At 71.5% G+C, this 92,375-nt stretch carries 87 protein-coding genes, 1 tRNA gene, 4 pseudogenes and 1 riboswitch; of the genes and pseudogenes, 49 read left to right on the top strand and 43 right to left on the bottom strand.

Annotated elements, in window-relative coordinates; all coding sequences use genetic code 11:
• Positions 1-224: 224 nt before the first annotated feature.
• Together ACWEOE_RS32630 and ACWEOE_RS32625 are read right to left on the bottom strand one after the other, a co-directional pair.
• A complete protein-coding gene (locus ACWEOE_RS32630) occupies positions 225-1,118 on the bottom strand; it encodes an SMP-30/gluconolactonase/LRE family protein (protein ID WP_452015981.1) in 894 nt (297 codons plus the stop codon).
• Positions 1,119-1,149: 31 nt separating this feature from the next.
• The gene (locus ACWEOE_RS32625; protein WP_452015979.1) at positions 1,150-2,139 is read right to left on the bottom strand and encodes an LLM class flavin-dependent oxidoreductase; all 990 of its coding nucleotides are present in this window, start codon (positions 2,137-2,139) and stop codon (positions 1,150-1,152) included.
• Between the two features lie 150 nt (positions 2,140-2,289).
• Between ACWEOE_RS32625 and ACWEOE_RS32620 the strand changes: the two genes are divergently transcribed.
• Entirely contained in the window at positions 2,290-2,940 is a 651-nt protein-coding gene (locus ACWEOE_RS32620; RefSeq protein WP_452015977.1) for a TetR/AcrR family transcriptional regulator, read from the top strand.
• 9 nt (positions 2,941-2,949) lie between these two features.
• On the opposite strand, the gene ACWEOE_RS32615 is transcribed toward ACWEOE_RS32620, so the two are convergent.
• Complete coding sequence (locus ACWEOE_RS32615) at positions 2,950-3,876, bottom strand: LysR family transcriptional regulator (protein WP_452015975.1); 927 nt, start codon at positions 3,874-3,876, stop codon at positions 2,950-2,952.
• Positions 3,877-3,958: 82 nt separating this feature from the next.
• On the opposite strand from ACWEOE_RS32615, the gene ACWEOE_RS32610 reads away from it, so the two are divergent.
• Positions 3,959-4,306: a carboxymuconolactone decarboxylase family protein gene (locus ACWEOE_RS32610; RefSeq protein WP_452015973.1), complete on the top strand. Its 348-nt coding sequence runs from the start codon at positions 3,959-3,961 to the stop codon at positions 4,304-4,306.
• Entirely contained in the window at positions 4,306-5,310 is a 1,005-nt protein-coding gene (locus ACWEOE_RS32605; RefSeq protein ID WP_452015993.1) for an MBL fold metallo-hydrolase, read from the top strand. Before ACWEOE_RS32610 ends, ACWEOE_RS32605 begins: the two co-directional genes overlap by 1 nt.
• A 15-nt stretch (positions 5,311-5,325) precedes the next feature.
• On the opposite strand, the gene ACWEOE_RS32600 is transcribed toward ACWEOE_RS32605, so the two are convergent.
• Positions 5,326-5,697 carry a hypothetical protein gene (locus tag ACWEOE_RS32600; protein WP_452015971.1) on the bottom strand — a complete coding sequence of 124 codons (372 nt, stop codon included), beginning with the start codon at positions 5,695-5,697 and terminating at the stop codon, positions 5,326-5,328.
• A 129-nt stretch (positions 5,698-5,826) separates the two neighbouring features.
• Here ACWEOE_RS32600 and ACWEOE_RS32595 point away from each other — a divergent pair, with 129 nt between their 5' ends.
• Positions 5,827-7,056 (top strand): glycosyltransferase 87 family protein, encoded by a 1,230-nt coding sequence (locus ACWEOE_RS32595; protein ID WP_452015969.1) that lies wholly within the window; start codon positions 5,827-5,829, stop codon positions 7,054-7,056.
• Positions 7,057-7,266: 210 nt separating this feature from the next.
• Here ACWEOE_RS32595 and ACWEOE_RS32590 read toward each other — a convergent pair whose 3' ends face one another.
• The 3 genes and pseudogenes from ACWEOE_RS32590 to ACWEOE_RS32580 all read right to left on the bottom strand — a co-directional run.
• Positions 7,267-7,779 (bottom strand): aromatic-ring hydroxylase C-terminal domain-containing protein, encoded by a 513-nt coding sequence (locus tag ACWEOE_RS32590; RefSeq protein ID WP_452015991.1) that lies wholly within the window; start codon positions 7,777-7,779, stop codon positions 7,267-7,269.
• A 3-nt stretch (positions 7,780-7,782) separates the two neighbouring features.
• A pseudogene (locus ACWEOE_RS32585) lies at positions 7,783-8,010 on the bottom strand (FAD-dependent monooxygenase); the annotation flags it as partial.
• Between the two features lie 97 nt (positions 8,011-8,107).
• A pseudogene (locus tag ACWEOE_RS32580) lies at positions 8,108-8,770 on the bottom strand (FAD-dependent oxidoreductase); the annotation flags it as partial.
• Between the two features lie 235 nt (positions 8,771-9,005).
• Between ACWEOE_RS32580 and ACWEOE_RS32575 the strand changes: the two are divergent.
• Positions 9,006-9,431 (top strand): pyridoxamine 5'-phosphate oxidase family protein, encoded by a 426-nt coding sequence (locus tag ACWEOE_RS32575; protein ID WP_452015967.1) that lies wholly within the window; start codon positions 9,006-9,008, stop codon positions 9,429-9,431.
• A gap of 25 nt (positions 9,432-9,456) precedes the next feature.
• Here ACWEOE_RS32575 and ACWEOE_RS32570 read toward each other — a convergent pair whose 3' ends face one another.
• A complete protein-coding gene (locus tag ACWEOE_RS32570; RefSeq protein WP_452015965.1) occupies positions 9,457-9,861 on the bottom strand; it encodes a hypothetical protein in 405 nt (134 codons plus the stop codon).
• A gap of 10 nt (positions 9,862-9,871) precedes the next feature.
• Positions 9,872-10,636, bottom strand: a complete 765-nt coding sequence (locus tag ACWEOE_RS32565) for an SDR family oxidoreductase (protein ID WP_452015963.1) — start codon at positions 10,634-10,636, stop codon at positions 9,872-9,874.
• A gap of 247 nt (positions 10,637-10,883) precedes the next feature.
• Here ACWEOE_RS32565 and ACWEOE_RS32560 point away from each other — a divergent pair, with 247 nt between their 5' ends.
• Complete coding sequence (locus ACWEOE_RS32560) at positions 10,884-11,735, top strand: NAD-dependent epimerase/dehydratase family protein (protein ID WP_452015962.1); 852 nt, start codon at positions 10,884-10,886, stop codon at positions 11,733-11,735.
• A gap of 152 nt (positions 11,736-11,887) precedes the next feature.
• Here ACWEOE_RS32560 and pdxR read toward each other — a convergent pair whose 3' ends face one another.
• The 3 genes from pdxR to sigJ are packed head-to-tail and all read right to left on the bottom strand — an operon-like array spanning position 11,888 to position 14,348.
• Complete coding sequence (gene pdxR, locus ACWEOE_RS32555) at positions 11,888-13,255, bottom strand: MocR-like pyridoxine biosynthesis transcription factor PdxR (RefSeq protein ID WP_452015960.1); 1,368 nt, start codon at positions 13,253-13,255, stop codon at positions 11,888-11,890.
• A complete protein-coding gene (locus ACWEOE_RS32550) occupies positions 13,252-13,473 on the bottom strand; it encodes a hypothetical protein (RefSeq protein ID WP_452015958.1) in 222 nt (73 codons plus the stop codon). Before ACWEOE_RS32550 ends, pdxR begins: the two co-directional genes overlap by 4 nt.
• Positions 13,470-14,348, bottom strand: a complete 879-nt coding sequence (sigJ, locus tag ACWEOE_RS32545) for an RNA polymerase sigma factor SigJ (RefSeq protein ID WP_452015956.1) — start codon at positions 14,346-14,348, stop codon at positions 13,470-13,472. The genes ACWEOE_RS32550 and sigJ overlap by 4 nt, the downstream gene beginning before the upstream one ends.
• A gap of 114 nt (positions 14,349-14,462) precedes the next feature.
• On the opposite strand from sigJ, the gene ACWEOE_RS32540 reads away from it, so the two are divergent.
• Positions 14,463-14,939, top strand: a complete 477-nt coding sequence (locus ACWEOE_RS32540) for an RrF2 family transcriptional regulator (RefSeq protein ID WP_452015989.1) — start codon at positions 14,463-14,465, stop codon at positions 14,937-14,939.
• Positions 14,940-14,984: 45 nt separating this feature from the next.
• Here ACWEOE_RS32540 and ACWEOE_RS32535 read toward each other — a convergent pair whose 3' ends face one another.
• From ACWEOE_RS32535 to ACWEOE_RS32520, 4 genes are all read right to left on the bottom strand, one after another.
• Complete coding sequence (locus ACWEOE_RS32535) at positions 14,985-15,182, bottom strand: hypothetical protein (RefSeq protein ID WP_452015954.1); 198 nt, start codon at positions 15,180-15,182, stop codon at positions 14,985-14,987.
• Between the two features lie 117 nt (positions 15,183-15,299).
• Positions 15,300-16,427 carry a TROVE domain-containing protein gene (locus ACWEOE_RS32530; RefSeq protein WP_452015952.1) on the bottom strand — a complete coding sequence of 376 codons (1,128 nt, stop codon included), beginning with the start codon at positions 16,425-16,427 and terminating at the stop codon, positions 15,300-15,302.
• A 9-nt stretch (positions 16,428-16,436) separates the two neighbouring features.
• Positions 16,437-16,868 carry a hypothetical protein gene (locus ACWEOE_RS32525; RefSeq protein ID WP_452015950.1) on the bottom strand — a complete coding sequence of 144 codons (432 nt, stop codon included), beginning with the start codon at positions 16,866-16,868 and terminating at the stop codon, positions 16,437-16,439.
• 549 nt (positions 16,869-17,417) lie between these two features.
• Entirely contained in the window at positions 17,418-17,744 is a 327-nt protein-coding gene (locus ACWEOE_RS32520; RefSeq protein WP_452015948.1) for a nuclear transport factor 2 family protein, read from the bottom strand.
• A gap of 113 nt (positions 17,745-17,857) precedes the next feature.
• Between ACWEOE_RS32520 and ACWEOE_RS32515 the strand changes: the two genes are divergently transcribed.
• From ACWEOE_RS32515 to ACWEOE_RS32505, 3 genes are all read left to right on the top strand, one after another.
• A complete protein-coding gene (locus ACWEOE_RS32515; protein ID WP_452015946.1) occupies positions 17,858-18,682 on the top strand; it encodes a MerR family transcriptional regulator in 825 nt (274 codons plus the stop codon).
• Between the two features lie 238 nt (positions 18,683-18,920).
• A complete protein-coding gene (locus ACWEOE_RS32510; RefSeq protein WP_452015944.1) occupies positions 18,921-19,403 on the top strand; it encodes an ATP-binding protein in 483 nt (160 codons plus the stop codon).
• A gap of 243 nt (positions 19,404-19,646) precedes the next feature.
• The gene (locus ACWEOE_RS32505; RefSeq protein WP_452015942.1) at positions 19,647-20,855 is read left to right on the top strand and encodes an AI-2E family transporter; all 1,209 of its coding nucleotides are present in this window, start codon (positions 19,647-19,649) and stop codon (positions 20,853-20,855) included.
• Positions 20,856-20,863: 8 nt separating this feature from the next.
• Here ACWEOE_RS32505 and ACWEOE_RS32500 read toward each other — a convergent pair whose 3' ends face one another.
• The 3 genes from ACWEOE_RS32500 to ACWEOE_RS32490 all read right to left on the bottom strand — a co-directional run bounded on the left by ACWEOE_RS32500 (position 20,864) and on the right by ACWEOE_RS32490 (position 26,701).
• Positions 20,864-21,325, bottom strand: a complete 462-nt coding sequence (locus tag ACWEOE_RS32500; protein WP_452015940.1) for a DUF7144 family membrane protein — start codon at positions 21,323-21,325, stop codon at positions 20,864-20,866.
• Positions 21,326-21,427: 102 nt separating this feature from the next.
• The gene (locus ACWEOE_RS32495; RefSeq protein ID WP_452015939.1) at positions 21,428-24,028 is read right to left on the bottom strand and encodes a LuxR C-terminal-related transcriptional regulator; all 2,601 of its coding nucleotides are present in this window, start codon (positions 24,026-24,028) and stop codon (positions 21,428-21,430) included.
• Between the two features lie 111 nt (positions 24,029-24,139).
• The gene (locus ACWEOE_RS32490) at positions 24,140-26,701 is read right to left on the bottom strand and encodes a LuxR C-terminal-related transcriptional regulator (RefSeq protein ID WP_452015937.1); all 2,562 of its coding nucleotides are present in this window, start codon (positions 26,699-26,701) and stop codon (positions 24,140-24,142) included.
• Positions 26,702-26,848: 147 nt separating this feature from the next.
• On the opposite strand from ACWEOE_RS32490, the gene ACWEOE_RS32485 reads away from it, so the two are divergent.
• Positions 26,849-27,061: a hypothetical protein gene (locus tag ACWEOE_RS32485; RefSeq protein ID WP_452015935.1), complete on the top strand. Its 213-nt coding sequence runs from the start codon at positions 26,849-26,851 to the stop codon at positions 27,059-27,061.
• Positions 27,062-27,347: 286 nt separating this feature from the next.
• On the opposite strand, the gene ACWEOE_RS32480 is transcribed toward ACWEOE_RS32485, so the two are convergent.
• The 7 genes and pseudogenes from ACWEOE_RS32480 to ACWEOE_RS32450 all read right to left on the bottom strand — a co-directional run bounded on the left by ACWEOE_RS32480 (position 27,348) and on the right by ACWEOE_RS32450 (position 31,830).
• A tRNA-Ile gene (locus ACWEOE_RS32480) sits at positions 27,348-27,421 on the bottom strand.
• 52 nt (positions 27,422-27,473) lie between these two features.
• The gene (locus ACWEOE_RS32475) at positions 27,474-27,695 is read right to left on the bottom strand and encodes a hypothetical protein (protein ID WP_452015933.1); all 222 of its coding nucleotides are present in this window, start codon (positions 27,693-27,695) and stop codon (positions 27,474-27,476) included.
• Positions 27,659-28,549 carry a TIGR03857 family LLM class F420-dependent oxidoreductase gene (locus ACWEOE_RS32470; protein WP_452015931.1) on the bottom strand — a complete coding sequence of 297 codons (891 nt, stop codon included), beginning with the start codon at positions 28,547-28,549 and terminating at the stop codon, positions 27,659-27,661. Before ACWEOE_RS32470 ends, ACWEOE_RS32475 begins: the two co-directional genes overlap by 37 nt.
• Positions 28,550-28,922: 373 nt before the next feature.
• Positions 28,923-29,249: pseudogene (locus ACWEOE_RS32465) on the bottom strand (hypothetical protein); the annotation flags it as partial.
• 657 nt (positions 29,250-29,906) lie between these two features.
• Positions 29,907-30,215 (bottom strand): hypothetical protein, encoded by a 309-nt coding sequence (locus ACWEOE_RS32460; protein ID WP_452015929.1) that lies wholly within the window; start codon positions 30,213-30,215, stop codon positions 29,907-29,909.
• A gap of 511 nt (positions 30,216-30,726) precedes the next feature.
• Complete coding sequence (locus ACWEOE_RS32455; protein WP_452015927.1) at positions 30,727-30,873, bottom strand: hypothetical protein; 147 nt, start codon at positions 30,871-30,873, stop codon at positions 30,727-30,729.
• Positions 30,874-31,011: 138 nt separating this feature from the next.
• A complete protein-coding gene (locus ACWEOE_RS32450) occupies positions 31,012-31,830 on the bottom strand; it encodes an SAM-dependent methyltransferase (RefSeq protein ID WP_452015925.1) in 819 nt (272 codons plus the stop codon).
• A 57-nt stretch (positions 31,831-31,887) separates the two neighbouring features.
• Between ACWEOE_RS32450 and ACWEOE_RS32445 the strand changes: the two genes are divergently transcribed.
• The 7 genes from ACWEOE_RS32445 (at position 31,888) to sbnA (ending at position 43,077) form a co-directional block, all read left to right on the top strand.
• Positions 31,888-32,214 (top strand): SpoIIE family protein phosphatase, encoded by a 327-nt coding sequence (locus tag ACWEOE_RS32445; protein ID WP_452015923.1) that lies wholly within the window; start codon positions 31,888-31,890, stop codon positions 32,212-32,214.
• Between the two features lie 227 nt (positions 32,215-32,441).
• Positions 32,442-33,323, top strand: coding sequence for an alpha/beta hydrolase (locus ACWEOE_RS32440; RefSeq protein ID WP_452015921.1), 882 nt, complete (start codon positions 32,442-32,444; stop codon positions 33,321-33,323).
• Positions 33,324-33,990: 667 nt separating this feature from the next.
• On the top strand, positions 33,991-36,687 hold the full coding sequence (locus ACWEOE_RS32435) for a Pls/PosA family non-ribosomal peptide synthetase (RefSeq protein WP_452015919.1): 2,697 nt from the start codon (positions 33,991-33,993) through the stop codon (positions 36,685-36,687).
• 14 nt (positions 36,688-36,701) lie between these two features.
• Positions 36,702-39,977 carry a non-ribosomal peptide synthetase gene (locus ACWEOE_RS32430; protein WP_452015917.1) on the top strand — a complete coding sequence of 1,092 codons (3,276 nt, stop codon included), beginning with the start codon at positions 36,702-36,704 and terminating at the stop codon, positions 39,975-39,977.
• A gap of 17 nt (positions 39,978-39,994) precedes the next feature.
• Positions 39,995-40,999, top strand: coding sequence for a TauD/TfdA family dioxygenase (locus ACWEOE_RS32425; RefSeq protein WP_452015915.1), 1,005 nt, complete (start codon positions 39,995-39,997; stop codon positions 40,997-40,999).
• Positions 40,996-42,066 (top strand): 2,3-diaminopropionate biosynthesis protein SbnB, encoded by a 1,071-nt coding sequence (gene sbnB / locus ACWEOE_RS32420; RefSeq protein WP_452015913.1) that lies wholly within the window; start codon positions 40,996-40,998, stop codon positions 42,064-42,066. The genes ACWEOE_RS32425 and sbnB overlap by 4 nt, the downstream gene beginning before the upstream one ends.
• Positions 42,067-42,090: 24 nt before the next feature.
• A complete protein-coding gene (gene sbnA / locus ACWEOE_RS32415; protein ID WP_452015911.1) occupies positions 42,091-43,077 on the top strand; it encodes a 2,3-diaminopropionate biosynthesis protein SbnA in 987 nt (328 codons plus the stop codon).
• A gap of 43 nt (positions 43,078-43,120) precedes the next feature.
• Here sbnA and ACWEOE_RS32410 read toward each other — a convergent pair whose 3' ends face one another.
• Positions 43,121-43,486, bottom strand: coding sequence for a MerR family transcriptional regulator (locus ACWEOE_RS32410; RefSeq protein ID WP_452015909.1), 366 nt, complete (start codon positions 43,484-43,486; stop codon positions 43,121-43,123).
• A gap of 78 nt (positions 43,487-43,564) precedes the next feature.
• On the opposite strand from ACWEOE_RS32410, the gene ACWEOE_RS32405 reads away from it, so the two are divergent.
• On the top strand, positions 43,565-44,023 hold the full coding sequence (locus ACWEOE_RS32405) for a hypothetical protein (RefSeq protein ID WP_452015907.1): 459 nt from the start codon (positions 43,565-43,567) through the stop codon (positions 44,021-44,023).
• Positions 44,024-44,073: 50 nt separating this feature from the next.
• On the opposite strand, the gene ACWEOE_RS32400 is transcribed toward ACWEOE_RS32405, so the two are convergent.
• Complete coding sequence (locus tag ACWEOE_RS32400; protein WP_452015905.1) at positions 44,074-44,670, bottom strand: LysR family substrate-binding domain-containing protein; 597 nt, start codon at positions 44,668-44,670, stop codon at positions 44,074-44,076.
• A gap of 16 nt (positions 44,671-44,686) precedes the next feature.
• Positions 44,687-45,187, bottom strand: a pseudogene (locus ACWEOE_RS32395) (IS630 family transposase); the annotation flags it as partial.
• Here ACWEOE_RS32395 and ACWEOE_RS32390 point away from each other — a divergent pair.
• Positions 45,188-45,472, top strand: coding sequence for a winged helix-turn-helix transcriptional regulator (locus ACWEOE_RS32390; protein WP_452015987.1), 285 nt, complete (start codon positions 45,188-45,190; stop codon positions 45,470-45,472).
• A gap of 129 nt (positions 45,473-45,601) precedes the next feature.
• Here ACWEOE_RS32390 and ACWEOE_RS32385 read toward each other — a convergent pair whose 3' ends face one another.
• Positions 45,602-46,684, bottom strand: a complete 1,083-nt coding sequence (locus ACWEOE_RS32385) for a HoxN/HupN/NixA family nickel/cobalt transporter (RefSeq protein ID WP_452015903.1) — start codon at positions 46,682-46,684, stop codon at positions 45,602-45,604.
• Positions 46,685-46,711: 27 nt separating this feature from the next.
• Positions 46,712-46,900, bottom strand: a riboswitch (cobalamin riboswitch).
• A 278-nt stretch (positions 46,901-47,178) separates the two neighbouring features.
• Here ACWEOE_RS32385 and ACWEOE_RS32380 point away from each other — a divergent pair.
• Together ACWEOE_RS32380 and ACWEOE_RS32375 are read left to right on the top strand one after the other, a co-directional pair.
• Entirely contained in the window at positions 47,179-47,370 is a 192-nt protein-coding gene (locus ACWEOE_RS32380) for a hypothetical protein (RefSeq protein ID WP_452015901.1), read from the top strand.
• A 186-nt stretch (positions 47,371-47,556) separates the two neighbouring features.
• Positions 47,557-47,925: an ATP-binding protein gene (locus ACWEOE_RS32375; RefSeq protein ID WP_452015899.1), complete on the top strand. Its 369-nt coding sequence runs from the start codon at positions 47,557-47,559 to the stop codon at positions 47,923-47,925.
• A gap of 1 nt (position 47,926) precedes the next feature.
• Here ACWEOE_RS32375 and ACWEOE_RS32370 read toward each other — a convergent pair whose 3' ends face one another.
• Positions 47,927-48,286 (bottom strand): STAS domain-containing protein, encoded by a 360-nt coding sequence (locus tag ACWEOE_RS32370; RefSeq protein ID WP_452015897.1) that lies wholly within the window; start codon positions 48,284-48,286, stop codon positions 47,927-47,929.
• A gap of 173 nt (positions 48,287-48,459) precedes the next feature.
• Here ACWEOE_RS32370 and ACWEOE_RS32365 point away from each other — a divergent pair, with 173 nt between their 5' ends.
• The 5 genes from ACWEOE_RS32365 (at position 48,460) to sulP (ending at position 52,956) form a co-directional block, all read left to right on the top strand.
• Entirely contained in the window at positions 48,460-48,648 is a 189-nt protein-coding gene (locus ACWEOE_RS32365) for a hypothetical protein (protein WP_452015895.1), read from the top strand.
• Positions 48,593-49,327 (top strand): RsbRD N-terminal domain-containing protein, encoded by a 735-nt coding sequence (locus ACWEOE_RS32360; RefSeq protein WP_452015893.1) that lies wholly within the window; start codon positions 48,593-48,595, stop codon positions 49,325-49,327. Before ACWEOE_RS32365 ends, ACWEOE_RS32360 begins: the two co-directional genes overlap by 56 nt.
• A gap of 288 nt (positions 49,328-49,615) precedes the next feature.
• Positions 49,616-49,876, top strand: coding sequence for a DUF1918 domain-containing protein (locus ACWEOE_RS32355; RefSeq protein WP_452015891.1), 261 nt, complete (start codon positions 49,616-49,618; stop codon positions 49,874-49,876).
• Positions 49,863-50,756 (top strand): universal stress protein, encoded by an 894-nt coding sequence (locus ACWEOE_RS32350; RefSeq protein ID WP_452015889.1) that lies wholly within the window; start codon positions 49,863-49,865, stop codon positions 50,754-50,756. The genes ACWEOE_RS32355 and ACWEOE_RS32350 overlap by 14 nt, the downstream gene beginning before the upstream one ends.
• A 520-nt stretch (positions 50,757-51,276) precedes the next feature.
• Positions 51,277-52,956 carry a sulfate permease gene (gene sulP, locus ACWEOE_RS32345; RefSeq protein ID WP_452015887.1) on the top strand — a complete coding sequence of 560 codons (1,680 nt, stop codon included), beginning with the start codon at positions 51,277-51,279 and terminating at the stop codon, positions 52,954-52,956.
• 65 nt (positions 52,957-53,021) lie between these two features.
• On the opposite strand, the gene ACWEOE_RS32340 is transcribed toward sulP, so the two are convergent.
• Together ACWEOE_RS32340 and ACWEOE_RS32335 are read right to left on the bottom strand one after the other, a co-directional pair.
• Positions 53,022-56,399 (bottom strand): glycosyl hydrolase, encoded by a 3,378-nt coding sequence (locus ACWEOE_RS32340; RefSeq protein ID WP_452015885.1) that lies wholly within the window; start codon positions 56,397-56,399, stop codon positions 53,022-53,024.
• Positions 56,400-56,606: 207 nt separating this feature from the next.
• The gene (locus tag ACWEOE_RS32335; protein WP_452015883.1) at positions 56,607-57,458 is read right to left on the bottom strand and encodes a patatin-like phospholipase family protein; all 852 of its coding nucleotides are present in this window, start codon (positions 57,456-57,458) and stop codon (positions 56,607-56,609) included.
• A gap of 86 nt (positions 57,459-57,544) precedes the next feature.
• Between ACWEOE_RS32335 and ACWEOE_RS32330 the strand changes: the two genes are divergently transcribed.
• From ACWEOE_RS32330 to ACWEOE_RS32300, 7 genes are all read left to right on the top strand, one after another.
• Positions 57,545-57,928 carry an AraC family ligand binding domain-containing protein gene (locus tag ACWEOE_RS32330; protein ID WP_452015881.1) on the top strand — a complete coding sequence of 128 codons (384 nt, stop codon included), beginning with the start codon at positions 57,545-57,547 and terminating at the stop codon, positions 57,926-57,928.
• Entirely contained in the window at positions 57,819-58,403 is a 585-nt protein-coding gene (locus ACWEOE_RS32325) for a helix-turn-helix transcriptional regulator (protein WP_452015879.1), read from the top strand. Before ACWEOE_RS32330 ends, ACWEOE_RS32325 begins: the two co-directional genes overlap by 110 nt.
• A gap of 44 nt (positions 58,404-58,447) precedes the next feature.
• Complete coding sequence (locus tag ACWEOE_RS32320; protein WP_452015877.1) at positions 58,448-59,035, top strand: TetR/AcrR family transcriptional regulator; 588 nt, start codon at positions 58,448-58,450, stop codon at positions 59,033-59,035.
• Positions 59,036-59,105: 70 nt separating this feature from the next.
• Positions 59,106-60,515, top strand: a complete 1,410-nt coding sequence (locus ACWEOE_RS32315; protein ID WP_452015875.1) for an amidase — start codon at positions 59,106-59,108, stop codon at positions 60,513-60,515.
• Positions 60,516-60,589: 74 nt separating this feature from the next.
• On the top strand, positions 60,590-60,928 hold the full coding sequence (locus ACWEOE_RS32310) for a DUF1330 domain-containing protein (protein ID WP_452015873.1): 339 nt from the start codon (positions 60,590-60,592) through the stop codon (positions 60,926-60,928).
• Positions 60,929-61,079: 151 nt separating this feature from the next.
• Entirely contained in the window at positions 61,080-61,526 is a 447-nt protein-coding gene (locus ACWEOE_RS32305; RefSeq protein WP_452015871.1) for a hypothetical protein, read from the top strand.
• A 51-nt stretch (positions 61,527-61,577) separates the two neighbouring features.
• A complete protein-coding gene (locus tag ACWEOE_RS32300) occupies positions 61,578-62,171 on the top strand; it encodes a hypothetical protein (protein WP_452015869.1) in 594 nt (197 codons plus the stop codon).
• Positions 62,172-62,226: 55 nt separating this feature from the next.
• On the opposite strand, the gene ACWEOE_RS32295 is transcribed toward ACWEOE_RS32300, so the two are convergent.
• From ACWEOE_RS32295 to ACWEOE_RS32280, 4 genes are read right to left on the bottom strand one after another with little or no spacing between them, the layout of a single operon-like run.
• Positions 62,227-64,119 carry an amylo-alpha-1,6-glucosidase gene (locus ACWEOE_RS32295; protein WP_452015867.1) on the bottom strand — a complete coding sequence of 631 codons (1,893 nt, stop codon included), beginning with the start codon at positions 64,117-64,119 and terminating at the stop codon, positions 62,227-62,229.
• Positions 64,116-65,396: an MGH1-like glycoside hydrolase domain-containing protein gene (locus tag ACWEOE_RS32290; protein ID WP_452015865.1), complete on the bottom strand. Its 1,281-nt coding sequence runs from the start codon at positions 65,394-65,396 to the stop codon at positions 64,116-64,118. The genes ACWEOE_RS32295 and ACWEOE_RS32290 overlap by 4 nt, the downstream gene beginning before the upstream one ends.
• Positions 65,393-66,190 (bottom strand): sugar phosphate isomerase/epimerase family protein, encoded by a 798-nt coding sequence (locus ACWEOE_RS32285; RefSeq protein ID WP_452015863.1) that lies wholly within the window; start codon positions 66,188-66,190, stop codon positions 65,393-65,395. Before ACWEOE_RS32285 ends, ACWEOE_RS32290 begins: the two co-directional genes overlap by 4 nt.
• Positions 66,190-67,245: a zinc-dependent alcohol dehydrogenase gene (locus ACWEOE_RS32280; protein WP_452015861.1), complete on the bottom strand. Its 1,056-nt coding sequence runs from the start codon at positions 67,243-67,245 to the stop codon at positions 66,190-66,192. The genes ACWEOE_RS32285 and ACWEOE_RS32280 overlap by 1 nt, the downstream gene beginning before the upstream one ends.
• Before the next feature lie 151 nt (positions 67,246-67,396).
• Here ACWEOE_RS32280 and ACWEOE_RS32275 point away from each other — a divergent pair, with 151 nt between their 5' ends.
• From ACWEOE_RS32275 to ACWEOE_RS32250, 6 genes are read left to right on the top strand one after another with little or no spacing between them, the layout of a single operon-like run.
• The gene (locus ACWEOE_RS32275; RefSeq protein WP_452015859.1) at positions 67,397-68,809 is read left to right on the top strand and encodes an ABC transporter substrate-binding protein; all 1,413 of its coding nucleotides are present in this window, start codon (positions 67,397-67,399) and stop codon (positions 68,807-68,809) included.
• Between the two features lie 10 nt (positions 68,810-68,819).
• Positions 68,820-69,821 (top strand): carbohydrate ABC transporter permease, encoded by a 1,002-nt coding sequence (locus ACWEOE_RS32270; RefSeq protein WP_452015857.1) that lies wholly within the window; start codon positions 68,820-68,822, stop codon positions 69,819-69,821.
• Between the two features lie 5 nt (positions 69,822-69,826).
• On the top strand, positions 69,827-70,684 hold the full coding sequence (locus ACWEOE_RS32265) for a carbohydrate ABC transporter permease (RefSeq protein ID WP_452015985.1): 858 nt from the start codon (positions 69,827-69,829) through the stop codon (positions 70,682-70,684).
• A gap of 27 nt (positions 70,685-70,711) precedes the next feature.
• Complete coding sequence (locus ACWEOE_RS32260) at positions 70,712-71,866, top strand: ROK family protein (protein WP_452015983.1); 1,155 nt, start codon at positions 70,712-70,714, stop codon at positions 71,864-71,866.
• Entirely contained in the window at positions 71,863-72,750 is an 888-nt protein-coding gene (locus ACWEOE_RS32255) for a Gfo/Idh/MocA family protein (RefSeq protein ID WP_452015855.1), read from the top strand. Before ACWEOE_RS32260 ends, ACWEOE_RS32255 begins: the two co-directional genes overlap by 4 nt.
• Before the next feature lie 35 nt (positions 72,751-72,785).
• A complete protein-coding gene (locus ACWEOE_RS32250; protein WP_452015853.1) occupies positions 72,786-73,337 on the top strand; it encodes a hypothetical protein in 552 nt (183 codons plus the stop codon).
• On the opposite strand, the gene ACWEOE_RS32245 is transcribed toward ACWEOE_RS32250, so the two are convergent.
• Positions 73,332-74,204, bottom strand: a complete 873-nt coding sequence (locus ACWEOE_RS32245) for a LysR family transcriptional regulator (protein ID WP_452015851.1) — start codon at positions 74,202-74,204, stop codon at positions 73,332-73,334. The genes ACWEOE_RS32250 and ACWEOE_RS32245 overlap by 6 nt on opposite strands.
• A 78-nt stretch (positions 74,205-74,282) precedes the next feature.
• On the opposite strand from ACWEOE_RS32245, the gene ACWEOE_RS32240 reads away from it, so the two are divergent.
• From ACWEOE_RS32240 to ACWEOE_RS32200, 9 genes are all read left to right on the top strand, one after another.
• Positions 74,283-75,173 (top strand): EamA family transporter, encoded by an 891-nt coding sequence (locus ACWEOE_RS32240; RefSeq protein ID WP_452015849.1) that lies wholly within the window; start codon positions 74,283-74,285, stop codon positions 75,171-75,173.
• The gene (locus tag ACWEOE_RS32235) at positions 75,170-75,808 is read left to right on the top strand and encodes an NAD(P)-dependent oxidoreductase (protein ID WP_452015847.1); all 639 of its coding nucleotides are present in this window, start codon (positions 75,170-75,172) and stop codon (positions 75,806-75,808) included. Before ACWEOE_RS32240 ends, ACWEOE_RS32235 begins: the two co-directional genes overlap by 4 nt.
• 91 nt (positions 75,809-75,899) lie before the next feature.
• Positions 75,900-77,495 carry a class I adenylate-forming enzyme family protein gene (locus ACWEOE_RS32230; protein ID WP_452015845.1) on the top strand — a complete coding sequence of 532 codons (1,596 nt, stop codon included), beginning with the start codon at positions 75,900-75,902 and terminating at the stop codon, positions 77,493-77,495.
• A complete protein-coding gene (locus tag ACWEOE_RS32225) occupies positions 77,492-78,379 on the top strand; it encodes a cyclase family protein (RefSeq protein WP_452015843.1) in 888 nt (295 codons plus the stop codon). The genes ACWEOE_RS32230 and ACWEOE_RS32225 overlap by 4 nt, the downstream gene beginning before the upstream one ends.
• Complete coding sequence (locus ACWEOE_RS32220) at positions 78,376-79,584, top strand: acetyl-CoA hydrolase/transferase family protein (protein ID WP_452015841.1); 1,209 nt, start codon at positions 78,376-78,378, stop codon at positions 79,582-79,584. The genes ACWEOE_RS32225 and ACWEOE_RS32220 overlap by 4 nt, the downstream gene beginning before the upstream one ends.
• Positions 79,581-80,564: a phosphotransferase family protein gene (locus tag ACWEOE_RS32215; protein ID WP_452015839.1), complete on the top strand. Its 984-nt coding sequence runs from the start codon at positions 79,581-79,583 to the stop codon at positions 80,562-80,564. The genes ACWEOE_RS32220 and ACWEOE_RS32215 overlap by 4 nt, the downstream gene beginning before the upstream one ends.
• A 1-nt stretch (position 80,565) precedes the next feature.
• Positions 80,566-80,976: a hypothetical protein gene (locus tag ACWEOE_RS32210; RefSeq protein WP_452015837.1), complete on the top strand. Its 411-nt coding sequence runs from the start codon at positions 80,566-80,568 to the stop codon at positions 80,974-80,976.
• Between the two features lie 10 nt (positions 80,977-80,986).
• The gene (locus ACWEOE_RS32205; protein ID WP_452015835.1) at positions 80,987-82,114 is read left to right on the top strand and encodes a hypothetical protein; all 1,128 of its coding nucleotides are present in this window, start codon (positions 80,987-80,989) and stop codon (positions 82,112-82,114) included.
• A 79-nt stretch (positions 82,115-82,193) separates the two neighbouring features.
• The gene (locus ACWEOE_RS32200) at positions 82,194-82,628 is read left to right on the top strand and encodes a VOC family protein (RefSeq protein ID WP_452015833.1); all 435 of its coding nucleotides are present in this window, start codon (positions 82,194-82,196) and stop codon (positions 82,626-82,628) included.
• 21 nt (positions 82,629-82,649) lie between these two features.
• Here ACWEOE_RS32200 and ACWEOE_RS32195 read toward each other — a convergent pair whose 3' ends face one another.
• From ACWEOE_RS32195 to ACWEOE_RS32175, 5 genes are all read right to left on the bottom strand, one after another.
• Positions 82,650-83,438 (bottom strand): IclR family transcriptional regulator, encoded by a 789-nt coding sequence (locus tag ACWEOE_RS32195; protein ID WP_452015831.1) that lies wholly within the window; start codon positions 83,436-83,438, stop codon positions 82,650-82,652.
• Positions 83,439-83,476: 38 nt separating this feature from the next.
• Positions 83,477-84,475: a CaiB/BaiF CoA transferase family protein gene (locus ACWEOE_RS32190; protein ID WP_452015829.1), complete on the bottom strand. Its 999-nt coding sequence runs from the start codon at positions 84,473-84,475 to the stop codon at positions 83,477-83,479.
• A complete protein-coding gene (locus tag ACWEOE_RS32185; RefSeq protein ID WP_452015827.1) occupies positions 84,472-85,491 on the bottom strand; it encodes an alcohol dehydrogenase catalytic domain-containing protein in 1,020 nt (339 codons plus the stop codon). The genes ACWEOE_RS32190 and ACWEOE_RS32185 overlap by 4 nt, the downstream gene beginning before the upstream one ends.
• The gene (locus ACWEOE_RS32180; RefSeq protein ID WP_452015825.1) at positions 85,491-86,843 is read right to left on the bottom strand and encodes an MFS transporter; all 1,353 of its coding nucleotides are present in this window, start codon (positions 86,841-86,843) and stop codon (positions 85,491-85,493) included. Before ACWEOE_RS32180 ends, ACWEOE_RS32185 begins: the two co-directional genes overlap by 1 nt.
• Before the next feature lie 294 nt (positions 86,844-87,137).
• Positions 87,138-92,351 (bottom strand): RHS repeat-associated core domain-containing protein, encoded by a 5,214-nt coding sequence (locus ACWEOE_RS32175; RefSeq protein WP_452015823.1) that lies wholly within the window; start codon positions 92,349-92,351, stop codon positions 87,138-87,140.
• Between the last annotated feature and the right edge of the window lie 24 nt (positions 92,352-92,375).

Genomic DNA, 92,375 nt, shown 5'->3' with positions numbered 1-92,375 from the left:
GCGGATGTGTTGGTCGCACTTCTCATCCTGCCGCCGAAAGACCCGTCCCTTATCTCAGGCCCCGTCAGCCGACACCAACGTCATGCCCCGCAACAACTAGACCGGCGGGGTCCGCGGAGAAAAGCATTCGATCAGGCGAAGCCTCGGGGGTGGGTCGTCAAAAGAATTCACCACTGGTGACCCTCCGTCACGGGGTCCCTCCGGGAGTTCGCCTGCCGCCCGGCTCAGGGCAGTCCGGCGTGCGGAACGTCCACCCGGGCCGCGGCAAGGCGGCCTTCGCGGGCGTTCTTGCGGGCGGTCTCGTCGAAGTCGGGCGCGGTGCACAGGTACAGGGTGCGGCCGTCGGCGCCGCCGAGCATGCAGGCGAAAACGCCGGTGCCCGTGGGGATTTCGTCGACGATCTCGCCGCCCTCGCGCACGCGGATCACCCGCGCACCCACGGCGTCGGCGATCCAGAGGGCGCCCTCGGCGTCGAGGCAGCAGCCGTCGGCGCCGACGACCACCTGTGCGAGCGCGGCCGGCAGGTCCTCACCGGAGGGCACGTCGCCGAACTGCGCCCAGATGCGGCGGTCGGCCAGCGAACCGTCTTCGGCGATGTCGAACGCCGTGACCCGGTTGCCGAAGGTCTCGCACACCAGGAGCACACCGTCGTCGGTGACCACGCTTCCGTTGGGGAACCACAGATCCCGCGCCACGGTGGTCACGGTGCCGTCCGGATCGGCGCGCAGCAGCGAAGCGGATTCCAGCGGCGCGCCGGCCATGAGGTCGAAGCCGAACTCGCCGACGAACGCCCGCCCGCGCGAGTCGACCACCATGTCGTTGGGGTGACCCTTGACGTGGCTGGAGAGGTCGGCGTGCGGCACGAGGGTGGCGTCGGGCTCGCGCCGCAGCAGCACCCGGTCGCGCATCGACACGATCAGCAGCCGGCCGTCGGGCAGCCACCCGAGCCCGGACGGCTGCTGCGGCACCTCGGCCTCCACTCGCAGGTCGGTGCCGTCCTCGGCGGCCGAGTACACGCGGTAGGTGTAGAAATCGACGAACCAGATCCGGTTCTCGTGCCAGCGCGGGCACTCCAGGTAGGACAGTCCTTCTGTGACAGTGGTCGTCTCGCGGCTCATGATTCCCCTGTGGACGGTGGGTGGGTGCGGGTCAGCGGGTGGCGGCGTCGAGGAAACGTTCGAGCTCGCGCTCGATGTCGGGACCGCACGGTTGGAACACGATCTCCGTGACGCCGCGCGAACCGTAGTCGTCGATCTTGCGGCGGACCTCGTCGCGGGTGCCGCTCAGCGTCACCTCGCGCAGCGTGGTGTGGCCGCCGGCCTGCCAGGCGGCCGAGTCGGCGTCGTTGAGGCCGACGCAGTGTCCGGAGTGGATGGTGAGGTGCCGGTCCTGCTCCGGCGTCTTTTCCACCGTCTGGAGCCATTCCGCGCCGCCGGGCAGGGCGCGCACCGCGTCCGGGCCGCCGAACTCGTAGGCGCCGTGGAAGGACAGAGCCCAGCCGGGGCCGGCGGCCGCGCGGGCGTGCTCGGAGTCGGTGGGCTCGTCCTCGTCGAGCACGGTGCCCCATTCGAGGAACGGCACCCACTCGTGGTCCTTCATGAACTCGGGCGTGGCGAGCGTGGCGTACAGGCCGTCGCCGAGCTCGCTCGCGACCTTGTTCCCCTTGGGGCCCAACGCGCCGACGAGGATCGGCACGTCGACCGGCCGGGCCGGTGCGTGGCCCTCGGGGTGCAGCATCCGCATCCGCGCGCCTTCCCACTCCACGGTTTCCCCGCGCAGCAGCCCGCGGTAGGCGCGCAGGTACGCCTCCATGAACGACCACCGCACGGCGCCGTAACCCATCGCGCGACGGCCGGAGAACCCGGTGCCGAACGCGACCGCCACGCGCCCGGGCGCGAGCGCGGCGAGGGTGGCCGTGGCGGCGGCGTTGACCATGGGGTGGCGCAGGCTCGGCACCAGCACACCCGGGCCGAGTCCGATGCGCTCGGTGCGGTCGGCGGCCAGTGCGAGGGTCATCCAGACGTCGGGGCTTTGCTGGGGTGTGTCGTACACCCACGCCCGGTGGTAGCCGAGTCGCTCGGCCAGTGCGATTTTTTCCGGAGAGTCCAGGGCGGTGGGGAACGCGCAGGACACGTCCACGGTGTCCTCCTCCCGATCGACGGTGATCGCGGCAGCACCTCTACCTGCGAATATGACTAAGCGGTTAGTCATATTCGCTGGTGGTGTGCGACGATACACACCCCCGTGGGGCGGAGCAAGGCCTCCCGGGCCGCGACGGAAAGGTTCCTCATGGGCGCTCAGCGATCCGCCCTGCCCGACCTGGTTGACGACTCGCCCGACCTCTGGGACGCGGGTTTCGGCAAGGCCGCCCGCGGCCTGCTCACCGGTGGTGTGCGGTGTTTCGCCGCCCAGGGCTTCCACGCCACCACCACCCGGGACATCACCGCCGCGGCCGGCCTCTCGCCCGCGGCGTTGTACGTGCACTTCAGCTCCAAGGAGGAAGTGCTCTTCGAGATCACCCGCACCGGGCACAAGAGTTCACTCGACGTGCTGAACCACGTCGCGCCCCTCGACGACGCCGCCGCACAGCTGCGGGGCCTCGTCGCGGCGTTCGTTTCCTGGCACGCCCGCCACCACGTCGCGGCGCGGGTGAGCCAATACGAACTGGGTGCGTTGACCGCCGAACACTACGAGGTGATCGTCGCACTGCGCCGCCGCTCGACGTCGGTGTTCCACGACGCGCTCACCGCCGGCATCGAGGCCGGCGCCTTCCCGGACGTCGACGTGCACCGCTTGGTGCGTGCGATCCTGTCGCTCGGGGTCGACCTGGTGCGGTGGTACCGGCTCGACGGGGCGGATTCGCCCGAGGAACTCGGCGAGTACTACGCAGATCTGGCTTTGGGCATGGTGACGGCGGCCGGGTCGCGCCGGGGTCGCTGACGTGCCGGCTCAGCCGCGTTCGCGCAGCGACCGGAAAAACGCCGCGCCGTGCTCGGCCGCGGCCGAAGCGATCGCCTCCGCGACGTCGAGCACCACCTTGTCGGCCCGGTCGATCGGCCACGCCAGCACCAGGTGGTTGTCCGGATGTCCGGCCAGAGGCACGAAACTCACCCCCGCCCCCGGGTACAGCCGCGCGACGCTGTGGGGCAGCACGCCGACGGCGCCGTCCCACGCCACGCACTGGATGTACTCGGCGAGGGAGTGGACCACCGGCCCCGGCCGGTCGTGGCCGGACGAACCGGGGGAGCCGAGCCAGTACTCGCGCCACAGCGGGTCGGCGTCGCGGGGGAGCCGGCACCAGAGGTGATCGCGCAGCTCGCCGGGTTCGAGTTCGGTGCGCTGCGCGAGGGTGTCGTCGGAACGCAGGGCCGCGACCAGCGGTTCGTCGCCCAGGGAGTGGGTGGCGATGCCGCGCGTGTCGAACGGCAGGCGGGTGATCGCGATGTCCGACTGGCCGGTGTGCAGGCCCGCGGCCGGGCTCGTGATGCCCTGCACGCGCACGCGCAGTGACAAATGGGGGTAGCGCGCTCGCAGCGCGTCGCGGAAATGGCCGCTGAGGGTGGTGACGAAACCCGCCACGGCCTCCGAAACGACACCGATCGTGACAATGCGGCTTTGTCCCGCGGAACGGGCACGGGCTTCGGCGCGGTCGACTCGTTCCAGGATATCGCGGGCTTCGTCGAGCAGAATGCGACCGGAATCGGTGAGCCGAATCGGGCGAACCGAACGGTCGAGAAGTGAGCAGCCGAGTTCGCGTTCGAGCTCCTGGATGCGCTGGCTCAGCGGCGGCTGGGACATCCGAAGCCGCGTAGCCGCCCGCGCGAAACTGAGTTCCTCACCCACCGCGACGAAGTACCGCAGCTGCCTCAGGTCCACGACCAGGCATTATATCAGGAACAAGACCTGGCTGAGCGAATCGGTCTTTGACCGCGCAGTGGTCGGGGGATTGCATGGAGTCATGGCGTACAGCGAACCCGCGGACATGAAATACATGGCGAAACTGAAGAAATCGGCCCCCGGTGAATTCAAGAAATTCATGGATTACCAGGATGTGGTGTCGCGTGAAGACGGTGCGATCCCGCGCCGCTTCCGCGAAATCATCGCGATCGCCGTCGCGCTGACCACCCAGTGTGCCTACTGCCTCGACGTGCACACGGCGGCGGCGCGCGAGCAGGGGGTGACCTCCGACGAGCTCGCGGAGGCCGTGCTGATCGCCGGCGCCGTGCGGGGCGGCGGCGCGGTCGCGCACGGGCTGCTGGCGATGAAGCTGTTCGAAGACTCCACCGCGGGTCACGTGCACTCGTGATGATTTCCGAACAGCACAGCGTCGACGCGGAGCCGGCACCCGTCGACGAGGTCAGGATCACCACGCTCGTCGACAACGTGTACGACGGTCTCCTGGAAGACGGCCCGTTCACCACCCGGGAGACGTTCGGCCGCGCGAGCCAGGCCGCGCCGCAGTTCGAAGGCGGCCGCACCCAGGTCGGGCTGCTCGGCGAGCACGGGTTCTCCGCGTTGGTCACGGTGCGCCAGGGCACCGAGGAGACCACGCTGCTGTTCGACACCGGCCTCTCCCCGTCGGCGATGATCACCAACGCCGACCGCCTCGGCGCCGACCTGTCCGCGGTCGAGGCCGTCGTGCTCAGCCACGGCCACTTCGACCACACCGGTGGGCTGGCGGGCCTCATCGGCCGGCTGGGGCGCGACCGCCTACCGGTGCTGGCTCACCCGCAGGTCTGGACCAGGCGCCGGCTGGTCGTCCCGGGCCGCGAGGTGTTCGAGCTCCCCACGCTGAGCAAGGCGGCCCTGACCGACGAGGGCTTCGACGTCATCGAGCGCCGCGAGCCGACCCTCCTGGCCGGCGGCGGCGTCCTGATCACCGGCGAGGTCGCCCGCACCACCGACTTCGAACGCGGCATGCCCCCGTCCCACGAGGCCTGGTTCGACGGCGCGTGGCGCCACGACCCGACCGTGATCGACGACCAGGCGCTCGTGGTCCACCTGCGCGGCCAGGGCCTCGTCGTGCTCACGGGCTGCGGCCACGCGGGCGCGCTCAACATCGTGAAGCAGGCCCAACGGCTCACGGGTGTGGACCGCCTGCACGCACTGGTCGGCGGCCTGCACCTCGGCGGCCGTGCCTTCGAGGCGACCATCGCGCCGACGGTGGCCGCCCTGGCCGGGCTGTCGCCGACGTTGGTCGCCCCCGGGCACTGCACGGGCTGGCGCGCCCAGCAGGCGCTGGCGACGGCGTTTCCGGACGCTTGGGTGCCGAGCAGCAGTGGTTCGGTCCACCGGTTGGTCGGGGCCTGAACCGGCCAGACCGGCTCAGCCGGGCAGCTCGACGTCCTCGCGGACAGTGAGCGCCCGGCCGATGCGGGCCTCGACCTTCGCGAAGCGCCACAGCTTCGCGTCGCCGTCGCCGACCGGGGTGGTGCGGAAGAGGTTGCAGGCGGCCTTGACCGTTTCCTGGGTGTCGGCGTCGGCGAGGAGGTAGCTGGTCCACGGCCAGCCGTCGGACGGGCCGACCTGGTGGGAGTCGTCGTCGAAGTCGCCGATGAAGGTGATGCCCGGCAGGGCCTTGAGCTGGTCCATCATGGACACGAAGGCCTGCCAGACGGCGCCGGTGGTGATCCCGTCCGTCGGCAGGTCGAAGAAGTTCTGGTTGATGCCGATGCAGAAAAGCACGCGAAGGGGCACGGGTTCTCCTAGTCGTGGTCGTCCGGGGGCCATTGTTCACCACGCCGGCGGACCCGGGGCAACGCTGCGGAGCGTGACGATCGACCCCCCGACTCGGTGAAACGATCACGCACCGTGGATGATCACGGGGTGATCACGTTCCGAGGGGGGCAGGCGACACCGGCCGGAGTGCTGAAGGGCCTGCTGGACGAAGCCGCGAGCCGCCGGTGGGCGGTGGTGGCGCTGGTGGCCGGGGCGGTCGTGGTCGCGGCGGGGGTGGTCGCCGCAGTGTGCACGTTGTGGCCGGTCGACCTGGAGGTCTACCGGTTCGGTGCCTTGGCGCTGGCCCACGGCCATGATCCCTACGGCCCGCTGCCGCCGACGCGGGTGGGGATGTCGCTGCCGTTCATCTACCCGCCGTTCGCCGCCGTCCTGTTCCTGCTGCCCTCGGCGGTGCCGACCCCGGTGGCGGCTGCCGCGATGCTGGGGCTTTCGCTGGCCGCGCTGGGCATCACGATCTACGTCGTGGTGCGGCCGCGGGCCGCGCGAGCCACCGCGGTGCTGACGGCGGTGGTGGCCGGGGCGGCGTCGCTGGCGTTCGAGCCGGTGCGGGAGACGCTGTGGTTCGGACAGGTCAACCTGGTGCTCATGGCGCTGGTCGTGGTCGACTGCCTGGGACCCAGGACCCGCCTGCCGCGCGGGGTCCTGGTGGGGCTTGCGGCGGCCGTGAAGATCACCCCAGCCGGCTTCCTGCTGTTTTTCTTGCTGAAGAAGGACTTCCGCGCCGCCGGCACCGCACTCGTGAGCTTCGTGGCGGCCGGCGCGATCGGGTTCGCGGTCGCGCCCGGGGCTTCGCTGAAGTACTGGTTCCACGGCGGGCTCACCGGCGCGTCGGGCATGAGCGGCTCGATCTTCGCCACCAACCAGACCATCCAAGGCGCCGTGCACCGCTTCGCGCTGGCGCCGACCCCGACGCTCGCGCTGGTCGCGGTGGGGACGCTCGCCGCGCTGCTGGTCGCCGTCGCGGCCATGCGCCGGGCCGACGAACCGGTGGCGTTCCTGCTCAACGCCGCCGCCATCCTCGTGTGCTCACCCATCTCGTGGTCGCACCACTGGGTCTGGATCGTCCCCGCGACGATCGTGCTGGCCACCCGGGCCACGACACCGCGCGCGGTGGCAGGCTTGGCCGCCGTCGTCGCGATCTTCATCATCGCGCCCCACTCATTGGTGCCCGCCGACGACTTCCGGGAGCTGGCCTGGTCGCCGTGGGACCACGTGATCGGCAACAGCTACCTGGTGCTGGCACTGGGTTTCCTCGGCTGGAACTGCTTCGCTCCGCAGCGCCGCAGCGAACCGGTGCTCGAAGCGAACCACCGCTGAGCCGGGCGCTCAGCGAAAGCCCGGCTCGCCCTCGGCCCGGCGCAGGCGGCCGAACCCGGCGCGGCACCCGGGCTGTCGAGCCGCACTCAGACGACACGGGGGGGCGCCCGTCCGGCCCCGTGCCCACCTGGGCGCGCGGGCTCGACCCGGCGCAGGATCCGGCCCGGTGCGGACGTCGGCGAACACGATCACGCCATCCCCGACTCCGGATCACGCGTGCAGGAGACGCCGGACGTAGGCGGCCACGGCCTCGGGGGTCGCCTCGCGGCTGATGAGGCCGAGGTAACCGTCGGGGCGGATGAGGGCGAGCCCGTGGTCGCCGGTGCCGTAGCGGTCGGTGAACGCGGTGGTGGCTCTCGGCGGGATGCGCAGGACGCTGCCGAGGCCGGCGAGGGCGGCCCGCAGCTGATCGAGGACCTGGTCGTCGCCGACGGTGGTGAGGAGCAGGTGGCCGGGGTGGCGGAGGAGGTCGTCGAGGGAGGCCGGGGCGCCGTCGGCGGTGTGCAGGCCGGGCACGTCGGGGGCGTGGTCGCCGGGGTGCGGGTGGCGTCGTGAGGGCGCGCGGCCGCCCACGATCGGGCTGTGCCGGTAGTGGATGGCGACCTCGGCGAGGCCGGAGATCAGCTCCTCGCGCAGCGGCGGCAGGTGCCCGGCGAGGAAGAGCGCGAGGTTGCGCAGCCCGCGTTCGGTCATCGTGTCGGTCATGCGAGTTGTTTGTTTCACCACGGCGGCGCCGACCGGATGCCGTTCGGCTTGGTAGGAATCCACCAACGTGGGATCGGCGCGGCCGGTGGCGACCAGGGCGAGTTTCCACGCGAGGTTGACCGCGTCGTGGATGCCGGTGTTCATGCCCTGGCCGCCGGCGGGGCTGTGGATGTGCGCGGCGTCGCCGGCCAGCAGCACGCGGCCGTGGCGGTAGCGGGGCACCTGGCCGTGGTGGACCTCGAAGTAGGTGAGCCAGTGGGCGTCGGGTCACGTGCCAGGCGCCGCCCGCCCGCTCGTCGACCAGCGCTTGTGTCTGCGCGATCGTCGGGACCGCGCCCGGTGGTGGGGGTTCGACTTCGAACAACAACCGCGTCCGGCCGCCGGGCATCGGAAAAACACCCCCGATCCCGGCGGGATGGGCGAACATCCGCACAGTGTCGGGCGTGAATTCCGTTGTTGCCGCCACGTCGGCGAACAGGAAATGTTGACCTTTGAACACGCCCTCGATCCGGGTGCCGACGGCCGTGCGGGTCGTGCTGTGCCCGCCGTCGGCGCCGACCACCCAGCCGTAGCGGGACCGTTCGCGCCCGGCAGCGGAGGCGAAGGTGGCGGTGACGCCGGTCGAGTCCTGCCGGAGGTGCTCCAGGGTCACCCCGCGCTCGATCCGGATGCCCAGCTCGGCCGCGTGCTCGGCGAGCAGGGCCTCGGTGCGCGGCTGGGGGAGGTCGAGGATGTGCGGGTAGCGCGTGGCGAGGTGCTCGGTGGCCAGCCGCACGGTGGGCCGGCGTGGATCGCGCCCGGCGTACATCTCCAGTGCGGTCACGGTGGACGCCTCGGCGGCGATCCGGGGCAGCACGCCCATCGCGGCCAGGTGCTCTTGCGTGCGCGGGTGCACCGTCACGGCGCGCGACTGCGTGGTGGGCTCGGTGAGCTGCTCGACCACCCGCACGCGCGCCCCTTGGCGCACGAGCTCGGCGGCGGCGGTCAGGCCCACCGGCCCGGCGCCCACGACCAGGACGGTGTCCTGTCCGGACGCGGTCACGGGCCGGGCGTCAGGTCGCGGTCATCGGTGGCGGTCATGGTTGGTTCCTCTCGGCGGTTTTGCGGTCGGTGTCGCGAAAGGTGTACCCCACGTGAGTCGTGGGTACTTTCATGAGCGTTACAGCGGTGAACTGTCCGTCCATAATGGACTTGAATTGCTCAGAGCGCGTTTTTGCCGGGCCCGGCGGGTAACATCGGAGGGCATGGCGTTGACAGTGGAAATGCGCGAACAGTTCCTGGCCGAACCGCACGTCGCCGCGCTGTCGGTGGTCGACCGACCCGACCGCGCGCCCCTCGTCGTGCCCATCTGGTACCAGTACACCCCGGGCGGTGAGCTGTGGGTCCGCTCGCCCCCGGAGGCCCGCAAGACCCGCGCGATCCGGGAGGTGGGCCGCTTCACCCTGATGGTGCAACGGACCTCACCCACCGTCCGCTACGTCTCGGTGGAAGGCCCGGTGACCGGCATCGGCCCCGACAGCGAGGAACGTGCCCGCGAAATGGTGGCGCGTTACCTGCCACCCGCGAAAGTGGCGGCCTTCCTCGACTTCGAGCGGACCGACCTCGGCGAGCACGTCGTGATCTCGATGCGGCCGCAGCACTGGCTGTCCTCGGATCTGGGCCCGGTGTGATCCCGCGTTCGGTGCCCCCGAGTGGTCAGGCCCGGCGTCGGTCCCGCAGCACCGCCGGCGCGATCGCGGCGAGGCCGAGCAGCGCGACCGCGGCGTTGGCGGTGGTGAGCACGACCTCCTGCCACACCATCGGTGGGTGCGTATCGAGTAGGTGGAAGAAGAAGTGCGGCACCGCGAAAACCGAGAAAGCCGCCGCCGCGGGCACGACGTAGTGCGTTTTCGCTTTGACGAGCGCGAGGCCGAGCAGCACGGCCACGGCGAGCGTCGCGCCGCCGAAGTCACGGGCGAAGTGCTCGCTGAACGGCGGGTTCAGGTCGACGGTGGGGAACGTGGTGTAGAAGCTTTCGGGGAACAGCTGGTTCCAGCCGCCGACGACCACTTCGTCGAGGAACGGGACCACCAGCGCGAGCCGGACGGCGAGGGTGTTCACTTCGGTCCTTTCAGGACAGTTCGGTGCCCGCTCGCGCGGCGACGCGGCGGAGGTACTCGGCGAACGTGCGTTCGCCCTGGGCGTGGTCTTCCTTCGGCAGCAGCGCGCCGCCGGTCATCGCCCGGCCGACGGCGCCCGGCAGCCGCACCGGCACCACGACCTTGCGCGACCCGCGGGCTTTCACCAGCCGCCGGGCCATGTCGGACATCTGCAGCCGCTCGGGCCCGGCCAGGGGCCGCGCGTACCCGCCGGGCCGGGTGCCGACGCGGTCCGCCAGCGCCTTGGCGACCTCTTCGGCCGCGACCGGCTGCGAAAGTTCCCGCGGCACCAGCACGAACGGCCCGCGCGCACCGTCCACCAGGGGCTCGGGGAACTCGTGGAACTGGGTGGCCCGCAGGATCGTCCACGGCACTGGGCCGGTGCGCACGAGCTCCTCCTGCGTGCGCTTGCCGTAGTAGTAACCGAGGTCGACGTCGTCGACACCCACGATCGACAGCGTGATCACGTGCCGCGCACCCGCCGCCGCGGCGGCGTCGAGCAGGTTGCGCGTGGCCGCGGCGAAGAAGCCGACCGCGGGTTTGCGGCGGAGGGAGACGACGTTGGTGACGTCGACGACCTCCTCGCAACCGTCGAGCCGGCCCGCGAGCCCGGCGCCGGTCCTCAGGTCCACGCCGCGCGATCGCGCCAGGACCACCGCTTCGTGCCCGGCCGCGATCAGCTCGCGCACCACCAGCGTCCCCACCAGCCCCGTACCGCCGGCTACCGCGACTCGCATCGGTTCAGACCTCGTCTCTGTTCGGGTGTTTGCTTCCCAGACCGGGTGGCCGTCCCGAACGTGACAGGGCGCGGTTGTGATCCACCCCTCGGTGTTCGGCCGCGCACACCAAGTGGGCGCATTCGAGCGCGGTTTCGCACGTTCGATGTGAACCGGTCCACTGCGGCGGACGTCAAGTGGACTACCGGCCCGCCGCCGGGGCTGGTTGGCTGGAGATCGTCCACAGCGGACCGTCGAGAGGAATGTGATGCGGGTCTTTCTCGCCGGGGCGTCCGGCGTCGTCGGGCGGCGGGTGGTGCCGGAGCTGCTCGCGCACGGCCACGCGGTGGTGGGCCTGGCGCGCGGCGCGGCCTCGGCCGACCGGATCACCGCGCTGGGTGCCACGGCCGTGCTCGGCGACGTGTACGACGCGCCGGGGCTCGCGGAGATCGTCCGGGCCGCCGCGCCGGACGTCGTGATGCACCAGCTCACCGACCTCGGCGCCGGCGACCGCGTGGCCAACGCCCGCGTGCGCACGGTCGGCACGCGCAACCTCGTCGACGCCGCCAAGGCCGCCGGTGTGCGGCGGATGGTCGCGCAGAGCATCTCGTGGGCGTACGAGCCCGGCGACGCCCCCGCGACGGAAGACACGCCCCTCGACCTGACCGGCACCGCCGAGCGGCTCGCCACGGTCTCGGGCGTCGCCGCCCTGGAGGCCGCTGTCGCCGAACTGCCGGAATGGGTGATCCTCCGCTACGGCACCCTCTACGGCCCGGACACCTGGTACGCCCCCGACGGCCTCATGACCCGGCTCGCCCAGGCGGGCACCCTCCCGGCCACCGCGGACGTCACCAGCTTCCTCCACGTCACCGACGCCGCCACGGCCGCCGTCGACGCCCTCACCTGGCCCCCCGGCCCCACCAACCTCTGCGACGACGACCCCACTCCGAGCCACGAGTGGACCCCCGCCTTCTGCATGCGGGTCGGCGCACCCCCACCCACCCACAGCGATGCCGCCCGCACCCCTTGGGCCCGCGGCGCCGACAACACCCACGCCCGCAAGGACCTGGGCTGGACCCCGGCCCACCCGTCGTGGCGCGAGGGCTTCGCACGGGGTTGACCCCGGCGGCCGACGCTGGGTGGTGGTCGTCCGGTGAAATTTCGAGGTGAGGGGCCGGCGCCCCGGGCAGTGAGTCGGCAACCCGGCACCCTCGCCGGGCGCGTCGACGTGGGGTGTTCGGCGCCCCGACCGCGTGTCAGGTGCGCGAAACTTCACCAGGAAGCGATGTCCGCACCCTCCACCACCCCGGCCAACGCCTCCAACGCCGCCCGCCACGAGTGCTGCGGCGGGGTCGCGTACCCGATCACCAGTCCGGCCCGGTCCTCGTCCGCCGAGTGCCAGTAGCCGCTGGTTCGCAGGCCCGTGAGGTGGAGCCCCGCCGTGAGGCCGGCGTTCACCAGCCGGGTCTCCTCCTCGCGGGACGCCAGCGGCAGCAGGGCGTGGAGGCCGGCCGGAACGCCGTCGAAGGGCACCGGGGCCAGGCGGGCGGCCAGGTCGGCGCGTCGGTTGCGGTAGGTCTGGCGCGCGCGGCGGACGTGGCGGTCGTAGTCGCCGCGCTGGAGGAGGTCGGCGAGGGCGAGCTGGGCCGGGGCGCCCGGGGTGGCGCCGGTGGCGGCGAGGGCGTCCAGGACGGGGACGCGCAGGCGCGCCGGCAGCACGAGCCAGCCGAGGCGCAGGCCGGGTGCCAGCGCTTTGCTGGTGCTGCCCGCGAACACCACCCGCTCCGGGTCGAGGGGCTGGAGGGCGCCCACGGGGTGCTTGTCGTAGCGGAATTCGCCGTCGTAGTCGTCCTCGATGAGGTAGGCGTCGTGGTCGCGGGCCCAGGCGACGAACGCCGCGCGCGAAGCGGGGCTCAGGACGACGCCGCGGGGGTGCTGGTGGGCGGGCGTGAGCAGCACGGCGCCCAGGCCGGGCCGCAACGCGGCCGGGTCGGCACCCGCAGCACCCACGGGCAGCGCGGCCGTGGCGAGCCCGGCGCCGTGGATGAGGCGCCGGTGGTGGACGAGGCCCGGGTCCTCCGTGCCGATCACCCGCACGCCCGACTCCCGCAACGCGCGGGCCAGCAGCGCGAGACCGTGGGTGAACCCGCAGGTGATCACGACGGCCTCGGGCCCGGCGAGGACACCGCGCGTGCGCGACACGTGCAGCGCCACCGCCTCGCGCAGGCCGCGCAGACCGGCCGGGTCGGCGTAGTCCAAAGTGGACGCCGACAGCGTACGTTTCACACTGGCCGACCACAGGGTGCGCGGAAACAGGCTCAGATCCGGCCGCCCGGGGCGCAGGTCGAGCAGGCGCGGTGACACGTCCGGCTCCCGCGTCGCCGAGCGCAGCCGGGTTTCGGCGACGCGCGTGCCGGAGCCCGCCGTGCTCACCAGCCGGCCCTCGGCCACCAGCTGGGCGTAGGCCTCGACGACGGTGCCCCGCGCGATGCCGAGGTCGGCGGCCAGGCTGCGAGTGCCGGGCAGACGCGTGCCGGGGGCCAGCCGGCCGGAGGCGATGGCGTCGCGCAGCGCCGCCTCGATCGCACGTGCGCCGGGAGGACCCAGCTCGAGGTGCAGGTCGATTCCGGGCGCGGTCATGCCGGTGCCAGTCGCGCGAGTTTCGCCGGGTTCGCGACGACGTAGACCTGGTTGATGCCTTCGGGTGCCGCTTCGATCCAGGCCGCCGCGAGCGGTGCGCCGCCCCGGGAGACGAGCACGATGTGCCGTCCGTTGGCGGGCACGAGCGAAGTCGATGTGTCCCGCCCGAAGATCGCGACCGTGCGCCCGGGGTGCAGGTCGATTCCGGGCGCGGTCATGCCGGTGCCAGTCGCGCGAGTTTCGCTGGGTTCGCGACGACGTAGACCTGGTTGATGCCTTCGGGTGCCGCTTCGATCCAGGCCGCGGCGAGTGGTGCGTTGCCGCGCGGGACGAGCACGATGTGCCGTCCGTTGGCGGCCACGAGCGAAGTCGACGTGTCCCGCCCGAAGATCGCGACCGTGCGCACGAGGAACTGGGCCACGCGCTCCCGCCCGCGCACGGGCTTGCGCGCCGCCGTGACCACGCCGCCGCCGTCGGACCGCGCCACGGCGTGCTCGGCCAGCAGGCTCTGCAGCCCTTCGAGGTCCCCGGCACGCGCGGCCGCGAGGAACGCCCCCAGCAACCGGTCGCGCTCCGCCGGGCTCACGCGCGCACCGCGTTCGCGGGTCACGTGACTGCGCGCGCGGTGGCCGAGCTGGCGCGCGTTGTCCTCGGTGATGTCGAGGAACCCGGCGATTTCGCGGTACGGGTAGTCGAACGCTTCCTTCAGCACATACACCGCGCGCTCCTGCGGCGTCAGCCGTTCGAGCAGCACGAGCACGGCCAGCTCGAGGGCCTCGTTCCGCTCGACGGCCGCCTGGGTGCTGTCTGCGAGCGGCTCGGGCAGCCACGGGCCCACGTAGAGCTCGCGGCGCGTGCGGGCCGAGGTCGCGGCGGTGAGCGCCAGCCGGCTCGCGGCGGTGACGAGGAACGCCTCGGCGTTGCGCACCGCCGCGCGATCCGTGCGCTGCCATCGAATCCACGTCTCCTGCACCACGTCCTCGGCGTCCGCCGACGAGCCCAGCAGCCGGTAGGCGATGCCGAACAGCCGTGGGCGCACAGCCTCGAACGCCGTCACCGCATCCGTCAGGCCACCACCGGCCACTTCGGTCACTTCGCTGCTCCTCGTGCACTGCAGGGGATTCCGATGGTGGCAGGTGCGCTCGGGAGCCCGCAAGCCGAACCTTGACTTCGGACGTCCAGATTGTCTAGGGTGGCGGCCGTGCGGATGAACCAGGGTGTCGAGTGGTCCGTCCACGTCCTGCTGTCGCTCGCGTGGCTCGACGACGACGAGCCGGTGTCCACCGCGTCGCTCGCGGCCAGCTACGAGCTTCCCGTGGCGTACCTGAACAAGCAGCTGCAGGCGCTCGTCCGCGCGGGCCTGCTGCGGTCGCTGCCGGGCGCGCGCGGCGGGTTCGTGCTCGCGCGCCGGCCGGAGGACATCACGCTCATGGACGTGGTCGCGGCGATCGAGGGCCGCGATCCGGCGTTCCAGTGCACCGAGATCCGGCAGCACGGGATGGGCGAGGAGGCACCGCGCAGCGCGTTCCGGCGGCGGTGCGCAGTCGACTCCGCCATGCAGCACGCCGAGCTGCAGTGGCGCAAAGCCCTGGCGGCACAGACGATCGCCGACATCCGGGCCGAAGCCGACCGCCACGCACCGTCCGCCGCTCGCCTCGCCCGCAAGGCGTACGGCCGGAGCTGACGCCGGGCCTGCGCCTCCGCGCGGGAGACAGCAGGCAGTCGAAGGTCAGGCGGTGCGGCGCGCGCTCGGGTGGCGAAGGTGGTACCCGAACACCGGGCCGGAGTGCCGATGCGGGCCGCTGCCCGGGTCGCCCGGCGGGATCGTGACGGCGCCGACCATGAAGTGCGCGTTGTCCGGCAAGAACGGCGGGGTGCAGGTGAGCAGGTTGTCGTAGGTACTGCCTGAACCAGGAGAAAGCATCATGAGATCGAGGTCAGGTGCGCTCTCGCGCGCGCGACTGGTCCGATCGTGCGCGAATTTTCTGTACCGGTGGGCACCGTCGTGATCGGACAGTGCCCACCGTCCGATCACGACAGGCGCTCAGAACGGCCAGTCGGCGTTCTGCCCCGCTTCCAGCAGCGGGACCATCCGGAAGACCTGGTCGGTCAGGCCGCCGAACGGGTGGCGGTGACGGCCGCCGCTGGGGGCGTGGCCGCGCGTGCAGCCGGCGAGGTTCCAGGTGTAGAGCGGGGTGTCGACGGGCACGGCCCGCCCGACATCGCCGTACGTGGCCTGCTCGTCGGTGAGGATCACCACGCGGTCGTGGCCCCGCAGGTGCTTCCGGATGGCGCCGGCGGTGTCGGTGCCACCGCCGAGGAAGTACCCGTCGCCGCGCCAGCGGTCCACCGCCTTGAGCAGCGACTCCCGCTGCGCCACGCGGAACTCCTTGGTGTCGCCGGAGAACGACACCAAGTCGGCCTTCGCGCAGCGCTGCGCGAGAGCCAGCCCGAAGACCGCGGCCGCGTCCCACCGCATCAGCGTGCCGTCGCGGGAGAACCCCGCGTGCATCGACCACGAGGTGTCCACCAGGATCAGCGTGCGACCCGGCAGCTCCGGCACACCGGCGAGCGAGTGCGTGATCGCCTGTTCGAGCGCCCACGCCCACCGCAGCGACGGCGCCGCCCGGTACGCCGAGAGGAACCGCATCGGCAGCTGCTTCGACCGCGCGACCTGCTCCGGGTCCGCCAGCCGGGTGGCGACTGCCTGCGCCACCTCGTCGGAAACCCCGGCCTGGTCGAAGTTGCGCAGGTTGCGCAGCAGCGCCATGTAGCCCATCGACGGGATCACGGCCTCCCACGCGGCCGCGGTCAGCGGCCCCCGCAGCCACCCGGCGAGCGACTCCCACGTCATCCCGGCCCGCCGCAGCTCGGCGCTCGCGGTGCCGGACTCGAGGAGCGCGCGCCGCCGTTCGACCGGCCACGCCATCAGGTGCCGGTGCGCGCCGAGCGTGCCCAGCGCGGCGGGCAGTTCGCGGTCGGCGTGGAACCGGACGTCGAGGATGTGCTCGAACAGCGCGCTCTGCCAGGCTTCGCGCGGGCCGGGGTGCGTCAGCCCGAGGACGTCGGCGAACCGGAACCCGCGCGTGGCGGACTCCCACTTGAGGTACGAGCTCTCGGTGTAGAGGCGCTGGACAGCGTCGGCGACACCGCGCTTGACCGGCTTCGGCACCGCGCGGCGTTAGAGGCTCGTCCAGTACGCCAGCAGCTCACCCGGCTCGTCGGCGCGCTGCAGCACGCTCGCCACGACCTGGCGCGAGAGGCCATCGAGGCCGGCTTCCCGGCGGGCGGCGGCGAACTCTGCCGCGCCGACGAGCGCCGCGGTGCGCAGGTTCGCATCCCGGCGCAGCCACGCGAGGAACCGCACCGTCCACTCGGGATCGACCAGCGTCGCGGCGCGCACGAGGGTGGCGTAGCGGAGATCGCGGTTCTCGGCGCTCTCGTAGAAGGTGTGCTCGCCGACGAAGTTGGTCACGGCGAGCAGGAACAGCTCGCCGCGCGTGTCCCGCGCGTAGCCGGCCGCTCCTTCGTGGGTGCGCCCGTTCGCGACGGCCTCGCTCGCGATCGGCGAGCGGGCCGCCGGGCGCGCGCGGAAGATGGTGAACCTGGCCATGGTCGACCCCCTCGTTCTTCGCTGGTGAGGGAGCAACGGTTCAGGTGTGTCCGAGGAAAAGTCGGCCACGGTACATCAGCTGCTCTGCCGAATTGAGCTACACCCCGACAGGTCGGGGTGACGGGATTTGAACCCGCAACCTGCCCGTCCATAGCGGAAGTAACCGTCACCTGCGCACCGGGCACACCTGAAACGTTGCTCCCGAGTAAAATTCGCCCTGCGGTGATTTCGATCCAGGAAATGACCGCGGAGCTTCGCACCGGGAGTGCGGTTTCACGCCAACAGCGGGAAATACCTGTGTCGCGTGGTTTTCGTGCGGTCCGGACGCGCCCGAGAGAAGATTGGCGACGGTGACACGGCGGCCCCGCGAACAGGACCACGCCGGCCCCGGTTGCCCGGGGCTTACGGGAATCGAACCCGTTGATCACCAATGGAAGTAACCGTTGCCTGCGCACCGGACACACCCGAACCTCGTGTGCCGCGGGAACCCCCGTGGCCACTCGTGCAACTGTAGCCGCGGATTCCGGTGCTGTCGCGGGGTTTTTCCGCTCACGGTTCGATGGTCAGCTCGGTGATCCTCCCGGTGTCGAGCGTGAACCGGAAGTGCAGGTCGACCACGCCGCCCGGGAAGTCGCCTTCGAGGTGGTGCGTGGCGACGTAGTGGTGGTCGTCGACGCGTTCCGTGGCGGTCAACGTGGTGGTGTAGGTGTACTCGCTCGCCGCCCGGCCGAGCCAGCCGCGGATCTCGGCGGGGCCGCGGTAAGTCCGGCCGTCGTCGACGACGGTGGCCTCGGGCGCGAACAGCGGCAGCGCGCGGCCGGCGTCGCGGTCCTCGTGGGCGGCGAGGTAGTCGGTGATCGGCGCGGGCAGGGTCATGGCGGTCCTCCTGGGGTCTTCGTCGGGGTGACCGCACCACCGTCGGGCCTCTCCCGGGGAGAGGGTCAAGCCCGGCTCGGTTCTCTCCCCGGGAGAGGGTGCACAGTGGCGGCATGCGCGAAGGTCTGACGATCGGCGAGTTCGCCCGGCTCACCCGGCTGAGCGTGCGCACGCTGCGCCGCTACCACGAGGCGGGCCTGCTGGCCCCGGCGTCGGTCGACGACGCCACCGGCTACCGGTACTACTCGCCCGAGCAGATCCCGAACGCCCAGGTGATCCACCGCCTGCGCGAGCTCGACGTGCCGCTGGCCGAGGTGCGGGGAATCCTCTTGACCGCCGATCCGGGTGCCCGCGCCGACCTCATCACGGGCCACCTGCGGCGGCTCGAGGAGCGACTGGACCGCACGCGCGCCGCCGTGACGTCCCTGCGCCGGCTGCTGGAGCCCGACGTCGCCGAGCTCGAGGTCGAGCTGCGCTCGGTGCCCGCCCGCACCGTCGCGGCCATCGAGGCCACAGTGGACCTCTCGGAGGTCCTGGGGTGGTACGACGCGGCCATGTCCGAACTGGACGCCGCCGTGGCCGGACGCGAGGGCTTCGCGCCACCGGGCGGGCTGTACTCCGACGACCTGTTCACCGCCGGCCGCGGCACCGTGCTGGTGTACCGGCCGGTCCTCGACGCGCCGACGGTCGGCCGCGTCACGCCGCGGACCCTCCCGGTGACGGACCTCGCGGTCACGGTGCACGCCGGCGACCACGACGACATCGACGTCACCTACGGACGGTTGGGCGGCTGGGTCGTGGACCACGCACTGGCGGTGGCGGGGCCGGTGCACGAGAGGTACCTGTGCGGGCCGCGTGACGACCCGGATCCGGGGAAGTGGCGGACGGAGATCGGGTGGCCGGTGTTCCGGGTTTCCGAGGTTGGGCACGCTCGGTGAAGAGGCCGTTGCACTCTGTGTCAATCGAGTGCAACCTTTTCACCCGCGTCCATGCCCGGAACGGGTACCGCAGAAACCATCGAAGCGCCTGAACAGGCAAAAGCCACAGTCCTGAACGGCCGAATGTCCATTGTGGACCAAAAAACCCAGAACTCCGCACCGCCGACGGTGATTGATTCGTGACCCGATCGGGTAAGTCGTGAGCAAGTGCGCCGACCGCGGATCGGAGGTGGTGGCGTTGACCGGAGTCCGAAACGCCGGCCGGCCAGGAACGTGGGTGCTTCCGCTGCACGGCACCACGGCCGCGACGGTGCGCACCATGCGCAGATGGGTGTCGCGCCATCTCGACACGCTCGGTGACGAACACCGCGACGACGTGCTCCTGGTCGCCACCGAGCTGCTCGCCAACGCCCACGACCACGGGGACGGACCGCGTCACCTGCAGCTGTGGCACAGCCTGCGCCCGTGCACCGTGCGCGTGGAGGTGGCCGACCGCAACCTCGTGCAACCCACCATGGGCCTCTCCCGCCTGCCCGGCCCGCGCGGCCGCGGCCTCCTGCTCGTTGACCGCCTGTCGGTGACGTGGGGTGTGCTGCCCGAACCCGAGTACGACCGCAAGACGGTGTGGGCCCAGATCCCGTGCCTCGGCCGGTGCCCGCGCCCGGGCAGGACGGGTGAGCGGACCACTGGCGGCGGCGGATCGGGTGTGCTCGCGGGCTGACAGCGGCTGCCGGGGGGCGGTCGCGACAGTCGGCCCAGAGCGGTCGCGCACTGCCGCCCCGGAATCCCCGGCAAGTCTCATCCGGCACGGGTGAGGCGCGAACCGTGCGCGGACGGTGACCGTATCCCCGGGACCGCCCGGCCGGAGCCGCCGGGCGGGTCCGTCCACACCGGAGTGACATCGGGGACGCCCGCGCGGGGCACCGCCGCAGCACCCTGACCCGGCCGAGGGTGAGGTGGTTTCGTGAAGCTGCGCGGACGAACCGTGGGGGCGAGACGGAGGAGTCCCGAACAGATCACCTCGACGTTCCCGCCCGGCAGCCTCCTGCCGCGGGTGCTGGTGATCATGCTCTGCGCCGCGTCGGCGGTGATCACGCTGGCCGGCGTGCGGGCGATCGCGTTCATCGTGGGGCCGGTGTTCCTCGCGCTGGTCATCGTCGTCACCGCGAGCCCGGTGCAGGTCTGGCTGCGCCGCAAGGGCTGGCCGCGCTGGCTGACGACCGTCGCGCTCGTCACGGTGGTCTACGTGGTGATCGTGAGCCTGGTGTTCGTGGTCATCGTGTCGCTGGCGCAGCTCGCCTCGATCCTGCCGCGCTACGCAGCCCGCGCGAGCGAGCTGCTCAAGTCCGCGACGGAACAGCTCGCGCAGTTCGGGGTGGGGCCGCAGCAGCTGCGGGACCTGGCTTCGTCACTGGACCTCGGCAAGCTCGCGAGCCTCGTCGGCTCGCTGCTGACCGGGGTCGGCGGGGTCCTCACCAACCTGATCTTCCTGCTGGCGTTGCTGCTTTTCGTCAGCACCGAGGCCACGTGGGCCGACAAGCGCCTCGGCGCCATCGACACGGAACGGCCGTGGGTCACGGCCGCGTTCCACCGCTTCGCCACGGGCACGCGCAGCTACATCCTCGTGACGACCGTCTTCGGCTTCATCGTGGCCGTGCTCGACGCGGTGGGGCTGGCGATCATCGGCATCCCCGTGCCGATCCTGTGGGGGCTGCTCGCGTTCGTCACCAACTACATCCCGAACGTCGGCTTCGTCATCGGCGTGATCCCACCCGCGTTGCTGGGGCTGCTCGAAGGCGGCTGGAAGATGATGCTGGTCGTGATCGTGGTCTACTCGGCGCTCAACTTCGTGGTGCAGTCGCTGATCCAGCCGCGGTTCGTCGCGGGGTCGGTGGGGCTCTCGACACTGGTGACGGTGCTGGCCCTGGTCTTCTGGGCGTGGCTGCTCGGCCCGCTGGGCGCGATCCTGGCCGTGCCGGCGACGCTGCTGATCAAGGCGCTGTTCGTGGACATCGATCCGACGGCGGGCTGGGCCGACGCGCTCATCCGCATGACGGCCAACCGCGACGAGCCGCCACCGGAGCCCGACGAACCCGAAGAGCCCGCCGTGGAAACCGAGACCGCGGCGAAAACCGGCGCGGACCCCGCGGAACCGGGGCCCGCACCGGCCTGACCGCCCCGTCAGATCCGCTGCATCTCCTTGCCGTGCACCGCGAGCGCGTAGATCACGAGCACGTCGACGGCGATGACGATGATCGACCACAGCGGGTACGCGGGCAGGAACGCGAGGTTGACCAGCGCGCTCAGGCCCGCGAGGACGATGCCGGTGATCTGCGCGACGCGGTTGCCGGTGAACACGCCGATGCCGACGACGACCAGCAGCACGCCGAGCCCGAGGTGTACCCAGCCCCACGTGGTGTAGTTGACCGAGACGACGAGGCCCGTCTCGTCGACCACGAAGTAGCGGGTGTTGAGCAGCGCGACGAGCCCCTCGATCACCTGGAAGGCACCCAGCAGCATCATCATGGTCGCGGCGAACGCGACCCAGCCGGTCCAGCCGGTCGCGGTCGGCCGGGAGCCGGGGTGTCGGCCGGTGGTTCCGCCGGCCTCGGTGTGCGGCGCTCGTGCTCCCGTGTCGGTCATGGTGAGAGTCCTCTCGTGTCCGCGGGATCCGTGCCCGTGGCGGGCTTGCTGGAAGCGTCGGACTCCGGCGCGGGTCCGGCCTCATCTGTCGCGGATGAAGCCTCACGCGAGGCCGTGCTCGCGTGCCACCAGCACGGCGTCCCGGCGGTTGGTCACGCCGAGCTTCACGTAGATCGCCCGCACGTGCGTCTTCACGGTGTTCACGGACACGGTCAGGTCGGCCGCGATCTCGTCGAGTGACCGTTGCGAGGGCAGCCGCTGCAGCACGACCTGCTCACGTTCGGTGAGCCGGTCGTCCACGGGCGCGGGGTCGAAGCGGCGCAACCGGTCGCGGACCGACGCGGAGAAGCCGTCGAGCCGCCCGAAGCCGCCCGAGTGGTCCACGAGCAGGTGCCGCACCGCCGGTTCGGCCAGCGCGAACGGCCGCACCAGGTCACCCCCGGCGGCCAGCCCCAGCGCGTGCTCCAGCGTCCGCAGCGCTTCGGTGCGGCGCCCGGCGCGCAGGGCGAGCGCGGCCACGGCGAGCTCGACGTCGACGGGCGTGGTCGGCAGCAGGACCGCCCGCCGGCTGCGCAACGCGGCCGCGGCGTCGTCGGGCCGGTCGGCCGCGAGGTGGGTCCACGCCTGCATCAGGTCCAGCTCGCGCGTGTGGGGGAGGCGGTCGCGGGCCCACAGCAGCACTTCGTTGGCGTGCAAGGCTTCCCCGAGGAACACGGCCGCGTGGTGCTCCAGCACGGCGACGAGCGCGGCGGGGCCCGCGGGCAGGTCGCCAAGCTCGTGGCGGGCCCGGCGCATGGTTTCCAGGCCGTCGCGCCGGCCCTCGCCGCCGAACTGGGCGGTGCCGTTGGACGAGCCCGCGGTGCCGAACCGGGCGTCGGCCTGCGCTGTGCCGTCGAACCGCCCTGTGCCGTCGAACCGCCCGGTGTTTTCGAACCGCCCTGTGCCTTCAAAACGCGCCGTGCCTTCGTAACGCCCTGTGCCTTCGAACCGCGCCGTGCCTTCGAACCGCGCCGTGCCGTCGAACCGCGCGGTGCCGCGGATGAACTCGCCCAGCGGCGTGTCCGCGTCGCGCACCTCGCGGGCGGCGGCCGCCGGATCGAGCCGCAGCAGGTGGTCGCACGCGAGCACGAGCCGGCACACGGCCAGCCACGGCGAATGCGGCCAGCCGTGCCGGGTGGCCAGCTCCACGGCTTCCTGGCACGCGGCGCGGGCCTCGTCCTGGTACCCGCCGAAACCACCGGCCACGGCGAGGGCGGCGAGGCCGTGGAGCACGAGGTAGTCCTGCCCGTCGCGGCGCGCGGTGTCGAGGGCGGCGCGCACTCGGGTGGTGGTGTCGCGCCAGGCGCCGCGGTGCAGCGAGGCCCACGCGCGGTCGAGCTCGACCCACGCGCCCGGTCCGTCCACCGGCGGTCCGGCCGGGCGGCGGCCCTCGGCCAGCGCGTGGTGGCGGGCGAGCAGCGGGTCGTCGGGCGGTTCGGTCGGCTCGCCGCTCTGGATGTCGGCGAGCGTGCGGGCGGCCCGCAGGTCGTGGTCGAGGTCTCCGCCGAGGTAGGCCAGCGTTTCCCGCACGGCGAGGTCGTCACCGGCCAGCAGGCAGGCGAGCGCGTGGGCGTGCAGCAGCTCGACGATGCCTTCGCGGTCCAAACCGGCCACGGCGTGTTCGAGGGCCTCGCCGATGCGCTCCTCGTCGGCGAACCACCGCGCCGCCGTGGCGTGCAGCTCGGTCGCGAGACCGGGGTAGCGCAGGTCGAGGTCGGCGCGCAGGTACGACCGCAGCAGCGGCTGCACGCGGTAGGACCGGCCGGGGTCGTCGACGCGCGCGACCAGGAACGTGTGCCGCTCCAGCTCGGCGAGCACGGCACCCGCGTCCTCGCGCGCGGCGAGCTCGCGGGCCAGCGCGGCGGGCACGGCGTCGCACACGCTGATGCGGCGCAGCAGCTCGGGTGCGCCCTCCGGCAGGCGCGCGAGCACCTCGTCGGCGAGGAACGCCGACATCGACCGGTCCTCGCCGTCGAGCTCGGTGAGAAACACGTCGACGTCGGCCACGGTCCGCAGCGACACCGCGGCCCAGTGCACGGCCGCCGTCCAGCCCGCCGTGCGCTCGACCAGCCGGCGCACGTCGTCCTCGCCGCAGCGCACACCCGTGACCCGCAGCAGCTGGGCGGTTTCCTCGGTGGTGAAGCGCAGGTCGTCCGCGCCGACGCGGGCGAGGTCGCCCTGCACCTGCAGCCGCGCGAGCTGCAGCCGCGGGTCGGACCGCGCGGAGAGCGTGAGGCGCAGCCCGGCCGGCGGGGTGCGGATAAGGGTGGTCACGTCGTGCAGCGGCCCGGTGGCCACGATCTCCTGGAAGTCGTCGAGCACGAGCCGCACGGGATCCGGCAGCTCGTCGAGGGCGTCGACGAGCTCGGCGAGGAAATCGGCGCGGCTGTCGCCTTCCGGCGCGGCGACGGTGTGCACGCGGCTGCCCGCGGGCACGGTTTTCTCGAGCGCGCAAAGGATCGCGGACCAGAAGCGGTGGGGGTCGTTGTCCTCGGCGTCGAGCGAGACCCACGCGACGGACCGGCTCGCGGCCCACTCGGCCAGCAGCGTGGTCTTGCCGTAGCCCGCGGGGGCGCACACGGCCGTGACGGGGCTGTCGGCGGCGGCGTCGAGCGCGTCGAGCAATCGTGGGCGCGTCACGAAATCCGGTGGCAGCAAGGGCATTGTCACCTTCGCACCCGGCACCCGCCACCGGTTGGTCGTCGTCCGGCCGCCTCGTCCCACGCCTTCGACGGTAGGACGTTGCGGTGACGACGGAAGGGCCGAATGTCCCAACTAGTTGTCCACGATTCCACGCCGGACGGCCGAACGCACGGCCTCTCGTCGTGAGCCGACGCCGAGCTTGCGGTACAGAGCGCGCACGTGCGTTTTCACGGTGTTGGGCGACACCATGAGGTCCCCGGCGATCTCGTCGAGCGAGCGGACCGTGGGCAGCAGACGCAGCACCGTCCGTTCCCGCTCGGTGAGCGCCACGGCGTCGGGCTGCCGGCCCCGCAGCGCCCGCGCGCGGCGCAGGTCGGTGGTGAAGCGGTGGCCGCCGGGGACGTCGAGCAGCGCCAGGTCGAGCACCTCCGGCGCGGCCGAGACGAGCGGGCGCAGCACACCGAGCCGTTCGGCCGGGCCGAGCGCCTTCGCCACGGCGCGGCGCGCGCGGACCTCCTCGCCGCAGCGCAGGGCGATCTCGGCTTCGAGCAGCCAGGCCGTGATCGGCGTCCACGCCAGCACGGGCTCGACCGCCCCGTCGAGCAGCGGACGCAGCAGGTTGCGGGCGTGGCCGTCGCGGCCGAGCACGACCTGCGTGCCGGCGCGGACCAGCAGGATCTCGGCGGCCGTGGGGATCCGGTCGCGGGCCCAGGCCAGCACGTCCCGCGCGGTCTCGCCGCGGCCGAGGCGCGTGGCGGCATCGTGCTCGCACACCACGGCGAGGGCGACCACGCCGTCGGGCAGGGGAGCGGGCCCCTCGGCGAGGCGGGCGTCGGTCATGCGGCGCAGCCCGGCCGAACGCTGGCCGCCGTCGAAGCGGGCGGTGCCTTCGAGCGTGGCGGTGAGCAGCGTGAGGCCGGTGTGGCCCAGGGTGTCGGTGGTGGCGAGCACGCGTGCGACGCGGTCGATCCGGGACAGGCAGGCGGACGCGTCGGCCCGCAGGAGCGCGCCGCAGGCCAGGAGCAGCGAGGTTTTCGCGCCCGCCACGGTGTCGCGCCAGCCGTGGGTCTCGGCGAGGGCGTCGGCGTCGAGGGCGAGGGCGGTCATGGCGCGGAAATCGCCGACGGTCGCGGCGACGCCCGCGAGCACGGTGAGGCACTGCTGTTCCAGGTGCCCGTGGCCGTGCGCGCGGGCGAAGGCCAGCGCGGACTCCACGGGGCGGCGGGCCTCGGCGGCGCGGCCGGCTGTGAGCAGGGCCTGGCCGGATTCCAGCAGCGTCATGGCGCTGAGGGCGGAACCCCGTTCGGCGAGGGTGTCGATGTCGCTCGTGAGGCCGTTTTCGACCGAGCCCGCGGCGTGGGCGAAGCGGGAGTCGACGAGCCCGCGCAGCGCGTGCAATTCCCGCGACGGCTCGCGGGGCCACGCGCGTTCGGCGAGCGTGACCTGGGCGCGCGCGGCGCCGGGGCGGGCGGCGTCGAGGTGTTCGAGCGCGCCGGTGAGCGCGAGCCACGGGTCGTCGCCGACCACGTCGTCGCTGAGCGCGGCCCGGGCGCGGCGCAGCACCTCGTGCTCGCCGGCGAGCAACAGGTCGAGGGCGTGGCGGCGCAGCAGGTCCGCGACGAGCGCGGCGTCGCCGGCCTCGAGCGCGTGGGCCACGGCGTCGCCGGCCTGCTGCCGCTCGCGCAGCCACTCGGCGGCGCGGCGGTGCAGCACCGGCACGCGGCGGGGCGTGCGCAGCATCAGGTCGGTGAGCAGGTGGGCGCGCAGCAGCGTGTGCAGCCGGTAGATGCGGCGGCCGGCGCCGGTGCGGAACAGCATGGCCGTGCGGTGTTCCAGCCGGGCCAGCAGCTCGCCGGCGTCGGCGCGACCGGACAGCGTGGTGGCCAGCGAGGCGGAAACCCTCTCGCAGACACTGATCTCGCGCAGGAACTCACGCTCCTCTTCGGACAGTGGCGCGAGCACCTCGTCCACGAGGTAGGCGCTCACGGTCGGGTCGGTGCCCGTGAACTCCGCGCCGCCCTTGAGGGACTCGGCCGCGAGCCGCAGCCCGCTCGCCCAGCCTTCCGTGCGCGCGACCAGCCGGTCGACCTGTTCGGCACCGATCGTCACCCCTTCCGCGGCCAGCAGCGCGGCGGCTTCGTCCGGGCGGAACTGCAGGTGATCGGACCGCAGATCCGCCAGCCGGCCGGAGAGGCGTAGCCGGGCCAGGGGGAGCGGGGGATCCCAACGCGTGGACAACACGAGCTGCAGGCCGCGGGGACGCAGGCGCAGCAGTTGTTCCACGTCACGCAAGGGTTCCGTGGCCACGAGCTCGTGCACGTCGTCGAGGACCAGGCGCAGCGGCGCGGGCAGGCTGTCGAGCGCGTCGACGAGGTCGGCGAGGAAACCGGGGCTGCCGGCGTCGAGCCGGCTCAGTGCGGGCGCGGCCGGCACGAGCGCGTCGAGCAGGCCGGAGCGGAACCGGCGCACGTCGTTGTCCGCGGCGTCGAGCGAAAGCCACGCGGCTTCGTTTTCGCCGCCGCGCACCCATTCCGCCAGCACCAACGTCTTGCCCGACCCCGCGGGCGCGCACACCATCGTCGCGGCCTCCGGCGCGGCCCGATCGAGCGCGTTCAGCAACCGCGGTCGCGACACGAACCCGCCCGGCAGCTCGGGCACGCTCCGCTTCCAGCGCGGCTTTTCGTTGTGGGACACGCTGTTCTCCCTCCGGCCCCGTCCGTCACCCACTGTCGCACGGCCACCGCTCGAACACGAGCTCATCCGGCACGGGCGAGGACGCCCCCACACGCACGCGCGACGGTGGCGACAAGGGGCGCTAGAGGAGCCAGACGGGAGGCTCAGGTGTCGCAGACCAGCTACGTTTTCCGCGTCTCCGGGCGCCTGTCCGACCGCGCCGCCCACGCCGTCGTCGACTTCGGGGAGCTGGAAGTCGCCGCCGCGCCACCGGAAACGATCATCTACTGCCACCTCACCGACGAGGAGCGCCTGCACCGCCTGCTGAGCCTCTTCCGCGTCCTCGGCCTGGACGTGGTCTCGATGCACCAAGTCCCGTGATTTTCCCGTGGCATCGGCTTTTCACCCGCTTCGCCATTCGGGTGGTTCCGCCGCGGCGGGCTGACGCCCCGTGGTGAAACCGCGACGTACCGGTTCCGGTGTGCTGCCGACGGAAGTCCGGCGATGCCGGCCGCGATCGTGGTGTGTCCGGGCTTTCAACGCGCTCGTGCCGAATCCGGTGCGGTGTTCTACCCACCCGTGACGTTTCGGTCGGGTGTCACCAGCCGGGGTACCCGGGTGCCCCACCTGGGACCGTGCCGCCACAGGCGCCATCGAGACAGGAAAGTGGGCCGGGTCGGGCTCGAACCGACGGCCAAGGGATTATGAGTCCCCTGCTCTGACCAACTGAGCTACCGGCCCTGAGCCAGGGCGCGTTTGCATTAGCACATGAGCCCCAGTTCGTTCAAAAGTATCACAGGCCCCGGTGGCGGGCCGGGCAGGGGCGGTGCGAGTGGCTGCGATCGAAGTCGCGCGCTTCGGCACGTTCGACGCCGGTCGTCGTGCGTGCCTTCTCGGCTCGGCGGCGGACGGCGCGCCAACGATCCAGGTAGGCGCCGATGGCCGGGGCCAGTCCGGCCGGGGTGCCGCAGTGCATGATCACGCCGTCCACGCCCAGGTCGAACTGGGTGCGCACCCGCTCAGCGCACTTTCCGGTGCGCCGGACGCGGCGATCCCCAGCCATCCGTCGGACAGCAGCCCGGCGATGTGCTCGATCTCGTCGCGGGTGCCGACGATGTCGGCCCAGCCGGACAGCCCGGCCACCACCGGGTCGTCCCGCAACCGTTGCAGCACAATCGGATCCCACCGGTTGGTGGCGACCAGGAGTTCGCGGTAGAGCTGGAGGTAGGTGGCCGGCCGGGCGACCGTGCGGCGCAGCCGAGGTTCCTCGCCGATCGGGTCCGGCACCGTCGCGTAGCACGCCCACACCTGCACCGACGCCGGGTCGCGGCCGGCCTGCTCGGCGGCCGGCCGCGCGGTGCGCACCGCGCGTTCCACGGTCTCGTCGGCGAAGTAGGTGCGCAGGATGACGGCGTCGGCCGCACGCCCGGCCGGCGCCAGGGTGGCCCGGCCGAACGCGGTCAGGGCGGTCGGGGTGTCCTCGTCGAACGTCGGGTCCAGCCGAAGCTGCGGGTACCTCCCGGCCGGACCGTCGTGCCCGGTCGCCGTTTCGCCGTGCCACAACCGCCGCATCAGGCCGATGAAGTCCTCCAGGTGCGCCGTGGTCACCGGCGGCAGTCCGAACGCCGCCAGTTGCGGGGGCAGCCCGCGGCCCAGGCCCAGGGTGAACCGGCCGCCGGTGAACCGGTGCAGTGTCGACGCCCAGGCCGCCGGGTGCCGCAGGTCGTGTTGGTCGCGCCGGTGATCACCCGTGTCGACTCGGTGACCGCGGCCATCGCGCCGGTCAGTGACGCCGCTTCCTTCACCGAGAACAGCAACGCCGCGCCGAAGCCAGTTCCTCGCCCAGCCGCGCCCGCGGGTTCTCCACATGTCCGCCCAGGGTGTGGAAACCCAGTTCCGGTGCGGTTTTCCGGTCCGTCATCCGACGATCGCCTCCGGGCAGGCCTCGAGTGAGCCCCAGTCGGCGACCGCGGCACAGTTGCGTTCCAGCAGGGTCGCGAGCAGGTCGTTCGCGGCCTCGACGTCGGGCAGCACGGCGATCGTCGCCGTGGTGATGACCAGCCTGCGAGCGCCTGCGTGCGGTAGTCCGCCAGCGCCTCGGCCCGCTCGTAGCCGGGCGCGATCCCCGCGTACTCGCATAGGTAGTGCTCCAGGAGCTTGTCCTCGTTCGCGCGCCGATCGGCCACCGGCAGGCTGCCGGACAGGAATAGCCGACGTCGTACATCGGGTTGCGCAACCCCGTGACCTGCCAGTCGATCAGCACCGCGCGAACCTCGCCGTCGACCGTTTCGAACAGCACGTTGTCCACCCGCGGATCGCCGTGCGACAGCGTGGGCAGCCGGTGGGGAGCAGGTGCCGGCCGTGCACCAGTTCGGCCATCGCGTCCATCGCGGCCAGGTCGGCCTCGGGCAGCCGCCCGGTGAACCGCCGCCGCGCCTCCACCGCGCCGGCGCGGGCCAGCCCGGTCCAGTACTTGGCGACGTCCGGCATCCGGATCGGCCAGGGCGGCGCGGTCGTGCCCTCGAGCGGGGCGAAGGTTCGCGTGCAGGCGGGCCGGCTGCGTCAGCACCGCCGCGCCGTGATCGGCGTCGCAGCCGGACACGCGTCCGCGCACCGGCCGGCCGCCGGGCGTAGTCGATGGCCAGGTGGACGGTGTCGCTGACGTTCCCGGCCCCCGATCGGCCGCTGCCGTAGGTTCCGAACCCGCGCGCCCGGCACGGTCCCGGCCAGCACCGACTCCAGCCTGCTCGCACAGATCTCGCCGGTTCGATCGAGCAGCTCCGGCACACGGGCCGTGGGAACAGTGCTCACGCTTGCTACCTCCGTCCGGAGCGGACCTCGTCCCTTCGCTGATGCTCTTGTGCCGGTTCCGCAGTCCGGCGGGTTCAGCCCCAGGGCTCGATGGTGTCGGCGAGTTCCAGGCGTCGGTGATGCGCCCGTCGACGACCCGGAAGACTCCGACCCCGGACAGCGTCCGCTCGGCGGTCCGCCCGGCCGCGTGCCACACCAGAACAGCGAACTGTCCGTCACCCACGAGCACGTCGGCAGTGAACCGCGGCTGCCACTGCGGGCAGGTCCTTTCCGATCCGCGCCATCTGCTCGTCGTGGCTCAGCAGTGTCCGCGAGCCGGGATCGTGGCGCGCCACCGGATTCGCACACGCCGTATCAACCCTCCGCGGCGAGCGCCGGCGAGGCAGGGAGGCCCCCGCCTCGCCGGCGCGAAACCTCAGCGCACCTGGACCCCCTGCGGCGCCACGGCCGCGTCCTTGATGCCGGCCCGGATGCACACGGCGGTGCTCGTGTTGCCGCCGCGCGCCCAAGGCCCGTAATCGACGTAGTCGAAAGCCAGGCTGGCTTTGCACTTGGTGTACGCCCGGTATTCGCCGGTGCCGTTCTCGCACTTGACGCTGAGGGACCAGTTGTTGGGCTTGGAGTTGCTGCAGTCGTAGGGATCGGCATTGGCCGGAACGCTTCCGACGGTCAGGAACGCTGCTCCCAGTGCGACCACTCCGGCAATCGACGCTATGCGCTTCACGGCTGTTCTCCTCGCGTTTCGCTGTGCTGGTGGACGGAAATTCCGCGTGCGGGGTCGTTGAATGCGCGCCGGCCATTTCGGCTTCCCGTGGTTTGCCGCCGGCTGAACCTTTTGACCCCTGCTTTGGACTTCACCACAGCTGTGACAGTTGATCAATGGATGTCACACGGTCGTGCAGCGACTGTGTGGTCAGGGCCGTCTCAGGCGCAGGAGTGCGCGAGGCAATCGACGCTCGTGGTTCACGCTTGCGACGTGAGTTCGTCGATGGTTTCGAAGACGTCGACGTTCCCTCCGGTCGGTGAGGGCTTGCCGGAGACGCGAGCGCGCTGGCTCCCGGCGCCAGGCCGTGAACTCGGCGCGCCGTGCGGCGACAATGCGTTGTGGTTCCCCAGCTCCATCGGGCGTCGCCCTGGACGGGTCGACCGCGGTGGTCCCGCACATCTGGGGTCGCGCAGGACCCGGCATCGTCGCGGTGAACCCCGCGGCGCAAGTTCGTCGACGAGTCAGTGTCCTACCACCGGTTCACGCGCGCGATGTACGGCTCCCACAAGGCGGTGCCGACCGCGCCGGCGTGGCTGGTGCTGGATTCCCGCACGCTCACCAGGTACGGCCTCGGCATGGTCCACTCGCACGTGCCGAAGCCGTGCTGTGCCGTCACGTCCGCGACGGGTACCTCCACAGTGGACGGACAGTTCGCGAGCTCGCCGCGTCGATCGGTGTCGACCCCGACGCGGCGGGGACGGGCGCGGACTGGCCTGGGGCGGCCCGCGCCCGCCCCCGCCGCATCAGGGCACGGTCAGGGTTTGCGGGCCACGGCTGCGAGCAGGCAGTGATCGGAGAGTTTGAGCGGCTGCACGCGCGGGCCGCCGGGCCACCAGTCGGCCGGCTGGACCAGGCCGGGCTCGAGCAGGTCGAACCCGGCGAGCATGGTGGCGATTTCACCGCGGGTGCGGAAGTGGATCCGCCCTGAGGAGGCGCCTTGATAAACGCGTTCGATGTTGCGGGCGACCACGCTGTACTCGTCGTCTTCGGGGTCGAGGGCGTGGCTGAACACCAGGTACGACCCTGACGGCAGGGCGTCGAAGTACTCCCGCAGCACGGCGGCCGGGTCGTCGGCGCAGAAGTGCAGGCTCATCGAGTGGATCAGTGCGATGGGTTTGTCCCAGTCGAGCTCGCCGCGAACGGTCTCATCGGCCAGCAGCGTCCGGGGCTGGAAGATGTCGCCCCTGACCATGTGGGTCTGCATGTTGTCGGACAGCAGCGCCCGGCCGTGGGCGAGCACCACCGGATCGTTGTCGACGTAGACCACGCGCGCGTCGGGGTAGGACCGTTGTGCGACCTCGTGGACGTTCTCGGCGGTGGGCAGCCCCGAACCGCAGTCGAGGAACTGCTCGATGCCGACGTCGCGGGCCAGGAAGCGGACGGCGCGGATCAGGAACTCCCGGGCGACGACGGCCAGTTCGGTCACCTCGGGCGCCACGGCCTGCACCTTGCGCAGCATTTCCCGGTCGACCTCGTAGTTGTCCTTGCCGCCCAGACCCGCGTCGTAGACCCGGGCCGTACTCGGCACGGTGGGGTCGATGACGGTCGCAAGGTCGTCGTCGCGCTCGCTCATGACCAGTAACCTACCGCTTTTCGGTTGCGCCTCGATTTTGACCGAGTGCTCACCGTGATGAGGGAATCTCGAGAGGAGGCCGCAAGGCGCTTCTCATCGAGTGGTATGACCTGGTCAGCGACAGCGGAGACGCGCGGTTCGTCGGTGTGCTGCGCGAGCAGCCGCGCCACGACCACCGACGTTCTCGACGCCGCGGCCGGCCGGCTCCGCGGGGCTCACGCGGCGACCGTGTACCTGGTGATTTTCGATCCGGACGCCGGTGCCGTGGAGTACTGCACGGCCGGGCATCCGCCGCCGCCGGTGCGGTCGCCGTCAGGGCGGCGCGGTACCTGTCGGCCACCCGCGCCGGACCGGGGGAGCCGGCGGCGCGTTCACCGACGGTGAGCTGGTGCTGCACACAACGCGGTGGAGCACGCCTACCTCGACTCGGCCGGCAACCACCCTGTCGCGTCGGCGGCGGCGCGGGTGGCCAGGTCGAGCTCGCCGACCTGGTCGCCAGGCCGGGCCGCCTCACGCGCAGCGTGATCGGGGATCGTCGGCATCGACGAGGACCTCCCGGCCACCACCCGACGCAGGGTGTGCCGTGCCCGCGCGCGGGGTATCCCGGTCGCATGTTCGAGGGGTTCTCCGCTGGGTGCGTCGACGGTGCGGGGCTGCCGATTTTCGTGCGGTACTCGGGTTCCGGTCCGCCCGTGCTGCTCTTGCACGGGCATCCGCGGACGTCGGCGACCTGGCACCGCGTGGCGCCGCGGCTGGTGGCCGCGGGGTTCACCGTGGTGTGCGCCGACCTGCCCGGCTACGGGCGTTCGGGCAAGCCCACGCCCACGGACGATCACGAGCCCCACGCGAAACGGGTGGGCGCGCGTCGGCTGCTGGCGGTGATGCGGGGGCTCGGGCACGAACGGTTCGCCGTGGTGGGGCACGACCGGGGGAGCTACCTGGCGTTGCGGATGGCGCTGGACCACCCGGACCAGGTGACCAGGGCAGTGCTGGCGGACTGCCTGCCGATCAGCGAGCACCTCGGGCGGATCACGCCGCAGTTCGCGACGGCGTGGTGGCACTGGTTCTTCTTCGCCCAGCCGGGCACGCCGGAGCGCGTGATCACCGCGGATCCCGACGCGTGGTACCGCGGGGATCCCGAAACGATGGGCCACGAGAACCACGCCGAGTGGCGCGCGGCCACGCGGGACCCGGACGTGGTGCGCGGCATGCTGGAGGACTACCGGGCCGGGCTGACGGTGGACCTGCGCGACGAGCTGGCCGACCGCAGCGCGGGAAACCGGCTGTGTCAACCGGTTCTGGCCTTGTGGTCGCTTCGGGACGACCTCGAAGACCTCTACGGCGACCCCCTGGCCATCTGGCGGGACTGGGCCGACGACGTGCGCGGGCACGGCATCGACTCCGGGCACCACATGGCCGAGCTGGCGCCGGCCGAGTTCGCTGCCGCCGTCGCCGACTTCCTCGCGCCGATGCTCGCGGTGAACGCGAAGTAGATCATCCACAAAGGACAGTTCGGCCGCCCGCAACACCGCCGTTCTGTGGCCCACCCAGGCCTCGCTCGCCCTGGCCCACACCCAGGCTGTCGAGTGCGCCGACCTGCAGGTCCGCCGCGGCCGCTGGCCAATGCGGTCAGCGGGACCACCGCCCGGTGTGTCCGGGTGGGACCCGGGATCACATTCGTGCAACGCCGTGAATAGCGTGGTCGAGGTGGGTTGGAGTATTTCGTCCAACGGTTGATTCCCGCGCAGGCTCGGCGGTTACGCACAGTAAAGATCGAATTCGCGATAGTGAATGATCGAACTCGCACGGCTGGTTGAAAAAAGAATAGAAAATCGCGATCGGAGGCAGGTGGGGGCCGTGCTCGTGGTCGGCGATCGGGGATCTTGCACCCCATGCGACGACCTCGGCACCCTATGCAAACCCCTTGGTGGATCGAGAAAAAATGCTGATCTCGGGCGGGGTGGACGGCAGTCGGCGACTATCTCGGAAGACGTTCCCGATGAGCTCCGAACCGCGTGAGGCGTAATCTGCCTGTAAGAACATTCTCGGGGTGGCTGGCGCGCCGGGGGGTATTACAGTGGGTGGCGAAGCACGGCGAGGCGGGAGAAAACAGGTGGGAAAAATCAAGCCCGGGTCCGGGGGAAATCCGATGAGTTCCTGATGGGTGACCGGGCATACTCTCAGCGGGGGAGTGGCAGGCACGCCATCACCCCCGATCGCACCGAGCGCGTGTACGCCGAGGTACTCGCGGAGGTGGCGAAGGTCGACCGGGTGCCGGCCGAAAGCCACTTCTTCGCCGACTTGGGCGCGAATTCGCTGGTGATGGCGCACTTCTGCGCACGGATCCGCAAGCGGGCGGACGTGCCTTCGGCGTCGATGAAAGACGTCTACGCCAACCCGACGGCCCGCAGGCTCGCTACCGCGCTGACCGAGGAGCTCGTCGAGGCGGAACCGGCAGCGGAAGAACAGCCTGCGGAAGAGCCGCCTGCGGAAGACGTGGCGGTTCTGCCCCGTGCCGGGGCGGCGCTGTACGTCCTCTGCGGACTGCTCCAGTTCCTGACTTTCCTGGGCTATTCCTACCTCGCCGCACTCCTGGTGGTACGCGGCGTTTCGTGGGTCTACGCCTCGGCGAACCTGCTCGAGGTCTACCTGCGGCTGGTGCTCTTCGGCGGCGCGAGCCTGATCGGGTTGTGCGTGCTGCCGATCGTCGCGAAATGGGTGCTCATCGGCCGGTGGCGACCGCGGCGGATTCGCGTGTGGACGCTCGGCTACTTCCGGTTCTGGCTCGTGAAAACGCTGGTCCAGCGCAACCCGGTGGCGCTGCTGTTCCTGGGCTCGCCGCTGTACGTCCTCTACCTGAAGGCACTGGGCGCGAAGATCGGGCCCGGCGTCGCGATCTTCTCCCGCAACGTGCCCGTGTGCACGGACCTGCTCACGATCGGTGCGGGCTCGGTGATCCGGAAGGACGCGTTCTTCACCGGCTACCGGGCCGAGGCCGGTGTGCTCCAGACCGGTGCGGTGACGCTGGGCAAGGACGTGTTCGTGGGGGAGCTGTCGGTCCTCGACATCGGCACGACGATGGGCGACGGGGCGCAGCTCGGCCACGTGTCGTCGCTGCACCCCGGCCAGACGGTACCGGCCGGTGAACGCTGGCACGGGTCACCCGCGCAGCGGGCCACGGCGGATTATCGCGGGGTCGGACCCGCACGCTGCGGCCGCGTGCGCCGGTTCTCCTACGGTGTCTCGCAGCTGCTCACCGCGCTGCTGGTGTACCTCCCGCTGGCGCTCGGCGGTGTCGACCTGCTCATCGCGAAGGTCCCGCAGCTCACCACGGCGCTGGGGACGCCCACGATCGCGTTCGGGAGCTGGGTGTTCTACCGCGACGCGGTGGCGGTGACGTTCGTGATCTTCTTCGGCGTTTCGCTGCTCGGGCTGCTGTTCGTCGCCGTCGTCCCGCGTGTGCTGAACCTTGTGCTGAAACCGGACCGGGTCTACCGCCTCTACACCCTGCGCTACTCGATCCTGCGGGCGATTCGGCTGATCACCAACTTGAAGTTCTTCATGACGGTGTTCGGCGACAGCTCCGCGATCGTGCACTACCTGCGCTACCTCGGCTACCGGATGCCCGACGTCGAGCAGACCGGCTCGAACTTCGGCACGGCGATCAAGCACGAGACGCCGTACCAGAGCACCGTCGGCAGCGGCACGATGGTGGCCGACGGGCTCTCGGTCGTGAACGCCGATTACTCCAGCTCGTCGTTCAAGGTCTCGCGCGCGGCCATCGGCGCGCACAACTTCCTGGGCAACATGATCGTCTACCCCTCGCAGGCGCGGACCGGGGAGAACTGCCTGCTCGCGACCAAGGTCCTGGTGCCGGTCGACGGCCCGGTCCGCGAGAACGTGGGGCTGCTGGGCTCCCCGAGCTTCGAGATCCCGCGCACGGTGGCCCGCGACCACCAGTTCGACCACCTGCGCACGGGCGAGGAGTTCCGCCGCCTGCTGGCCGCGAAGAACCGGCACAACGCCGGCACCGCCGTGATGTTCCTGCTGGTGCGGTGGGGCTACTTCTTCGCGATCACCCTGCTCGGCTGGGCCACGGTGGCGCTCTACCCGCGCTTCGGCGTGTCGGGGGTGGCGCTGGCGTCGGTCGCCGTCCTGCTGTTCAGCGCCGTGTACTTCACGCTGGTGGAACGCGCGTCCATCGTGGTGCACCCGCTGCAACCGCTGTACTGCTCGATCTACGACCGCCGCTTCTGGCGCCACGAGCGGTTCTGGAAGGCGGCGGCGTCGACGGTGTACGTCCAGGCCCTCAACGGCACCCCGTTCAAGAACCTGGCCTGGCGGCTGCTCGGGGTCAAGGTCGGCAAGCGCGTGTTCGACGACGGCGCGGCGATGCCGGAGAAGACGCTCGTGACGTTCGGCGACGAGGCCACGCTCAACGTCGGCTCGCACGTCCAATGTCATTCCCAGGAGGACGGTGCCTTCAAGGCCGACCGCATCACCGTCGGCGCGCGCAGCACCGTCGGGGTCGGTGCCTGGGTCCACTACGGCGCGACGATGGGCGAGGGCTCGGTGCTCGCCGCCGACTCCTTCCTGATGAAGGGCGAGGACATGCCGCCGCACACCCGTTGGGAAGGCAACCCGGCGAGGGAGATCCGGCCCGGTCGGGACGGCGACGGACGGGCCGCGGGCGGACGCCACCGGTGGCGCGAAGGCACCCAGGGCAAGACCGTCGAGCACTTCACCGGCACCAACGGAAAGCGTCGCCCCAGCCCCTGGCGCCGCGTCCCGCAACGACAGAACGGCAAGGCGGTCGTCGCCGACGGAACGTGGCGGCCGAGTCCGTGGCCACGGTGAGCGGAGGGAAGCACATGGGAGAGCCGGCAGACTCGCGGTTCTGGCGTGACGTGCTCGTGGCCGGCGGGGCCACGACGGTGCCACGCTGGGCACCCGATCCGGCAGCCGGGGTGGGGACGACCGCCGCGCGGCTGCCCGCCCCGGTGGTGGCGGGCGTGCGCCGGCTGGCGCGTGAGCTGGCGGTGCCGCCCCGCGCGGTGCTGCTCGCCGCGCACGCCCGGGTGCTCGCCGCGCTGACCGGCGAACGCGAGGTCGTCACCGGCTACGCGTCGGCGGGCGGCGCGACGGTGCCGTGCCGCCTGACCACCGAGCCGGCCACGTGGCGGGAACTGGTGCTCGAGACGCACCGGCGGGAATCGGCGGTGGTGGCGTACCGGCGGTTCCCCGTGGACGAGCTGCGGCGCGAACTGGGAGTCCCCGGGCCGGTCACGGAGACCGTGTTCGACCCCGCCGGCGACGGTGAGCTCACCGGGACAGCGGTGCTGCGCGTCGGGTTCACGACTCACGGCCGGCGCGGCGACGTGCGGCTGCGCTACCGCGGCGACGTGCTCGACGCCGGCGCCGCGGCCCGGATCGCCGGCTACCACGTGGCGGCGCTTGCGCGGCTGGTGGCGGACCCGGACAGCGAGCACGCGCCGCAGACCCTGCTCGCCCCCGACGAGCTGCGGTTCCAGCTCGAAGAACTGGCCGGGCCGCGGCGGCAGCTGCCCGACCTGCGTGCGCACGAGCTGTTCGAGCAGCAGGTGCGGCGGCAGCCGGACGCGCTCGCGGCCGTGCACGGCGAGCGCGGCTGGACCTATCGCGAGCTCAACGGGCGCGCCAACCGGCTCGCGCGGGCGCTGCTCGCCCGGGGCCTGCGCCGGGAGAGCGTGGTGGCGGTGGTGACCGAGCGGAACCTCGCCTGGCTCACCGCCGTGCTCGCGGTGCTGAAGGCCGGCGGTGTGTACCTGCCGATCGAGCCGCACTTCCCGCCCGAGCGGATCGCGAAGACGCTGCGGCAGGCCGGCTGCGAGCTGGTGCTGACCGAGCGCGGCAGCAGCGAGGGGCTGGACCACGCGCTGGCGCTGCTGCCCGGCGCGATCCGGCTGCACGTCGAGGCGGCCTGCGGGGAGCGCCGGTCCGCCACCGACCTCGGGATCGACGTGACGCCGCGCCAGCTCGCCTACATCTATTTCACCTCGGGTTCCACCGGCGAGCCCAAGGGGGCGATGTGCGAGCACGCCGGGTTGCTGAACCACCTGTACGCCAAGATCGACGACCTGGGGATCACCGAGGGACAGGTCGTGGCGCAGACCGCGCCCCAGTGCTTCGACATCTCGCTGTGGCAGCTGCTCGCGCCCCTGCTGGCCGGCGGGCGGACGCTGATCGTCGAGCAGGACGTGATCCTCGACGCCGAGCGGTTCGTCGACCGGCTCGCGCGGGGCCGGGTCGCGGTGGCGCAGGTCGTACCGTCCTATCTGGACGCCGTGCTGTCCTTCGTGGAAGGCAAGCCGCGCCCGCTGCCGGACCTGCGGTGTGTGTCGGTGACCGGCGAGGCGGTGAAGAAGGAGCTGGTGCAGCGCTGGTTCGCGGCTTTCCCGGACGTCAAGCTGGTCAACGCCTACGGTCTCACCGAGACCTCCGACGACACCAACCACGAGGTCATGGACGCCCCGCCCGCCACCGACCGGGTCCCGATCGGGCGGCCGGTCAACAATGTGCGCGTCGCCGTCGTCGACGAGCACCTGCAGCCGGTGCCGCTGGGGGCGCCCGGTGAGATCGTGTTCTCCGGCGTGTGCGTGGGCCGCGGGTACGTGAACGACCTCGCGCGGACCCGCGCGGCGTTCGTGCCCGATCCGCACCGGGCGGGCGAACGGCTCTACCGCAGCGGGGACCGCGGCCGCTGGCTGCCCGGCGGCCGGCTGGAGTTCCTCGGCCGCCGCGACAGCCAGGTGAAGATCTCCGGCTTCCGGATCGAGATCGGCGAGGTCGAGAACGCGCTGCTGCGGGTGCCCGGTGTCGGCGACGGTGCGGTGGTGGTCGCCGAGCGCGAGGGCCACGGCAAGCACCTGGTGGCCTTCTACTCCGCTGCCGAGGCGCTGCCCGGCGAGACGCTGCACGCACGGCTGAGCGACTCGCTGCCCGCATACCTGGTGCCGTCGGCGTTCCACTGGCGGGAGCAACTTCCCTTGACGGCCAACGGAAAGGTTGACAAGAAAGCGCTCACTGAGTGGGCAGCGGAGCTCGAAGGCGCGGAGGAAGGCCACGACGCTCCCGCCACACCCGCCGAGCAGCGGCTGGCGGCCGCGTGGGCCGGGGTGCTCGGTCTCGCGCCGGAGAAGATCGGCCGGCACGACCATTTCTTCGACCGCGGAGGCACCTCGCTTTCGGCGGTGAAGCTGGCCGTCGCGCTGGACCGGGCGGTGTCGCTCGCCGAGATCACCCGGCATCCGGTGCTCGCCGACCAGGCCGCTCTGCTCGCCGACCAGGGCACGGTGCCCGCTGATCAGGCCACGGTGCTCGCCGACCGGTCCCGCGCCCACGACCTGCTGCAGCCGCTGACCGAGCCGGCCGGACCACCGGACGCCGTGCTGGTCTGTTTCCCGCACGCGGGGGGAAACGCCGTGAACTTCCGGCCGCTGGCCGGGGAACTGCGGGGCAGCGGGCTCGCGGTCTACGCGGTGGAGCTGCCCGGACACGACCTGGCCGCCGACCGCGAGGCGTTCGCGCCGATGGTGCAGGTGGTCGGTCGGGTCGCCGCGGAGATCGAGCACCTCGCGCCGCGGCGCGTGCTGTTGTGGGGCCATTCCTCGGGCGCCGCGTTCGCCTTCGAGACAGCCCGGCGGCTCGCCGGGCGCGGGGTGGACGTGCGGCGGCTGTTCCTGGGGGCGCAGCTGCTCGGCGACGCCGCCGAACGGCGGGCGGCGATCAGCGAGCTGGGTCGGCTGAGCGACTTCGTCATCGCGGCCGAGCTGGCCGCGGACAGCGGTGTGGCCGACGGGCTCGATCCGCAGGCGGCCGAGCGGGTCGGCGCGGCGTTCCGGCACGACTGCGTGTCCGCGCACAGCTACTTCGCCGCAGCGCTGGCGAACCCACCGGCGGCGAAGCTGAGCACGCCGGTCACCGTCGTCGCTGCGGAGGACGACCCGATCACCGTGGACTTCCGCGACCGCCACGGCGAATGGCGACTGCTGGCCGAGCACGTCGACGTGTGGGCGATCGCCGCCGGCGGCCACTACTTCCCGCGCACCAACCCGGCCGAAACAGCGCAGGTCGTCCTGCGCGCCGCCCAACCCGTGCCCGTCACGTGACCGCGAAAGGACAAGACATGGTTTCCTCGACGTCGGCAACGCTCCCTCCGGTGCAGCTGAGTGCGGGCGGCGTGCCGCTGCTGCCGGTCGAACCGGGTGCCGGTGCGCCCGCCTGGGCGAGTGACCACCGGGATCCGCTGCGCGCGGCGGTGACCGAGCACGGTTGTGTGCTGGTCCGCGGCCTCGGGTTGAGCGAGCCCACCGCCGTCGCCGCGGTGTTCGAGAGCCTGGCCACCGGCCTGATGAAGGACCGCGAGGCCTTCGCTGCTCGCGACGTCTACTCGGCCGGGGTGTACTCGTCGTCGGCGTGGCCGGCGAACCAGCCGATGTGCATGCACCACGAGCTGAGCTACCGCCTCGAAGTACCAGGCCTGCTGCTGTTCGCCTGCCTCGGTGAGCCGATCGAGGGCGGCGCCACTGCGGTCGCCGACTCGCCGGCCGTGCTCGACGCGCTGCCCGCGGACCTCGTCGGCCGCTTCGAGCAGGAGGGCTGGCTGCTCACGCGCAGCTACAACGACGAGATCGGCGCGACCGTCGCCGAGTCGTTCGGCACCGACGACCGGGCGGAGATCGAGGACTACTGCCGCGCCAACGCGATCGAGGTCGAGTGGCAGCCCGGCGGCGGGCTGCGGACGCGGCAGCGGCGCAGCGCCGTCGTGCCGCACCCGGTCACGGGAAAGCGCTGCTGGTTCAACCAGATCGCGTTCCTCAACGAATGGACGATGGACCCCGAGATCCGCGATTACCTGGTGGACGTCTACGGCGCCGACGCGCTGCCGTTCAACACCAGCTTCGGCAACGGCGACCCGATCGGCGCGGACGTGGTGGCGTTGCTTAACCACGCCTACGAGGCCAACACCGCACGCGAGCCATGGCGAGCGGGGGACCTGATGCTGGTCGACAACGTCCGGACCGCGCACAGCCGGGAGCCCTTCGAAGGGCCCCGTGAGGTGCTCGTCGGGCTCGCCGATCCGGTGCGGCCTGCCGCCTTCGCGCCGAGCGCCGAAGCGGGTGCGAGATGACCGCGATCCGACCCAACCCGGCCCGCGCCGAGGCCGACGCGCCGACGGCGGTGCCGCCGTTCGCCGTGATCGGCGGCGGCCAGGTGCGGCGCACGCTCGCCGGACGCGAGCCGGAGATCGCCGACCTGGTCGAGGCCACCTACCGGCTGCACAGCGCGGGCGACACGGTGAACCCGCCGTCGTACTTCCTGCAGTTCCCGGATCGTCCGTCGGCCCGGATCATCGCGCTGCCGGCCTCGGTCGGCGGACCGGTGGGAGTGGACGGTCTCAAGTGGATCTCCAGCTTCCCCGAGAACATCGCCGCGGGCATCCCGCGCGCGTCGGCGGTCCTGATCCTCAACGACCCCGCCACCGGATACCCGTTCGCGTGCCTGGAGAGCTCCATCATCAGCGCCACGCGCACCGCCGCCCTGGCCGCGTGCGCCGCCGCTGCGCTCAGCCGGGATCGCGCGAGGCCGGCGCGCGTCGGGTTCGTCGGGACGGGCCTCATCGCGCGCTACGTCCACACCTTCCTTACCGGCACCGGCTGGGAGTTCGCCGAGATCGGGGTGCACGACCTGTCGCCCGAGAGCAGTGCGGGGTTCCGCGGGTATCTCGAACGGTCGGGGACGGGCGCACGGATCACGGTCCACGAGTCGGCGGAGTCGCTGATCCGTTCGAGCGAGCTGATCGTGTTCGCCACCGTCGCGGGCCGGCCGCACGTGTTCGAGCGGTCGTGGTTCGACCACGATCCGGTGGTGCTGCACGTTTCCCTGCGCGACCTCGCGCCCGAGCTCCTGCTGAGCACAGCCAACTTCGTCGACGACGTCGAGCACTGCCTGAAGGCCGGCACCTCGCCGCACCTGGCCGAGCAGCTCACGGGCGGGCGCGAGTTCCTCGACGGCACGCTGGACGACGTTCTCGCCGGCCGGGTCCGGGTGCCGGCCGACCGGCCCGTGGTGTTCTCGCCGTTCGGGCTCGGAGTGCTCGACCTCGCGGTGGGCAAGTACGTCTACGACGAGGTCGCGCGAGCCGGGGACCTGACCGTGATCCCGGATTTCTTCCACGAACTGCGCCGCTATGGCTGACGGACCACCAGGGAGGGGGTCATCGTGACCGTGATATCCGATCCGACGGACTTCAACACCAACGAGCTGTACGTCGACCTGGAGTCGATCTTCGGGCACTCATTGTTCCTGAAGTGCGAGGGTTTCAACTTCGCCGGGTCGATCAAGCTCAAGGCCGCGAGCGAGATGGTGGAGGCCGCCGAGTGGCAGGGACTGCTGACCCGCGACTCGATCCTCGTCGAGTCGTCCTCGGGCAACCTCGGTGTGGCGCTGAGCATGGTGGCCGCCAGCAAGGGGTACCCGTTCCTCTGCGTCACCGATTCGCGCTGCAACCTGGCCAGCCGGCGGTTGATGGAGGCGCTGGGCAGCCGCGTGCACATCATCGCGGAGCCCGCCGCCGACGGCGGGTTCCTCGGGGCGCGCCTCGCGCTGGTGCGAGAGCTGTGCGCGTCCGACGACCGCTACGTCTGGCTCAACCAGTACGCCAACCCGGGCAATTGGAAGGCGCACTACCGGACCACCGCGCCGGAGATCGCCCGCCAGTTCCCGGAACTCGACGTGCTGTTCGTGGGTGCCGGCACCACGGGCACGCTCATGGGCTGCGCGCGCTACTTCCGCGAGTGGCCCCGGCCGGTCCACATCGTCGCCGTGGACAGCGCGGGTTCCGTGACGTTCGGCGGCCCGCCCGGCCGCCGCATGATCCCCGGGCTCGGCACGAGCGTGCGGCCGCCGCTGCTCGACGAGTCCTATGTGGACGAAGTGATCGCCGTCGAGGAGGCCGACACCATCCGCAGCTGCCACCGGCTGGCCCGCAACGGGTTCCTGTTCGGCGGCTCCACCGGCACGGTCGTCAGCGGCGCCATGCGCTGGCTGCCCGAGCACGGCGGGCAAGACCTCACTGCCGTCGCCATCGCCCCGGACCTCGGCGAGCGCTACCTCGACACCATCTACCAGACCAACTGGCTCCAGGACCTCTACGGCGACGACGTGCTCTCGCGCGACGAGGTGGTCGCGGGCTACCGGCAGGACTGATCTTCGGTGGACTCACTTGACGGGCTCGTCATACCGCGCGGCGTCATGCGCAGTGCTCTTGCGCTTCCATTGCCCGGCAATGGGCGAGCTGCTGCTGCGCCAGCTTCCGGACGCGGTTCAGCGACGCGATCCGTTCGTCGATGACGTCGATCCTGGCCTGCAGGCTCTCTTGTGCCCGCGCGTGGTCGAGGATGCCTTCGGACATCTCGCGGGAGAAGCCCAGGATGTCGCGCAGCGAGAAGCCGATCGACTTCCCGGAGGCGATGAGTTCGGCCGTTTCGACGTCCTTCTCGGTGTAGTGCCGGTAGCCGTTCTCACCGCGGTGGCCGGAGAAGACGCCCACTTTCTCGTAGTAGCGGATCGTGTCGGTGCTGATGCCGACGCGGTGGGCGAATTGGCCGATCAACATGCGCGGAGTCTCCCTCGTGGATCGCGGCCGTCCTGACCACCCGAGCGGGGTGAGGCGCGGATCACCCTGGACCTTGGAGTGTACTCCGAGATTTACGTTTCGAGCCTACCGACGATCACCGGAGGCACCGATGACTGGATCTGCGCGGTGCTGATGGCGATCTTCGGCGCCGGCGTCGTGCTGTTGTTCCAGAACGTGGTCCTCACCGTTCAAGCCCGGGTCGGCACCGAGGACATCGGCGCGGCCAGTTTGCTGGTGGTGTTCTTGCGAACCCTGGGCGGGGCGCGGGGGCTGTCCGCACTGGGCGCCGTGCTGTGCTATCGCGTGGCGCGAACGGAGGCCGCCACCCTTTCCGGGCCCGGGCCCGCGGGAATCCCGGACCTGGCCAAGCTTCCGCCGGCCGTGCGCGGTGCCGTCGAGACGGCCTACGGGGCGGGTGCCTCGGAGGTGTTCTGGTGTGCCGTCCCGTGTGCCGTGCTCGCGTTGTCGTGCATCGTCGGCATCCGCGGTTCGCGGCACAGCACCCGACGCGCCTGAGTGGTCACCGGGTGCGGCGTGCCGCTCGCCGACGGCCACCCCGAACTGTGTCAGCTCGAGGTATCCGTCTCGATCACCACGGATCTCAACGCCTCCCACAGCCGTGCGGCCGGTTCGGACAGGGGCGCGGGTAGTCGGGCCAGGACGATGCGGCGTTGTTCGGCGGGGCCGCCGCGGACGGGCAGGATGCGCACGCCTTCGGGTGCGGCGGGGGCCAGGGCGGTGGGTGCGGTGGTCAGCCCGCAGCCGGCGGCGACGAGGTGCAGTCTGGCCATCCAGTCGCGGGCGCTGTGGGCGATGGTGGGTCGTTCGTCCAGGCCGGGCCACACGCCCATGACCCCGCGTTCGCCGGTGGCCGACCCGGCGATCCACGGCTGGCCGTGCAGGTCCGCGGCGTCGACGAACTCGCCGCGGGCGAGGGGGTGGTCGGCGGGCAGGGCGATCTGGAGGCCGCGTTCGGTGAGCGTCTGCACGAGCAGCGCGGGGGTTTCGGTGTCGAGCGGGCGAAACGGCGGGAGTGACGAAACCAGCGCGAGGTCCACGGTGCCGGCCCGCAACGCTCGCACCAGCGCCGGAGTGCTGCTCTCGCGCGACGTGACAGTGATGCCCGGGTGTGTGCGGCGCAGTGCGGCCAGCGCGCGGGGCACCAGCCAGGTGCCGGCGCTGGTGAACCAGCCCAGCCGGACTGTGGCGGGCTCGTCGGTTGGTGAGCTCGGCGAACCAGCGTTCGACCAGCTTCAGCCATGAGCTGCTGGTGGGGGTGAGGTGCAGGTGGAACCGGGAATGGCGGAGCAGCCAGTTCTTGACCTGCGGGGTCTTGTGGGTCGCGTAGTTGTCCAGCACCAGGTGCAGGTCAAGTTCCGCAGGAACGGCGGTGTCGATCAGCTTGAGGAAACGCAGGAACTCCTGATGGCGGTGACGGCGATAGTGCTGGGCGATCACTGCCCCGCTGGAGACGTCGAACGCCGCGAACAAGCTGGTAGTGCCGTGACGAACGTAGTCATGGGTCATCCGCGCCGGCGTCGACGGCATCAGCGGCAGGATGGGTGCGGTTCGGTCGATTGCCTGTATCTGGCTTTTCTCGTCCACCGCGCCGGTTGGGCCGACGACGCCGACCTCATCCGGGGGGTCGTCGACCGCGTCGGCGACAAATGGACGGTCCTCGTGATCGGCACACTCGGCGACGGGTCCCTGCGCTACACCGATCTCCACCAGGTGATCCCCGGCATCTCCCAGCGCATGCTGACCTTGACGCTCAAGCACCTCACCCGCGACGGCCTGGTCGAGCGTACCGCCTACCCGGAGGTGCCGCCGCGGGTCGAGTACGCGCTGACCACCCTCGGCCAGACGCTGCTGAGCTCAGTGCTGGCGCTGGCCCGCTGGGCCTACGACCACCGCGACGACATTCGCGCCCACCGTGCGGAGTACGACCAGGCGAACTCCGACTGACCATCGCGCGGCCACGATCGCTTGCCACGCCAGGACGGGCAGCGGGCTTGCACCGCGTCGGTGAACCGCGGACCTCGGGTCGTCCACAAAGGACGATCGTGTGCCGCGGCACCGGTGGTGCCCAGCGCGTCAGCCGTGCTCGGGCCGGGGCTTCTTCCCGAGCCCGGCGAACCGCCAGTACGCGATCGCGACGGCCCACACCACCACGAACAGCCCGACGACGGCGAAGCCGACGTTGTTGAGGTCGAGCCCGGCGATCCAGCCGGTGACCGGGTCGGTGAGGTCGAGGTCGTCGTGCAGGAGTGCGATCAGCTCGACGCTGCCGATCAGGAACGCGACGGCGATGGAGAGGCCGGTGATGGTGAGGTTGTAGTAGACCTTGCGCAGCGGGTCGGCGAAGGCCCAGTGGTAGGCGAAGTTCATGAACGTGCCGTCGACGGTGTCGAGCAGGCTCATGCCGGCGGCGAACAGCAGCGGCAGCACGAGCACGGCGTACCAGGGCAGCCCGCCGGCGGCGCCCGCGCCGGCCAGCACCAGCAGCGTCACCTCGGTCGCGGTGTCGAAGCCGACGCCGAAGAGCAGGCCGACGGGGTACATCTGGCCGGGGCGGGTGATCGCCCGGGTGAACCGGTTCAGCAGCCGGCTCATCAGCCCGCGCCGCGCGAGTTGTTCCTCCAGCGCGGTTTCGTCCAGCTCGCCACGGCGCATGCCTCGCCACAGCCGGAAGATCCCTCGCAGCACCACGAGGTTCAGCACCGCGATGAGGTAGAGGAACAGCCCGCTCACACCGGTGCTGACGATGCCGAGCACGCGGTGGGCACCGGAGTCGTCGTCGGTGAGGGTGCCGGTCACCTTGGCGCCGAGCGCGACGAGCATGGCGAGCCCGAGCACGACGGTCGAATGGCCCAGCGCGAACCAGAACCCGACCGAGACGGGCCGTTTGCCGTCGGCCATGAGCTTGCGGGTGGTGTTGTCGATGGCCGCGATGTGGTCGGCGTCGAACGCGTGCCGCAGGCCCAGCGTGTAGGCGGTCACCCCCAGGCCGATGCCGAACACCTCGTGACCGACCGTCAGATGCCGTGGCACCACCAGCAGGAGCAGCACGCCCCACGCGACCACGTGCAGCAGGGCGATCACCCCGAACACCCCGGCCAGCCGCAGGCGGTCACCCCGCGAGCCCAGTACCGTCGACACCACTTCACGTGCGCGCATCCGCCCGCCTTTCCAGCACCTCGTGGAAGGTTTTCCGGTGCCGTGGCCGGTCTCCTGGCTGACGGGTCCGACGGTGCGCTCCGCCTTCCCGGGACGCGGTGTCCCAGTGGCTCGGTCCTTTCGCAGTCGCGGTGGAGCGGACCTTCCCGATCACAGTGGCGAGGGCCGCGCCGGTTCCACACCGGCTTCCCGAGCACCACGGCCGGCCCAGCCTAGGCAAGGCCGGCCTGACGCGGCAAGAGCGGTTGTCCCCGTTGTCCCGAACGGACGCTTCGGGTACGCATTCCCGGCCGCGGTGCCGAAGGCCGGTCGGCTTACCCGCTACCGAGACGGAGCAAACCCGGTTCGGGCAAACGAAAAAACTTCGCACCTAGCCCAATCCGGTGAGCCGCGTGGCCTCGAATCACCACCGACGGTGAAATCCACACCCGCCGACGAGCTCATTCGGCCGCTTCCCGCCTCGAATCGCTCGCGTCCGAAGTGGAGGAGAACCCATGAGCCACCCCGCACAGTCCTTCGGTGGCTTGCCGATCGACGAGCCGGTCCACCACGTCGCCGGCGGCTGGGAACTGGATCAGGAACTGGACCGGTACCTCGGCGTGGGCTACGACATCGAGCGCGCGGCCGACGGGTGGGTGGTGCTGCGGCGCGACGGCGAGCGAATCGCGGTCGCGCTCGCCGGCTGACCAGCGGCGGAACAGGCACCTCGACACCGAACCACCCCGTCGCGATCGACAGCGGCAGTGCTCGGCTACTGTGCGGTCGGACGGTTTGCGGCGTCAGTTCGCGGGTACTCCGAGCCGGGAACGCGCGCCAGTCCGGGGGCCGGCGTGGGGGCATCACCCGAAGGGGGCGGAATGGAGCCGGAGTCGGTGACTCTTGCTTTGAGCGGCTCCGTCCACGAGCTGGCGCACCTCAGGAGCTGGGCCCGGGAGCACCTGAGGCACGCGGTCGCCGAGCAGGTCGACGACGTGATCGCGGTGCTCGACGAGCTGGCGTCCAACGCGCTGAAGCACGGTGGTCCTCCGGTCGCGGTGCGGCTGCGGCATCGCCGCGGTTTCGTCCGGGTCGAGGTGTCCGACGGCAGCGCCGAGTTCGCGAGCCCCCGCACGCCGACCGCGGAGGGCGGCCGGGGGCTGTACCTGGTCGATGCCCTCAGCCACTCCTGGGGACAGGCGCCGAACGCCACCGGCAAGACGGTGTGGGCGGAAACCGTGCTCGACGTGGACCTCGGCCGCTGAATCAGGCCAGTGCTTCGTCCACATCGGACAGAATGGTGAGTGACCGGTCCAGGCCGGTGATCTCCAGGACACGCAGCACGGCGCGGTTTCGGGTGACGACGGCGAGCGTGCCGCCCTGGGCCCGTTGCTTGCGCTCGACCCGGACCAGCACGGTGAGCCCGGCGGAGTCGAGGAACGTGACCTCGCTCAGGTCGAGGACCAGCGTGGTGGGCCCGTCACCGCTGCCGACCATGGCGGCTTCGTGCAGTGCCTCCGTCGTCGCCGCGTCGACTTCGCCGGCGGCGCGCACGATGCGGACGGCGCCGACCCGGTCGTGGGACAGCCGGAGCCCGAAGGGCACCGCGGAGTTCGCTTGATCCATCGTTGCCGACCTCCCTTCGCCTGGCGAATGGCCGCAGTGGCCCCGCTCAGGGTACGGGCTCGCGGCGCGGGCCGCCGAACGGGCGATGTCCGTCGGAGGGGCCGATCCGCCGGTGCGGGCGCTCACCGCACTGGGCTTCGCGTTCGGTCCGTCGACGCACGAGGAGGTTCGGGATGACTGCCGGCGAGGGACGGGTCGGCCGGCTGCCCGGTCCGGTGCGCGAGCATCGGGAGCGGTTGCTCGCCCGGTGGGTCGAGGTGGCCGTCACGGGCGTGCGCGGTCGGCTCACCACGGTGGAGCTCGAGCGTGATCTGCGGGAGCTGCTGGTGTCCGTCGAGCCGATCATCGGCCGCCGACGGTGACAGCATCGACGGGGAGCGGTTCGGCGAGGCCGAGGCGCTGCTCGCCGAGCTGTCGCGCAACCGCGCGCGCCAGGGGTTCAGCCCGTCGGAGACCGCGTCGAGCGTCTTCGCGCTCAGGCGCGCGGTGTTCGAGCTGACCGAGACCGACGACGACCCGGCCCTGTTCCGCGAGGAGATCAGCAAGGAACAAGCGGAACAGCTGCTCGAGCTGACGACCCCGGTGATCAACCTGTGGGACGGCGTCCTCGCGGTGCCCCTGATCGGCACGCTGGACTCCGCGCGCAGCCAGGTGGTGATGGAGAAGCTGCTCGAAACGCTCGTCGAAACCGGTTCCGAGCAGGTAATCGTCGACATCATGGGCGTGTTCGCGGTCGGCACCCCAGCAGCTCCGGCTTTCTCGCCAAGCTGGGCCACCCCACTCCGGCGGCCCCCTCGGCGCTGCCGAAGGAGCGTTGCCTGGACAACCCACCCGCGGGTCCGCAGTGGCTTCCTCGGTTCGAGCGGCATCACGAGCCTGGTCGCCGTCCGCGGGCGGGCCGCGCACGAGAACACCACCGTCGCCGTCGCGAGCGGCAACCGTCAGGTCGTGCGCGTCCTGGACCTGCTCGGGCTCACGGAAGAGCTGAGTGTGCGGGGTGACCTGGCTGCCGCCGTTCACGCCGTGTCGTCTGCCGGCTGATCTTCGGCAGGGTGGGGAACCCGCCGCCCGGGAAAGCCCCGCGCTCGGGGAGCGCGCTTTCGTCCCCCGGGGAAGTGACTTCAGGCCCTGACCGGCCCGCTTGTGATGAGCGATCGTGGAGTGAGCCGCCGTGGTGGCACGCCGAGCTGTGCGGGGCAGCGACGCTGGTCACCTCGGCGGCACAGCCGCTCGAACGGTCGCACCAGCGGGCCGCTCGGGCGTTCGGGGAGGCGGTGCCGGTGCCGTCCAGGGCGGTGACGGCTCCGGCACCGAGTCCGAGGAGGAGTGATGCGCGCACGACCCGGCGACTGGTTCGTCGTGACAGGTGCCCGGATCGACCTGCCCGAACAGGGGGGAAGGACCGCCGAAGGCGGCGCCGGGACGTTCACGGTGCGCCGGCTCGCCGACGACTACGTCTCGACCGTGTTCGCCGGAACCGACGCCATCGTGCTGACCGAGAACACCGTGCGCGAATGTGACCGCACGTGGTTCGAGCGCTTGCGTGCCCCATGGCGCGCCGGTGGGGGTGTCGGCGGTGTCCGGACTTGACGACCGCGGGGTGCTCGCCGGCGTGGACGGTTCGGTGTCGGCGGTGCACGCCGCGGTGTGGGCGGGCGCGGTGGCGGCGCGCCGCGGCAGCGTGTTGAGGCTCGTGCAGGCGTACGTCGTTCCGTCACCGGGGATCTCCGGCATGGCGGTGACTGCTGTGCGCGAAGGCTTCCGGTCGCGGGCCGAATCGGGTGTCGCCGAGGCGGCGGCCACGGTGCTCGCCCGGTGGCCCTCGTTGCCGATCGAGCGGGTCGTCGCTGAGGGCTCGGCGGTGGGCATACTGCTCCGGCGCAGCGCCGACGCCGAGCTGCTCGTGCTGGGCTCCCGGGGGCTCGGCGGGTTCACCGGGCTGCTGCTCGGCTCGACCGCGGTGTCGGTCTCCGCACACGCTCCCTGCCCGGTCGTCGTGGTGCGCGGTCGCGAGCCCGACGACCCGCCGCCCGCCGCGGGGCCGGTCATCGTCGGGCTCGACGGTTCGCCGGACAGCGCCGACGCGTTCGGCTTCGCCTGTGAAGAGGCCCTCGCTCGTGGCACCACACTCGTGGCGGTCCACCCGGGGAACGAGATCAGGCCGGACGGTTCGATGCGCGAAGGGGGCGCCCGCGCGCAGGACGTCGCCGCCGCCGAGCGCCGGCTCGTCGAGGAGCAGCTCGCGCCGTGGCGCGAGAAGTTCCGCGACCTGCGCGTCGACGTGGTGGTCGTGCGCGGCCGGCCGGTGCGCGCGCTGCTCGAGCGCAGCGCGGACGCCCAGCTCGTGGTGGTCGGCAGCCGTGGGCGCGGAGGGTTCAGCGGATTGCTGCTCGGTTCCACCAGCCGGGCTCTTCTGGTGCACTCCGCATGCCCGGTCGCGGTCGTCCGGCCGGGGAGCCGGTCCACGTGAACCGCCGCGGCCGCGTCGCGCTGCGGATCTCGCCACTTGCGAGCCAGCGCTGAGCTTCGGTCCGCCCGTTGTCTGCTTTCCTTGCGACGTCGACAGTCCACTGTGGAGTATCGTTGACCACCCGGACCCAACAGGTGTGGACAGTCCCGATTTCGTCACCGCCCGACGAATCCGGTCATGGTCACCACCCGCGCCCGCGAGCACCGGCTCTTCGGCTGCCGGATCGAGCGGGCGAGGCTGTGGTTTCCCGAGCGGGCGGTCGTTACCGCGTTGCGCGGGCCCGCACGACGACCGCGACTGGCCGATGATCCGCGCCTGGGCACGCGCGATCGCGGGAAAGCCGGCCGTGGCTCCGGCGGGGACCGGAGCCCGATGAGGATGCCCACCGTACCGATGGCCCTGGCGAGGTGATCGACGCGCGCTCGTCGCCGCCAGCCGCGGGCGCGGTGGCCGGAAGTCCCGGTGGTCCGGTGACTTCCGGCCGCTTCGCCGCGGCGGGGCGGCGAGCATCCTCGATGGGATGAAGGTCTCCGCCGTCCTGCCGGGACTCGCGAGGCTGGGCGGCTACCGGAGGGCGTGGCTGCGTGGCGACGTCCTCGCCGGTGTGACGGTGGCGGCCTACCTGATACCGCAGGTGATGGCCTACGCCGAGGTGGCCGGCCTGCCTCCCGTTGCCGGGCTGTGGGCCGCGGTGGGACCGCTGGGCGTCTACGCGTTCCTCGGCTCGTCCAGCCGGCTGTCGGTCGGGCCGGAGTCGACGACCGCGCTCATGACGGCGGCCGTGCTGGCTCCGATCGCCGTGGGTGACCCCGGGCATTACGCGGCGCTGGCGGCGGTGCTCGCGGTATTGGTCGGTGTCCTGTGTCTCGTGGCCGCACTGGCCCGGCTGGGCGTGCTGGCCGAGCTGCTGTCGAAGCCGGTGCTGACCGGATATCTGGCGGGAATCGCGGCGCTCATGGTCGTGGATCAGCTCGGCAACGTGACCGGAGTGCCCGTGGAGGGCGAGGGGTTCGGCGCCGAGCTCGTGTCGTTCTTCTCCCAGCTGGAGCTGGTGCAGTGGCCGACCGTGGTCCTGTCGGCCGCGGTCCTGCTCGTCCTGCTGCTCCTCAGGTGGTTCGCACCCCGGGTGCCCGGGCCGCTCCTGGCGGTCGCCGGCGCGACGGTGTTCGTGGCGACGGTGCAGCCGCCCGGCATCGAAGTGGTCGGTGAGCTGACCGCCGGGTTGCCCCCTGCGGTGACGGGGTTCTCGTTGACCGAGGTCGGGCAGCTGGTGCTGCCCGCTGTCGGTATCGCCATCGTCGCCTTCTCGGACAACGTGCTCACCGCGCGGGCGTTCGCGGAAGGCCGGGACGAGGAGGTCGATCCCGGCCAGGAGCTGCGGGCGCTCGCCGGCATCAACGTGGCCGCCGGGCTGCTGCACGGATTTCCCGTGAGCAGCAGCGGAAGCCGCACGGCGCTCGGGTCGGCGGCGGGCAGCCGCACGCAGGTGTACTCGCTCGTCGCACTGGTGACCGTCATCCTGGTCGTGCTGTTCGCGCGACCTGTCCTGGCCGAGTTCCCGCAGGCGGCGCTCGGCGCGCTGGTCGTTTTCGCGGCGACGTACCTGGTCGACGTCAAGGAGCTGCGCCGATTCGCCCGGTTCCGGCGCAGTGAGCTCCTGCTCGCCTTGCTGACCACGGCCGGGGTGCTCGGACTCGGCGTGATCTACGGGGTGCTGGCCGCGGTCGGACTGTCCATCTTGGATCTCCTGAGGCGGATCGCCCGCCCGCACGACGGGATACTCGGCACCGTGCCGGGCCTGGCCGGCATGCACGACGTCGACGACTACCCGCAGGCCGCGACCGAACCGGGGCTCGTCGTCTACCGCTACGACGCGCCGTTGTGCTTCGCCAACGCCGAGGACTTCCGCCACCGCGCTCTCGCCGCGGCCGGCAGCGACGAATCCGACCCGGTGCGGTGGTTCGTGCTCAACACCGAGGCCAACGTCGAAATCGACGTCACCGCCGCGGACGCCCTCGACCGGCTGCGCTCGGAACTGGCCCGTCGCGGCGTCGTGTTCGCGCTGGCGCGCGTCAAACAGGACCTGCGCGACGACCTGCTCGCGGCCGGGCTGGTCGACCAGGTGGGGGAGGCGTTGATCTTCCCGACCCTGCCCACGGCGGTCGCTGCCTATCGGACCTGGGCGGCCGCGCACCGTTGACCTCGGCGGAATTTCCTGACGCACGGATGGTCCCGCCGCTCACCACGGCGGGACCATCCCGAGAATCAGTGGCCCGGGTGGTCCACGATCGCGGTGGTGAAGGTGTCGAGTGTGACGGTGCCTTGCAGGCCGTAGGCTGCCACGGCGCCGGCGACGGTGGTGGCCGCGGGCAGGTCGGGGTAGCCCAGGGCTCGCATCTGGTTGCGCAGCGAGCTGGCCACTTCGATCCGCACGGTGTTCGTACCGGGTTTCAACGCTGCACTCACGTCGACGCGGCCGGCGACGAAGTCGTAGCCGGTGATCTTGTGGTCGTTGACCCAGACCTGGGCGAGGGCGCCGCCGGTGGAGCCGATGGTGAGGTAGGCGCCGTTGGAGGCGTTCCAGGAGGCGGGCAGGCGGAAGGTGGTGGTGTAGGTGCCGACGCCGGAGACCGTGGCCGGTTGCTGGGCGGTGAAGGCCATGTCCTTCCAGGGGATGAGGCGGGTGGTGCCGACGGCGATGTCGGTCTTGTTCGTGGTGTAGTAGACCTCCTTGGTGGTGTAGCCCTGGCGTGCTTCGGTCAGGGTCTTCTTCTCGCCCGGTGTCCAGCTGGTGAGCACGAGGTTCCACGGCGCGTTGGTCAGGTCGACATCGGCGGGGACGGAGATCTTCTTCGTCACGGTGGAGCCGTCGGCGAGCCGCGCGGTGTAGGTGCCTGAAGTCGTGGCGAGGAGGGCCGCGCCGTCGGCGGTGACGATGGTCTGGGGTGCGGTGGTGTTGCGCAGGGGAGCGGCGGTCTTGTTCTTCAGGTCCAGGGCGATCACCGTGGTCTCGCCAGGGGCGAGGGTCACGTCGAACGAGGTGCGGCCGCCCGTGGTCTGGTATAGGGCGAGGGCCTCGACGGCGCTGGACCAGGTGTTGATGCGGTAGGGCTTGCCCACCGCGGCGACGCTGATGGTCGTGGTCACGGTCTCGGCGTCGATGGGTTCGTTGAAGTAGTCACCCCGCTTCTCCATGAAGTTGTACGCCCACAGGTACAGCGTGTCCTTCGTCCGGCGCATGGTGGTCAGCACGTTCTGGTTCGGCTTGGTGTATTCGGCCCGGGGCCGCACGCCGAGCCGCTGCAGTGCGCCGTACACGCCGGTCTTGCCGTAGTAGTACTTCTGCTCGTAGTCCGGGTCTGCCGGGTCGGGGGTGGTCGCGCTCTGCGGAACGTTGGCGTTGACCTCTCGGACGTTCGGGAGCTTCTTCAGGCGTGCCATCACCTTCGCGAGATCGGCGTCGGTGCCTTCGTTGCCGAGCGTGTGGACCGCCGCCTTGGCGTTGAAGTGGTTGCGGGTTGCGCCCACCGTCTCGGTCAGTCCGTTGACGACGACAACCGGCAAGCCGCGTTGGGCGAGCTGGTAGATCGCTTCGGCGCTCTTGAGCCGGATCGAGTCCTGGTAGATGACCACCGCTTGGTAGCCCACGTTTTCCGGGATCAGGCCGTCGTGCTTGTCGTAGCGCACGCTCCGGCCCTCGAGGATCTCGGGGGCGAAGTAGTCGTAGGTGTAGCCGTTGTCCTGCAGCTCCAGATCCTTGAAGTAGTTCGCCCTGCGGTGCCGCATGAAATCGGGGTGGGGGTGGTCGCTGTTGAAGGCGTAGTCGGTGCGCAGCACGGCCAGGTCCATCTGCGGCTTGCCCTGCTGCAGCACGGCCTGGGTGCGGGCGATCATCGGCAGGTAGTCGGTGTACTGGGTGGACTCCGGCTGGCGCGGTCCCCACCGCTCCGAGTACCGCGAGTACATGCCTTCGTGGCCCGGCCAGTACGTGCCGTCCCACGGCTTCGACGGGTCACTGGAGTCGGCACCGGAAATGCTGGAATAGCCGTGGAACACGGTGTGGCTCACGCCGGAAGCGAACTGGGTGTTGATGATCTGCATGAACCGGTCCTGTCCCCAGGTGTAGTTCTCGCCGCTGATCGCCCCGGTTTCACTGGAGTAGCGCAGCCCGTGGGTGTGGGCCGCGCCCGCCAACGTCCGCTGCGAGTCCAGCTGGTTGCCGAAATCGAGTGACTCGGTTTCCACGTAGTCGACGCCCTGGGCGGGTGTGGTGATCTCGTAGCCCACGTTGTAGGAGATCTCGGCCCGCAGCTTCATGTTCATCTCGTCGTGCAGGAAAGCCCGCAGCGGTTTGAGCACGTTGTCGGTGTACATGTCGGTGATCGTTTCGAAGAAATCGTTGCGGACCTTGGTCACCCTGGCCTGGTCGGCACCCGCGACGAGGAACGACGTCAAGCCGGCCCGGCCGTCCTTCCTCAGGACGTACGGCAGATAGGGCTCGAGGCTGTACCCACGGCGTTTGCGGAACTCGCTCATGAGGGTGGTGCCCCAGAACTCGCCGCCGTTGGAGTTGGTCGTGTCGATTTCCAGGGAGTCCATGTACATCTCGCCGCGGCCGTTGGCGATGATGGCGTTCTTCAGTTCGGTGTCGTTGAACACGTGGTTGCGGTAGTAGGAGATGAAGTCCTGCATGCCGGCGGGGTCGATGTAGTTGATGGTCACGTTCGTCGTGGCCGACGGGGTGGGCGCCTGGCCGGTGGCCTGCATCCAGAACGCGTAGATGTCCCACGTTCCGGTGCCGGCCGGCGGTGTCCAGTTCAGGGCGTAGGCCGCCTTGCCGGTCGGGTCGTTCATCGTGGCCGGGGTGACGGGGGCGCCGTTGAGGGTGACGTTGCCGGTCAGGACGACCGATGTGTCGGTGTAGCTCATGGTGCCGGCGATGCTGCCGTCGGCGGTGACCGTGCCGGTGTTGCCGGGTGCTCGTTGGATGGCGACCACGGCGATCAGGTCCTGCCGTCGGGTGCCGGCCACGGTCATCACCGAGCGCCTGAGGGTGGCGGTGAACGCGGTGCCGCCGGTGGTGGTGTGGATGGCGTAGCCCAGGGCCTTGCCCGCGCCGTCGTCGTCGAAGGTGAGGTTCTCGATGGGCAGGTTCGCGTTCGCCCAGTGCGTGCCGCTGGTCATGGAGAAACCCATGCCGTACTTGTTGGCCTGCTCGATGATGAGCTTCGTGTCGTTCTTCCACTCCTGCGAGCCCCAGCTGTAGATCTGCCGCGGGGTCTTGCCCGTGCTGTTGTTCACGAAGACCGTGCCGGCCAGGTCGCTGTCCACATTGGGCTCGGGCATGCACACGATCTCCACCGAGCCGATGCCCATCTCGTGCAGCAGCTTCATGTCGGCCTTGATCGTCGCGTCGGTGTGCAGCCCCTCGGCCAGCCACCAGCGTGTCCCCGGCCGGTACTTGCCCTCCGGATCATCCAGCAACGCGTGCTGCGCCCGCACGAACCTGTCGGCCACGCTCGACGCCGGTGCCGCCTCGGCCGCGCCGGCCCCGGCCACACCCGAAAGCGCCAACGCCATACCGACACCACCGCTGAACTTCAGAAAATCTCTGCGGTCGAAGCCGGGCTTGCTGTCTTCCATCAGTCCTCCAGGGACAGGCGGGGACGAATTAAAACGTTTCAAGATGAAGGTGTTTTAGTTTCCAACTTCAGTGCGATGGTTGTCAACCGCCAAGGATCCGTTCGGGTGGCGGAATCGGTTCAGGGTGCGCAGGGCGACGGGCATTTTTCGCGGCGATCTTGAAAGGTTTCAGGCAAGGAGGTTCGGCACGTCCGCCGGTGGGCGGAATCAGCTTTCGTTCCACCACTTCGCGAGCTCTTCGCCGGCCTCGCGACCCTGACGGGTGCCCGCTTCCGTTGCCGGGCCGAGGAACCGCGGGTCGATCAGGTCGGTCGGCGTGTCGTAGTACGGCTCGGAGACCACGATGCGCACGTCGAAGCCGCGCTCGCTGAGCAGAGTCGCCTCACGGTCGAGGTCGGCCGTGCTGCGACAAGCCGCGATGAGGGCCTTGCCGCCGCGGGGGAGGGCGCCTGGGACGAGGTCGGCGTTGGTGGCGGAGCGGACGCCGCCGTCGAGCCAGGTGGAGGTGGCCGCGGAGACGGCCGGCGCGATGCCCGGGGCGGCGGTGGAGCAGGCGATGCCGACGGCCACCGGGAGGGCGTCGGAGGCCGACCACGTGCGGGGCTCGCCCGTGGTGAGGTTCAGGGCGGTCATCAGCAGGTTGCGGGGCCACGGGCCCGCGGGAGACCAGCGTTTCCACAGGTCTTCGGCTGCTTCGGCCGACAGAGGTGGCTCGGCTTCGACGGCGGCCCGGGCGACGGCCAGCAACGAAGCAGCGTCGGGCTTGGTGGTCATGATGTGCGTCAGCTGGTCGCGGTCGCTGCGGCCGCGGGCGGCGCGTTCGGCGTGCCAGGTCGTGCGTTCGCGCATGAGCTCCGGCACGTCGGCGAGGCCGGCCGGGTCCATCGTGAGCCAGGCGCCGACGAGGGAGCCCGCCGACGTGCCCACGATGACGTCGGCGTCGGCGGCCGGGAGGCCGGCGGCGGTGAGTGCGAGAAGCAGGGCGGCTTCCCAGGAGGCGCCGGCGGGTCCGCCGCCCCCGAGGACCAGTGCGCGTGCCGGCGCGGCGCTCGTGTTCATCGGGGCGGCTCCTCGGTGATTTTCGGTCGATCAACCGCGATGTTACGGTCGGGTCCCGCGCACCGCGGGTACATCGGGGACAGGGAATGGTCAAAAACGGTCAGGCGATCGTCGTGTTGCCGTACCGCGCGGATGTCGGGGTGCCGCCCGGGGTGGAGGTGTTCGACTTTCGGCGGTTGGTCGCGCGTGCGGAGGAGCACGGCGTCGACCCGTATGCCGTCCGGCGGCCGCAGTTCCACCAGCTGATCGCGGTGCGGTCGGGGACGGTGCGCTGCTCCGTCGACTTCACGCGGTACGAGCTCGGCCCCGGCGACTGGCTCTGGGTCCGGCCGGGTCAGGTGCACCGGTACGATTTCGCCGTTGCGGCGGGCCAAGGGGCTCGTCGTGGTGTTCGTGCCGGGGTTTCTCGGGGGCGCCACGGTGGAGCTCGCCGGAGTCGACCGGGTCGGGTGCCGGCCGACGGCGGGTGACGCTGAGCGCGGCACGCTCCCGCGAGTGCTGGCGGTGCTGGAAAGCGAGTACGCCCGCATGCGCGAACGACCGTCGGACGCGCAGCTGGAAGTGCTCCGGAACCTGCTGTCGGTCCTCGTGCTGCGGCTCGCCGGCGATGGCGTGCGGGAGAGCGGGGGAGAGACGTTCACGCGGTTCCAGGCCGCCGTCGAGGCCGGGTTCTCGCGCACCCGCCAGGTGGAGGACTACGCCGCCGAGCTGGGGTACAGCGTGCGGACGCTCACCCGCGCGACCCAGGCGGCGGTGGGGTTCGGTGCGAAACGGTTCGTGGACGACCGGGTCCTGCTCGAAGCCAAGCGGCTTCTCGTGCACACCCACCAGCCGGTGGTCTCGGTCGCCCAGCAGCTGGGGTTCCCGGAGGCCACGGTGTTCACGAAGTTCTTCCGGCAGCGCACCGGGCGGACCCCCGGGGAGTTCAGGGCCTGCGGTTTCTGAACGTCTCTAGACGACTGGTCTAATCTGCTGCTACGGTGGCGCCCATGCCCGTCGCCAAGGTCGAAACGCGCCGCACCCTGCTGGACGCCGCCCGGCGGATCGTCCTCGCCAAGGGGTACGCCGCAGTCGGCATCAACGAGGTGCTGGCCGCGGCCGGCGTGCCGAAGGGCTCCTTCTACCACTGGTTCTCCTCGAAGGACGCCTTCGGCGAGGCGATGATGAAGAGCTACTTCGACGACTACTTCGCCACCATGGACCGCATCGTCGCCCACCCGGAGCAGACCGCAGCCGAGCACCTCATGCAGTACTGGCAGTACTTCCACGACACCCAGGCCGCGGACGACTGCCAGGGCGGCTGCCTGGTCGTGAAGCTGGGCGCGGAGATCTCCGACCTGTCGGAGGCGATGCGGGCCACGACGAAGGCGGGCACCGCGGCCATCGTCGACCGGATCGCGCAGATGATCACCGAGGGCATCGCCGACGGGTCGTTGTCCGTCGACGACACCCCGCGCGCGACCGCCGAAAGCCTCTACGACCTGTGGCTCGGCGCCAGCATGATCGCGAAGATCCACGGCAACCCGGACCAGCTCGACCGCGCCATGGCGGTCACCCGCCAGGTCCTGCACGTCTGACGAACCACCGCCAACCCGCGTGGTTGCGGTTTGACCATCACTAGTAGACCGGTCTAGAAAGGAACACGCCATGTCCGCCGAGCTCACCCGGTCCGACGCGACCGCACTCGCCGAGCTGATCCGCACCCGGAAGGCCTCGTCCGTCGAGGTGGTCCAAGCGCACCTCGACCGCATCGAGGCGACCAACCCGAAGGTCAACGCCATCGTCGCGCTCGCCGAGGGGGCCCTAAAAGCCGCGAAAGCGGCGGACGAGGAGCTCTCGTCCGGCGTGGCGGTGGGGCCGCTGCACGGCGTGCCGTTCACCGCCAAGGACTCGTTCGACACCGCCGGGGTGCTCACCCAGCGCGGTTCGCCGATCTTCGCCGGCCGGATCCCGGCCGCGGACGCGACCGCCGTTGCCCGCCTGAAAGACGCCGGCGGGATTCTGCTGGCGAAGACCAATCTCCCGGAGTTCTCGTACGCCGTCGATTCGGACAACCTCCTGACGGGCGAGACGAACAACCCCTGGAACTTCGACCACACCGCCGGCGGTTCGAGCGGCGGCGAGTCCGGGGCGATCGCGGCGGGCATGTCGCCGCTCGGCCTCGGCACCGACATCGCGATCTCGGCGCGCGGGCCGGCCGCCAACACCGGCATCGCGGGCCTGAAGCCGACGCACGGCCGCATTCCGATGACGGGTGTCTGGCCGCGGGAGCCGCGCCGCGACTGGCACGTCGGCCCCCTGGCCCGCACGATCCGCGACCTTGCACTGGCCTACTCCGTCCTGTCCGGACCCGACGGCGCCGACGGCTTCTCCTCCACCGTCCCGGCCGCGTTCGACGCCGGGGTGGGTACCGCGCCGGACCGCCCGGTCCGCGTCGGCTGGCTGGTCGACTCCGGCCTCGGCCCGATCGACCCGGAGGTCGCGGCGACCGTGGAGGCGGCCGCGAACGCCTTGCGGAGCACAGGAGTGCACGTCGAACCGGTGACCATCCCGGCGCTGGAGCGCGACACCCCGCTCGAGCTGTTCAACCTCCAGCACGTGATGGAGGTGAAACCGGCCTACGCGGCGGCGACCGCGGGCCACGAAGACCTGATGTACACGGCGTCGAAGTTCATGCGCGACGCACCCGAAACGTCCATCGAGGACTACGTGCGGGCCGAGCAGGGCATCGAACGCCTGCGGGACGGCTTCGCGGAGTATTTCCGGCAGTTCGACGCCCTGCTGCTCCCGGTCACCACGGTTCCCGCGCACCGGCACGGGACGACGGAGCTCCACCTGGACGGGGGGACGCAGAGCATCTTCCACGTGATGTCGGCGACCGTGCCGTTCAACCTCACCGGGCTCCCGGCCCTGTCGATGCGCTTCGGCACGTCCGCCGACGGCCTGCCGATCGGCGTGCAGCTCGCGGCGAGCTGGTATGCCGAGTCGACGATCCTGCACCTCGCGTCGTTGTTGGAGACACTGAGCCCGGTGCACGACCGGCACCCTGTTCTCTGACGACCGGACGGCGGGGAGATCCCGAGGGACTCCCCGCCGTCCGCAACGACGCAACGACAGACCGAGGAGCACACATGCCGCAGGACGGACCCGTCTACGCGCTCAACCTGTTCGACATCGCCGACCGCGAGGAGTACCTGGCCTACTCCCGGCGGTCGCCGCGCGAGGTCGCCGCGCACGGCGGGCGCGTGGTCGCGCTGGGCCGGTTCCAGGAGTCGGTGACCGGGGACATCGCGCCGCGCACGGTGATGATCGTCGTGGAGTGGGAGTCACGCGCGGCGTTCGACAGCTACCGCACCGACCCGGCCCTGGCCGACCTGCACCCGCACCGGGAGAACGGATCGTCGGGCTACGTCTGGCACCTGTTCGACCGCCTGGACGACCTGCGTCCCCTGCTGCGGCCGGGGTCGTGAACCTGGGTCGGGCGCGGCAGTTCGTGCGAACCGCGCCGCTGGGGAGATGTGGGTCCCGCTCCCTGAATCACGCGGCGGCGTGGAGCAGTTCGGGTCCGCCGCGGCCCGCGGTCGCTTTCCGGCGGCGTTGCGTTCACGGGAGAATGCGGGCATGGAGAACGAGGCAAGGCGTGCCGTGGTGGCGGCGCTGATCGGGCTCGCGGGCAGCTCCGACTACCGCGACCGAGCCGATGCGGGCCGAGGTCTCGCCCCCTTTGCCGAGATGGCTGAGGCCCGGGAGCCACTGCTGCGACTCCTGCTCGACGCGGGTGACACGTTTGTCACTCGCGCGACGGCGGAGGCGTTGCTCCGGCGGGAGGACTCGGCCGGGTTCACCGTGGTCGCTGCTGCTCTCGCCGCCGCCGATGCCGGCCAGGGCGAGTGGATCGGCACCGCGGTGCTCGACGTGTTCGGGGTGTTCGCGGGGGCCCGCGATGCCGCCGTGCGGGAGTGTGAGGCATTGCGGCGGGGTGCTGATGATCAGGTGCATCACGGGGCGGGTGAGTTGATGGACATGCTCGCCGTGATCGACCCGGTTCTTCGCCCGGCGGCGCCTTAATCACTTGAGCGCCCTCGTAAGGTCGGCAGTACACCTGCCGAGGGGGCGCCCATGCCGTTCACCGCATCGACCGAGCCGGTTCCCGCCGAGCTGAAGACCGCCGAGTTCACCCTGCGGCCGATCGTCGCGGCCGACGCGGAGCTGGACTACGCCGCCGTGATGGAGACGCGGGAGCCGCTGCGGTTGTGGCGGCAGACGGCGTGGCCCGAGGACGATTTCACGGTCGAGGCGAACCGGGTGGACGTGGTGGACATGGAGCGGCGCCACGCCGAGCACCGGGCGTTCAACTACACCGTGCTCGATCCGGCGGGCACCACGTGCCTGGGCTGCGTCTACGTGTTTCCCACGAGCGCCACGTTTCTCGCGAAGTCCACGGTGCTGCCGGTCGGGGAGAACGTGTGGGCGGACGTGGACGCCGTCGTCTTCTTCTGGGTCCGGCTGGGGCAGCTGGCGCGTGGACTGGACGGACGCCTGCTCGCCGCACTTCGAGCGTGGTTCAAGGAGAGCTGGCGGTTCGAGAACACCGGGTACGCCACGAGTGAGACGTTCACCCAGCAGGTGAATCTACTGGCCGGCAACGGTTTGACGCTGAAGTTCGAGGTGCGCGAACCCGGCAAGCCGCGCAAGCGCCTCGTTTTCGGCTGAGCGCCGCCGCCCCGGCGTGGTTTCGTGCACCGCCGCCGGGGCCACGCTGACAACATCAGTCCGTTGAGGACGAACTCAGCACGCTCGCGATGAGCAACGGCGCCGCGGCCGCCCAGGCCTGGGGGGAGGCCGAGTGCGGGTAGGGCACGGGCCGCGGGGTTTCGCCGCGGGCGAAGCCGGTCATGACCTCGGGCAGGCGGTTGCCGGGCTGGTGCGCGGCGGCCGCGAGGAGGCCCTCGGCGACGTGGGTGGCCTCGGCGGTGAGGCCGGCGCGAACGAGTCCCGCGACCGCGATCGCGGTGTCGTGAGGCCAGACACCACCGTTGTGGTAGGAGACGGGGTGGTACGGCGCCTGGCCGGCGGCGAGGGTGCGGATACCCCAGCCGGAGAAGAACTCAGGAGTGACCAGGCGTTGCCCGACCTGCCGCGCGCGTTCGGTGGACAGCAGGCCCGACCACAGCACGTGCCCGGCGTTGGAGGCGAGGGCGTCGACCTTGCGGCGGCGGCCGTCGAGGGCCAGGGCGACGAAATCCTGCCCGGGTAGCCAGAAATCGTCGGCGAAGTCGGCGCGCAGCCGCGCCGCGCGGGCGAGCAGCCGGTCCGCGAACGGTGCGTCGTGCCAGACGTCGCGAGCGAGTTCGGCGGTCGAGAGGAGCGCTTCGTAGGCGTAGCCCTGCGCTTCGCACACCGCGATCGGCCCCTCGGCGAGCTCACCGTCGGCGAAGCAGATCGAGCGCGCGGAATCCTTCCAGCACTGGTGGACCAGCCCCGGCCCGTCGGTGCGGTACACGAGGTACCCGTGCTCGTCGAGACCGCCGTGGCCGAACATCCAGTCGACGGCGGCGCGAGCCGCGGCCTCCAGCTCGAGTGCCACCTCGTCGCCGGCCACCCGCCGATGACGGCCGAGCAGCATCAGGAACAGGGGTGTGGCGTCGACGGTTCCGTAGTAGCGCCCGTACGGCGTCTGCCCGAAGCGGCTCAGTTCGCCGCGCCGCACCTCGTGCACGATCTTGCCCGGTTCCTCGACCCGTGCCGGATCGAGCACGGTGCCCTGCACCGCCGCGAGTGCGCGCAGCGTCGCGGCGGCGAGCTCCGGCCGGTACGACAGCAGCGAGATCGACGTGAGGACGCTGTCGCGCCCGAACAGCGTCAGGAACCACGGCACTCCGGCACCGGGAATGCGCAGCTCCGGCCGTCCCGGCGCGGGCACCCGCAGGTCCGCGAGATCAGCCAGCCCGGCCGCGGCGGCGGCCTGCAATTCCGGCCAGTCGGAGGCCGGGATGCTCGGCACGGCACCGAATTCCCGGCTGTCCGCGCGGGACTCGGCCACGACGTCCGCGAACGAGGCGGGTGGTGCGCCCGGCTCCGGGGTGTCGCCTTCGCCGGCCGCCACCTCCACGCCCAACGAGGTTTCGCCGTGCGGCGGCAGCCGCAGCGTCCAGCTCAGCCGGTCTCCCGTGCGCTCGGCGGTGGCCGACGAGCGGATGACCGTCCACTTGCGATAGTCGCCGCGTTCGTAGGCGAGCAGCACCTCGCCGTCGGCGCGCGAGGCGGCCGAGTGCGTGCCCGGCCGCTCGTAGTGGCCGGTGCCGCGCAGTTCGAACTGGTCGGCGAAGTCGGCCGCGAAGTGGTAGGTCAGGGTCACCTCGGACGGGGTCGCGAGGTGGCTGCGCACACGGAGGTGTTCGACGAGCGAGCCGGCGCTCAAGGCGTGGTCGCGCAGCACCGAGTAGGCGGGGTCTTCGCTGCGCGGTGTGGCCGGGGTGAGGATCACGCTCGTCGACTGGCGCTCGCGCGTCTCGGACAGCACGCGCAACGACGTCCCGGTCGAAAACTCCCAGCGGGACAGGTGCCGGGTGTCGTCCACGTAGAAGCCTTCGGTACCGGCCGCCACGTCGGCGGCCGGACCGGTGATCAGGAACGTGGTGCCGCGCACGAGGGTGCTCATGCCGCCGCCTCGAGGTCGATCGCCACCGCGGCCGTCCAGCTGAAGTCGTCGCTGCCGTGCCCGGCGCCGGTGAGCGGGTCGACGTACTCCCGGAAACCCGCGTGCCGGATCGCGTCCAGCATGCTCTCGCGCAGGCGCCGGGCGAGCTGCTCGTGGCCGTGCGTGCGCAGGCCGTGCCAGATCAGCCAGCCGGTGTTGAACCAGGCCGGCCCACGCCAGTAGCGCGCCGGTTCGAAGTCGGCGGCGGTGAGGTCGTAGCTCGGCACCGGACCGAGCTCGCCCAGGCGGAAGTGCTCTCCCCGCGCGGTCTTCAGCAGCTCCTCCACGACCGGAAGGCCGGGCACGACCAGCGGCACGAGGCCGCCGACCGTGCGCTGGGGCAGCAGCGACCGCGTGTGCGCGTCGCGCGCGAAGAAGATGCCCTCGGCCGGGTCGTAGAGCCGGGACACCAGCGCGGTGGTGAGCGCGGCCGCCCGATCGTGGTGGGGGGCCGGGTCGGCACCGAGCTCGTCGGCCATCGCCGCGAGCGCCGTTTCCCCGACGCAGAGCAGCGCGTTGGTCAGCGGATCCTCGACGGCGAACGCCGAACCGCCGAGCGTGTCGGCGAACCCGGCGTCGCGGTAGTCGGCCGCCAGCCGCACGTACCGGCCGTAGTCGAGGTCCGTCGGGCGCTCGCCCGCCCCGGTGTGCCCGAGGTCGCGCCGGACGAAGGTCGCGGGGGAGACGGGCTCCACGCGGCCGAGCGGCTCGTCCCAGGCCGGGCTGTTGTCCAAACCGGACTCCCACGGGTGGACCACGCACACGAGCCCGTCGCCGGCGAGATCCCGGCGGCCGAACAAGTAGTCGTGCCAGAGCCGCAGCCGCGGGTAGAGCCGGCGCAGGAAACCGCGACGCCGGGACGCCTCCGGGTCCGCCCGGTGCACTTCCCAGGCCGCGAGTGCGTGCACCGGCGGCTGCACGAGCCCGGAGGTCACCAGCCCGGTCGACGCGAGCCGCGCGCCGGCGCCCCAGAAATCGGGGCCGGGGAAGTAGGCGTCCGCGGGCACCGCCGGGTTGAAGACGATCTGCGGCACCCGCCCGTCCGGCCACTGCGCGCCGAAGAGCGACTCGAGCTCCCGCTGCGCGCGCACGGGCGAGAGGTGGCGCAGGCCCAGCGCGATGAACGCCGAGTCCCAGCTCCACTGGTGCGGGTACAACCCTTGCGCGGGCACGGTGAACCCGCGGCGCCAGTTGGCGAGCAGGATCCGCCGCGCCCGGCGGGCGAGGTCGTCGGTCATGCGAGCCGTCGCAGGAACGGTGGCACCGAGGCCACCGCGACCGCGGGTTCCCCGCGCAGCCGGCTTTCCAGCGCCAGGTCGCCCTCGTAGCCGACGGCGGCGAGCGCCCCGAGCACCGCGGGCCAGTCGAGGTGCCCGGCACCGGGCTGGAGCCGGTTGGAGTCGCTGACCTGCACGTGGCCGAGGTAACCGGCGAACCGCACGAGCGAGTCCGCGGGGTCGTCCTCCTCGATGTTCATGTGGTAGGTGTCCGCGCCGATGCGCACGGAGTCCAGCCCGACCTCGTCGATCAGCGAAGCCGCCTGCTCCAGGCGGTTCACCATGTGGTCCTCGTAGCGGTTCAACGGTTCCAGCAGCAGGAGCACGCCCTCGGCCTTCGCGTGCTCACCCAGCTCGGTCAGGCCGGCGAGCAGCACCTCGTGGTCCTCGTCCTCGGAGCGCGGCGGCTCGAACGGCGGCAGCCGGCGCGAGAACATGCCGTAGGACGCCGGGGTCATCGCGCCGAGCCCGCCCAGTTCGGCGATCACCGAGAGCTGCGAGCGCATCTGCTTGATCGCGTCGGCGCGCAGGTCCGGGTCGAAGGCCCCGAAGAAGTGCAGCATGTCCACGCACACCGTGCGCATGACCACGCCGTTCGCCGCCGCGCGGTGCAGCTCCGGCAGGCGCTGCTGCAGCGCGAAGTCCTTCTTGCCGCGCAGTTCGATGGCGTCGTAGCCGGAGGCGGTTGCGAACGCCCATTTCTCTTCGAGGGTTTCGCCGGGCAACATCTGTTCCTGGCAAGCGAGTTTCACCATCAGTTCTCCGTGTAGTCGAGGACGACCTGCAGTGCTTCGGCCGGGCGTTCGTCGAGCAGCTCGTAGGCCTGCTCCACTTCGCCGACGCGCACGCGGTGGGTCACGAGCCGGACCGGGTCGATCGCGCCGTCGGCGGCCAGGCGCAGGAACGTGCGGTTCATCCGGTCCTGGTCCCACCGCCCGGCCAGCCGCCACGGCACCCCGCCGATCTGCGAGGCGACGATTTCCACGCGGTTGTGGTGGAACTCCTCGCCGAGCCGCAGGCCGGTGCCGTCACCCTGGTAGAAGCCGGCGGCGACCACCCGGCCGCCGATGCCCACCGTGCGAACGGCTTCGTGCAGCGCGCGGTAGGTGCCGCTGAGCTCGATGGCGACGTCGGCACCGTGGCCGCCCGTCGCCTCGCGCACGACTTCCGCGGCACTGGCGGCGGTCACGTCCACCGTCCGCGTCGCACCGAACTCCGCGGCGATCGCCAGCCGCGCCGGGATGGCGTCGCACGCCACGACGTGGCCGCCGTTCAGCGTGGCCAGACGGGTGGCGAGCAGGCCGATCACGCCCTGGCCGAAGACGGCGACGGTTTCGCCGAGGTGGACGTCGGCGCCGAGCACCCCGTTGAGCGCCACCGCGCCGACCCGCGCGAACGACGCGGCGAGGGGGTCGAGCCCGGCCGGCACGCCGTGGTCGGTGAGCTTCGCCGCCGGGACGACGGCTTCGCTGCGGTGGCCCCAGATGCCCCACACCACGTCGCCCACGGCCGGCACTCCCGGCCCGCCGGCGACATCGGGCGAGACCTCGAGCACCTCGCCCACCTCGGAGTACCCCCAGCCCGCCACCGGGTAGCTCTGGCTCGCGTCGCCGTCGACGAACAGTCGGCGCCGCTCGTCCCAGACCCGGGTGAGGTAGGGGTTGGTGCCGCGGTAGGCGGTGAGCTCGGTGCCCGCCGAGATGCCCGAATACAGCGTGCGCACGCGCACCGACCCGGCTCCCAGCGCTTCCGGCTGTGTTTCGACCACCTCGACCCGGCGCGGGCCTACGAACTGAACCACCGTGCCCACGAGGGCCTCCTCCGACCACCTTGTCGATCATTTATGGCGTTCCGCCGAGCAGAAGCTACCCCACTTATGTCAAAAAATCTACATAACTTGTCTTGCTTTCACGCGTAACTGGTGCTGTGATCGTCGCCAGGCACGACGCAAAGGAGCACCGATGTCTTCAGCACGACGGCGGGCGAGAGTCCCGGCCCGATCGGCCGCCGCACTGGCGGCCGTGGTGGTGGCCGGTGGCGCGCTGACCGCCTGCGGTTCCGGCTCCGACGACAGTGGCGATGGCACGCTCACCGTCTGGAGCATGGAAAACCAGTCAGACCGGGTCGCCGCCGCCCAGCGGATCGCCGACCAGTTCACCGCCCAGACCGGCGTGAAGGTGAAGATCGTCGGCCTGGACGAGGACCAGTTCAGCCAGCTGGTCACCTCGGCCGCGGCGGCGGGCAACCTGCCGGACGTCGTCGGCGGGCTTTCGCTCACGGGGGTCAACGAGATGGCCGTGAACGACCTCGTCGACACCGACGCCGCGGCGTCGGTGGTCAAGTCGCTGGGCGCCGGCACCTTCTCGGCGCGCGCGTTGCAGATGGACGTGAGCGGCGGCAAGCAGCTCGCGGTGCCGTCGGACGGCTGGCCCCAGATGCTCGTCTACCGCAAGGACCTCTTCGCCAAGGCGGGTCTGGGCGCGCCCGACACGTTCGACAAGATCCGGCAGGCGGCGCAGAAGCTGAACTCCCGCGACGTCGCCGGCATCTCGATCGCGACCGACCCCGGCGACGCGTTCACGCAGCAGACGTTCGAGGACTTCGCGCTGGGCAACGGCTGCCAGCTCGTCGACCAGTCGGCGAAGGTGACGCTCGACAGTCCCGCGTGCGTCAACACCTTCTCCTTCTACAACGACCTCGTGCACGACTACTCGGTGCCCGGCGCGCAGAACGTGGACTCGACCAGGGCCACGTACTTCGCCGGCAAAGCGGCGATGACCGTCTGGTCGTCGTACCTGCTGCCCCAGCTCGCGGGCCTGCAGAAGGACGCGGCGCCGAGCTGCCCGCAGTGCCAGGCCGATCCCGAGTTCCTCGCGAAGAACACCGGGTTCGTCACCGCCATCAAGGGCCCCGACGGCTCGGCCGCGCAGAACTTCGGTGAGCTCGGCTCGTGGGTGATCACGCAGGGCGACCGCGCGGCCAACGCGCAGAAGTTCGTGAGCTACATGATGGACCAGGGTTACGCCGGCTGGCTCGGGCTCGCGCCGCAGGGCAAGATCCCGGCCCGCACCGGGACCGCCGCCGAGGCCGGCAAGTTCACCCAGGCCTGGGCGGGGCTGCAGGTCGGCACCGACACCAAGAAGTCGCTGTCCGCGGTGTACCCGCCCGAGGTGATCAAAGCGCTGCAGGGCAGCCTCGACAGCTTCCAGCAGTGGGGCATCCAGCAGGGGCAGGGCGGCCTGGCCGGTGCCTCGCTCGCCGAGCTGCCCGTACCCAAGGCCGTCAGCGCGATGACGGGCGGCACCGTGGACCCGGCCGGCGCGGCCAAGCAGGCGAGCACCGCGGTCCAGGAAATCCAGAAATCACTGAAGTAGGGACATACGGATGACCTCGGCGCACACCGTCCGGAACCGGCCCGCCCCCGCGAAGCCGTCCGGCCGGCCCCCACGGCGGCGAGTGCGCACCCTGCGGCAGCAGGAGAGCAGGGCCGGCCTGGCCCTGCTCTCCCCGACCCTGATCATCGTGCTGGTGGTCGTGGTCCTGCCCGTGGTGTGGACGATCGTGCTGGCGTTCCAGCGATTGCGGTTGGCGACTTTGCAACGCGAAGGTGTCTTCGGACGCTTCACGATGCAGAACTTCGCCAAGGTGCTCGGCTCCGCTGACATGTGGAGCTCGCTCGGCACCACGTTGGTCTACACCATCGGCGGCACGGTGCTGTCGCTGGCGCTCGGGCTGGTCGCGGCGCTGGCGCTGCGCAAACCGTTTCGCGGCCGGGCGTTCCTGCGCAGCGCGATGCTGCTGCCGTACGTCTCGCCCGTGGTGGCGGCCACGTTCGTCTGGGAGATCATGCTGAGCCCCCAGTTCGGCGTGGTCAACGCGTGGGGCAAGAGCATCTTCGGCTGGGACAAACCGGTGGCGTTCCTCAGCCGGGAGAGCTCCACGCTCTCGCTGTTCGGCTGGCACGTGCACCTCCCGGTGGCCCTGCTGGTGGTGATCGCGTTCGAGGGCTGGCGTTACTTCCCCTTCACGTTCCTGTTCATGATGGCGCGGCTGCAGGCCGTGCCGGGAGAGCTGGAGGAAGCCGCGCTGGTCGACGGCGCGACCCCGACGCAGCGCTTCCGGCACATCCTGCTGCCGCAGCTCTACCCGGTGCTGGCGCTGCTGTCGATGCTGCGGTTCATCCTCACCTTCAACAAGTTCGACGACGTCTACCTCCTCACCGGCGGTGGCGCCGGCACGGACGTGCTGAGCGTGCGGGTCTACGACTTCCTCACCGCGCAGTTCGACATCGGCGGTGCCGCAGCGCAGGCGCTGGTGCTCGCGGTGGTGCTGGTCGTGTTCCTCGCCGTCTACCTGAAGTTCTTCGCCCCGGAGGATCGCGCGTGAACCGCATGACGTTCGAAACCCGGCTCTTCGGGGTGCTGCGCTGGGTCACGATCGTGGTCCTCGCGATCGCGACGCTCTTCCCGTTCTACTACATGGTGCTGCTCTCGGTGCGCTCGCAGGATTCGCTGCTGCGCAACCCGGGCGACATCCTGCCGAAGCTGTCGGACCTCACCGTCACCACGTATTCGACGGTGCTCAAGTCGGTGGCGTCCGGTGGCGACGGATTGCTGCAACTGCTCGGGAACTCGGCGCTGGTGGCGGTGGGCACCGTGATCGTCACCCTGGCGCTTTCGCTGCCGGGCGCGTACGCGGCCAGCCGGCTGCGCTTCGCGGGCCGGCGGCAGGTGCACTTCCTGTTCTTGGCCGTGTACCTGTTTCCGTCTATCCTTCTGGCGATCCCGCTGTTCGTCGTCTTCAGCAAGGCGGGCCTGCGCGACTCTCTGGTGGGGCTGCTGGTGGTGTACGTGGCTCAGGCGCTGCCTGTGTCGATCTACATGTTGCGCAACTACCTGACCACGATCCCGGAGAGCATCGAGGAAGCCGCCGCGATCGACGGCAACGGCCGGTTGGGGACCATGTGGCGGGTGACGTTGCCGCTGGCGGCGCCGTCGATCGTCGCGACTGGTCTGTACGTGTTCATGATCGCGTGGAACGAGTTCCTCTTCGCCTTGCTGTTCCTGGTCGAGGACCGCTCGAAGTGGACGGTGTCGCTGGGTCTTTCGCAGCTGGCCGGCGGGCTGGAGGTGCCGAAGACGGTGCTGATGGCGGGCTCGGTCGTGCTCACGATCCCGATCGTGATCTTGTTCTTCGCGGCGGAGAAGATGCTGGCCGAAGGGCTGACCAGCGGCGCGGAAAAGGGGTAGGAGATCACTACAGTCGCACCGGTGACGATGTCGTCCGGTTACCTGCTCTGGCTGGTCCGCACGGGGAAGGCGCGCACGCGCGCCGATCTGCAGCAGCAGACGGGCCTGTCGCGCTCGACCGTGCAGCAGCGCCTGAAGCCGTTGTTCGACCGCGGTTACCTGCGTGCCCACGGCACGGAGGACTCGACCGGCGGCCGCCCGTCGGTGTTGCTCGAGTTCACCGACGCCGGGGTGGTGCTCGTCGCCGACCTCGACACCGCCGACGCCCGGCTCGCCGTCGTGGACCTCGACGGCCACCGGCTGGCCGAGGAACGGACCGCGCTCGAGGTGGCGGCCGGTCCGGTTCAGGTGCTCGACGCGCTCGACGCCCGGTTCCGCGCGCTGCTGGCGCAGACGGGCCGGCCGCCGGCGCAGGTGCGGGGCATCGGCGTGGGTGTGCCGGGGCCGGTCGAGTTCGAGACCGGCACGGTGCGCCAGCCCCCGATCATGCCGGGCTGGGACGGGTACTCGATCGCCGAGGACCTCTCGGGTCGCTGGGCCGTGCCGGTCGTGGTGGACAACGACGCGAACATCATGGCGCTGGGGGAGCACACCCAGCAATACCCGGAGTCCTCACCGCTGGTGCTGGTCAAGGTGTCGGCCGGGATCGGCTCGGGGCTGGTGTTCAACGGCGGGTTGCTGCGCGGCGTCGACGGCGGGGCCGGCGACATCGGGCACATCCGCCTGCCCGGCCACGACGACGCGGTCTGCATGTGCGGTTCGCGCGGTTGTCTCGCCGCGGTGGCGAGCGGGGGTGCGCTGGCGCGCCGGCTCACCGAACGCGGGGTGCCGACGAGGTCGAGCCGCGAGCTGGCCACCCACCTCGCCGCCGGCCGTCCGGAGGCGGTGGAGCTCGCCCGTGAGGCGGGGCGGCTCGTCGGGGAGGTGTTGACCACGGTGGTCTGCATGGTGAACCCGGAGGTGCTCGTGATCGCCGGCGATCTGGCCGACACGCACTTCGTGACCGGTGTCCGCGAGGTCATCTACCAGAAAGCGCTGCCGCGGGCGACGCGCCACCTGCAGGTGGCGGGCAGCGCACTCGGGGACTTCGCGGGTCTCTACGGCGCGCAGGCGCTGGTGCTCGACGCGGCCTACGCCCCGGCCGTGGTCGACGAACGGCTGATGCGCGAAGGAGTGTCGTGAGCGCCGAACCCGTCCGCGTGGGGCTGGTGGGTGCGGGGCCGTGGGCGCACCGGATGCACGCGCCGACCTTCGCCGCCGGCCCGGAAACCAAGCTCACCGCCGTTTACGCCCGGCGCGCCGAGGCCGCCGCCGAACTCGCGGCGGCGCACGGCGCCACGCCGACGACCGACTTCGACGAACTGCTGGATGGCTGCGAGGCCGTGGTGTTCGCCGTGCGCCCGGACGTCCAGGCCGAGCTGGCCGGGCGTGCCGCTCGCGCGGGCAAGGCGGTGCTGCTGGAGAAACCCGTGGCGCTGACACCGGCGGCGGCGCGGGAGCTCGCGGAGGCCATCGACGCGGCGGGCGTGGTGAGCCAGCTGGTCCTGACCAAGCGGTACCTGCCCGAGACCCGCCGGTTCGTCGAGCGGGCCCGATCCTTCACCGCACTCGGCGCGCGCTCGTGTTACCTGCACGGCGCCTTCCTGGGCGGCGACCTGGCCACGAGCTGGCGCCTGGAACACGGCGCCCTGCCCGACCTCGGCCCGCACCTGCTCGACCTCCTCGAAACCACCCTCGGACCGATCGCGGCGATCCGCGCGGCCGGCGACTCGACCCGGTGGATCGAGCTGACCTGCGAACACGAAAGCGGTGCGGTCAGCCAGGCTTCGCTGTCGGGCGTGATCGGGCTCGACCGCGTGCGGACCACGGTCGAGCTGTTCGGCCCCGAAGGGACCCTGGCCTACGACACCGCGGCGATCGACCACAGCGAGGCCTGGCCCGTGCTGCGGGCCGAGTTCGCCGAGGCGGTGCGCAGCGGGCGTTCGTCGGAACTGAACGTGTGGCGGGGTGTCCGGCTCCAGGAGCTGATCGCCGAAGCGAGCGAATCCCTGCGGACGTCTTCCTGACGCCCCGCCCGGCACCGGCCGGGTACCGTGCGGTGGTGACCACGCTCGACGACCGCGGGGGCAAACCGCTGACGCGGCTGCACTGCGCGCCGCACCCGGATCGGCCCTACCTGTCCCTCGAGCTGGCGTTGCGCGACATGCGCTCGGCGCACGGGCGCGATCCCGAGACGGGTGAGGGGCCGGGCACGCGGTCGTGGATCGGGGTGTGTCTCGGGATGATCGTGCTCGACACGCTGTCGGGCACGTCCGTGCCGGCGGGCCGGCGGTTCAAGCGGCTGCTGGTCGAGCACGGCGTGGACCACGACGACGCCGTGGTGCTGTGGATCATCCGCAACTCGCTGCTCCACGGCTACGGCCTGCCGCGGCCGGCGGACGTGCGGCACCGGCAGGTGGAGGTCACGGGGGAGACCGACACGTTCGCCCTGGACACGAGCGATCCGCGGCTGGTACGGCTGAGCGCCCCGGTGTTCTGCAGCCAGCTGGTGGAGCGGGTGGCCGCTTCGGTGCCGCACAGGTGGGACAGCAGCCTCATCCACACCCACACCGAGCACACCGACCAGGTCCGGTACGTGCCGTCCGGGTCATGACCCAGCCGGCACCTGGTCGAGAAACGCTTGCGCCGCAGGCGAAGGGTTGAACGCACGCCACGCCAGGTACTCGACCCGAGCGGGACCGTCGCTCACGGGGATCGTCCGCACACCCGCACCGACCGGGACGACGGCGGGTGACAGCAGCGTGATCACGAGGTTCTGGCGGACCAGCGAGAGCATCAGGTCCGTGCTCATCGCTTCGAAGGTGACGCGCCGCCGGACGCCCGCGGTGGCGAAGGCGTGGTCGGAGGGGGCGCGACCCGGGGTGCCGACCGGGAAGTCCACGAAGGTGGCGTCGGTGAGGTCGGCCAGGGACAGGTGGGCGCGGTCGGCCAGAGGATGGTCGGGGGAGACGACGGCGACCAGGCGTTCGCGGGCCAGGCGGCGCGTGGCGACGCCCTGAGGCGGCGCGGAGTCGGGGAGGCCGAGCACGGCGACGTCCAACGCGCCTTCCGTGAGGGCGGTGATGAACTCGTCGCTGCCGCCGCCGCGCAGGGTGATGTGGACGGCGGGGTGGGCGCGGTGGAACGTGCCGAGGGCGGCGGGGATGTCGATGGCCGTGACGGTGGGGATGAGGCCGATCGTGAGCGTGCCGCGGACAAGGCCGGAGGCGGCGGCCGCGTCGGTGATGGCGCGGGCCGCCGCGTCGAGACTGGCGCGGGCGGCGGGCAGGAAGGCCGCGCCCGCGGCGGTGAGCTCGACGCGGCGGCTGGTGCGCGCGAACAGCGGCACGCCGAGCTCGGTCTCGAGGGCCTTGATCTGGTGGCTGAGCGCCGATTGGACGACGAAACAGCGCTCGGCGGCCCGCGTGAAGCTGCGTTCCTCGGCCACGGCGACGACGTAGCGCATCTGCTGGAGCTCCATGCAGCCATGATTGCGGATCATCGGTGAGATGAGAACCAGGTCTTGGACTCATCATCGGCCGCGGCCGACGATGGACGGGTGACCACAACGATCTCCGCACCCTCGGCGTCACGCGTGGGGTGGACCGCCTCGACCGCGATCGCGCCTCTGGTCTGGGGCACGACCTACCTGGTGACCACGCACCTGCTCCCGCCGGGACACCCGCTGTTCGCGGCGTTGATGCGGGCGCTGCCGGCGGGCCTGATCGCGCTGCTGCTGTCCCGCCGCCTGCCGCGCGGGGAGTGGTGGTGGAAGAGCGCGGTGCTGGGCGTGCTGAACATGGGCGCGTTCTTCCCGCTGCTGTTCCTCGCCGCGCAGCACCTGCCCGGCGGGGTCGCGGCGACGTTCGGCGCGGCCCAGCCGATCGTGGTGGCCTTCCTGGCCGTCGCGATCCTGCACGAGCGGTTGTCGGCCTGGCGGGTCTCGTGGGGTGTCGTCGGTGTGGCCGGGGTCGCGCTGGTCGTGCTCGGGCCCGACGCCGGGCTCGATCCCCTCGGCGTGGTCGCCGGGCTGGCGGGCGCCGTGTCGATGGCCACCGGGGTCGTGCTGACGAAACGCTGGGGCCGCCCCGAAGGCGTCGGCGCGCTCGGCCTCGCGGGGTGGCAGCTCAGCGCCGCCGGGGCCGTTCTCCTCGTACCGGCACTGGTGGTCGACGGCGTCCCTGCCGGCATCGACGGCCCGGCCGTGGGTGGGTACCTGTGGCTCGGGCTGGTCGGCGGGCTGCTGACCTACGGGCTCTGGTTCGCCGGCATCCGGCGCCTGCCCGTCACCGGCACCGCGTTGCTCGGGCTGCTCTCCCCGCTCGTGGCCGCCGTGCTCGGGGCGGCCGTCGCCGGGGAAGCCCTCACTCCGGTGCAGCTCGCCGGTTTCGTTTTCGCCCTCGCCGCGTTGGTGGCCGGGCAACTCCCACCGAAGAGAAGGAACCCATGAGAATCGCCGTTTTCGGCGCGACCGGCCTGGCCGGCGGCGCCATCGTCACCGAAGCGCTCACCCGGGGGCACGCCGTCACTGCCGTGTCGCGGCGCCCGGCCACCACGGCGGGCGTCACCGTCCAGGCCCTGGACGTCGCCGCGCCGGAGACGCTCGATCCCGTGCTGGCCGAGGCCGACGCCGCCGTGCTGGCCATCCGCCTGGCAGCCGGCGACGAGCACCGCCTCGCGCCGCTCAGCCGCGGATTCCTCGACGCCGCGGCCCGGACGGGCACCCGCGTGCTGGTGATCGGCGGCTCGGCGCCGCTGCGGTCACCCGACGATCCCTCCCGGCTGGTGATCGAGGACGAAGTCCGTGTCCCCACGGCCTGGCAGCCGGTCGCGCGGGCGAGCCTCGCCCAGTTCCGCGTGTGCCAGGAGCACCCCTACGACGGCTGGACGTACCTGAGCCCACCGGCCGTGCTCGCGCCCGGTGCCCGCACCGGCGCGTACCGGCGGGGTGGCGACACGCTGCTGGCCGACGACGACGGCGTCTCGCACATCACGGCACCCGACCTGGCGATCGCGGTCCTCGACGAGCTGGAGAACCCCCGTGGCACAAGGCACTTCACCGTCGCCCAGGCTCTCCCGGCATGAGCCGGTGTTCTTGACGCACTCGCCGACACGCCGGTAGCTTACGGATATACGAATTTCGATTCGAGATTTCGAAAGTGACGATGAGGTCGCGATGAGCCCGATGCCTGCTGCGGAGACCCTGCCCGACCTGCTGCGCGAGTGTGCCGTGGCGGCGCCGGGGCGGGAGGCGCTGGTCGTCGGCGGCGTGCGGTGGACGTATGCGCAGCTGACCGAGCAGATGGAGGACGCGCGGAGCAAGCTGCGGGGTATCGACGTCGGCGAGGGGGACGTGGTCGCGCTGCTGGCGCCGAACGTCGCGGAATGGGTGCCGGTGGCGTTCGGCGCGCTGGCCTGCGGTGCGCGCGTCGACGCGTTCAACACGTGGGTCAAGGCCTACGACATCGAGTACCTGCTTACCAGTTCGCGGGCGTCGGTGCTGGTGCTCGCGGATCGCGTGCGCGGCAACGACCTCGTCGGCGAGCTGCGGAAGCTGGTGCCCGATCTGGGGAAGCCGGACGAGGTGTTCCCCGGACTGCGGCACGTCGTGGTGCTCGGCGGGGAAGCGCCCGCCGGGGCCTCGGCGTGGACCGATCTCGCGCCCGGTCCGGACGGGGGCGGGAAACCCGATGCCGAGCAGGCCGCGTTCGTGCTCTACACGTCGGGGTCGACGAAAAACCCGAAAGCCGTGCCGTTGTGCCACCGCGACCTGATCCGCAACGGCTTCCACATCGGCGAGCGCATGGGGCTGACCGCCGAGGACCGCGTGTGGTTCGGCTCGCCGTTGTTCTGGAGCTTCGGCTGCGCCAACGCGCTCATGGCCACGATGACGCACCAGGCGTGTTTCGTGTTGCAGGAACAGTTCGAGCCCGCCGCGGCCGCCGAGCTGATGGCGGCGGAGCAGGTGACGGCCGCGTATCTGTTGCCCGCCATGGTGGACGCGCTCGCAACTTCGGCGGCCGAGCGCGTGCGGGCGGTGGATTCGTTGCGCACCGGGCTGACCATCGGCCGGCCCGATGAGGTCGAGCGCGCCATCACCGCTCTGGGCATCACCGAGCTGTGCAACGTCTACGGCTCGACCGAGACCTACGGCAACTGCTGCGTCACGGACCACCGCATGCCGCTCGAAACGCGCCTGCGCACGCAGGGCGAGCCGCTCACCGGCGTCGAAGTGCGCGTGGCCGACCAGGAAACCGGTGCGCTCCTGCCCGCCGGTGAGCCGGGGGAGCTGCAGGTGCGCGGGCGCCTGACCCCGGGTTACCTCGACGACGACGAGGCCAACGCGGCTGCCTTCACCGCCGACGGCTGGTTCCGCACGGGCGATCGCGCCGTGGTCAACGCCGACGGCACGGTGTCGTTCGTCGGGCGCATCACCGACATGATCAAAACGTCCGGTATCAACGTCTCGCCGACCGAGGTCGAGAGCTTCCTGGCCGGCCACCCGGACGTCGCCGAGGCGGTGGTGCTCGGCGCGCCGCACCCGAGCCGCGACGAGGTCGTGGTGGCGTTCGTGGTGGCACGCGGCGGAAAGCTCACCGCGCAGGACGTGATCGCGCACTGCAAGGAACGCATCGCCGGGTACAAGGTGCCGTGGGCGGTGGCGATCGTCGCCGAGCTGCCGAAGACCGGCACCGGCAAGCTGGTGCGCCGGACGTTGCGCGACGAGGCGGAGAAACTGGTGCAGGACAAGCTGAAAGCGGGAGCGGCATGACGGGCAACTGGGGCCGCTGGGGCACCGACGACGAGGCCGGCGCGCTCAACCTCGTCACCCCCGACGTCACGCTCAAGGCCGCGCGTCTGGTGCGCACCGGACGGACGCTCGGCCTCGCCCAGCCACTCGGCCCGGGCACCTCGGCGCCGCGGCACCGGCCGGGCCCGATGCGGTTCATGAACCGCGACGCCGGCGACTACGCACTCGGCGCGCGCACCCCGGGCGGGTTCCGGTTCGCCGAGGACACCGTGCAGTTCCCGACGCACAGCGGCACCCACGCCGACACGCTGGCCCACGCCTGGACCGGCGAGGAAATCTACAATGGACACCCGCAGTCCTCGACGCGGACCACCCGCGGCGCGCAGCGGTGCGGCGCCGAGAAGCTGGTGCCGGTCGTGACCCGTGGCGTCCTGGTGGACCTGGTCGCCGCGACCGGAGGACCGCTGGCCCCGAGCGCGCCCGTCGGCGTCGAGGAGCTGCGCCGGGGCATCGCGGAAGCCGGCGTGACCCTCGAAACCGGCGACGCGGTGCTGATCCGCACCGGCTGGCTGGAGTCCCAGGGCAGTGCCTCGGAGACGGGCGGCGACTACTTCGCCGACGAACCGGGCATCACCGCGGAAGCCGCGCGCTGGCTGGCCGGCCACGACGTCGCCCTCGTCGGCGCCGACAACTACGCCGTGGAGCAGCAGTCGGCCACCAGCGGGTTCCCCGCGCACCTGCTGCTCCTGCACCAGCACGGCGTGCCGCTGCTGGAAAACCTGGAGCTGGCCGAGCTCGGCGCCGCGCTGGCCGCCGAAGCGCGCTCGACGTTCCTGTTCGTGTTCGCACCCATCCCGCTCGTGGGTTCCACGGCCACCCCGGTCACGCCGGTGGTCGTGCTGTGACGCCCGCCTGGATCACCGAGGTCCTCAAGCCCGGCGACCTCGTCGTGGTCGCGCAGGGCACCGGCGAGCCGACGCCGTTGCTCGAACAGCTCGTGTGCGCGGCACCGCCCGACGTCGAGGTGTTCGTGGGGCTCAGCCACAGCTCCGCGCTCTCCGGCCCGGCCGCCCGGAAGCTGCCGCTGGTGTCGTTCGGTGCGCTCGGCCCGCTCGGCCGGCTCGCCGCGAACGGCACGGTCTCCGTGATCCCGTGCCACTTCCGCGACGTCCCGCGCGCGCTCGCGAGCCGCAATCCCGAGCAGATCGTGGTGGCGCTGCAGGTGTCGAGCGCCGACGACAGCGGATTCCACAGCCTGGGCCTGGCCGTCGACTACACCTACGAGCTGCTCGGCCGCGCCCGCGCCGTCGTGGCCGAGGTCAACGACCGGCTGCCGCACACGAGCGCGCCACGCGTGCACAGCTCGCAGCTGACCGCGACCGTCGCCGGCTCCCGGCCGGTGCCGGAGATCGCGGCGGGCCCCACCGGGCCGGTGCACGAGCGGATCGCGCGGCACGTCGCCGGTCTGGTGCCGGACGGCGCGACGATCCAGCTCGGCGTCGGCACCCTGCCCTCGGCGATCGGCACGGCGCTCGAGTCCAAACGCGGCTTGCGGGTGCACTCGACCCTCGCCGGCACCTGGCTGCTCGACCTCGCCCGCGCGGGCGCGCTGAGCGAGCAGCCCGGTGCCGTGCTGATCTGCGAGGCCGCCGGTTCGCAGGAGCTCTACGACTGGGTGGTAGAGGCCCGGGTGCTCGTGCGTCCGGTGGCCGAGCTCGCGCGGCCGGGGGTGTTCGCCGGGCTGGACCACTTCGTCGCGATGAACTCGGCGCTGGAGGTGGATCTCACCGGTCAGGTCAATGCCGAGGAGCTCGGCTCCGGGTACGTCGGCGGGATCGGCGGCCAGCCCGACTACCTGCGCGCGGCCCAGCACTCCCGCGACGGCCTCTCGGTGGTGATGCTGCCCGCCACCACGGGGGACGGCAGCCGCTCGCGCATCGTGCGGTGCCTGCACGCGGGCGCGGTGACCACGCCACGGTCCCATGTGGACGTGGTCGTCACCGAGCACGGAATCGCCGACCTGCGGGGGAAAAGCCTCACCGAGCGCGCCGAAGCCCTCGTCGCCGTCGCGGCCCCCGGCCACCGTTCCTCACTGCGGGAGACGCCATGACCAGCACGCTCGACGAGCAGTTGCACGAGTTCCTGTCCGCGCGCCTCGGCTCGGTGCCGAAGGTCGTGGACCTGACTCGCGTCGGCGTCGGGCGTTCGCGGGAGAACTGGGTGTTCGACCTCGTCGATCCCCGGACCGGCGAACGCGAGCCGTTGATCCTGCGGCGCGATCCCGAAGGCGGCCTGGTGGACACGGACCGGAGCACGGAGTTCGCCGTGCTGCGGGCACTGGAACCGAGCGGGCTGCCCGTGCCCCGGGCCCGGTGGCTCGACGCGGAGGGCAAGTGGCTCGGCAAACCGTCGCTGATCATGCGCCGCGAACCCGGCGAGTGCGACTACCGAGTGGTCAACGGCGACCGGCCGCTGCCCGAGCGCACCGCACTGGCCCGCCGGTTCTGCGAGCTGCTGGGTGAGGTGCACGCCGTCGACTGGCGGGCGAGCGGCCTCGGCGCCGTCCTCGCCGACCCGGGGGAGCAGGCGGCGATCGTCGAGCTGGCGCGGTGGGAAACCGTGCTGCGCCAGGATCAACTGGACGCACATCCCGAGCTGGACCTGGCCGTCGGCTGGTTGCGCGAGCACGCCCCGGTGTCGGCGCGCACGGTGCTCGTGCACGCGGATTTCAAGCCCGGCAACATCCTGCTGCAGGGCGGCGGCATCTCGGCGCTGCTCGACTGGGAGCTCGCGCACCTCGGCGACCCGCTCGAAGACCTCGGCTGGGTCGTGCAGCCGCTGCGTCACCGCGAGCACCTCATCGAGGGCGTGTGGGACCGCGCCGACCTCGTCCGCCACTACCGCGAGACGACCGGCACCGACGTCGACGAGACGGCCCTGGAGTGGTGGGTCGTCTTCTCGACCTTCAAAACGGCCGTGATGCAGGTCAGCGGGCTGCGCGCGTTCCTCGACGAGCGCAGCGACGAGCCCTACCGCCCCACCCGGCGCGTGCTGCGGACGCTGCTGACCGCGATCGCCGAGAGGAGCTGACGTGCGCCCGACCATCGACGACCAGCTGCACGGCGCCCAGCGTCTGCTGGACGCCGTCGCCACCGACCCCGGCCTGAGCCGCGACTCGCGTGAACAGCTCGCCAACGTCCGGCGGCTGCTCACGCAGGTGGGGCGTTCGTGGTCGGTGCTGCTGCCCTTCTACACCGCCGACAACCTCACGATGGCGCAGCTGCTGACCCGCTGCGTAGCCGCGGGTTCCCCGCTCGCGGCCGAGGTCGCCCGGGTGACTCAGCCGGTGGAGAGCGGCACCGACGTCCACCGCGCCGCGGAACGCAACGCCGAGCTGAGATCCCTGCTGTCGCGCGTGATCGCGCGGCTGCCGGCCGGTGCCCCCGCCCGCCGGGAGATCACCGAGTACCTGATCCGTCGCGTCGAGACCGACCCGAGCTGAGGAGGTGGCGATGAGCGACCTGACCGTGGGCGACGAGCACTTCGCCGAGCAGTTCCCCCTGTCCCCTTTGGACGATTACCTCATCCACCAGACCCCGGACCCGATCCGCGTGATGGCGACCGGCGATCCGCGCGCCTACGAGCGGTACTGGATGATCTGCCACGACCCGGCCGGCGAGGTGATGGTCGCGACCGGCGGCAGCTTCTACCCGAACCTCGACCGCGCCGAGGCCTACGCGATCGTGAACCTCCGCGGCCGGCACACGTCCGTGCGCAGCTTCCGCGACCTCGGCGTAGACCGCGCCGACCTGAGGGTGGGCCCGATCGCGCCGGAGATCATCCGTGGGCTCAGGGAATGGCGCTACGTGCTCGAACCCAACGAGTGGGGCATCAGCTACGACCTTACCTTCCGCGACACCACCCGCCAGGTGTTCCGCGAGCCCCTGTCCGACTCGGCCCACGGCACGCCGCCGGGCCGGCGCAACGACGTGACGGCCGGCTTCGAGGGCTTCGGCACGGTCGAGGGCTGGGTCGAGGTCGACGGCACCTGCGTGGAGCTGGGCCCCGGCTCCGCGGGCACGCGCGACCGGCACTGGGGCACGGGCCGCGGCGTGGGCGGGCCCGCGATGTCGCTGGGCGGACGGCTGCACGTCGGCGTTTCCGGCAACGCGTTCGTGCCCTTCACCGGCTGGACGCTGTGGGGCGATCGCGTGTACTACCCGTTCGGTGACGAACGCGCGGGCGCAACGCGCGTGGCCAAGCCGACGCGCCGCCTGCGTTTCGACCCCGACACGGACATCTTCGCCGAGGGCGTCGTCGACTACCGGCTCGGCACGGGCGAGGTGAAACAGCTGCACTACGAGCACCTCGGCCTGCAAACCGCCTTCCTGCGCTGCGGCATGTACGGCGGCACCCCGGAAAGCGGCATCCACCAAGGTTCCTACGACGGCCCGTCGATGACCGAGGGCGAGACCTACGACCTCACCGACCCGCGCACCCGCATCGGCCTGCGCGGCCTGGACGAGCACCTGTGCCGCGTCACCTGCGACGGCGAGACGGTGATCGGTATCTACCAGACGATCGACCCGGTGGCCTACGAAACGTGCAAGTCGGGGCGGCCGGGCTGGGCTTTCCTGTAGTCTCCCCAGGCCGGTCAGGGGTGCCCGCGCCGGCGGAAAATACCGAGCCCGGGCGGAAAATCCGACTAGGGTGGGCGCCATGGGGATTGTCAGGCAGGTCCAGGTCACCTTCGACTGCGCGCAACCCGAGCGCGTCGCCCGGTTCTGGTGCGAGGTGCTGGGTTATGTCGTCCCGCCGGCGCCGGACGGGTTCGCCACCTGGGACGAGTTCACCGCCTCCCTGCCGCCGGAGAAGCGGGACGCGGGGTTCGTCTGCGCCGATCCGAACGGTGTCGGGCCGCGGCTGTACTTCCAGCGCGTGCCCGAGGGCAAGGTCGTGAAGAACCGGGTGCACCTCGATGTGCGGGTGGGCACCGGGCTCGTGGGCGCGGAGCGCGTCGCCGCGCTCGAGGCCGAGTGCGCGCGGCTGCTGCCGCTCGGTGCCACGCGGGTGCAGCTGCTCGAAGCCGACGAGGAGAACGAGTCGTGCCTGGTGATGCAGGACGTCGAGGGCAACGAGTTCTGCCTCGACTGAGGGATCGATCCGGCCCCGGGTTCAGGCCCGGCGGCCGCGCCGCGCCAGGTCCGCGCCGCCGCGGCCGAGGTCGGCCTCGATCGTCGCGGCGGCCTCGAACGCCTTGTCCACCAGCAGTTTCTCGTGTGTCTCGTCGATCTGGGCCAGGGGCACGGAGATGTGGATGGCGGCGGTGATCTCGCCGTACGCGTCGCGGATCGGGAAGCCGTAGCCGACGACGCCGGGGATGGCTTCCTCGCGGCTCACCGAATAGCCGGTGCGCCGGATCGTGTGCAGCTCGCGTTCGAGGTCCGGCTCCTCGGTGAGCGTGTGGTCGGTCAGCTGCGGGCGCGTTTCGCCCAGCAGCCGCCGGTGCAGCGGCGCGTGGAAGGCGGCGAACAGTTTGCCGACGGCGGTGGCGTGCAGGAACAGCGACTGGCCGAGCCGGATGTCGACCGCGATGGGCCGCGTGCCGGGGAACCGGTCGATGTAGGACACCCGCGTGCCGAGCCGCACCGCGAGGTACACGTCCTCGCCGGTCGCGCGGGTCAGCTCCTGCAGGGGGCGGCGGGCGACGTCGCGCACCTCCAGGCCGTCGACGATGCGGATGCCCAGGCGCACCGCGCGCGAGCCGAGGGAGTAGCGCAGGTCGTCGGAGACCACGATGACGTCGGTGGCGGCCATGCGCTGCAACAGGTTGTGGGCACTGCTCGCCGGCATCCCGAGCCGGTTCACGATCTCGGTGAGTGTCATGCCCTCCGGGTGCCCGACGAGCAGTTCGAGCGTGTCGAACACTCGCGAGAACCGTTCCGCTCCTGCGTCGGCTGCCACGCACTCTGCCTTTCGTCGCCGGTCATCCGCCAAAAAGCCTAGCCGATCCGGGGCGGCTCCTGGGTCCGAGACGGGCGTGGTCCGGCGAGCAGATCCAGCGGCAACGGCGTGTGGCGCGCGGCGGGGCTGTGGTCGCGGGCGCGCGCGGCGAGCTGGGCGACGGTGTCCGCGTCGCCCGTCGCGTCGGTGGGGCCGAGGGGCAGGTCGTGCTCGTGGGACAGGGCGATCAGCTCGGCGACGGTGCGGTCCGCGAACGCGCTTTCCAGCCGGGCACGGATCTGCGCCGCGTGCCCGCGTCGCCGGGCGTAGGTGGCCAGCGCGGGGTCTTCCGGCCAGCCCAGCGCCGAGCACAACCGGGCCCACATGTGGTCTTCGAGCAACGCGACCGCCACCGAACCGTCTTTCGCCGGGACGACGCCGTAGGTCGCCTCGGCCTCGCTCACGGCGAGGGGTTTGACACTGGTCCAGGCCGTCGCGACGTCGAGCATCGCCAGGTCGAGGACCGCGCCGCCGCCCGCGTGCCACGCCGCCGTGATCGCGAGCGCCGCCGTGGTGGCGGTGCCGAGGTCCACCCACGGCACACCGATGCGGTCGGATTCCCGGGTGTCGCTCAGGATTCCGGCCATGGCCTGCAACGACAGGTCGTGGGTCGGGTGCCCGGCCAGCGGTCCGGTCTGGCCCATGCCGCTGATCGAGCAGTAGACGACGTCGGGGCGGACCGCCCGCACTTCCTGCTCGTCGCAGCCGAGGCGGGCGGTGACCCCGGGCCGGAATCCCTCGACGAACACCGCGCACCCGGCCGCGAGCTCCAGCAACCGAGCGCAGTCGGCGGAGGCCTTGAGATCGAGGAAAACGCTGCGCTTGCCCGCGTTCACGCGCTCGAACATCGGCGGGTCGAAGCGCCGCGCGGGATCCCCGGCGGGCGGCTCGACCTTCACGACGTCGGCGCCGAGCGAGGCGAGCAGGAACGTCGCGTACGGCCCCGGCAGTTGCTGGCTCAGGTCGAGCACGGTCATCCCGTGCAGCGGACCGGTCACGGCCGCACCACCGCCCGGCCGACGAGCGCACCCGAGTCGACGGCGGCGTGCGCGGCGGCGACGTCGGCGAGTGGCCACACGCGCGGCGGGACCGGCGTGACCTCACCGCTCGCGACGAGGTCCACGACGTCGAGCAGCTCGCGGCGGTTCGCGTGGGCCGAGCCGACGATCTCGAGCTCCTTGAGGATCACGAGTCCCAAGTGGACCGACACGGCGCCGGGGTCGGTGTTGCCCACCACGGCCAGCCGGCCGTGTGGCGCCAGCGCGCGCAGGGACAACGCGAACGTCGGGGTGCCGGTCGTCTCGATCGCGACGTCGACACCCCGTGGCCGGCCGAGGTTCGCGGCGGCTTCGCGGACACCCGGGGCCCCGGCCGGAACGGGGACGACGGCCCGGGCGCCGGAAGCCAGCAACGCCGGGGTGGCGGCCTCGCGGCTCGTCACGGCGATCACCGTCGCGCCCAGGGCGGCGGCGATCCGTACCGTGTGGACACCGACGCCGCCGCTCGCACCGGTCACGAGCACGACATCGCCGGCCGAGACGCGTGTGCGGCGCAGCGCGTGCAGGCCGGTGCCGAGGGCGCAGGACAGGATCGCGCCCGCGGTGTCGTCGATCGCGTCGGGCAGCGCGACCGCGTTGAGCGGCCCGGCGAGCACGTACTCGGCGTATCCGCCGGGCAGGTCCTCGCCGTAGAAGCCCGGCCCGCCGCGGCAGGTGTTGGTGTGGCCGACCCGGCAGTCGGCGCAGGTGCCGCACGGGAAGCGCTGCACGAGCGCGACCCGGCGGCCCAGCCACGAGCCATCGCCGGCCGGGCCGACGGCTTCGACGCGTCCAGCGATCTCGTGCCCGAGCACCTGCCCGGGCTTGGCGGCCAGCAAACCCTTGCGGGCCAACACGTCGTGGCCGCAGATCCCGCACGCGGCCACCCGGACGAGCAACTGGTCGGCCACCGGTTCGGGCACCGGGCGCCCGTGGATCTCGAAGTGATCCGGCGCCGTGAGCACGGCAGCCCGCATCACTGCGTCACGACCTCGGTCACCTTGCCGGCGATCGTCGGGGCGGGGCCGGACTTGGTGGCGTCGACGTCGAGGGTCAGGTCGCGCCCGGCCGTCTCCGGCAGCCAGCGCAGCAGGATCAGCCCGCAGACCAGGGCGACGCCGACGAGCAGGATCCCCGGCGCGTAGCTCAGCCCGGTCGAGACCACCAGCGCGGCGGCGACCAGCGGCGCGAACCCCGAGGGCGCGCCGACGCCGAGGTTGAACCCGATCGCGCCGCTCGTGAGCCGGGTCGAGGCCGGGAACATCTCGATGAGCACCAGCGAGGTATTGGCGTTGATCGGCGCCTGGAAGATCCCGAACACGATCAGCGCGACGATCACCACCGGCGTCGACCCGGTCCCCAGCGCCATGAACACCGGGATGCCGAACACGACGTGCCCGAGGCAGCCGAACAGCAGCGTGCGGCGCCGGCCGAGCCGGTCGGACAGCCGGCCCGCGAGCGGGCACAGCGCGCAGTAGACCGCAAGCCCGATCGAGGTCAGCACGGTGGCGCGGGTGCCACCGACGTGGGCGGTCGAGGTCAGGAAGTTGACGACGTAGGTGCCGAGGAAATACAGGCCCACCCCGCAGATCCACGAGAACCCGAACGTCACGAAGATCGCCTTGGCCTGATCGCGGCGCAGCGCGTCTTTGAGCCGGGCCCGCGGGACGTCACTCTCGGCCAGCTGCGCGAAGACCGGCGTGTCCTCCAGCTTCTGGCGCACGTACAGGCCGACAGCGGCCAGCGGCGCGGCGACGAAGAACGGCACGCGCCAGCCCCAGCTGTCGAGGTCGGCGGCGCTGAGGGAAAGCTGGAAGACGAGGGAGAGCAGGGCGCCGAAGATGAGCCCGAGCGCCGCCGCCATCGACGGGAAGCTGCCAGGGATGCCGCGCCGGTCCGCCGGTGCCGTCTCGATCAGGTAGGCGGAGCTCGCACCCCACTCGCCGCCGACCGCGAGCCCTTGCAGGCAGCGCAGGAACACCAGCAGCACCGGCGCCGCGAGGCCGATCGTCGCGTAGGAGGGCAGCAGCCCGATGACCGTCGTGGCGACGCCCATCAACGCCACACTCGCCGACAACGCCACCTTGCGCCCCGCCCGGTCCCCGATGAGCCCGAACACGACGCCGCCCAGCGGCCGCACCGCGAACGCCACGCCGAACACCGCCAGGGACTTGAGCAGCCCCACCGCGCTCGACCCGCCGGGGAAGAACTCGTGCCCGATGGCCACGGCGAGGAACCCGTACACGCCGAAGTCGAAGTACTCCAGGAAGTTCCCGATGATGCACGCGACGGCGACGCGCCGTCTGCTCGTCGCCGTGGTGGTCCTCATCGTCGTCGCCATTGACCCCGAGTCCCTTCGATTCGAAATACCGAAAGATATTTCTTAAATTCGAATGAGGCGACGGTACTTCGTCGTGCGCTGCGCCACAAGCCTCCGGACACGGCAGCGGCCCCGATCCGGAGATCGGGGCCGCTGCGGGTGGTTGTCGAGTGGTGACGCTCGGTGAGAGGCATGGAGGCGCGACGCGAAACTCGGAAGGCACGTCGGGCAACCTGCGGCTGGTGATGTCGCGGTCGTGAGCGGTGGCCGGGCCGAGACGCGGGGTCTCGGCCCGGCGGCTGCTCAGTACCTGTTGTTCTTCTTGTTCCAGAAGTACTCGCTGGCCAGATTCGTCTTCATCTGGTTGGACACCCCCGCGTACCGGGGGTCATTGTTCAGGACGTTGTCGATGTCGGCGAGCGCGTTCTGGGTTTGCGCCTTCTTCGGATGGTCGTCGGGCAGTCCGTTGATGTCGTTCACCATGTCGTCCCAGGTGCGGTTCTTGTTCGCTTTGCCGATGACCTGGTCCAGCGTGTAGTCGGTGCGTGGCGGATCGTTGAGGTTGAACTTGTTCTCGTGGTGCAGCACGTTGTGGTACTCGATGACCGACACGTTCGTATTGGCCCCGTTGTACCCGAGCTGGTCCTGCTTGATGTGCCCCATCTCGTGGTACAGCGTCTTGTCGTAGTTGCCGATGTCGTTCTGCACGTTGATCGTGCCGGTCTGGTAGTTGTAGCCACCGCCGCCGCTCAGCTCGAGATCCAGGTGCGCTTTGACATCACCCTGCGGCCGACCGCTGTCCTCGTCGATCTTGTTGAGGTACTCGTCGTCCTTGCCGAAGAAGTGGCCGACCTTCTTGTCGGCGTCAGCCGGCCCGAAGCCGTGCGCGACGCCGGGCGGGAGATCTCCGATCCTGGTGTTCAGCGTGATGTTGTCGTTGTTCGGGATGTTCAGGGTTTTCTGCGGGCCCTCGATCTTCAGCTCGTTCTTGTAGTCCGCGTACTTGTCCTCGAACGGCCGGTTGTCCTGGGCGGGACGGTTGTGCCCGGGGTGGTCCGAGCCCGCGGGCTCGTAGTCGATGGGCTTGTGCCCGTTCTGGTTGCCACCCGAGTGCGAGTGATCGCCGCCGGTGTGGTCACCGCCGGTGCCGTCGTGGCCCGATCCGTCGTGGCCGCTGCTGTCGTGGCCGCCGTCGTGCTGGTTGTGGCCGGTTGTGTCTCCGTGGTCGTTCGACGGCGAGTCGTCGCCGTGGTGGCCGGTGTTGTGGTCGGCACCGGTGTGGTCCGGGGTCGACGAGTCGCCGCCGTGGTGACCCGAACCCGACGAGTCGGTCCCGTGGTGACCCGGGACGTCGTCCGACCCGGTGTGGTGTCCACCCGAGGGGCCGTGGCCCGGCGGCGGGGGCGGCGGTGGCGGGGGCGGGGGTGCGCCGGTGCCACCGGTGTGTCCGTGCCCAGGGGGCGGCGGAGGCGGCGGAGGCGGTGGCGGTGCACCCTCGCCTCCACCGGTGTGGGAGCCGCCCGGCGTCGTGTCCGTGTTTCCGGGCAGCTTTGAGCCAGGGGGCGGCGGGGGAGGCGGCGGCGGAGGCGGTGCGCCATTACCGCCACCGGTGTGGCTACCGGAGGTTGTGTCGGTGTTTCCGGGCAGGTTGGAGCCGCCGCGGCCCGGTGGGGGCGGAGGGGGTGGCGGGGGCGGCGGTGCGCCGTTGCCGCCACCGGTGTGACCGCCACCGGCAGGCGTGGTGCCGGTACCGCCCGAACCGCGGACAGGCGGCGGCGGAGGCGGCGGCGGCGGGGGCGGAGGTGCTGCGCCACCGGCATTTCCGCCCAGCTTCGAGCCGCCGATGTTCGGCACCGGAGGCGGTGGCGGCGCGGAGGACGTGTTCGGGGTCGACGAGGACGGGTTGGAGTTCTGGACGTGCGTCGCGTCGCTGCCGGCGTTCTGGCGCGGCGGTGGGGGCGGTGGCGGAGGAGGTGGCGGTGCGTCGGTGTCTTCGACCGGCTTGCTGCCGCCGCAGCCGAGGCCGAGCGGGTCGGCCTCGAACAGCGGGTTGGGTGCGTAAGCGACCGGGTTGGGTGCCGGCGTGAGACCCAGCGGGTCCTGGCTGAGGTAGCGGCCCGTGCCCGGGTCGTAGTAGCGGAAGACGTTGTAGTGCAAGCCGGTCTCGTCGTCGGCGTACTGGCCGGGGAAGCGCAGTGGCGTCGACACGGTACCGGGGCGGCTCGGCGTCACCCGGCCCCACAGCGACGGCGTGGCGTGCCAGGCCACGACCCCGTGGGCGTCGACCAGGTCGACGGGCGTGCCGATCTGGTCGGTGACGAACGAGAAGAAGCGCACCCCGGTGCCCAGGTGCTCGGTCTGCGTGACCGGGCGGGTGCTGTCGGGGTAGTGGTCCCAGGTGAGCACGAGCTGACGGCCCTGGGCGTCGCGGTGCACCTGCTCCACGAGCAGCTGGCCGCTCCACGCGAAGGTGACTTCCTCGGCCACGCTGCCGTCCGGCGCGAGGCGCTGCTTCGCGGTGCGCCGGCCGAGCGGGTCGTAGTGGTAGCGCCATTGGGTGCCGTCAGGTGTTCGCACGCCGAGCAGCCGGTCGAGCGGACCCCAGCGGTAGGTCCACGTCGCGGCGCCGTCCTGGCGGGTGGTGAGGCGGCCCTGGGCGTCGTGGGCGAAGCGGACCTGGCCCGCCGACGCCAGCGTGTTGCCGGTGTAGTGGCGCGGCCGCGGGTCGGCGGCCGGCAGCTGCGCGTGGACGATGTTGCCGGCCGGGTCGTAGCGGTAGCTCTCGGTCCCGCTCGCGGCGGAGACGTCGGTGACGCGGCCGGCCGGATCGAGCCGGTACCGCACCGGCCCGGACAGCGCGTCGTCCACGCCGACGAGCCGTCCGTCGGCGCTGTAGGTGTACCCGCGCTGCTGCACCACGCGCGCGGTGGCGCGGGCGGTGACGACCTGGCGGGTCAGCTGGTGTTCGCCGTCGAAGGCCTGCGTGAGCGTGGTGCCCGTGCCGGTGGTGCGCTCGACCTCGCGGCCGGCTTCGTCGTAGCGGAACGAGACGACCTGCCCGGCGACGGCCAGCGCCACCGGGGTGCCCTCGGCGTCGTAGGTCCACACACTGTCCACACCGGACGGTGTGTGGCGGCGCACGCTGACCTCGTCGTAGGTGTACGCGACCGCGCGCCCGTCGACGATTTCCCGCACCACCCGGCCGAACTCGTCCCGCTCGATCTCGACCACGCTGTCGCGCTCGGTGGCGCGCACGAGGAACCCGACGGGGTCGTAGGCGTAGGTGGTGACCCCGGCGGCGGTGCGGCGCTCGACCACGTTGCCGAGCTCGTCGTAGGTGAACGTGGTGGCCGCGCCGGTGCCGTCCACCGATTTCACGAGCTGCCCGGCGCTGTCGTGCTCGAAGCGCAGCACTCGGCCGTCGAAGTCGGTTTCCGACACCGTGCGCCCGGCGGCGTCGTAGGTGTAGGACCAGCTCAACCCCGCGGGGTTGGTCACGCGGGTCAGGCGAAGCTCGGTGTCGTACTCGTAGGACGTGCGGGCGCCGGTGGCGTCGATCTTCGCGATGGTGAGGTCGAACGGCCCGTACTCGTAGCGGTCGCCGGCGTGCTCGACGACGTTGCCCTCGGCGTCGTAGCGCCATTCGTCCTGGCGGCCCGTGGGGCCGATCCGGCTGGCGCGCCGGCCCTCGACCGTCCACCCCAGCCGCGTGCGCGCGCCCGAGGCATCGGTGACCACGCGCGGCCGCCCGAACAGGTCGCGCTCCACCGGGTCCTCGACCGGGCCCGGGGCGACCTCGGCGGTCCACTGGCGGTCCTGTTGGAACTCGGTGCCCGCGGTCGCGCGCACCGCGAGCAGGTCCGGCGCCGTCCCGGCCGGGAACACGCGTCGGTAGGTGCGGGCACCACTGGTCACGGTGAGCGTGAGCGATCCGTCCACACCGGACTCGACTTCGGCACGGCTGCCGTCCGGCCGCACGATCGCGGTGAGCAGGCCTTCGTCGGTGTACTCGAACGCGGTGGTGCGCCCCAGCGGGTCGGTGCGCGAGAGCAGGCGGTCGTAACGGTCCCAAGTGGACACCGTCGTTTCGCCGAGCGGGCCGACCTCGCGCACGACCTGGTCGGCCTCGTTGATGTGGAACTCGGTGTGGTGACCCAGGGAGTCGGTGTAGGTGGTGACCCGGCGTTCGGGGTCGTAGGCGAACTGGCCGTCGTAGAACCCGCGGTCGCCGACCGTGCGGACGCAGCGGCCCTCGGTGTCGTAGACGTAGCGGTACCAGACGCCGTTGCGGTCCTGCCAGCCCGTGATCCGGCCGGCGGGATCGTAGTCGTAGGTCTCGGCCAGGCCCGAGGAGTTGACGACCCGGACCAGCCGGCCGCGTTCGTCGTAGCCGAAAGTGCGGGCGAGCACGGTGAGGTTCTTCGTCGCGTCGACCACGCGGATCGCGGTGATCCGCCCGGCGTCCGACTCGAGCTCGACCAGGTACCCGGTGGAGTGCTTGAGCAGCTTCGGCGCACCGAACCGGTCGTACTCCACCTCGACGTGCGCACCTTCGGCGCCGACCATCGCCGCCATCGGCAGCACCGCACCGCCGCGGCCCGGCAGCGGCGCGAACCGCACCTCGGTGCCCCGCAACGGATCGGTGACCGTGTACGTGCCGTCCTCGCCGACCGAGAGCGGGCGCCGCGGGCCCTCCGCCGGCTGCACCGGCGAACCGGGCGCGGGCAGCGGGTAGACGAGGATCGTGCCGTCGGCCGAGTAGAACGTGGCGTTGCGGGCGTCGAGCTCGATCCGTTGGTCCACAGTGGACGTCCACGTCGGACCGAACCACAACCCCGCCCGGTAAGTCGACAGGTGCAGCCGCTCCAGCACCAGCGGATCCGGCAGCCGCAGGTCCACCTGCTCCAGCACGACGGCGCCGCGAACGACGTCGACCGGGTCGGACTTGCAGATCCGGCTGTCCTTGTCCACCGCGGTGTCCCGCGGGTTGTCCGGCTTCGGCGAGGCCGGCGGAGGGGCCGCCGGGCCCTTCGACCCGCCCGACGAGCCCCCGAGCGAACCGCCGCCCGCGGGCCCCGAGCCCGTGTCGAGCGGTGGTGGGTCCGCCTTGGCCGGTGGGGGCGGAGTGCCGCCACCACCACCGCTGCTGCCTCCACTGCCGCTTCCGCCGGTGCCGGAGGTGTGGGTCGAGTCGTCGCCCTTGCCCGCACCGCCGGAATAGCCGGAGGCCGAGGTGCCGTCGTCACCGCCGGACTTGCCCGGTGGCGGGGTGTAGTCCTTGGGGGTGCCCTCGTAGCCGGACGCGTGGGTCCCGTCGTCGGCGCCCTTCGAGGCGGGCGGCGGCGTGTAGTCCTTCGGCGTGCCTTCGTAACCCGAGGCCTTCGTGCCCCCGCTGTCGGCGCCGCCGGATTTCGCCGGCGGGGCTTTCGGGGTGCCGGAGAGGTCCTTGGTCTTCGGCGGCGGGGCGACCTTGCCGCCTTTGAGACCCTTGAACGCCTTCCCGGCGTCCTCGAACAACGTCCCGGCCTTCTTCAACAACGG

Source organism: Amycolatopsis sp. NPDC004368, from assembly GCF_053602515.1.
This window is presented reverse-complemented; position numbering and strand designations above follow the sequence as displayed.

Bases quoted from the DNA above. Each gene is read 5' to 3' on its own strand.
- ACWEOE_RS32270 (WP_452015857.1), top strand. From the start codon at position 68,820: ATGACCTCGGCGCACACCGTCCGGAACCGGCCCGCCCCCGCGAAGCCG.
- ACWEOE_RS32295 (WP_452015867.1), bottom strand. From the start codon at position 64,119: ATGAGCACCCTCGTGCGCGGCACCACGTTCCTGATCACCGGTCCGGCC.
- ACWEOE_RS32385 (WP_452015903.1), bottom strand. From the start codon at position 46,684: ATGCGCGCACGTGAAGTGGTGTCGACGGTACTGGGCTCGCGGGGTGAC.
- ACWEOE_RS32275 (WP_452015859.1), top strand. From the start codon at position 67,397: ATGTCTTCAGCACGACGGCGGGCGAGAGTCCCGGCCCGATCGGCCGCC.
- ACWEOE_RS32470 (WP_452015931.1), bottom strand. From the start codon at position 28,549: ATGTGGAGAACCCGCGGGCGCGGCTGGGCGAGGAACTGGCTTCGGCGC.
- ACWEOE_RS32340 (WP_452015885.1), bottom strand. From the start codon at position 56,399: ATGGAAGACAGCAAGCCCGGCTTCGACCGCAGAGATTTTCTGAAGTTC.
- ACWEOE_RS32320 (WP_452015877.1), top strand. From the start codon at position 58,448: ATGCCCGTCGCCAAGGTCGAAACGCGCCGCACCCTGCTGGACGCCGCC.
- sbnB (WP_452015913.1), top strand. From the start codon at position 40,996: ATGACCGCGATCCGACCCAACCCGGCCCGCGCCGAGGCCGACGCGCCG.
- ACWEOE_RS32355 (WP_452015891.1), top strand. From the start codon at position 49,616: ATGCGCGCACGACCCGGCGACTGGTTCGTCGTGACAGGTGCCCGGATC.
- ACWEOE_RS32500 (WP_452015940.1), bottom strand. From the start codon at position 21,325: ATGACCGACACGGGAGCACGAGCGCCGCACACCGAGGCCGGCGGAACC.
- ACWEOE_RS32520 (WP_452015948.1), bottom strand. From the start codon at position 17,744: ATGACCCTGCCCGCGCCGATCACCGACTACCTCGCCGCCCACGAGGAC.
- ACWEOE_RS32560 (WP_452015962.1), top strand. From the start codon at position 10,884: ATGCGGGTCTTTCTCGCCGGGGCGTCCGGCGTCGTCGGGCGGCGGGTG.
- ACWEOE_RS32550 (WP_452015958.1), bottom strand. From the start codon at position 13,473: ATGACCGCGCCCGGAATCGACCTGCACCCCGGGCGCACGGTCGCGATC.
- ACWEOE_RS32525 (WP_452015950.1), bottom strand. From the start codon at position 16,868: ATGGCCAGGTTCACCATCTTCCGCGCGCGCCCGGCGGCCCGCTCGCCG.
- pdxR (WP_452015960.1), bottom strand. From the start codon at position 13,255: ATGACCGCGCCCGGAATCGACCTGCACCTCGAGCTGGGTCCTCCCGGC.
- ACWEOE_RS32315 (WP_452015875.1), top strand. From the start codon at position 59,106: ATGTCCGCCGAGCTCACCCGGTCCGACGCGACCGCACTCGCCGAGCTG.
- ACWEOE_RS32445 (WP_452015923.1), top strand. From the start codon at position 31,888: ATGAGGGAATCTCGAGAGGAGGCCGCAAGGCGCTTCTCATCGAGTGGT.
- ACWEOE_RS32430 (WP_452015917.1), top strand. From the start codon at position 36,702: ATGGGAGAGCCGGCAGACTCGCGGTTCTGGCGTGACGTGCTCGTGGCC.
- ACWEOE_RS32425 (WP_452015915.1), top strand. From the start codon at position 39,995: ATGGTTTCCTCGACGTCGGCAACGCTCCCTCCGGTGCAGCTGAGTGCG.
- ACWEOE_RS32495 (WP_452015939.1), bottom strand. From the start codon at position 24,028: ATGCCCTTGCTGCCACCGGATTTCGTGACGCGCCCACGATTGCTCGAC.
- ACWEOE_RS32310 (WP_452015873.1), top strand. From the start codon at position 60,590: ATGCCGCAGGACGGACCCGTCTACGCGCTCAACCTGTTCGACATCGCC.
- ACWEOE_RS32630 (WP_452015981.1), bottom strand. From the start codon at position 1,118: ATGAGCCGCGAGACGACCACTGTCACAGAAGGACTGTCCTACCTGGAG.
- ACWEOE_RS32225 (WP_452015843.1), top strand. From the start codon at position 77,492: ATGACGGGCAACTGGGGCCGCTGGGGCACCGACGACGAGGCCGGCGCG.
- ACWEOE_RS32185 (WP_452015827.1), bottom strand. From the start codon at position 85,491: ATGCGGGCTGCCGTGCTCACGGCGCCGGATCACTTCGAGATCCACGGG.
- ACWEOE_RS32300 (WP_452015869.1), top strand. From the start codon at position 61,578: ATGCCGTTCACCGCATCGACCGAGCCGGTTCCCGCCGAGCTGAAGACC.
- ACWEOE_RS32235 (WP_452015847.1), top strand. From the start codon at position 75,170: ATGAGAATCGCCGTTTTCGGCGCGACCGGCCTGGCCGGCGGCGCCATC.
- ACWEOE_RS32515 (WP_452015946.1), top strand. From the start codon at position 17,858: ATGCGCGAAGGTCTGACGATCGGCGAGTTCGCCCGGCTCACCCGGCTG.
- ACWEOE_RS32285 (WP_452015863.1), bottom strand. From the start codon at position 66,190: ATGGTGAAACTCGCTTGCCAGGAACAGATGTTGCCCGGCGAAACCCTC.
- ACWEOE_RS32305 (WP_452015871.1), top strand. From the start codon at position 61,080: ATGGAGAACGAGGCAAGGCGTGCCGTGGTGGCGGCGCTGATCGGGCTC.
- ACWEOE_RS32245 (WP_452015851.1), bottom strand. From the start codon at position 74,204: ATGGAGCTCCAGCAGATGCGCTACGTCGTCGCCGTGGCCGAGGAACGC.
- ACWEOE_RS32200 (WP_452015833.1), top strand. From the start codon at position 82,194: ATGGGGATTGTCAGGCAGGTCCAGGTCACCTTCGACTGCGCGCAACCC.
- ACWEOE_RS32260 (WP_452015983.1), top strand. From the start codon at position 70,712: ATGTCGTCCGGTTACCTGCTCTGGCTGGTCCGCACGGGGAAGGCGCGC.
- ACWEOE_RS32565 (WP_452015963.1), bottom strand. From the start codon at position 10,636: ATGCGAGTCGCGGTAGCCGGCGGTACGGGGCTGGTGGGGACGCTGGTG.
- ACWEOE_RS32410 (WP_452015909.1), bottom strand. From the start codon at position 43,486: ATGTTGATCGGCCAATTCGCCCACCGCGTCGGCATCAGCACCGACACG.
- ACWEOE_RS32230 (WP_452015845.1), top strand. From the start codon at position 75,900: ATGAGCCCGATGCCTGCTGCGGAGACCCTGCCCGACCTGCTGCGCGAG.
- ACWEOE_RS32605 (WP_452015993.1), top strand. From the start codon at position 4,306: ATGATTTCCGAACAGCACAGCGTCGACGCGGAGCCGGCACCCGTCGAC.
- ACWEOE_RS32215 (WP_452015839.1), top strand. From the start codon at position 79,581: ATGACCAGCACGCTCGACGAGCAGTTGCACGAGTTCCTGTCCGCGCGC.
- ACWEOE_RS32180 (WP_452015825.1), bottom strand. From the start codon at position 86,843: ATGAGGACCACCACGGCGACGAGCAGACGGCGCGTCGCCGTCGCGTGC.
- ACWEOE_RS32335 (WP_452015883.1), bottom strand. From the start codon at position 57,458: ATGAACACGAGCGCCGCGCCGGCACGCGCACTGGTCCTCGGGGGCGGC.
- ACWEOE_RS32575 (WP_452015967.1), top strand. From the start codon at position 9,006: ATGGCGTTGACAGTGGAAATGCGCGAACAGTTCCTGGCCGAACCGCAC.
- ACWEOE_RS32620 (WP_452015977.1), top strand. From the start codon at position 2,290: ATGGGCGCTCAGCGATCCGCCCTGCCCGACCTGGTTGACGACTCGCCC.
- ACWEOE_RS32205 (WP_452015835.1), top strand. From the start codon at position 80,987: ATGAGCGACCTGACCGTGGGCGACGAGCACTTCGCCGAGCAGTTCCCC.
- ACWEOE_RS32450 (WP_452015925.1), bottom strand. From the start codon at position 31,830: ATGAGCGAGCGCGACGACGACCTTGCGACCGTCATCGACCCCACCGTG.
- ACWEOE_RS32540 (WP_452015989.1), top strand. From the start codon at position 14,463: ATGAACCAGGGTGTCGAGTGGTCCGTCCACGTCCTGCTGTCGCTCGCG.
- ACWEOE_RS32290 (WP_452015865.1), bottom strand. From the start codon at position 65,396: ATGACCGACGACCTCGCCCGCCGGGCGCGGCGGATCCTGCTCGCCAAC.
- ACWEOE_RS32380 (WP_452015901.1), top strand. From the start codon at position 47,179: ATGAGCCACCCCGCACAGTCCTTCGGTGGCTTGCCGATCGACGAGCCG.
- ACWEOE_RS32535 (WP_452015954.1), bottom strand. From the start codon at position 15,182: ATGATGCTTTCTCCTGGTTCAGGCAGTACCTACGACAACCTGCTCACC.
- ACWEOE_RS32435 (WP_452015919.1), top strand. From the start codon at position 33,991: ATGGGTGACCGGGCATACTCTCAGCGGGGGAGTGGCAGGCACGCCATC.
- ACWEOE_RS32610 (WP_452015973.1), top strand. From the start codon at position 3,959: ATGGCGTACAGCGAACCCGCGGACATGAAATACATGGCGAAACTGAAG.
- ACWEOE_RS32440 (WP_452015921.1), top strand. From the start codon at position 32,442: ATGTTCGAGGGGTTCTCCGCTGGGTGCGTCGACGGTGCGGGGCTGCCG.
- ACWEOE_RS32365 (WP_452015895.1), top strand. From the start codon at position 48,460: ATGACTGCCGGCGAGGGACGGGTCGGCCGGCTGCCCGGTCCGGTGCGC.
- ACWEOE_RS32330 (WP_452015881.1), top strand. From the start codon at position 57,545: ATGGTCAAAAACGGTCAGGCGATCGTCGTGTTGCCGTACCGCGCGGAT.
- ACWEOE_RS32370 (WP_452015897.1), bottom strand. From the start codon at position 48,286: ATGGATCAAGCGAACTCCGCGGTGCCCTTCGGGCTCCGGCTGTCCCAC.
- ACWEOE_RS32265 (WP_452015985.1), top strand. From the start codon at position 69,827: ATGACGTTCGAAACCCGGCTCTTCGGGGTGCTGCGCTGGGTCACGATC.
- sulP (WP_452015887.1), top strand. From the start codon at position 51,277: ATGAAGGTCTCCGCCGTCCTGCCGGGACTCGCGAGGCTGGGCGGCTAC.